We start from the raw sequence: 115343 nt of genomic DNA on the forward strand, positions 1-115343 counted from the left end.
CCGGTCAAGACGAACCACAAGGCGACCAGCGCCAGGACGGTCAAGCCCAGCGTCTTCAGGAAAACCGCGCGGAATTCGGGAGAAAACAGCCGGCTGAAGGCGGCGCGGGCAGCGTTCGAGATCACGGCGTTTCCACCCCCAGGAACAAACGGATATCTCCGACATAGGCGGAGACCCTGTCAGCCGCAAGCCTGCCGGAGCGGGCGCAATTCCGGACGGGAACTAGAGCATGATCCCAAAAAGTGGGTACCGGTTTTTGGAAAAGATCATGCTCCAACAAAGGCTTAGATCATGATGAGATTTCAACCAAATCTCATCATGATCTAGCGCGCCAGCGCCCGGGAGCGGGCTGGGATGGTCATCGCCGCAACGCCGGCGACGACGCAGCCCATGCCCCAGAGCGCCGTCGGCCCGAGGCTTTCGCCGAGGAACACGACGCCGATGCCGACGCCGATCGGCACGCGCAGATAGGCCTGCGACGTCGTGCCGACCGAACCAAGCGTGTGGATGAGGCGAAAAAAGATGCAGAAGGCCAGCGCCGTGGAGAACACCGACAGTGCCAACAAGGCCAGTATCGACGCCATTGAAGGCGACAGCGTCCACGGGCGGTCGAAGGCCAGGCTCAAGGGGACGAGGATGACGGCGCCGCACAGCATCGAGCCGGCGGCCGGCAGCATCGGGTCGAGTCCCCTAAAGCCGCGGCCGAAAATGGCGGCGCCGGCATAGCAGACCGTGGCGGCAACGGCGGCAAGCTGCGCCCACAATTGGTGGCCGAGCCCGCCAAGCGCCTGGGTGCCGACGATCAGGCAAATACCTGCGATGCCGGCACCGACGCCGAACAGCTTGCGTGCGGTCACGGATTCGTGGCGGGTGATCAGCGCGGTCAGCAGAAAGGTGAAGATCGGCGAGGTCGCGTTCAGAATGGTGGCGAGGCCGGCATCGATGGAACGCTCGGCGGCGGCGATCAGCGTGAACGGCACGACGCTGTTGAGGCAGGCCTGGACCATGAACCGCCACAAGGTCGCGCTGTCCTTGGGCATGGCGAGGCCGCGCCAGCGGATCAGCGCGAGCAGGATGGCGCCGGCAATCAAGGTGCGGGCAGCGATGAAGGATATCGGCGGGATCGTCTCGACACCGATCTTGATGAAGGTATAGGACGCGCCCCACAGGGCGGCCAGCACGCCAAGCAGCGCCAGTTCGGTGGTCATGTCGGTCTTTGCTTGCATGCGGGTGCTTCCAGCGCTTGATTTGAGGCCAAGCTTGTAGGCGACCCGGCGGTCAGATGCTTCGGCCACGGTCGAACTGTGATGGAGCCTCGTCCCAGGCGCGCGCCGGCTTGGGCCGGCAAAGGGTGGAAATCGGTTGCCATTTTTCGGGGTGATGCTGTAGACCCGCCCGGGCGCGGCAGAAAGCCGGCAGGTTCCAAGGCGGAGACATTGATGCCGGATTTTGACGTGCTTTGCATCGGCAATGCCATTGTCGACATCATCGCCCAGTGCGACGACGCTTTTCTCGAGACCAACGGCATCATCAAGGGTGCGATGAACCTCATCGACACCAAGCGCGCCGAGCTGCTCTACAGCCGCATGGGGCCGGCGATCGAGGCCTCCGGCGGCAGCGCCGGCAATACCGCCGCCGGCATCGCCAGCTTCGGCGGCCGCGCCGCGTTCTTCGGCAAGGTGTCGAACGATCCGCTCGGCGAAATCTACGCGCATGACATCCATGCCCAGGGCGTTGCCTTCGACACCAGGCCGCTTGAGGGCCAGCCGCCGACGGCGAGATCGATGATCTTCGTCACCCCCGATGGCGAGCGTTCGATGAACACCTATCTCGGCGCCTGCATCGAACTCGGGCCGGAAGACGTCGAGGCCGACAAGGCGTCAGGCGCCAAGGTGACCTATTTCGAGGGCTATCTGTGGGATCCGCCGCGCGCCAAGGAGGCGATCCGGCAGACGGCGAAGCTCGCACACGAGGCCGGACGCGAAGTGTCGATGACTTTGTCGGATTCGTTCTGCGTCGACCGCTACCGGGACGAGTTCCTCGAGCTGATGCGCTCGGGCACTGTCGACATCGTCTTTGCCAACAGCCACGAGATCAAGTCGCTCTACCAGACAAAATCCTTCGACGAGGCGCTGGCGGCTATCCGCAAGGACTGCAAGATTGCCGCTGTCACCCGCTCCGAAAAAGGCTCGGTGATCGTGCGTGGCGAGGAGACCGTCACCATCCAGGCGACGACGATCCGCGAACTGGTCGACACCACCGGCGCCGGCGACCTCTACGCCGCCGGTTTCCTCTACGGCTACACCTCGGGGCGCAGCCTGCAGGATTGCGGCGATCTCGGCTCACTCGCAGCCGGGCTGGTGATCCAGCAGCTCGGGCCACGGCCGCGGCAGAACCTGCGCAGCGCGGCCCAATTGGCGGGGTTGCTGTAGGGCCGTCTTTCGGCGCGCAGCGCCGAGCCAGATGAGGGGTGCCCGCCGGTTGAGGCTGTCCGGCGCTCCGCTCAGGCGGTGCGGCGAAGGTCGTGGGACGTAGGCCCGGGTTCCAAAGCCCCGGCGGTGACCAGCCGGTTGCGGCCGCTCTTTTTGCCGATGTACATCAGTCGGTCGGCGAGCGTTATCAGCGCCTCCGAATCGGACGCTTCCGCCGGGTAGATGGCGACGCCAACGGTGCAACCAACATGGATGGCACCATTCGGCGTCGGCACCTTGATCCGCAGCTTTTCCAGGATACGTTCGGCGACGCCCACGGCCTTCTGTCGGGCCCGGCTAGCCTCTCCTGAAAACAGGAATGCGAACTCGTCTCCACCGAGCCGCGCCACGAAATCAGCGCTGCGCAGGACGGTGCGAAGCTGACCCGCCACCTCATGCAGCAGCGCGTCGCCGGCCTCGTGGCCGAGCGTGTCGTTGACCTTCTTGAACCTATCGAGGTCGATGAACAGCAGGCCGGCCGCCTGGCCGGTGCTGTCGCAGCGGTCGATCACCGACCTCAGCTCGTTGTGAAAGGCGCGCCGGTTGGGCAGGCCGGTCAATGCATCGTGGTTGGCCGAATGATCGCTCTGCTGCTTGGCCAGCTCGATCTCGCGCTTTTGTACGGAGAGTTCCTCATTGGCGGCCTTGAGTTCGAGCAGCAGCTCGGCGTTGAGATCCTCGACGACCTTGCGGTCGCTGATGTCGACGACGAAACCTTCCAGGAATTCCAGTTCGCCGGTCTCGTCCCAGACGCCGCCGCCGATCTCGCGGACCCAGAGCGGCTCGCCGACCTGCGGCACGATGCGGTAGTCGACGTTCCAGTTGCAACGCGCCTCGAGCGCGGTATCGACGGCGGCATAGACGGCAGCGAGATCATCCCGGTGGATGGCCGAGACATAGTCGCGCACGGCATTTTGAATGAAGTCGCTCGGCCGATAACCGCTGACGGTGAAAATGCCGTCGCTGATGTAGAGCATGGTGTAGGACGCATCGTTGCGGCAACGGTAGAGATAACCGTCCATGCGGCCGGTGATGCTCAGCAGCGCATCCAGGCGCTCGTCGTGATAGACCCCCTGGCCGACCACAGATGCCGTGTCATGCTTCATGGCCGCACCCCCGTTTTGGCGGTCTGAGCGCGCCGCCAATGCCATAAGGCCATAGGGGGCGAGAACGTTCCCTATAGCAGCCGAATATTATCAATCTCTTATGGGTTGGCGATTTTGCCGCCAATCAGGCTCCCGCGCTATAGGCCGCGATCGCAGCCATGTTGACGATGTCCGAATCCTTGGCGTTGAGCGAGACGATCTGGACCGGTTTGTTCAAGCCGACCAGCAGCGGGCCGATGACGGTGGAACCGCCGAGTTCCTGCAGCATCTTGGTCGAGATAGAGGCCGAGTGGAACGCCGGCATGATCAGCACATTGGCAGGGCCGGTCAGCCGGATGAACGGATATTGCGCCATGGCGCGGGCATTGAGCGCGACGTCGGCGGCCATCTCGCCGTCATATTCGAAATCGACGCGGCGCTTGTCGAGGATGCGCACCGCTTCCTGCACCCGCTCGGAGCGTTCGCCCTGCGGGTGGCCGAAGGTCGAATAGGCAAGCATGGCGAGCCTCGGCTCGTAGCCCATGCGGCGGGCAAATCCCGCCGCCTCTTCGGCGATGTCGGCGATCTGCTCGGCATTGGGCATGTCGTGCACGGCGGTATCGGCGACGAGGACTGTTTTGCCCCGCGCGAGCACGATGGAGACGCCGATGACGCGGTGTCCGGGCTTGGCGTCGATGACGCGGCGGATATCGTCAAGCGCCGTGGAATAGTTGCGGGTGACGCCGGTGACGATGCCGTCGGCATCGCCCAGCGCCACCATGCAGGCGGCGAAATGGTTGCGGTCGTTGTTGATCAGCCGCTGGCAGTCGCGGAACAGGAAGCCTTTGCGCTGCATGCGCTCGTAGAGATAATCGGTATAGATGCCGTTGCGGCGCGACAGCCTGGCATTGATGATCTCGATGCCTTGCTTGTTGAGGTCGATGCCGGCGTGCCTGGCGTTTTCCTTGATGACATCGTCGCGGCCGAGCAGGATCGCGGTGCCGAGCTTCTGGTTCACATAGGAGACGGCGGCGCGCATCACCTGTTCTTCCTCGCCCTCGGCAAAGACGATGCGCTTGGGCTGGCGGCGGACGCGATCGTAGATGCGCTGCAAGGTCGAGGCGATCGGGTCGCGGCGGGCCGACAGCTCCTGCGCGTAGCGGTCGAGGTCGAGGATAGGCTTGCGGGCGACGCCTGACTCCATCGCCGCTTTGGCCACGGCGAGCGGGATGGCCGAGATCAGGCGCGGATCGAACGGCACCGGGATGATGTAGTTCGGGCCGAATTTCGGCCGGTTGCCCTGATAGGCGGCGGCGACATCGTCGGGCACGTCCTTGCGCGCCAGGTCGGCCAGCGCTCTCGCTGCGGCGATCTTCATGTGGTCATTGATGGTGGTGGCCCTGACATCCAGCGCACCGCGGAAGATGTAGGGGAAGCCCAGCACATTGTTGACCTGGTTGGGGTAGTCGGAACGCCCGGTGGCCATGATGGCGTCGGTGCGGATTTCGGCCACTTCCTCCGGCGTGATCTCCGGGTCGGGATTGGCCATGGCGAAGATGATCGGGTTCTTGGCCATCGACTGCACCATCTTGGTGGTCAATGCGCCCTTGGCCGACAGGCCGAGGAAGACGTCGGCGCCGTCCAGCGCCTCGGCCAGGCTGCGCGTGTCGGTCTTGACCGCATGCGCCGACTTCCACTGGTTCATGCCTTCGGTGCGGCCCTGGTAGACGACGCCCTTGGTGTCGCACAGGATGATGTTCTCGGGGGCAAAGCCCATCGCCTTCATCAGTTCGATGCAGGCGATACCGGCGGCGCCGGCGCCGTTGCAGACCATTTTCGTGGTCTTCATGTCGCGGCCGGTGATCTCCAGCGCGTTGATCAGCCCGGCGGCCGAGATGATGGCGGTGCCGTGCTGGTCGTCATGGAAGACCGGGATGTCCATCAATTCACGCAGGCGCTGCTCGATGATGAAGCATTCCGGCGCCTTGATGTCTTCCAGGTTGATGCCGCCGAAAGACGGCCCAAGAAAGCGCACGCAATTGATGAACTCGTCGGCATCCTCGGTGTCGACTTCGAGGTCGATGGAGTCGACATCGGCGAAACGCTTGAACAGCACCGCCTTGCCTTCCATAACCGGCTTGGAGGCCAGCGCGCCGAGATTGCCGAGGCCGAGAATGGCGGTGCCGTTGGATATAACGGCGACCATGTTGCCGCGCGTCGTGTAGTCGAAAGCGCGGCTGGGGTCTTCGGCAATGGCCAGCACAGGAACCGCGACACCCGGCGAATAGGCGAGGCTCAGATCGCGCTGCGTCGCCATCGGCTTGGTGGCGACGATCTCCAGCTTGCCGGGGCGGCCCATGGCGTGGAATTCCAGCGCCTCCTCGGCGCTGACGGAGGGGCCGCTGTTTTCGGTTTTCTTGGCCATGATGCTTTTGATTTCCTCGCCGGTGCCGCACCCTTGAGACGGGTGTGTGTTTTTGAAACTTCTGAATCAAGGCTACACGCCACCGCTGTAAACCGCCAAGCAATCTTCACGCCCGCAGCGAAATCTCCCGAGGTCGAACGGCGTCACGTCGGCTCTGGCTCGCTGACGAAGGCAGCGATTTCGCGCACCGTTCCCCGACGCATCATGCCGTCTGTGCCGGGGAAAGGCCAAGTCTCGATGGGTGGCGCACGGCTTCCCTTGCGCCGCAGCAATGCAGTCAGGAACGCCATGAGTTCGATGCGCTGGGCGTGAACCTTCTCCAGCGTGCGGCGGCGGATGTGCTGACGCGGTATGGCACGATCTCGCAGCGTCTCGACGGCGCGGCGAATGGCAGCCGGTTCCGGATCGGCGACGATGCAATAATCCGGATCGAAATAGACGTCGCGACCGCCAAGGCTCGGCGTACTGACGATCGGCAGGCCGGCCATCAGATATTCCATCGAGGAGTACATCGCTCCTTCCACGGCCGACAGGCACAGCCCGACGGCGGCCTGGTTGTAGACGTGGTTGACCTGTTGCGCCGTCAGCTTGCCCGGCCAGCCGTCGACGAGCGGATTGGCGATCTGGTGCAGCAGCGATTGCGCCTGCAGTCGCCGGACAAAGGCGCGGGCGGCAACCGGCGGCAATTCGCCGATCGAATAGGTGATGTGGGCCAGCCGCTCTATGTCGAAGGCCAGGTGATGGCGTTTGATCGGCGAGATGCGGCCATTGTAGACCGCGTCGAATTCGACCGGCACGTCCGGCAGCGGCCGGAATATATCCTCCGACACCATCAGATTGTGGTTGGAGAAGATGGCATTGCCGCCCGCAGCTGCGATGAGACGGCGCTCTTCCTCGGTGTTGCACAGGAAGATGATTTCGTGCAGCGGAAACCGGCCGGCATACCAGGCGAGATCGCGGCCCATCCGGGCGATGACAGCCGGCCGCTCCATGGTCCAGGTCTGCATCGTCAGGAAGGTGACGCGCCGTCCCGCCAGGCGCCGGCCAAGGGCCGCCAGCGGATAGAGCGGACGGGCTCCGCCGATCGGGACATAGAGCACCAGCGGGTCGCGGCTGAGTACATGCAGCGACATCTCGATGCCGCCATCGAGATCGGACAGCGGTCCCCGTGTCGGCAGGAGGAAGGGAACGCGTTTGCGCACCGACCCGCGCAGCTTGCTTTTGGTCCGATGCACGCGCCGCGCCGCCAAAAGCAACAGGCGCGTGGCGGTCGATCCAGCCGGACCGACCAGTTCCTCGAACCCTTCCTGCTTGTCCTGATCCATGCCGCCTATCCCCGCCAGGGCGATCATAGGGTCTGGTTGTCGCCCGAAGCAACCAACGGCTTCACCCGGCGTAGAGGGAGCACAAGCCGCCGTCGAGGCCGGTCGTCCCCTGCTTTTCGAGCCGCCGGCATTAAACCCCGCACCCACATCTGCTAGCGTGCGGGCATGAACATGCACACTTCAGCAGAAACCGACGCCCCAGAGGTGACACCGCCTGCGCCCGTCGGCAGCGTCACGCCGATGATGGAGCAGTTTATCGAGATCAAGGCGGCGAACCCGGATTCGCTGCTGTTCTACCGCATGGGCGATTTCTACGAGCTGTTCTTCGACGACGCCGAAAAGGCGAGCAAGGCGCTGGGCATCGTCCTGACCAAGCGCGGCAAGCACCAGGGTAACGACATTCCGATGTGCGGCGTGCCGGTGCATGCGGCCGACGACTATCTGCAAAAGCTGATCGGCCAAGGTTTTCGCGTTGCCGTCTGCGAGCAGATCGAGGACCCGGCGGAAGCCAGGAAGCGCGGCGGCAAATCGGTCGTACGCCGTGACGTGGTGCGGCTGGTGACGCCAGGCACCATCACCGAGGATAAATTGCTGGCGCCGTCGGAATCGAGCTTCCTGATGGCGCTAGGGCGGGTGAAGGGCGGCAACAGCGGTGACGCCTTCGCCATGGCCTGGATCGAGATCTCGACCGGCGTCTTCCGCGTCGCCGAAACCACGGCCGACCGCCTGCTGGCCGATGTCTTCCGCGTCGACCCGCGCGAGCTGATCGTCGCCGAGCCGGTGTTTTACGATCCCGAGCTGAAGCCGGTGTTCGACGTCATCGGCCGCGTCGCCAGCCCGCAGCCGCCGTCGCTTTTCGATTCGGCTTCGGCAGCGGGGCGGATCGCGCGCTTCTTCGAAGTGGCGACGCCTGACAGTTTCGGTGCCTTCTCGCGCGCCGAATTGTCGGCGATCTCGGGCGCCATCGCCTACGTCGAAAAGACGCAGAAGGCCGAGCGGCCGCCTCTGTCGCGTCCCGAACGCGAGGAGCAGGGCTCGACGCTGTTCATCGATCCTGCGACACGCGGCAATCTGGAACTGTTGCGCACGCTGTCGGGCAGCCGCGACGGCTCGCTGTTCAAGGCTATAGACCGCACGGTCACCGGCGGCGGCGCCAGGCTGCTCGCCGACCGGCTGATGGCGCCGCTGACCGATCCGGCGGCGATTGCCGCCCGGCTTGATTCGGTATCGTTCTTCCGCGCCGAGACGCGGCTCTGCCAGGCGGTGCGGTCAAGCCTGAAGAGCGTCGCCGACATGCCGCGAGCGCTGTCGCGGTTGGCGCTCAACCGCGGCGGCCCGCGCGACCTCGGCGCGCTGCGTGCCGGCTTTGAAGCGGCGGGCGCCATTGCCGAAATCTTCGCCGCAACAGCGCTGCCCCATGAATTGACGGAAGCACTTGCCGCGGTAAAGGCGCTGCCGCGTGCGCTGGCCAAGCATCTGGCCCAGGCTCTTGGCGAGGAACTGCCGCTGCTCAGGCGCGACGGCGGCTTCGTGCGCGGCGGCTACCATGCCGAGCTCGACGAAATGCGGGCGCTGCGCGACGAATCGCGCAAGGTGATCGCCGGACTGGAGCGCTCGCTGATCGAGGAGACCGGCATCCGCTCGCTGAAAATCCGCCACAACAATGTGCTGGGCTATTACATCGAGGTGACGGCCAACCACCATTCAATCATGACCGGAAGCGACGGCGCCAAGGCGCGCTTCATCCACCGCCAGACCATGGCCAACGCCATGCGTTTCACCACGACCGAACTTGCCGAACTCGAGACCAAAATCGCCAATGCCGCCGACCGGGCGCTGAGCATCGAGCTTGCCGCTTTCGACACGCTGACGACAGAGGCGGTCGCCGAGGCGCAAAAAATTCGCGCCGGCGCCGATGCGCTTGCCGTACTTGACGTGTCGGCGGCGCTCGCGCTGTTGTCGGAGAGTGAAGCCTGGTGTCGGCCGCTGGTCGATTCCAGCCTCGCCTTCGATATCTCGGGCGGACGCCATCCGGTGGTGGAACAGGCGCTGCGGCGCTCGGGCGAAGGGCCGTTCGTCGCCAATGATTGCGATCTGTCGCCGCAAGACGGGGCCAAGGCCGGCGCGATCTGGCTGCTCACCGGTCCGAATATGGGCGGTAAGTCGACCTTCCTGCGGCAAAACGCACTGATCGCCATCCTCGCCCAAACCGGTTCCTTCGTGCCGGCGACGTCGGCCCATATCGGCGTTGTCGACCGGCTGTTCTCGCGGGTCGGCGCCTCGGACGATCTGGCGCGCGGCCGTTCGACCTTCATGGTCGAGATGGTAGAGACGGCGGCGATCCTCAACCAGGCCGGCGAACGGGCGCTGGTGATCCTGGACGAGATCGGTCGCGGCACCGCCACGTTCGATGGCCTGTCGATCGCCTGGGCGGCAGTCGAGTATCTGCACGAGAAGAACCGCTGCCGGGCGATCTTCGCCACTCATTTCCACGAAATGACGGCACTCTCCGGCAAGCTGCCGCGACTGCACAATGTCACGATGCGGGTTAAGGAGTGGGAAGGCGACGTGGTCTTCCTGCACGAGGTCGGCAAGGGTGCCGCCGATCGCTCCTATGGCGTTCAGGTCGCTCGCCTTGCCGGTCTGCCGGAAGCGGTGGTCGGCCGGGCCAAAGAGGTGCTGCATCAGCTCGAGGAAGGCGATGTCTCCGGCAAGGCCAACCGGCTGGTCGACGATCTGCCGCTGTTTTCGGTGGCAATGAAGCGGGAAGCGGCAAAGCCTGCGAAGAGCGACGCATTGGGCGCAGCGCTGGGTGAGATCAATCCAGACGAGATGACGCCGCGCGAGGCGCTGGAAGCGCTCTACCGGCTGAAGGGGCTGGCGGGGAAAACCTAGTCCGATTTCAGCCTTGACCAATTGTACCGTTTGGTACAATGCTCGCCATCGCCTTTGCCGATGGGAGAGTGACATGAGCCGTCCGCCGCTGCCGCCCTTCACCGCCGAGACCGCCGCGCAGAAGGCGCGCATGGCCGAAGACGCCTGGAACAGCCGCGATCCCGAACGGGTTTCGCTCGCCTATACGCAAGACAGCACCTGGCGCAACCGCGCCGAGTTCGTCTCGGGCAGAAATGAGATCGTCTCCTTCCTCACGCGCAAATGGGCGCGCGAGCTGGACTACCGGCTGATCAAGGAGGTCTGGACCTGGAACGACAACCGCATCGCGGTGCGCTTTGCCTATGAATGGCGCGACAACAGTGGCCACTGGTTCCGCTCCTACGGCAATGAGAATTGGGAATTTGACGCGGATGGACTGATGCGTAGGCGCGTCGCCAGCATCAACGACCTGCCGATCGCTGAGGGTGAGCGCAAATATCACTGGCCGCTCGGCCGCCGGCCTGACGACCATCCCGGCCTGACCGAACTCGGACTTTAGAGTGTGATCCCTAGAACTGTGTCGCGGTTTTCGGCAAAGATCATGCTCAAGCGGAAAAACTAGCGCATGCGCAGGATCGCGCCCGATCGCGCCGATTTGCTCTCCATCATCGGCGAGGTTTTCCGCGAACACGGCTATGAAGGGGCGAGCCTGGCGCGGATCGGTGCGGCGACCGGCCTAGGCAAAGGCAGCCTTTACCACTTCTTCCCCGGCGGCAAGGAAGAGATGGCGGCGGCTGTCATTGCCCATATAGATGGCTGGTTCGAGGAGAATGTCTTCGTGCCGTTGCAGGACAGGGCCTACCCTCGCACGGGCATCGATCGGATGTTCGAAGCGGCCGACAGCTATTTCCGCTCGGGACGCCGGGTGTGCCTCATCGGCGCCTTCGCGCTGGAGGAATCCCGCGACCTCTTCGCCATTGCGATCAAAAGCTATTTCGGCCGCTGGGTGGCGCATCTTGCCGAAGCGCTGACCCGAAGCGGGCACAGCGCTGACAGGGCGGACGAACTCGCCGAAGAAGCGGTCGGCGCCATCCAGGGCGCGCTCACGCTGGCACGCGCCTTCGACGACACCGCAGTGTTTTCGCGCGCGTTGCGACGGGCGCGGGCGGCGCTCGGCTAGAGTGCTACAAGGGCTCGAAGCGGAAAGCCGTCTCGGTTCGAAAAACCCGGCCGACGCCGGGCGAATCAAGATGCGCGCCGGCGACGTAGCAGTCGTTGTTGGCCGCAAGCGCCAGCATTTGCAACCGGCTTGCCCTCGCCTGCTGCTGGTCTGCGTCGAATTCCCACGTGATCTCGGGTCGATCGAATTGAAGCGACGGCACATGTACGATGTCGCCCCAGATCAACAGTGTTTCGCCTGCGCTCACAACGCGAAAGCAAGTGTGGCCGGCTTCATGGCCAGCGGAGCCGATCGTATCGATGTCAGCGCTGACGCGCTGTCCAGCATCGAGAGGCTGGGCGCGATCGTGGAAGCGTTCCAGCCTCGCCACGTCGCGAAACATGCCGAGCTCAGCGCGCGGGACAAGCAGGCGAGAGAGCTGCGGGAAGCCGTCGCCACCATCGGCAAGGATGAGCCCGTGTATATGGTCGAGATGGGTGTGGGTGAAAGCAACAGTCCGAATCCGGTCGGTGGCGATCTTCGCCTCGCGCAGCGCCTCGGGCAGGTGCCCCATTGTCGGGTGCCAGGCGTTCGAAGCCCCTGTGTCGATCAGCGTGATGTCGTCGCCGTCATCGATGGCGAAGGCGTTGACCGACAGCCTGAGCGCACCGTCGACGAGCGGTACATGCGAGGGCAGGTTGTCACCGAATGTCCGGTCTCCGGGCTGGCGCAGCCGCCTGATTGGCATGTCGACGTAACCGTCGCGCAGCGACGTGACCGTCATGGCTCCGACTCTATACGCCGTATGATGATACCCGGTCGAAACCCGTTCCAATCTAGATCATCTCCAGCCCGCGCTTGCGCGTCGGCGGTGGAAAGGCGCGGTCGAGTTCGGCGAGGTCTTCGGCCGTCAGCTCGATGTCGAGCGCGGCAAAATTCTGGCGGACATGCTCCTGGCTACTCGCCTTCGGGATGGCGATGACACCGGGCTGCGCCATCACCCAGGCCAAGGCGATCTGTGCCGGCGTTGCGTTGTGGCGGGCGGCAACGGTTTCCAGCCGGGGATTACGCGCCAGCGCGCCCTGCTCGACCGGCGAATAGGCCATCAGCGGGATGCCGCGCTGCCGGCTCCACGGTGCGAGATCGAATTCGGGGCCGCGCCGCGACAGATTGTAGAGTACCTGGTTGGTCTGGACATGATCTCCAGACGACAGGCCGGTCAGCTCCTCCATTTCGTCGGTGTCGAAATTGCTGACGCCCCAGTGACGGATCTTGCCGGCCTTCTTCAACGCCTCGAAAGCGTCGACCGTTTCGCCTAGAGGCACACTGCCCGGCCAATGCAGGAGATAGAGATCGATGCGGTCGGTGCGCAGGCGCTTCAAGCTGTTTTCGCAGGCCCGCGCCACGCCGGCGCGCGAGGCATTGGACGGCAATACCTTGGAGACAAGAAAGAGTTCGTCGCGGCGCCCGGCAATGGCTTCCGCCACCACCTCCTCGGCGCCGCCGCTGGCATACATTTCAGCGGTGTCGATCAACGTCATGCCGAGGTCCAGCCCGAGCTTCAGGGCATTGACCTCCCCGGCGCGGCGGCGGGAATCCTCGCCCATCTTCCATGTGCCCTGTCCCAGCACCTGGACGGCCTCGCCCGAAGGCAGCGTGGTGGCTCTTATCGTCGATGGCATGTGGGCTCCTGGCGCCGTGTAATCGATGTGAATGGCATCACAACCACGGAGAGAAATCCAGAATGGATCTCTCCGGCATGGCCGTTGCTGCCTTACTTCGCCGGATGGGCGGCGAGCCAGGCCTGCATCTTGGCGATCTCGGCTTCCTGCGCGGCGATGACATCTTCGGCCAGCTTGCGGATTTCGGGATCCTTGCCATTGGCGAGTTCCACCTTGGCCATGTCGATCGCGCCCCGATGATGCGGGATCATGCCGCGCACGAAATCGACATCGGCATTGCCGGAATATTCGATCATCATGTCGGTGTGCATCTTGTCCATCGCCGCCTTGTAGCCGTCGGTCGAAGGACCTCGCGCGCCCATAGCGCCCATGTCGTGTTTCATCTCTTCGGATTGCGCCGGGACGCTTTCGAGGAAAACGGCAAGCAGCATTCCCGCCGCCATCATCAAAAGCACGATTTTCTTAGCCAAGGTCATCCGTGATCTCCTGTTGATTGAAATTCGTATCTGGGGGCTTTGCTCAGAGTTTCAACGTCCGCAGCCGCAATGCGTTGGCGACGACCGAAACCGAAGACAGGCTCATGGCCGCCGCCGCCAGCATCGGCGACAAAAGCGTGCCGGTGAGCGGATAGAGCACGCCGGCAGCAACCGGCACGCCAAGCACATTGTAGAGGAAGGCGAAAAACAGATTCTGGCGGATGTTGCGGATCGTCCCCTGGGCGAGCGTTCGCGCCCTGACGATGCCGTTGAGATCGCCCTTGACCAGCGTAATGCCGGCGCTCTCGACAGCGACATCGGCGCCGGTGCCCATGGCGATGCCGACATCGGCGCTGGCCAGGGCCGGCGCATCGTTGACGCCGTCGCCGGCCATGGCGACGCCGGCACCTTTCGCACGCAACTCCTCGACAAGGGCTGCCTTTTGTTCCGGCAGCAGGCCGGCGCGCACCTCGTCGATACCAAGGCTTTTGGCGATGGCGCGCGCCGTGCGCTCATTGTCGCCGGTCGCCATGATGATCCGCAACCCTCTGTCGTGCAGCGCCCTGATCGCCTCGGCTGTCGTTGCCTTGACCGGATCGGCGACCGCGACAATGCCGGCCAGTCTTTTGTCCACCGCAACGAACATCGCCGTCTTGCCCTCGGCCTGCAGCGCCTCAGCTTTCGCCGAAAGGGAAGCGGTGTCCATGCCCACGTCGGCCATCATGGCGGCGTTGCCGAGAGAAACCTTCCTGCCAGACACCGTGCCGGATACGCCCTTGCCGGTGACGGCGTCGAAGCCGCTGGCCTCGATGAGCGTCAGCCCGCGTTCGCCGGCGCCGCCGACAATGGCCTCGGCCAGCGGATGCTCCGAGCCTTTTTCCAGCCCGGCGGCGAGCGCCAGCAACTCATTCTCGGACAGGCCGTCGGCAGCGACGACATCGGTCAAGCGAGGCTTGCCTTCGGTCAAGGTGCCGGTCTTGTCGACGATCAACGTGTCGACCGAAGCGAAGCGCTCGAGCGCGGCCGCGTCCTTGATCAGCACGCCCGCGTGCGCCCCGCGCCCGGTGGCGGTCATGATCGACATCGGCGTCGCCAGGCCGAGCGCGCAGGGGCAGGCGATGATCAGCACCGAGACCGCCGAGACGATGGCAAAGATCAAGCTGGGTTCGGGACCGAAGATCGCCCAGGCGGCAAAGGCCGCGAGCGCGACCAGCACGACGGCCGGCACGAAGTAGAAGGAGACGCGATCGGCTAAACCTTGAATCGGCGCGCGCGAACGCTGCGCCTTTGCGACCAGCTCGACGATGCGCGAAAGCGTCGTTTCGGAGCCGACCTTTTCGGCGCGCATGATCAGCGAACCGTTCTTGTTGAGCGTGCCGCCGGTCAAGGCATCGCCTTTCGTTTTTTCGACCGGCAGCGGCTCGCCCGAGATCATCGATTCGTCGATGGAGGAACGGCCTTCCGTTACAGTGCCGTCGACCGGCACGGCGTCGCCCGGACGGAGGCGCAGGTGGTCGCCGGTCTTGACCGCAACGAGCGGCACGTCGGTGTCGGAGCCGTCCTCCCCGATCAGCCGTGCCGTCTTCGGCGCCAGGTCGAGCAGCGCACGGATGGCCGAGCCGGTCTTTTCGCGCGCCCGCAATTCGAGCACCTGACCGAGGAATACCAGCGCGACGATGACGGCGGCTGCCTCGAAATAGACCGGCACTGTGCCGCCATGACCGCGGAACTGGTGTGGAAAAATGTCCGGGAACAGAGTGGCCGCCACGCTGTAGAGATAGGCAGCGCCGACACCGAGCGAAATCAGCGTCCACATATTGGGGCTGCGGTTGACCAGCGACTCCCAGCCTCGGTGGAAGAACGGGAAGGCCGCCCACAGCACGACGGGGCTGGCCAGCGCCAATTCCAGCCAGACCATCGTTCGCCCGTCGACAAACGCCTGGAACGTCAGGCCGAGCATCGGCGCCATGGCAACGATCAGCAGCGGCAGGGACAGCACCGCGCTGACCCAGAACCGTCTGGTGAAGTCTACCAGTTCGGGGTTCGGGCCCTCATCGCCAGTGGGAACGCCCATCGGCTCAAGCGCCATGCCGCAGATCGGGCAGGAGCCGGGCTTGTCTCTTATCACTTCGGGATGCATCGGGCAGGTGTATTGCGTGCCTTTCCGCACTGGCGACGGCGTCGGCCTGTCGCCGAGATAGTTTTGCGGCTCGGCCTCGAACTTCGCCCGGCAGCCGGCCGAGCAGAAATAGAAACCCTGGCCTTCGTGGCGGAAAAAATGCCTGGCGGTAGCGCGGTCGACACTCATGCCACAGACGGGGTCGGTGGCGGTCAGGTATTTTTCGGGCCCGGCGACGAATTTCGTACGGCAACCCTCGCTGCAGAAGTGAAAGAGACGGCCGCCATGCTCGGCCGTCGGCTTACCGGCTGCCGGATCGACGCTCATGCCGCAGACCGGATCGCGCACCACTGCTTCGGCGGCCGGCTCAGCAGCCTTTGCCGTACAGCAGTTGCCATCGGCCGCGTGCGCGTGGTGGTGATGCTCGGAATGCGCCATCGAAAAGTGCCTTATATCTGTCTGGGTGAGGAGGTAGTGCTTCCAGTAACTGGAAGGTCAAGGGGCGATTTCCACTTTTCGATCGTGGCCGTCATCGCGCACATCGAGGGAAAATCGCTTACGCAACTTTGTTCCCATGCTATGGACGCGCGTCCCACTGCATCGATCCCACCCAAATGAAATGCCTGATTATCAATCTCGATCGGTCCCGCGATCGCCTCGCCCATGTAACGGCGGAGTTCGCGCGCATCGGCATCGCCTTCGAGCGGGTCGCCGCCATCGATGCGCGAGATCGGCCGGATCTGGCCGAAATGCCGCAGGGCAAGAAGCATTTGCGCCTGGCCGACGCCGAGATTGCCTGCCTGCTCAGCCACCAACAGTGTTGGTCGATGATCGCGACAGGTGAGGATGCTTACGCGGCGATTTTCGAGGACGATGTCGTTTTCCCGGACAAAGCCGGTGCTTTGCTTGCCGATGCGGGCTGGATTCCCGCCGATGCGGACATCGTCAAGTTGGAAACGTTCTTCAACCGGACCGTAATTTCACGCAAGCAAGTCGCCTGCGGCCACGGTTTTTCTGCGAGCAGACTGCACGGGCTCCATATCGGTACGGCGGGATACATCCTGTCCAGACAGGCCGCGCAGGACCTTCTTGCGGCAACGAAGGAGATCAGCATTCCCGTCGATCACCTCATCTTCAATCCGCGTTTTGCGACCTCGTCCGACAAGGTCATTTACCAACTCGTCCCGGCATTGTGCCTGCAGGCACAATTCCTCGGCGACAGTCCGGTGAGATTGCCAAGCCTGCTGAAGCAGGAGCGAACAGAGGAATGGGTGGCAAGCGGGATAGGCAAACAGCGCCAGAAGCCAATCACCGCCAAGGTAAGGATCGAGGCCAGGCGGTTGACGCGGCAGATCGCCGATCTCTTCCGGCTCCGGCGCGAGATGATCATCCCTTTCTGGTATCGCGGCCGACGCGTCCGTCCGCCCCATACACAGCGCCGTGAAAACGCGCTATAGACGCCGCGCAAAGGCGAGGCCCACCGGCAATCCATGGCAAAAATCTCCCTCAAGCTCGACGCGCTGATCGACAGCGAGGCTTTGCGCCGCGACATGACGGCGCTGATCTCGGCGGCCAGCGGCGCCGAGCCCGGCGCGCGCGTCGGCGCGCTCCGGCTGCTGAAGGATCGGCTGACCGAGGGCCGCAAGGTTGCCGAGCGCATGCTGATGGACGATGGCAGCGGCACGGCATGCGCCGCCCGGCTGTCGCATCTGATGGACGAGATCATCCGCGCCCTCTACGAGTTCGCCGCGACCCACGTCTACCGGGTGAAAAGCCCCTCGACCGCAGAGCGCATGGCGGTCGTTGCCGTCGGCGGCTATGGCCGCGGCACGCTGGCGCCGGGCTCCGACATCGACCTGTTGTTCCTGCTGCCCTACAAGCAGACGCCGTGGGGCGAACAGATCGTCGAATATATGCTCTATATGCTGTGGGACCTCGGGTTGAAGGTTGGCCACGCCACCCGCAACATCGACGAGTGTCTCAGGCTGTCGCGCAGCGATATCACCATCCGCACCACGATCCTGGAAGCGCGGTTCCTGTGGGGCGAACAGAAGCTCTTCGACGAATTGCTCGCTCGCTTCGACCATGAAGTGGTGCGCACCACCGGACCGGAATATGTGCAGGCCAAGCTCGCCGAACGCGACGATCGCCATGCCAAGGCCGGCGAAAGCCGCTATCTGGTCGAGCCCAACGTCAAGGACGGCAAGGGAGGCCTGCGCGATTTGCAGACGCTGTTCTGGATCGCCAAATACTTCTATCGCGTGCGCACAGGCGAGGAACTGGTCGACAAGGCTGTGTTCACCGAGGCCGAATACCGGGAATTCCTCAAGGCCGAGGATTTCCTGTGGGCGGTGCGCTGCCACATGCATTTCCTCACCGGCAAGCCAGAGGAACGGCTGCATTTCGATATCCAGCGCGAGATCGCCGAACGGCTGGGCTACACCACCCATCCCGGTCTGTCGGCGGTCGAGCGCTTCATGAAGCATTACTTCCTCGTCGCCAAGGATGTCGGCGACCTCACCCGCATCTTCTGCGCCGCGCTCGAGGAAGAGCAGGCCAAGCATGTGCCCGGCTTCAACCGCATCTTCCTCACCTTCCAGCGCCGCAAGCGCAAGCTGGCAGGCACGTCGGACTTCATTGTCGACAATCACCGCATCAACGTCGCCGACGACAGCGTGTTCGAGCGCGACCCGGTCAATCTGCTCAGGCTGTTCTGGTTCGCCGACAAGCACGGGCTGGAGTTCCATCCCGATGCGCTGAAGCTGCTCACCCGCTCGCTCGGTCTGGTCAACAAGTCGCTGCGGCGCGACGAGGAGGCCAACCGGCTGTTCCTCGACATCCTGACCTCGGACCGCAATGCCGAGCTTAATTTGCGGCGCATGAACGAGGCCGGCCTGCTCGGCAGGCTGATCCCCGATTTCGGCAGAATAGTCGCCATGATGCAGTTCTCGATGTACCACCACTATACGGTGGACGAGCACCTGATCCGCTGCATCGGCGTCTTGGCCGAGATCGAGCGCGGCGACGGCGAAAAGGTGCATCCGCTCTCGCACACGCTGATGCCGGGGCTAGAGAAGAGCCGCGAGGCGCTCTATGTCGCGGTGCTGCTGCACGACATCGCCAAGGGCCGGCCGGAGGATCACTCAGAGGCCGGCGCCCGGATCGCGCGCCGCATCTGCCCGCATATGGGGCTGTCGGCGGCCGACACCGAGACAGTCGCCTGGCTGGTCGAGAACCATCTCGTGATGTCGATGACGGCGCAGACGCGCGACCTCAACGATCGCAAGACGATCGAGGATTTCGCCTCGATCGTGCAATCGGTCGAGCGGCTGAAAATGCTGTTGATCCTGACCGTCTGCGACATCAGGGGTGTCGGGCCGGGCGTGTGGAACGGCTGGAAGGGCCAGCTCCTGCGCACGCTCTACTACGAGACCGAACTGCTTTTGACCGGCGGCTTCTCGGAAGTGTCGCGCGCCAAGCGGACGGCGGCGGCGCGCGAGCGGCTGGCCGAGGCGCTGGCCGATTGGCCGGACAAGGCCCGCAAGCGCTATGTCGGCCTGCATTACGAGAACTATCTGCTGACGGTCGACCTCCCCGATCAGCTGCGCCATGCCGAATTCATTCGCGAAGCCGATGCGGCAGGCAAGAAGCTCGCCACCGTGGTCAGGACCCACCAATTCGAGGCGGTGACCGAGATCACCGTGCTGGCGCAGGACCATCCGCGCCTGCTTTCGGTTATTGCCGGCGCCTGTGCCGGCGCCGGCGGCAACATCGTCGACGCGCAGATCTTCACCACGTCCGACGGCCGCGCGCTGGACATCATCCTGATCTCACGGGAATTCGACCGCGATGAGGATGAGCGCCGTCGCGCCGAGCGCGTCGGCCGGCTGATCGAGGACGTGCTGTCGGGCAAGAGCTGGCTGCCGGAGATGATCGAGAAGCGCACCCGGCCGCGGCGCGGCGCCAAGGTGTTCAAGATTCCGCCGCGCGCCGAAATCCGCAACACGCTGTCGAACCGGTTTTCGGTGATCGAGGTCGAGGGACTGGACCGGCCTGGGCTGTTGTCGGAAATCACCAGTGCGTTGTCCGATCTCTCGCTCGACATCGCCTCGGCTCACATCACCACCTTCGGCGAGAAGGTGATCGACACTTTCTATGTCACCGACCTTACGGGGCAGAAGATCGACAACCCGGCACGCACCGCCACCATCCACGCCAGGCTGATCGCGGCGCTTGAAGGCGTTGTCCCAGAGCGCGGCGGCAAGGCCAAGGCGGCGGCCGAGTGACCATCACTTTGTCCCAATCACCCCCTTTGTCCCAATCATCCCCTTTGTCCCAATCATCCAGGCAATCTCCCCGCGCATGAGCCTCGTCAAGAAATTCGCCACGGTTGCGTCCGGCACGCTGATGAGCCGCGCCCTTGGCTTTGGCCGCGAGATGCTGATGGCTGCCGCACTCGGCACCGGGCCGGTGGCGGACGCCTTCAACGCCGCCTTCCAGTTTCCAAACACGTTTCGCCGGCTGTTTGCCGAAGGCGCTTTCAACGCCGCCTTCGTGCCGCTGTTTGCCAAGGAGATCGAGACCCACGGCACCGACGGCGCCAAGCGCTTTTCGGAGGAAGTGTTCGGCGTCCTGTTCACCGCACTTCTGGCGCTGACCATCGTCATGGAATTGGCGATGCCGCTGATCGTGCGCTATCTCGTGGCGCCGGGCTTTGCCGACACGCCGGGTAAGTTCGAGACGACCGTCCTGCTGGCGACGATCATGTTCCCGTATCTCATCTGCATGTCGCTCGCAGCGATGATGGCCGGCATGCTGAATTCGCTGCGCCGCTATTTCGCGGCTGCCGTGGCGCCCGCATTCCTCAACATCATCCTGATCAGCGTGCTCGGCTACGCCTGGTACCACGGCATGGATGCCCGTGAGGTCGGTTTCAGCCTGTCCTGGGGCGTGCTGGCGGCGGGGCTGGTGCAGCTTGCCATCGTCTGGGTGGCGGTGCGCAATGCCGGCATCGCCATCGGCTTTCGCCGGCCGAAGATGACGCCCAACGTCAAGCGCCTGCTGATCCTGGCGCTGCCGGCGGCGATCACCGGCGGCATCACCCAGATCAACCAGCTGATCGGCACGGCGATCGCGTCGGCGCAGGACAGCGCCGTGTCCTCGCTTGCTTACGCCGACCGCATCTACCAGCTGCCGCTCGGCGTCGTCGGCGTCGCGGTGGCCATCGTGCTGTTGCCGGAGCTGTCGCGGGCGCTGAAATCGGGCAATCTGGTCGAGGCGGCCAATCTGCAGAACCGCTCGGTCGAGTTCACCCTGTTCATGACCTTACCGGCGGCGGCGGCCCTTTGGGTAATGGCGGAGCCGATCGTGCGGCTGGTCTATGAGCGCGGCGCCTTCGCCGCCAACGGCTCGACGCCGACCGTGGCCGCGATCCTGGCGATTTTCGGCCTCGGCCTGCCGGCCTTCGTGCTGATCAAGGCCTTCACTCCCGGCTATTTCGCCCGCGAGGATACGCGCACGCCGATGATGTTCGCCGCCATTTCGGTCGGCGTGAACGTGATCACGGCACTGACGCTGTTCCCGAGCATGGGCGCGCCCGGCATTGCGGTGGCCTCGGCCGTGGCCGGCTGGGTCAACGCTGTGATGCTGCTTGCCGTGCTGATCCGACGCGGCCATTGGGGCCGCGACGCGCCGCTGCTGAAGCGCATTCCGCGCCTGGTGCTGTCGGCTGCGGTGATGGCGGTGGCGCTCTATTTCGCCGAGCACTGGCTGGCCGTTAGGCTCGGCCCCGGCTCGCCACTGGTGATCAAGGCCGTGACGCTTCTCTCATTGGTAGCCGGCGGGGCGCTGCTCTACTTCGTCACGGCTTTCGCCACCGGCGGCGCCGATTTCGGAATGATCCGGCGCAATGTGAAACGCGGCTCGGGCAAGGCAGCGGCGCCAGCGCCAAAGGCCGATCTGGACGAATAGTCCGGACGAGCTAACAGCAACATCGGTCTTGATCCTCTCCGCCCCTTCGTCCATAAGCGCGCCGTCGAAAGACTTCGCCGGGCGCGGTTTCCAGCCGCGTGATTGGCTCCGAAAAGTCTGCAACTTTTCGGAATCACGCTTATACGGCCCTCCACAAGCCATGAGGAACCCATGACCGCCTTCAAACAGCTCGTCTTTTCCGGGGTACAGCCGACCGGCAATCTGCATCTCGGCAACTATCTCGGCGCCATCAAGAAATTCGTCGCCCTGCAGGAAACGTCCGACTGCATCTATTGCGTCGTCGACCTGCATTCGCTGACGGCACAACTCGTCCATGACGACCTCGCCGACCAGACCCGCTCGATCACCGCGGCCTTCCTTGCCTCCGGCATCGACCCGAAGAAGCACATCGTCTTCAACCAGTCGCGGGTGATGCAGCATGCCGAGCTTGCCTGGATCTTCAACTGCGTGGCGCGCATCGGCTGGATGAACAAGATGACGCAGTTCAAGGACAAGGCCGGCAAGGACCGCGAGAACGCCTCGCTGGGCCTGCTTGCCTATCCCTCGCTGATGGCCGCCGACATCCTGCTCTACCGCGCCACCCATGTGCCGGTGGGCGAGGACCAAAAGCAGCATCTGGAGCTGACCCGCGACATCGCGCAAAAGTTCAATAATGATTTTTCGAGCCGCATCGCCAGTCTTGGCGTCGGCGTCGAGATGCAGGTTGGCGAAGAGACGGTAAACGGGTTCTTCCCGATAACCGAACCGGTGATCGGCGGGCCGGCGGCGCGCATCATGAGCCTGCGCGACGGTTCGAAGAAAATGTCGAAGTCGGACCCGTCCGACCTGTCGCGCATCAATTTGACCGACGATGCCGACACCATCTCGAAGAAGATCCGCAAGGCCAAGACCGACCCGGAAGCGTTGCCAAGCGAAGTCGACGGACTGGAAAGCCGCCCGGAAGCGGAAAACCTGGTCGGCATCTATGCCGGGCTGGCCGAGATGTCGAAGGCGGACGTGCTGAAGGAATTCGGCGGCCAGCAGTTTTCCGTGTTCAAGCCGGCGCTCGCCGACCTTGCCGTGGAAAAACTGGCGCCGATCGCCGGCGAGATGCGCCGTATCGAGGGAGACCGCGCCTATGTCGACGCGGTGCTGAGAGACGGCGGCGAACGCGCCGGCGCGCTGGCTGGGACCACCATGAAGACGGTACGCGACATTATCGGCCTGTTGCAGGGCTGATCCTACCGTCAGTGCACCGCACCATTCTGGCCCAAGGCCGGCGGCTTGCCGCCGGTCTGTCGCGGTGGCAGATTGCGGCCGAAACACCGAGTAGATAGACATGGTCTCCAAACGCCTCAGTCGCGAAGCCGGCCATCGCAGGAAATTCCTGACGATCATCGACGACACGCCCGAGTGCGAGCGCGCCGTCGCCTACGCCTCCAAGCGGGCGCAGAGCACCAACGGCACGCTGGTGCTGCTCTACATCATCACACCGGACGACTTTCAGCACTGGCTGGGCGTCGAGAAGATCATGCGCGAGGAAGCCAACGCCACGGCGCGCGCGGCACTCGACGGCTACGCCAACAAGGTGCGCCAGAAGCTCGGCATCGAGCCCGAGATGGTGGTGCGCGAAGGCAAGCCGACCGAAGAGATCCACAAGCTGATCGAGGAAGACCAGGACATCGCCATCCTGGTGCTGGCGGCAGGTGCCGGCAAGGAAGGACCCGGGCCGCTGGTCGGGGCTGTTGCCGGCAAGGGCGCCGCCTTCCCTATTCCCGTCACAGTGGTGCCGCAGAACCTTTCCGACGAGGAGATTGACAGCCTCGCGTAGAGAGTGATGCGGGAAAGTGTGAAGCGGTTCGGATAACATCACGATCCTGGATTTATAGCCCGCGCGGGATTCCTTCCCAGCCAGCAAAAACATTCCGCCAGCCAGCCATTTTGAGCGATGCGTTTCGCTTGAATGTACAGCCGATTGAGCCTATTTAGAACTATTCCAAACTAGCTGCCCGACTGGGGCACGGAGACGGCCATGTTCATCCAGACCGAATCGACGCCGAACCCGGCAACGCTGAAGTTCCTGCCCGGCAAGGAAGTGCTTGTCGAAGGCACCGCCGATTTCCGCGACGCCGACAGTGCAGCCAGCGCCTCGCCGCTGGCCGGCCGCCTGTTCGAGATCCCCGGCGTGACCGGCGTCTTCTTCGGCTATGACTTCATCACCGTGACCAAGGACGGCTCGGACTGGCAGCACCTGAAGCCGGCCATCCTCGGCGCCATCATGGAGCATTTCATGTCGGGCGCGCCCGTCATGGTCAACGCCGGCCCCGCCGCCGAGACCAGCCAGACCGGCGAATTCTACGACAAGGCCGATGAGCAACTGGTCATCACCATCAAGGAATTGCTCGACACCAGGGTGCGCCCGGCGGTTGCCCAGGATGGCGGCGACATCACCTTCCGCGGCTTCGAGAACGGCACCGTGTTCCTGCACATGAAGGGCGCCTGCGCCGGCTGCCCGTCCTCGACGGCGACGCTGAAGCACGGCATCCAGAACCTGCTCCGCCACTTCGTGCCGGAAGTACAGCAGGTCGAGCAGGTCTCCTAAGACCCCTTCACGCATTCGAGCGAGCAACAAAAAACCGGGCCAGATTGCCCGGTTTTCTGTTTTGGACGTCCGTTGTTGCCTAGACGGTCCGCGTACGAAGGGTAACGCCTATCTTGACCATGATCTTCCCGAAAACCGGTTCCACTTTTCGCTTTCGTGGACCTCGGTTCCGGATCAAGGTCCTACATCACGATGACCTTGGCGCCGACCGACGTGCGGTCGTAGAGGTCGATGATGTCCTGGTTCATCAGCCGGATGCAGCCTGACGACATCGCCTTGCCGATCGAATTCCATTCCGGACTGCCGTGCAGGCGGTAGCCCATGTCGCCGCCCTTGTTGAACAGATACATGGCGCGCGCGCCGAGCGGGTTCTTCAAGCCCGGCTCCATGCCGCTCGCGAACTTCGCGAGCTCCGGCTGGCGCTGGATCATCTGCCGCGGCGGCGTCCAGGTAGGCCATTCGCGCTTCAGCGCGATATGGGCGGTCCCGTGCCATTCGAAGCCTTCGCGGCCGACGCCGATGCCGTAGCGGATCGCCCGGCCGTCGCCTTCGACGAAGTAGAGAAACTTGTTCTGAGTATCGACGACGATGGTGCCCGGCTTTTCCGAGGTGTCGTAGTTTACCTCTTGCCGGTGGTACTTCAGCGGCACCCTCTCGATCGGGATGCGCGGCAGTTGGTAGCCTGCATCGTTCACCGAACCGTAGTTGTTGGTGAACAGCTGCGAGCCGATCGTGCTGCAACCCGAGATCGCGGCCGACAACGCAAGTGCGGCGACGATTGCAAATGACTTCATGCGCATGAAATGGTCCGATGCCCCACCAAGATGTCGCGACACGTTACGGCCGCTTTTCCTGAAATCATTCATGCTGGCATTTGCTTTGCTTGCCAAGGGCGCGATGCCTATATGCAGGAGCTTACGTGCCGGTAAGCCGGCAACTATGGCATTTCGGCAACAGGACTCACGGGATTGTGAAGGAAAAACAATGGTCGGTCCTGTCGGATAGCCTAGAATCAGGGAACCACATCGAGGAATCACAATGAATGTAGGCGATGCCGCGGCGCGGTCCGGCCTGCCGGCCAAGACCATCCGCTACTATGAAGAGATCGGCCTGATCGCGCCGGCGCGCGCCGGCAATGGCTACCGCGATTATTCCAGCGACGACATCCATCGGCTGGCCTTCCTGCGCCGCGCCCGCAACCTCGGCTTTTCAATCGAAGATTGCCGCCAGCTGATGGCGCTCTACCGGGATCGCAGCCGCGCCAGCCACGATGTGCGCGAGATTGCCGCCGCCCATGTCAGCGCCATCGAGGAAAAGGTGCGCGAGCTGCAGTCGATGCGCACGACCTTGCAGACGCTGATCCAGGCCTGCCATGGTGACGACCGGCCGGATTGCCCGATTTTGGATGATATTGCGGGGGCTGCGCAGGCCGCAGACAGGCGGGCCACGGTTTGAAGCACGGGCGCCGGGATAGACTGGGCGCCGGACGCGCAAGAAAAACCTCCAAAGGTCTATATCTCATTTGGCTAAAATTACGGAACGTCCAATGGACAAGAACAGAACCAAAGCGGTTACATCAGACCTTTGCGCTCACGACGTAAGACTTTAGTCCGGCCGATTTATAGCTAAGAACGGAAGTCGATCGGCACGACATAGGGCCGCTGCGGATCAATACCAGACTGCACCCAGACGAATATGGTGCGATCGCGGAAGACGCTCGGACCAAGCCGTCACCCAGGTTTGTCAACCGAATAATCGTCTGATGAGGCGCGCGGATGCTGGGGTCAAAATCCGAAAGCGACCGCCACCTTCAGACCGAACGAGTAAGAAGCAGACCTAGCTTGAGGTAGGTTCAAACTCTTCTTCTGACTTCCTTCCAGAGCAAAAACTTGAATGGCCACGCTCTGAGATAGGGGATCAGCTTCTCTCGCGGCAGAGCCGCAAAAAGAAGGGTGGTCAGAACTGAAAACATACAGGACAGAAACGCCACAAAAGCTATCGGCATCATCAATACCGCAGTGAAGCCACCGACAATATGCGGCCAAGTACCCTTCTCAGCTACGATTCCCGCGCTAGCAAGAAGGCCAATCCCCAGCAAGATTAGGCCTATCGTGCCCAACGATACGAGCAGCGCGGTGAGTGCGGTTCTACGCTTCATATGCTTTGCCTCCCGGTAGCTTATCTCAAGCATAGCGGGGATCAATCCGCAGGGCGCGTTGTAAAGTAATAGTCGGCCTGCGAAAGGCGATTGTATGGTTGACAAACCCATTTGCTCACGACCTTGGCTCTGCTAGTCTCGCGCTTGGGTTTGGGGGTCAAGACATGAATGCCGCTGAGTTTATCGACAAGGTTCTAACGCCGCTCGGTGGCGGGCTTGGCGTCCTGCTGGCATGCCGGTTTTACCGCAACTTCGTGCGCAGGTCAGGCCTGGTCTGGAATTAGTGATGGCAGTTATGGTCGTGCTGATCCTGGGAGCCATCAAATGGCTCTAGGAGCTACCCAGCCGTAGGGAAGTTACCAATTTCGGAACCAAATTCCGCCTAACGCTTACGAGTCGTCGTTTCGTATACGGCTTGGTCATTTACAAGGTTTCGTATGCATCCGCCCTGATAGCCGCCAGTCGGAACGCGCTATGCTGGTGCGGCGTGGCGTGCAACGGCTGTTGCGGGACATCGGCCCTCTGCAGAACTGGCCCACGCTTGCCGCGGCGATAACAGGCCCTGACTGCCTCGATTTTTGATGATATGGCGGGCTTAGGCCGGGCGAAGGCAAGGCCGCTTCGGGCAGTGACATAAGCGGCCGGACCTCGCTCATCCGAGACTTCAGGACCTTTTCGGCCATCCCGCTTCTCACAAACGCGGAGATGACACCGATCAGAGATTCGATCCAACGCAGTATTGTCCGCAATACTTCCCGTAGCGCCTGGCCCATTACGTGACATGCCTCTCGGATCATCAATCGTAGCAGGATTATATTCCTATCTGGTCGAATTTGTCAATCGGATTTTGCCCAAGCATGGGTTCAAACCGTGAACAAAATCTGGCATGGTGGCTGCCATGCCGATCATCTCCCCGATTCTCCTCAATCCCCTGATCGATGGCCGCCAGTCGGAACGCGCCATGCTGGTGCGGCGTGGCGTGCAGCGGCTGCTTATGCAAATGGGCATGCATGTGCTGCCCGAACTGTCGCTGGCCACCGGGCGGCGCGCCGACCTTGTGGCGCTGACCAGGCAGGGCGACATCTGGATCATCGAGATCAAATCCTCGATCGAGGATTTTCGCGTCGACCGCAAATGGTCTGATTACCGGCTGCACTCCGACCGCTTCTTCTTCGCCACGCATCCCGGCGTGCCCTCGGATATTTTTCCGGAGGAATGCGGCTTCATCCTGTCCGACGGCTACGGCGCCGAGATTTTGCGCGAGGCGCCCGAGCACCGCATGGCCGCAGCAACGCGCAAGGCGCTGATGCTGCGCATTGCACGGGCGGGTGCGGCGCGGCTGCTGGCGGCGGAGCTGGCGGGTGTGGCGGTGCCGGCGCTGGCGGGAGAGAGCGAGTAGACGAAGCTCAAGTTCCTCGCCCCGCTTTGCGGGGGCGAGGAACCCAAGAACACCTACTCCACCTCCTCCTCCACTCCTGCCGCCGGCGCCATCAGCAACACGGCGGCACCCAGCAGCGCTGCAACGAAGGACCCCGCCAGGATGCCGACCTTGACGGCGTCCTGCAGCGCCATGTCGTTGGCGAAGGCAAGCAGGCCGATGAACAGGCTCATGGTGAAGCCGATGCCGCAGAGCAGCGAAATGCCGACCATGTGCAGCCAGCCGGCATTGACCGGCAGGTCGGCGAAACCGAGCCGGATGGCAAGCGCGGACGAGCCGAAGACGCCGACCAGCTTCCCCAGCACCAGGCCGGCGGCAACGCCGAGCGTCAGCGGCTCGACCAGGGCAGAGGCGCTGAGGCCGGCCAGCGACACGCCGGCATTGGCAAAGCCGAAAATCGGGATGACGAAGAAGGGCACGATCTTGTGCAGGCCGTGTTCGAGCCGGTGCAACGGCGAATGGTCGAGATCGTGGCCGCTGCCGGCAGAGATTTTCAGCGGAATGGTGAGCGCCAGCGCGACGCCGGCCAGCGTGGCATGCACGCCCGATTTCAGAACCAGCACCCACAGCACGGCGCCGAGCACTAGGTAGGGCGTCAGCCTCGTCACCCGCATGCGGTTGAGCATGATGAGCACCGCGATGACGGCGAAGGCCGCACCGAGATAGGCCAGCGACAGGCCGCTTGTGTAGAAGATGGCGATGATGATGACGGCGCCGAGATCGTCGATGATGGCGAGCGCGGTGAGAAAGATCTTGAGCGACGCCGGCACGCGGTTGCCGAGCAGCGACAGTACGCCGAGCGCAAAGGCGATGTCGGTGGCGGTCGGGATCGCCCAGCCGGAGAGCGCGGCGGCGTTGTTGCGGTTGATGGCGACATAGACCAGTGCGGGAACCAGCATGCCGCCGGCGGCGGCGACGCCCGGCAGCACGCGGCGCGGCCAGGTCGAGAGCTGACCGTCGAGCATCTCGCGCTTGATCTCGAGGCCGACCAGCAGGAAGAACACCGCCATCAGCCCATCATTGATCCAGTGCGACACGCTGAGCGGGCCGAGATAGGCGTGGAGAGCGGCGAAATAGGTTTCGGCCAATGGTGAATTGGCGACGATCAGCGCAAGGGCTGCCGCAACCATCAGGATGATGCCGCCCGCCGCCTCGCCGTCGAGGAATTCGCGAAGGATGGATTTCGGCTGCTTGTCGCGCATCTGTGCTCCGTTGCCGGGTTTTCCGGCGGCGTTATTGCCGATGATGGGCAAAGGTCGATGGCACGGCAAGCGCAACTGTTTCCAGCGTTGGCGCCGCCCCTCATTGTCCTGCCGGACGTTCGTCATTCGAAAAGCCAAGCAGTTGGCTTTTCGTCCGCTTCGCGGACCATTCCTCAACTCCCCACATAGCGACGGGGAGAAAGAGGCAGCTTCAGCCTCGCCGTCGTCTCCTGCAACGCCGGCGATTGGCGAAACCGGCGATGAGAGCGCCCCTCTCCCCCGGTCTCTATACGGGGAGAGGATGCCGGCAGGCAGGTGAGGGGCAGCGCTGAGGTTCGGCAATTGGCGGCCGGCGCCGCCGGCGCGTGAACCTCAGCGTGGTGCGCGCTTGGCGAGTATGCGCTGCAGCGTGCGGCGATGCATGTTGAGCCGGCGCGCGGTTTCCGACACGTTGCGGTCGCACATTTCGTAGACGCGCTGGATGTGTTCCCAGCGCACGCGGTCGGCCGACATCGGATTTTCCGGGGGGGCGGCGCGCTCGCCGGCGGTGCGGGTGAGCGCTGCAAACACGTCGTCGGCGTCAGCCGGCTTCGACAGATAGTCGATGGCGCCGAGCTTCACCGCGGTCACCGCGGTGGCGATGTTGCCGTAGCCGGTGAGGATGACGGTGCGGGCATCGTCGCGCTTCTCGCGGATGGCGGCGACGACGTCGAGGCCGTTGCCGTCGCCAAGCCGCATGTCGACCACCGCATAGGCCGGCGGGTGGGCGCGCGCCTTGGCCACTGCCTCCTCGACGCTCTCGGCCGTCTCGACCACGAAACCCCTGGTTTCCATGGCGCGGGCCAGCCGCGTCAGGAACGGCTTGTCGTCGTCGACGATGAGCAGCGAGGTGTCCTCGCCTTCGACCATTGCGCCAATTGCTTCTTCGCCAGTCATTATCTCAAAAAATCCTGCTGCCTTAATTTTACGCAGATATAGTTCCTGAACGCCATTGTCCAATTTTGCCGCCTCCGCCAAGGCTTTTACGCGGTGTCGAACATCGAGATCCCCACCGATTCCGGGTTGAGGAAGACCGTGCGCGGCCACGATATCTGCACGATCGCGCCTTCGCCCAGTCCGCTCGAATTGCGGAAATCGAGCGTGGCGCCGGAGCGTTCGAGCAAGGTCTTGGCGATGAACAGCCCGAGACCCAGGCCACCGCCAGCCTCGTTGCCCTGGCGTGTCGACATATAGGGCTCGCCGATGCGATCGATGATTTCGGGGGGAAAGCCCGGCCCGTCATCGATGATCGAGAAGGTGACGTCGAGTTCGTCCCAGCTCCATCGCACCGTCACACTGTTGCGGGCGAAGTCGACGGCGTTCTCGACCAGATTGCCGAGGCCGTAGATGACGCCGGGGTTGCGCCGTCCCACCGGTTCGGGGCCGACGCGCTCGCCCGGCCGAAGCTTGATCGAGATGCCGAAATCGCGGTGCGGCGCGGTCACCTCCTCGACCAGCGAGGTCAGCGGCAGACGCGACAGATGCGCCTCGCCCTCGGAGGACAGGCTGGTCAGCCGCTTCAGGATCTCGCGGCAGCGCTCGCTCTGCGACCGCAACAGCTTCACATCCTCACCATATTTCGGATCGTTACCCAGCGCCTTCTCCATTTCCTTGGAGACAAGGGCGATGGTGGCGAGCGGCGTGCCGAGTTCGTGCGCGGCGGCGGCGGCAAGCCCATCCAGAGCCGACAGATGCTGCTCGCGCTGCAACACCAGTTCGGTGGCGGCAAGCGCATTGGCGAGCAGGCGGGCTTCCTCGGCGACGCGGAAGGCATAGATGGCGGTGAAGGCGATCGAGGAAAACACCGCCATCCATATGCCGGCGACATAGATGAACGGCATGGGCAGCGGCGCGCCCTCATACCATGGCAGCGGCTGGTGGAAGAAGACCAGCAACGTGGCCGCCGCCATGACCAGCGCGCCGAGCACCGCAGTCAGCCGGAGCGGCAGCGACGCCGCCGAGATGACGACGGGCACGGTCATCAGCACCGAGAACGGGTTGGTGAGGCCGCCGGTCAAATAGAGCAGGCCGGCAAGCTGCAGGCTGTCGAAGGTCAGGATGAAAAAGGCTGAGAACGGGGTCAGCCGGTGCGCTGCCGGATAGCGGAAGGTCAGCACCAGGTTAAGCCAGGCCGAGCAGGCGACCAGCGCGAAGCAGAGGCTGACCGGCAGCGGGAATTTGAGCCCATAGGCGACGACCAGCACCGCCAGGCTCTGGCCCACGATGGCCAGCCAGCGCAGCCGGATCAGCGTGTTGAGGCGCAGCCGCTGGCTTTGCTGGAAGTCTGGCGCGTGCACGATGTTGATCATGGCCAAGGATTATAGCCGGGAAAGGACGAGCGCTAGGTCCCTCGCGGTTTGGCGCGGGCGGTGGCCGCAGCGAGCAGCGGATTTTCCGGCCAGACATGGCGGGGATAGCGGCCGCGCATGTCGGTGCGCACATCGGCCCAGGAGCCGCGCCAGAAGCCGGGCAGGTCGCGCGTCGTCTGGATTGGCCGGTGCGCCGGCGACAACAGCTCGAGCGTCAGCGGCACGGTGCCGTTGGCGATTGCCGGATGGCGGTCAAGGCCGAACAGTTCCTGCACGCGGATGGCCAGCACCGGCCATTCGCCGTCATAGCGGATCGGCGCATGGCTGCCGGACGGCGCGTCGAAATGGGTCGGCGCCAATGTGCCGATCTTGCGCTGCAAATCATGCGGCACCAGCGCCATCAGGCCCGACGACAGCGTGCCGGGGTCGATGGCGGCGAAGGACGCCTTGCCCGACAGGAACGGCAGCAGCCAGTCGTCGAGGCGTTCGAGCAGGGCGGCTTCCGAAACATCGGGCCAGGGCGCGCCGAGGCCGCGATGCAGCCAGCCTAGGCGCTGGCGCAGCGTCTCGCCGTCCTTGCCCCATTCCAGCAGCGACAGGCCGTGCTCGCGCAAGGCATCTGTTATGGCGCGGTCGGCGTCTGTTCCAGTTGGTGCGGGCAGCATGCGCTCCGACAAAGTGATGGCGCCGAGCCTGGCGGTCTCGCGCACGCGCACCGCGCGCCGCTCGCGGTCGAAACTCGTCTCGCGGCGAATCTCGATCCTGTCGGCGAGAGCGGCACGGATGTCGGTCTCGTGGACCGCGGCCGCGGCGGTTATACGGGCGTTTTGCGCCTTGCCCTGCAGGTCGGCGACGACCAGCCAGGTCTCACCGGCCAGCGGATCGGCGGCGTCGAGCATGGCGCCGGAGCCGTTGGCGAGCACGAAACGGCCACGCTCGCCGCGCGCCCTGGCGACGCGGTCCGGCCAGGCGTGGATGAGCAAAAGACCGGCAGAAGCGGCTTCGCTGCTCTTGGCGCCGCCCGCCTGCTTCGCCAGCCGCTCGGCCAGCTGCCTTGCCCCAACGGCGCGCGGCGACTTCTCAGTGCGAAAACGGATGAGCCGCCGTTCGAGATCGGTGCCATCGCCGCCGAGGCCACGCTCGGTGAGCAGGACGGCTAGCATCGCAGCCTCGAGCGCGTGGCCGCCGCCAGCGGCTTCAGCGACCATGTGTGCGAGCCGCACGGGCAGCGCCAGCTTGCGCATCGCGCCGCCCGCCTCCGTCAGCCGGCCGGCCGCATCGATGGCGTGCAGCGCCAGGAGCAGCGCCCGCGCCTCGTTGAGCGCGGGAGTGGGCGGCGGATCGAGGAAGGACAGGCTTGCGGGATCGGCGACGCCGAAGGCGGCGCAATCGAGCAGCAGGCCGGACAGGTCGGCTTCGAGAATCTCGGGCGGGGTGAAGGCGGGAAGGGCCGCCGTCTGCTCGGCCCGCCAAAGGCGGATGGCGACGCCTGGCTGCGTGCGTCCGGCGCGACCGGCGCGTTGATCGGCCGACGCCCTGGAAACACGCACCGTCTCCAGCCGGGTCAGGCCGCTCGCCGGCTCATAGCGCGGCAGCCGCGACAGGCCGGAATCGATGACGACGCGCACGCCGTCGATGGTGATCGAGGTCTCGGCGATCGACGTCGCCAGCACCACCTTGCGGCGACCGGGCGGCGCCGGCTTGATCGCGGCGTCCTGCGCCCTGTTGTCGAGCTGGCCGTAGAGCGGCACGATGTCGGTGTCGGCGCCGAGGCGGCCCTGCAGCCGCTCGGCGGTGCGCTCGATCTCGCGCTGGCCGGGCAGGAAGGCGAGCACGCTGCCGCTCTCCTCGGCAAGGGTGGAGCGGATAGCCTTGGCCATGGTGTCTTCGACGGGAACGCCGGCCGGCCGTTCGTCGTAACGGATGTCGACGGGAAAGGCGCGGCCTTGACTTTCGATCACTGGCGCGCCGGACAAAAGTTTTGCCACACGCGCGCCGTCGAGCGTCGCCGACATCACCAGCAAGCGTAAATCGGGCCGCAGCGCGCCCTGCACATCGAGCGCCAAAGCGAGGCCAAAATCGCCGTCGAGCGAGCGCTCGTGGAATTCGTCGAAAATCACCGCCGAAACGCCGGGCAGTTCCGGATCGTCGAGGATCATCCGCGCCAGCACGCCTTCGGTAACGACGAGGATTTTTGTCCGGGCCGATGTGCGGTTTTCCATGCGCATGGCATAGCCGACAGTGGCGCCGGGCTCTTCATCAAGCAATTCGGCCATGCGGCGGGCGGCGGCGCGGGTGGCGAGGCGGCGCGGTTCGAGCAGGACGATCTTGCCGGCGACCAGCCAGGGCGCATCGAGCAGCGCCAGCGGCACCAGCGTCGTCTTGCCGGCACCGGGCGGCGCCACCAGGACGGCGCTGTTGCCGGAGGCGAGCGCCTCGCTCAATGCCGGCAGCACAGCCGAGACCGGAAGCTCGGGCAAGGATCTCGTCGTCATTGCGTCCGCATATCAGCGGTCACCACAACCGTGCAACGGCTCAAAGCCTTGTGCGTGAAAACGGGTTCCAGCGCACCGTGCCCAGCCGCACCTCCTCGCGCACCATGGTGAGCAGGCCGGACGCGCCAACGACGGCCAAGCCGACCAGCGATATCCAGTCCGGATACTCCTGGAAGAACAGCGCGCCGAGGATGACCGCCCAGACGATCTGCGAATAATGCGTCGGCGCCATGCGGTTGGCCGGCGCGTATTTGGCGGCCAGCAGCTGCAGCAATTGGCCGCCGGCGGTAAAGGCGCCGCCCAGCACCAGCCACAGCAGCTGCATGGCGTTGGGGAGGGTGAACGATGTGGCGATGGTGCCGGCCCCGTTGAACAGCAGCCCGTAACCGATGAGCACGCCGAGCATGGTGGTGCGCTTTTCCTGCTGGGCGAGCGACCGCATCAGGATGACGCTCGCCGCGGCGAGGAAGGCCACCGTGAAGGCGGCAAGGTGTCCGAGATGCAACTCGCGAAAACCTGGCCGCACCACCAGCATGACACCTGCAAAGCCGGCAACCACCGCCAGCCAGCGCCATGGGCCGACCTTTTCCTTCAGGATGACGGTCGAGAGAATGGTAACGCAAAGCGGCGCCAGGAAGATCAGTGCATAGGTCTCGGCCAGCGGAATGGTGGTGAAGGCGTAGACGCTGAGCACGCCCGAGGCGATGCCGGCCCAGGCGCGGGCCTGCACCGCCCATGGCCGTCCGGTGCGCCAGAAGTCGCGCCAGCGCTCATCGACTGGGCGGCTGAAAAACAGGAAGCAGCCGGCAAACAGCGTGATGAAGAAGCCGATCTCGAAGACGGTGAACTGTCCGCCAAGGCTCTTGATAACGGCATCGCTGCACGAATAGCTTGCATAGGCGATGAGGGCGAGCAGGATTCCGTTCGTCACGTTTTTCCATTTCCGGGGAGAGTGCAGTGAAGGTATTGGCGCTCGGCGCGCATCCCGACGACATCGAGATATTCATGTTCGGTACGCTGGCTGCCTATGCCACGCAAGGCGCAGAACTGACTTTTGCCGTGGCCACGGATGGCGCCAGGGGCGGCATGGGCGACCCGAGCGTTTTGGCTCGTGCCCGCCGCGACGAGGCGGCGGCCGCTGCGGCGCTGCTCGGCGCAACCCTTCGCTTTCTCGACTTTCCCGACGGCGAACTGGTGGCTGATGCGGCACTGATCGCTTCGCTGAAAGCGCTGATACGCGAGACCGCGGCGGATCTGGTTATCACGCATGCCCCCAACGACTATCACGCCGACCATCGTGCTTTGTCGGACGGCGTGCGCATCGCGGCCTCGTTCGGCGTCCCCGTGCTGCATGCCGACACGATGGGCGGCACCGGCTTTGCGCCGACGCATTACGTCGACATTTCCGCCTACGGCGATATCAAGACGCAGGCGATCCGCGCGCACCAGTCGCAGTGGCCGGAGCAATATGTCGACAGAGCGCGCGTCCAGAATGAGTTTCGCGCCGGGCAATGCAACAGCGTTCCCGGCTCCTTGGCCGAGGCCTTCCGATTCGAGCCGACATTTCCCTTCGCCGACATCCGCGCGCTGCTGCCGCCCGCGCCCCCTGTTCGGCCGGTGACGCCGCAGACGAAAATTATAGGCGACCCCGGCTAAGCAACTTCCGGGCGAGCCGTCCGGCAATCATTTCCCAACGATTTCAATCGCCGTTTCGCCATGTTGCGGCGCAGCGACGAATTCGCTTGCCTTGTTTAGTAAAAATTGCATCACTAAACAAATTACTAAACATCTGCGGCGCACCGCGCCGCCCTGGCGACGCATAGCGCGCCGTGTTTAGCCCCTCGGAGGAGCGAGGGTTGAGGGGTTCTTGAAACGGCCATCCGGGCGCGTTTCGCAAATGGGAGGAAGGCATGAAATCGAGCTTGAAACTGGCGTTGGGGCTGGCCTCGGCGATTACCGCGTCGACAGCCGTCTCGAACGCGGCGCACGCTGAAGACCTGACGCTTTGCTGGGCCGCCTGGGATCCGGCAAACGCGCTGGTCGAACTGTCCAAGGATTTTACCAAGGAAACCGGCATCGGCATGAAATTCGAATTCGTGCCGTGGACCAACTATGCCGACCGCTTCCTCAACGAGCTCAACTCGCACGGCAAACTTTGCGACCTGATCATCGGCGACAGCCAGTGGATCGGCGGCTCGGCCGAGAACGGCCACTACGTCAAGCTGAACGACTTCTTCGACAAGGAGAAGATCAGCATGGACGACTTCGTGCCGGCAACCGTCGTCGGCTATTCCGAATGGCCGAAGAACACGCCGAACTACTGGGCGCTGCCGGCCATGGGCGACGTCGTCGGCTGGACCTACCGCAAGGACTGGTTCTCCAAGCCGGAACTGCAGAAGGAATTCAAGGAAAAGTATGGTTGGGACCTCGGCCCACCGACCACCTTCGACCAGCTGAAGCAGGTCGCCGAGTTCTTCCAGAAGCGCGAGATCGACGGCAAGACCGTCTATGGCGCTTCGATCTACACCGAGCGTGGCTCGGAAGGCATCACCATGGGCGCCATGGACGTGCTCTACAGCTACGGCTTCCAGTATGAAAACCCCAAGAAGCCCTACGAGATGGAAGGCTTCGTCAATTCGCCAGACGCGGTCAAAGGCCTGGAGTTCTACAAGTCGCTCTACGATTGCTGCACGCCTCCGGGTGCCTCGAACAGCTATATGGGCGAAGGCGTCGACGCCTTCAAATCCGGTCAGGTGGCCATGCACATGAACTTCGCCTTCACCTGGCCCGGCCTGCAGAAGGACGAGAATGTCGGCGGTGACAAGATCGGCTACTTCGTCAATCCGAAGGGTCCCGGCGGTGCCCAGTTTGCGCAGCTTGGCGGCCAGGGCATTTCGGTCGTGTCCTATTCAGACAAGCAGGAATCGGCGCTGAAATACATCAAGTGGTTCGCCAACAAGGATGTGCAGGCCAAATGGTGGTCGCTCGGCGGCTATTCCTGCCTGAACGCGGTGGTCAAGGACCCGGCCTTCCCGTCCAGCCAGCCCTATGCACAGACCTTCCTCGACTCGATGGCGATCGTGAAGGACTTCTGGGCCGAGCCGAGCTACGCACCGCTGCTGCAGGCGTCGCAGAAGCGCTTCCACGACTATGTCGTTGCCGGCCAGGGTTCGGCCAAGGACGCGCTTGACGGCCTGGTCAAGGACTGGACGCAAGTGTTCCAGGACGACGGCAAGATGTAACCGGACCAACGGCTCCTCCCGAGCCTGACCCCAGAGGCGGATGATTTTCAGGCCGAATCGATCAGAAATCATCCGCCTCAGGGCTAAAAAGAGAGAGAGCATGATGTCGTCCGAAAACCGCTTCACACTTTTCGGCATCATGCTCTTGGTCCCGTGCTGCCCTTGGCACGGGACGCAGTTCAGATAAATTCCAGTGTCGAGACTTGACGTGACCGAAGCAGGACTCACCATGCTCAATCGGACTGCGGAGAACGTTGCCCGGGCGACCCCGGAGCCGTTGGCCCGCAAGGTCCGGGGGATCAGCGACAAGGGCCTCGCCTGGCTGTTCATCTCGCCGACGATCCTGTTGCTCTTGGCCATCAACATCTTCCCGCTGTTCTGGGCGATCTACCTGTCCTTCACCAACTTCCGCGCGAACCGCCCGAACGAGGTGGTGAAAAACCTCGGCTTCGCCAACTACCAGCGCATCCTCGGCGACCAGGACATCTGGATCGCCATGCAGACGACGGCGCATTTCGTGTTCTGGACGATCCTGCTGCAGACGCTGATCGGTTTCACGCTGGCATGGCTGATCGACAGGAAGTTTCGCGGCCACGCCTTCTGGACGACCATCATCCTGGTGCCGATGATGCTGTCGCCGGCGGTGGTCGGCAATTTCTGGCGTTTCCTCTACGAACCGCAGATCGGCCTGTTCGCCTACGCCATCTCGTTCGTCACCCGGATACCACCGACCGACATCCAGATGCTGTCCAACGTGTCGCTGGCGCCGTGGTCGATCATCATCGTCGACACCTGGATGTGGACGCCCTATGTCATGCTGATCTGTCTCGCCGGCCTGCGCTCGATCCCCGAATACATCTATGAGGCGGCCGAGGTCGACCGCGCATCCAACTGGCGGCAGTTCTGGTCGATCACGCTGCCGATGGCGCTGCCCTTCATCATGCTGGCGGTGCTGTTTCGCGGCATCGAGAACTTCAAGATGTTCGACATGGTCAACCTGCTGACCGGTGGCGGGCCGGGCTCGACCACCGAGGTCGCCTCGATCACGCTGAAGCGGCAGGCGTTCGAGAGCTGGCGCACCGGATATTCCTCGGCCTTCGCCATCATCCTGTTCGTCGCGGTGTTTGGGCTGGCCAACATCTACGTCAAGGCGCTGAACAAGGTGAAGCAGAGATGAGCCTGACCACCGCCCACTCCGTCGTCGCCCCCTCGGCCAATTCGAAGCGGATCGCCGGCACGATCATCGTGCTCTACGCGCTGATCTCGATCGTGCCGCTGCTGTGGATCTTCGCCACCAGCTTCAAGACGCCGCCGGATTCGATCGCCTATCCGCCCAAGATTCTGTTCCAGCCGAGCATCGAGGGCTATTGCAACCTGTTCACGACGCGCACCAGGCAAACGCCCGACTACATCAACTCGCTCGGACCCGCGACCGGTTTCTGCGACGAGACCTCGCGCAAGCGCAACATGGTGATTGCCGGCCCGTCCAATTTCCTGCCGCGCTTCGTCAATTCGCTGATCATCGCCTTCGGCTCGACCTTCTGCGCGGTCTTCCTCGGCACGCTGTCTGCCTATGGTTTCTCGCGCTTCAAGGTGCCGCTGGCCGACGACCTTCTGTTCTTCATCCTGTCGACGCGCTTCATGCCGCCGATCGCGGTCGCGATTCCCATCTACCTGATGTACCGCGAGCTCGGCCTGTCCGACACCGCGCTCGGCATGATCCTGCTCTACACCGCTGTCAACGTGTCGCTGGCGGTGTGGCTGCTGAAAGGCTTCATCGACGAGATCCCGCGCGAGTATGAGGAAGCGGCGATGATCGACGGCTACACCAGGCTGCAGGCCTTCTGGCGCACCGTGCTGCCGCAAGCCACCACTGGCATCGCCGCGACCGCGATCTTCTGCCTGATCTTTGCCTGGAACGAATATGCCTTCGCGGCACTCCTGACCTCCGGCACTGCGCAGACGGCGCCGCCCTTCATCCCGACCATCATCGGTGAAGGCGGCCAGGACTGGCCGGCGGTTGCGGCCGGCACGACGATCTTCCTGGTGCCGATCCTGGTCTTCACCATCCTGCTGCGCAAGCAGTTGCTGCGCGGCATCACTTTCGGCGCGGTGCGCAAATGATTGATGTGCCAGGTCGACCCCCACTCCGTCGAGCTGCGCTCGACACCTCTCCCCCGATCGACGGGGTAGAGGAAGGACGCGAACTTCATTCAGGCAGGCTGCCTTCCTCGCCCTCCGGAGGGGGGAGAGGTGGCGCTGCGAAGCAGCGACGGACTGGGGGAACCACCTGGCAACCGTCTCGCCCCGTTACCGGGCAGAAGGAAGGGAGCTACGCATGACGCGCCCAGCCATCTCCAAAAAGTCATCCTGGCCTCGCTGGGCCCGGCGCGGCCTCATGGAAAACATTGCGACGGCGCTCATCGCCGTCGGCTTCCTGATGCTGTTCCAGCCTTTCGCGCTCGCGCTCTACACCTACTCCTTCATCACCATGCTCGCCGGCACAGTGATGTTCATCATCGTCTCGAAATTCCCGGAATAATCATGGCCGAAATCCGCGTCCAACATTTGAGAAAGGCCTTCGGCGATTTCGTCGCGGTGCAGGATTCCAGCTTCATCGTCGAGGATGGCGAGTTCTTCGTGATGCTTGGGCCGTCAGGCTGCGGCAAGACGACGACGCTGCGCATGATCGCCGGGCTCGAACTGCCGACCGGCGGCCAGATCCTGCTCGGCGGCGAGGATGTCACCATGCGCCGGGCGCGGGAGCGCGACATTGCCTTCGTGTTCCAGCTGTTCGCGCTCTATCCGCATATGAATGTGCGCAAGAACATCGGCTTCCCGCTGCTGGCGCAAGGCATGCCGTCCGCCGAGATCCGCCAGCGGGTCGAAGAGACGGCCAAGCTTTTGCGCATCGACCACCTGCTCAACAAATCGGTCTCAGGGCTTGCCGGCGGCGACCGCCAGCGGGTCGCGCTCGGCCGTGCCATCGTGCGGCGGCCAAAGTGTTTTCTGATGGACGAGCCGCTCGGCACGCTCGACACCGAATTCCGCGATCTGATGGTGCATGAGCTGCGCGAGCTGCACAACCGCATCCACGCCACCACCGTCTATGTCACGCACGACCAGATGGAAGCGATGTCGATGGCCGACAAGATCGCCGTCATGAACCATGGCGTCATCGAACAGTTCGGCAGCCCGCGCGAAATCTACGACCGCCCGGCAACCATGTTCGTCGCCGACTTCATCGGCTCGCCGCCGATGAATTTCCTGGGCTTCGGTGGCGGGCTGGCGAAGGGGGCGAAGGAAATCGTCGTCCAGGGCGCCAAGGTGGCGGTGCCGGAAGTGCGCGAGGAAATTGCGCCCGCCGACATGGCGCTCGGCATCCGTCCCGAGCACATCCGTTTCGACGATGCGTCGAAACTGCGCGGCGCCATCTACGGCACCGAATATCTCGGCACGACGCAGATCGTGGCGGTGGAGACGGCGGACGGCATCATCAAGGCGCGGGTGCCGGCCGAAATCCGGCTCGCTGCCGGCGATCACGTCGGGCTGACGTTGAACAGCGCGCGGCTGTCGCTGTTCGACAAGGGCTCGGGTCGGGCGGTGCGCACCGCGATCCACGATACCGCCTCTCAAGGGAGAGCGCAGCATGGCTGACGTGCACATCAAGGGCGTGACCAAAAGCTTTGGCGATCATGTCGCCGTCAATGGCCTCGACCTTAACATCGCCGATGGCGAATTCGTCGTGCTGCTCGGCCCGACCGGCGCCGGCAAGACGACGACGCTGAGATTGATCGCCGGACTGGAGCGGCCGGATGGCGGCAGGATCGATATTGGCGGCCACGATGCGACGACGCTGTCGCCGGCCGAGCGCGACACCGCTTTCGTCTTCCAGCAATATTCGCTCTACCCGCATCTGTCAGTCTACGACAACCTCGCCTTCCCGCTGCGCTCGCCGGCGCGGAAAGTACCGGAGGACCAGATTCGCCGCCGCGTCGAAGAGGTGGCAAAGATGGTGCGCATCCACCACAAGCTCGCCAACCGCTCGACCAAACTGTCGGGCGGCGAGATGCAGCGCGTCGCCATCGGCCGAGCGTTGGTGCGCAAACCGTCGATCTATCTGATGGACGAACCGCTGTCGTCGCTGGATGCCAAATTGCGCGCCGATCTCAGGCTCGAACTCAAGCGCATCCAGGCCGAACTCGGCGCCACCATGCTCTATGTCACGCACGACCAGATCGAGGCGATGACCATGGCCGATCGCATCGGGATCCTCAATGACGGCGTGCTGGTGCAGATCGGCACGCCGCGCACAATCTATTCGGAGCCGGCCAACCTTCATGTCGCGGCCCGCCTCGGCCAGCCGGCGATCAACCTGCTGCCGGCCGGGCTGCTGCCTGATGGTGGGGCGCCGACCGGAACCAAGACCATCGGCGCGCGCACCGAGCATCTGTCGATCGAGAAGACCGCAAACGGCCATGCCGACGGCGTCGTCGACTGGGTCGAACATCTCGGGGACCAGAACCATCTGCATGTTACGGTCGGCCCGAAGAAACTGGTGACGCTCACCGACCCCGATACGGATCTGGCCGAGGGCGACAAAGTGGTGATCCGCTACCGCTCGCCGCTGTATTTCGGCGCCGACGGACAAAGGCTGATGTGAAGATTTCGGCGGTCTAGACGCCGGCTTCTGACTGACGATTGCGAATACGGGACGAACTCGATGAAGCACTTTTTCAACCGCAGAGAAACGATCGTCACCGAGGCGCTGGATGGCCTGTTGCGGACCATCGGTTCCGGCGATCTCGCGCGCCTCGACGGTTATCCCGAGATCAAGGTCGTGCTGCGCGCCGACTGGGACAAGGCGAAAGTTGCCGTCGTCTCCGGTGGCGGCGCCGGACACGAACCGTCCCATGCCGGCTTTGTCGGCAAGGGCATGCTGACGGCGGCGGTTTCGGGCGAGATCTTCGCCTCGCCCAGCGTCGAGGCGGTGCTGGCCGCCATCCGCGCGGTGACCGGCCCGGCCGGCTGCCTGCTGATCGTCAAGAACTACACCGGCGACCGGCTCAATTTCGGCCTGGCGGCCGAGAAAGCGCGCGCCGAAGGGTTTCGCGTCGAGATGGCGATCGTCGCCGACGACATCGCCCTGCCGGATATCAACCAGCCGCGCGGCGTCGCCGGCACCTTGTTCGTACATAAGATCGCCGGCCATTTGTCGGAGACCGGTCAGGACCTGGCAGCCGTTGCTACAGCCGCTCGCGTGGCGGCGAAGGACATCATCTCGCTCGGCATGTCGCTGTCGTCCTGCTCGATCCCCGGCCAGCCACATGAAGAGCGGTTCGGCGAAAATGACGGCGAACTCGGCCTCGGCATCCATGGCGAGCCGGGCGTCGAGCGCATCGCCGTGCAGAGCGCCGACAGACTTGTGGCGATCATGGCGGAGCGGCTGGCGGTGCGGCTCGACCCGAACGCCAGCCACGCGTTGCTCATCAACAATCTCGGCTCGGTGCCGCCGCTCGAAATGTTGCTGGTCGCCAATGCCGTGCTGGCCTCGCCGCTGGCCAAGACCGTGAAGCTTGCGATCGGCCCAGGACCGCTGATGACGGCGCTCAACATGAACGGTTTTTCGCTGTCGCTGATCAAGCTCGATGCGGCGCGCGAGGCAGCCTTGCTGGCGCCTGTCGGCCCACATGCCTGGATGCCGGCCAAAACCGTCGTCGCGCCGGCTATCGTGCCTATGGCGAAAGCGGCTGGAAACAGTGCAGCCCAAAGGGCCAGCCAGGATTCCGGCACCAGGCGTTTGATCGTCACGGTCTGCGAACGGCTGATCGCGCTCGAAGAGACACTGAACGGGCTCGACGCCAAGGCGGGCGATGGCGATACCGGTTCGACGGTTGCGACCGGCGCGCGCAGCGTGCTGGAACGGCTCGATGCGCTGCCGCTGGCCGACCCTGCCGCCACGCTTGCGGCTATAGGCGATAGTCTGGGCGTCGCAATGGGCGGCTCCTCAGGCGTCTTGCTGTCGATCTTCTTCACGGCGGCGGCTCAGGCTTCGAACGGCGGAGCAACCCTGTCCAAGGCGCTGCTTGCCGGGCTTGACCGCATGACTTTTTACGGTGGCGCCAAGGTCGGCGACCGCACCATGGTCGATGCCTTGGAGCCGGCGCTGAAGGCGCTCGATGCCAAGGGGCTGGATGCCGCGGCTACAGCGGCACGGCACGGCGCCGAGGCGACCGCTGCCATGGAGAAGGCGAAGGCCGGACGCTCCGCCTATGTTGGCACCAAATTGCAAGGCGTAGTCGACCCTGGCGCCCATGCCGTGGCCGAAGTGTTCGCGGCCGCCGCCGCGCTGCATGCAGCGGCCTGACGGCATGCTTCGATTGTCGAATGAAAACTCTTGCGATACTGCCGGCAGGATCGAAACCGGGAATCTGGACATGGCAGCGTTCGACCTTGCCAGGCTGATCACCGCCGCCGCGGACACGATCGCCGCTCACTCGGAAGAGTTGACCGCGCTCGACCAGGCGATCGGCGACGGTGACCATGGGCTGAACATGAAGCGCGGCTTCGAGGCTGTGCGCGCCGATGCCGGGGCGTTCGCTGCAAAGCCGCTGCCCGAGGCGCTGAAGGCGATCGGCACCAAGCTGGTGATGACGGTCGGCGGCGCGTCCGGGCCGCTGTTCGGCACATTGTTCCTGGCGCTGGGCAAGGAGATTTCAGGAGAGCCGGATCGCCCCAAGCTGACGGCTGCTTTCGGCAAGGCAATCGAGGCGGTGGCCGCCAGAGGCAAATCGCAGGTCGGCCAGAAGACGATGCTCGATGTGCTGTATCCGGTGCATGACGCGCTCGCGAATGGAAAGACAGGCTCGGAAATCGCTGATATTGCCGACGCGGCTGCCGAAGCGACCGTGCCGATGAAGGCAACACGCGGTCGCGCCTCATTCCTCGGCGACCGCTCAATCGGTCATATGGATGCCGGCGGACGCTCTGTGGCGCTGCTGGTGCGGACCGTCGCCGAAACCGTCGAGGGCCAAGCATGAGCAATGTCGGCATCGTCATCGTCTCGCATTCGCCGCTGGTTGCCGAAGGCACGGCCGACATGGTGCGGCAGATGGTGGGCGACGAAGTGCCGCTTGCATGGTGCGGCGGAAACGGCCATGGCGGGCTCGGCACCAGCGTCGAAGCGATCATGGGCGCCATCGACAAGGCGTGGTCGGAGGCGGGCGTCGCCATACTGGTCGATCTCGGCGGCGCCGAGACCAATTCGGAAATGGCGGTGGAAATGATCGGCGAGCCGCGGGCGCAGAAGATCGTCGTCTGCAACGCGCCGATCGTCGAAGGCGCGGTGATGGCTGCGACGGAGGCGTCCGGCGGGGCCTCGCTGAAGGAAGTGGTGGCGACGGCGCATGAATTGTCGCCGTCGTGAGCGAACGGGAATTTTGACCTGATGTCCGCATTTGCCGAGGCCACCGTCCTGATCACCCACGAGGTAGGTCTGCACGCGCGCCCTTCGGTGAAGTTCACCAAGCTTGCCAAGAGCTTTGCCGCCGAGGTGGAGATTGCGCTTGCCGCCAACGGCCCATGGTTCGACGCCAAGAGCATCGTCAAGGTGATGGCGGCCAGGGCGCCGAAAGGCACCATGCTGCACATCCGGGCCACAGGCGACGGCGCCGATGATGCCGTGAGAGCGCTGGCCGAGCTGGTGCGACGCGGTTTCGACGAGGATGCGGGCCATGCCCGAACCGCTTAGGCTGCAAGGCATTTCGGCCTCGGCCGGCTATGCCGAGGGGCCGTTGTTCAACCTCGACAACGGCACCGCGCACTACACGGGCAAGGCGAGCGCTGCGGACGAGAAGGCCGCATTGGAAGCAGCTATCGCCAGCGCGACGGACCGGCTCGCGACCCTGATCGAAACCGCCGATGACGAGGCCGCCGGCATTCTCGAATTCCAGCTCGCCATGCTTGGGGACGAGGCACTGACCGGCCCGGCTTTTGCCGCGATCGCGTCCGGCATGCCGGCTGACATGGCCTGGCGACAGGCGCTGTACGCCGAGATCTCCGGCTACGAAACGTCAGACCAGGACTATTTCCGGGCTCGCGCCGCCGATATCAGCGATATCCGCGACCGCGTGCTGCGCGCCCTTACCGAGGAGCAGGAGAGCGCTCCACCAGCGGGCGCCATTCTCTATGGCGAGGACATCGCGCCGACGCGCTTTCTCGAGACCGACTGGAGCACCGGCGGCGGCATCGCGCTGAGGGCCGGCAGCGCCGCCAGCCACGTCGCCATGCTGGCGCGCTCGCGCGGCGTGCCGATGGTTGTGGGGCTTGGCGCTTCGCCGGCTAATCCCGTCGGTCTGGCTCTGCTCGATGCGGAGCATGGCGGTATCGTGCTTTCGCCGACCACGACCGAGATCGAAGCGTTCCACCGGTCCTCGTCCTCGTTTGTGGCACATCGAGACAAGGCCGGAGTCTATCTCGCGAAACCGGCGGTAACCCGGGCCGGGACGACAGTGCGCGTGCAGGTCAACATCGCCGATCCGTCCGAGGTCGACGGCATCGACATTTCGACCTGCGACGGGGTCGGGCTGATGCGCACCGAATTCCTGTTCGGCAAGGCGCCGCCGGACGAGGAGACGCAATACCAGGCCTATCGCAAGGTGCTGGAATGGGCAGGCGACAAGCCGGTGACCATCCGTACCGTCGACGCCGGCGGCGACAAGCCGGTGCTGGGCTTCACCGTCGAGGAGAGCAACCCGTTCCTCGGGCTGCGTGGCATCAGGCTGTCGCTGGCAAGGCCGGAGGTGTTTCGCGTACAGATCCGGGCGCTGCTGCGCGCGGCGGTGCACGGCAATCTGAAGGTGATGTTTCCGATGATCGCCGTCGCGGAGGAATACCAACGCGCCGCCGCTCTGTTCGTGGAGGAGCAGGCCGGGCTCGCCGCGCGCGGCATCGCGCAAAAAATGCCGCCGCTCGGCATCATGGTCGAGGTGCCTTCGGTGGCGATCGCGCCGGAGGCGTTCGCCGATGTCGCCTTCTTCTCGATCGGTTCGAACGATCTGACCCAATATGTAATGGCGGCTGCCCGCGATAACGCAGCCGTGGCGCATCTTAATTCTGTCCGCCATCCCGCCGTGTTGCGGCTGATCGGCTCGGTTGCCGCTTTTGGCCTGCGCGCGAAAATCCCAGTCAGCCTGTGCGGCGATGCCGGCGGCGATCCGGCATCGATCCCGGCACTGCTCGAGGCCGGCCTGCGGGATCTCTCGGTGGCTCCCGCCCAACTCGCCATGGCCAAGGCGGCCATCTCGGATGCATCGGTCTAGGATGACTGAGATGGCCGACAAGACACCAGAAGCCGGCTCCGAAGAGGCGATCCGCGCCTACAAGACGATCCTGTCGCAGGTCATCGACCAGCGACCGTCGGGTATGCGACAACGCCTTGCCGACGCGCTTGGCAAGCACCGCAGCTTCGTCACCCAGATTTCCAGCGCGGCCTATTCGACCCCGATCCCGTCAAAACATCTGCCGGCTATTTTTTCGGTCTGCCATTTCAGTCCGGCCGAGCGCGATCAGTTTCTGGCTGCCTATCATCTGGCGCATCCCGGCAAGATGTGGGTTGCGGCAGGCATGCGCAAGACCCGGCATGTCTCGCTGATCGTGCCCGATTTCGGCGACGACAAGCAGAATGCAGCGCTCGACAAGGCGATCAATGAATTCATCCAGAAGATCACCAGCATCACCGGCAGGAGTGGCGGCTGATCGTGTTGTGTCGGGAGGACACATGAAGAAGTTTATGAATTCCGTCGACACGGTGCTGACCGAAAGCCTCAACGGCTTCGTTGCAGCTCATGCCGACATGCTGGTGCTGGGCGAGGAGCACAAATTCATTCGCCGCAAGGTGATGAAGCCGGGGAAGGTGGCGCTGATCTCGGGCGGCGGTTCCGGCCACGAGCCGTTGCATGCCGGCTTTGTCGGTCACGGCATGCTGGACGCCGCCTGCCCCGGCCAGGTCTTCACCTCGCCAACGCCGGACCAGATACTGGCGGCGGCCGCCGCCGTCGATACCGGCGCCGGCTGCCTGTTCATCGTCAAGAACTATGAAGGCGACGTGATGAATTTCGACATGGCCGGCGAAATGGCCGACGGCGTCCTGCAGGTGGTGATCAATGATGACGTCGCCGTCGAGAATTCGTCCTTTACGACCGGCCGGCGCGGCGTCGCCGGCACGCTGGTGGTGGAGAAGATCGTCGGCGCCGCCGCCGAGCAAGGCATGGCGCTGGCGGATCTCAAGGCGCTCGGCGGTCGCATCAACAGCGCGACGCGTTCGATGGGCGTGGCGCTGACCAGTTGCACGGTGCCGGCGGCCGGCAGGCCGACCTTCGAGATTGGTGATGGCGAGATGGAATTCGGCGTCGGCATTCATGGCGAGCCCGGCCGGCGTCGCGACACGTTGAAAAGCGCCGATGCGATCGCCGAAGAGATTTGCGCCGCGATCCTGGGCGATCTCGGCGACAGGGCGAAAGGCCCGGCACTGTTGTTCATCAACGGCTTTGGCGGCACGCCGCTGATGGAGCTCTATCTGATGTACAACAGCGCCCGAAACATCTTCGAAAAACAGGGCGTGACGGTGACCCGCTCGCTGGTCGGGTCCTACGTGACATCGCTCGACATGGCCGGCTGCTCGATCACGCTGACCATGCTGGATGACGAGGCAACGTCAATGTGGGACGCGCCGGTGCACACAGCCGCGCTGCGCTGGGGACTGTAACGGAGGGGCCTTGCCCATATCCCGAACAGGCGGCTTATGAACTTGCCTTAGCCTGCGGGACCGGACGGACCGTTACCCGCAGTCACGCCGACAGATTGCCCGCCTGCAGCGCGGCTTGCCTTGCGGCCGACCGCTCCGGCTTCATCCAAACCGAAGCCGTAGAAGTCTTATCGCGGTATCGGCAGCGACGGCCCGGCCACCACGCTGGACAACTTTCCTGCCTTGCGCAGCACGGGCGCTTCATACTTTTTCTTGGCCATTCCAAACACCCTTTTCAGTCCAGTGCAAAAGAATGGACCGAAACCGTGGAAAGTCAATTCATGAGCTGGTTCTGCCACCACACGCTGGCTTCATGCATGCTTTTCTGCAACATACGCTCCTCTGAGTTGGTTGTTTGACGCAATTCCGGACGGGAAACCGCGTTTCCTGGAATTGCTCTTGTGGGCGAACGTCATCCGGGTTTGATGCTGCCATCTCTTGCGCCTGCCGATGAAAAACTGCTGCTGACCTTCGCCGATCCGGAGGCGTCGGCTGCCGTTGGCCGTAACGTTGCTGCCGAAAACTTGCTGGCACTGCTCGCCAATGCCGAGTTCCACGGCGTGTTGCCGATCATGCTGCGCAAGCTCAGGGAGATCGGCGACGCCCAACTGCCGCAAGACGCCGCCTTGCAGCAGAAATTGTCGGAACTGCGCGACCAGTCGACGCTGGCGACCGGCCAGTCGATGCTGCTGCAGTATCATGGCGACCGCATCATGAAGGCATTGGCGGCGAAAGGCGTTCCGGCCCGCATCGTCAAGGGTCCGGTCTTCGCGCGCAAACTTTACCGCCACGCCGCCGACCGGCCGTTCACCGACATCGACATTCTGGTCGCGCCGGCCAGCATCACCGAGGCCAACGCGATAATTGCCGGATGCGGCTTCGAGCTTTGGAGCGGCGATGCGCAGTCGCAGGATCTGCAGGAGTTCAAGTGGCTGGAGAAGGAGAATACCAGCCTGCTGATCGAACTGCACGGCAACCTGGTGCATGATTCCGGCATGCGGCGGCGGCTGTCGCTGGGCTTTCGCGAATTGCAGATCATCGACGGCAGCGAGGCCGACACGCCGGCCGCGCTGCTGACCATCGCCATTGTCCACGCCGCCGGCGGGCACAAGTTCCACCGGCTGCAGCTTTGCGTCGATGTGCTGCAGGGCGTGCGCGCGCTGCGGTCGCCCGCGGATGAAGACCGGCTTTTCGAGGCGGCGCGCATCAGCGGCATCGAGCTCGAACTGGCGACGGTTCTCAATGTGACGGGGCGGCTGTTTGATGCACCGCGCGCGATCGAACTGGCCGACCGCATCAAGCCCGACCTCTCGATATTTTTGGCCAAATGGCTGATCACCGGCGATACGCTGCTCGGCGTCAATTCCAGGGACAAGATGCATTCGCGCCTGCGCCGCGACGCCTTCCGCTGGATCCAGCGCCTCGCCAGGCCAAAGCCGCATTCTGCCTGAAGTGTGCTTTAGTCCCGCGCCGCCAGCGCCGAGCGGATCAGCGGGGCCGCCTCGGCCGGGTTCGCGCCGACTTCCAGGGTAAATGTCGGGACGGCTTTGACCAGCGTTGCGATGGTTGCCATGCGGCGCTTCTGCGCCGGCAAAAGGCCGGTCATGCCGGTCCTGACATTGTCGGTGGCAAGCGCCACCATGGCGTCTGTCCTGGTCATGGGGACGAGCCGGGTTTGCGCGTCCGCCGAGCGGGCGAGATGAAGCAGTGCCGCAACCGGTCTGCCGACGGTCTCCTCGATGCGGATGATCTCGGCGAGACGTTCCAGCGAGACGGCCTGCTCGCCATTGGCGTCCCATTTGTCGCCGAGGCAAGGGGCCACGAAGGGCAGCATTGCCGCCGTGTGGCGGTGGACCTTCACCTTGCGCGGCAAGCCCCAGGCCGTGATGCCGCCGCCGGCCAAAACCTTGAGGATCATGGCGTCATCAGAGCACAGGCCGAAGCCTTGCGACGCCAGCGCCAGCGACGTCGTCGACTTGCCGGTGCCGCTCGGCGCATGGATCAGCACCAGCGCCTCTCGGCCGGGCAATGTCAGGCCGGCGGTGTGCAGCATGTGCTGGTCGCCGGCATCAAGTGCTGCATCCAGCACCATCATCAGCACCGTCCATTTCACCTTGGCATCGGGATGAACTCGTATCTCGGCCCAGCCTCCATCGGCATTGATCGAGACGGTCTGCAGGCCGGGAAAGACCAGATGAACGGTGCCGCCACCGTCGATCAGCCGGCAACGGCCGTCCTCCGGCACGTCGCCGTCGAAAGCGAGTTTTCCGGCAGGCGATTCCTCTAACTCCCGCGTCTCGACGATATCGATGCGGAAACCCGGCTCGGCCGGCCCGCTCACGCGCAACGTGCCGAGCATGAGGTCGAAGCTCGGCCAGAGATCGGCCCGCGACGCCGATATGCTGATGACCTGGCCCTGGAGATCGTAGCAGAAGGTGGTCGCCGAACCGGTCAAGCAGCGTGCGCCTTTCCGGCATCGGCGTGATGGCGATAGATCTGGACCATGCCGGGGAGGCTGTCCGAGACCACCGGGCGGCCATCGAGACAGACCCAGCAATGGGCAGACATACGCGGCGCCTGCATCGACTTCGGATCGACGCCGAAGCGCAGATCCGGATCGAAGCCGGCAAAGCGCAGGAAGCGGTGGGCGAGCAGGCCCTCGCGCAGGCATCTGCGGTCGCGCATCAGCCAGGGGTGCCGGACGGTGCGGTTGACGGCAGCGACGATGTAGGCTGACGACAGGCCGCGATAAGGGGTGGGTGCGCTGAGCGGCGCCCATTTCAGCACCGATTCGAAGCTGCGGCGGCCGATCAGGGTCGGCATCAGCCGCGCGCTTGCCCATAAATGGACACGAAACAAAGCGCGCAGGAGAACGCCGTCCACCATCAGGGAGCCGGGTCGGCGAGAATGCCTTCGCTCACCAGTTCGGCGGCCAGCGCCGCCATGTCCTGGTCGAGCGTGCCCTTGTCGACCTCGAACTCGTCAGACAACAGGACGACGATCTGGTCAAGGCTGCGGGCGCCGTCCACCTTGTCGAGAAAGGCTTCGGTGGTGCCGTTGCAGGTGTAAAGCTGGCCGCTGCGCGCCAAGAGCACGACGGCGCCATCGCCGACATGCTGGACCGAGGCGTCGTCCGCCAGCCGCAGAACCATTTCAGAACCGATTTGGGCCATGGAGCCCCTCCACCATTTTCCTGGAGAGCAGATAGCGCGGCGATGCGGGTCTGTCCATTGCGCGGACGAGAGGGAGAACAAGCCGGCCTGACCGTTCTGTGGCATCCGGCAACGCCACCATCCTCACGACACAGGCAACCGAAGCCTAATGGAGACATCCAATTTCAGATTGTGGTAACTTCCACATCATTCAGAGCCTGAGAACGGGGAAGCACCCCAGAAATAGTGGTGATTGCGGCTGGGAATCACCGCCGCAAACGGTCAAGCCAGCTATCTCGCAGGGTCAAGGTGTTGCTTTTCTTACCTAAAGTAAGCTATGGAGTCGCGGGGTTTTGGGAGAGCATTGGGTATGCGTTACAACTGGGAGCGGGCGCCGACCGCGTTCGAACGTCATCGAAAAGCGTTGGCAGCCGCCATATTGATTGCGGGTGGCGTCGGGCTGATGCTGGCGGCCTTGCCGCTTTAAGACTGATATCCGACACGAACGCCCTGCTTTCTCCGGGCGCATGAGCTTTTTCTGCCTGCCACAAGACGGGCCGCGGCTTAGCGTGCATGGCCGGTTACGGCGATGAAGCGGCGGTCGCGTCCTTCGAAGCCCTGGCTGAAGCGCTGCACCAGCACCGCCACTACCGCCGGCCTGCCGGGCGGGGTGTATTCGTAGGATTCCGACAGGCTGTAGGAAGTCGGGCAGTTGCGCGGGCCCGGCACGGCTTTGTCCTCGTGCAGCACCTTGAACGGCTTGCCGTCCTGCCCCTGCAGCGACAGGCGGAAGCCGCGCGCCTTGCCCGTCTTGTCGCCTTGAAGTGTCTTTTCGCCCTGAAGTGTCTTGTCGCTCGGAAGAACCTGGTCGCTTGGCTTGGCGTCATCAAAGCTTGCCGAGCAGTCCGTCTTGCTGTCGGCCAAAATCTCATCGAGCTGGATGGTCGAAATCTGTGTTTCGCCATAGAACGGCGACAGCCATTTCTGCGCGGCCTGCTCGAGGCGGGAAATGTCGTTGTACTCGACCGTGTCGTCCGGGAAGGTGAACCTGTCGGAGGCCGTGCGCGTGCCGCGCTCGGCGATGCCGTATTTGGCCAAGATTGGCGCGGCCTGCTTTGCGGCCTGCGCCCGTGCCTGCTCCACCGTCGTGGTCGCCTCTTCCGATTCGTCGAGGACAAGGATCGGCTTGCCGCCGACGAACTCGTCTGTGCTTGTGTCGATGATGTCGATCTGCGACCAGCCGGAAACGGCAGCGTCGAGCTCGCCATATTGCTCGAAGGCGAAATATTTGCCGTCGGGGGAAAAGCCGATGATGCGCCGCGCGGCGGCATCGCCGGCCTGGGCGGCGAAAACGATCGTCAACAGCAGCGCTGCTCCAACGGCAGATCCAACCCCGTATCGTACCGTCATTGCGCGCCCTGCCCCGATTTCAAACCCGGCCATGGTGCCTGCAATTTATGGCCAAGGCGAGATCGGCCAAGCGCCAAATTTCGGGAAAGACATGGCATTTGGGGAAAGACGTGGCCGGGAAAACCCGCATAGGCTATTGCAAGATAGAGAGTTTTCCCGAGGAGGGATGAATGGCGTCACGCTACCACGAGGTCTATGACGGCTGGAAACGCGACCCGGAACAATTCTGGGCCGATGCGGCCGAGGCGATCGACTGGTATTCGCCGTGGACCAGCGTCTTCGATGCCAAGGCCGGCGTTTACGGGCGCTGGTTCAACGGCGCCAGCTGCAACACCTGCTTCAACGCTCTCGATCGCCATGTCGCAGGCGGCCGCGCCGACCAGATCGCACTTATCTACGACAGCGCGATCACCGGCACGGTCAAGAAATTCACCTATGCCGAATTGAAGCGCGAAGTGGTAGCGCTGACTTCGGTGCTCAAGAACCGCGGCATTCGCAAAGGCGACCGCGTCATCATCTACATGCCGATGGTGGCCGAAGCGGCGGTCGCGATGCTTGCCTGTGCCCGCATCGGCGCGGTGCATTCGGTGGTGTTCGGCGGCTTTGCCTCGCACGAGCTCGCCACCCGCATCGACGACGCCAAGCCGAAGCTGGTCATCTCCGCGTCCTGCGGCCTGGAGCCTGGACGTGTCGTGGCCTACAAGCCGCTGCTCGACAAGGCGATCGAAATGTCCCGCCACAAGCCGGACGCCTGCCTGATCCTGCAGCGCGACCAGCTGCGCTGCGATCTGAGGGAGCATTACGATATCGATTTTGCCGACGCCGTTGCCCGCGAGCGCGCCGCGGGCGCCAACGTCGATTGCGTTCCGGTGCTCGCCACCGACCCGCTCTACATCATCTACACCTCCGGCACGACCGGCCAGCCTAAGGGCATCGTGCGCGACAATGGCGGCCACATGGTCGCGCTCAAATGGACGATGGAAAACGAATTCGGCGTCAGACCGGGCGAAGTGTTCTGGGCGGCCTCCGATGTCGGCTGGGTGGTCGGCCATTCCTACATCGTTTACGGACCGCTGCTGCATGGTGCGACAAGCGTGCTGTTCGAGGGCAAGCCGATCGGCACACCCGACGCCGGCACCTATTGGCGGGTGATCGCCGAACACGGCGTGGTCGCGCTGTTCACCGCGCCGACAGCCTTCCGCGCCATCAAGGGGCAGGACCCCAAGGGCGAATTCGTGCCGAACTACGATCTGTCGAAATTCCGCACTCTGTTCCTGGCCGGCGAACGCGCAGACCCGGAAACCATCAAATGGGCGGAGCAGAAACTCAACGTGCCGGTGGTCGATCATTGGTGGCAGACCGAGACCGGCTCGCCGATGACCATCAACCCGGCGGGCCTCGGCCTGCTGCCGGTGAAATACGGCTCGCCCGGCGTGCCGATGCCGGGCTACGACATTCGCGTGCTCGACGATGCCGGCCATGAAGTGCCGCGCGGCACACTTGGCAATGTGGTGGTGAAACTGCCGCTGCCGGCCGGCTGCCTGCCGACGCTGTGGAATGCCGACGAGCGTTTCCGGCAAGCCTATCTCGAGGAATTTCCCGGCTTCTACAAGACGGCCGATGCCGGCATGATCGACGAGGACGGCTACCTCTATGTCATGGCGCGCACAGACGACATCATCAATGTCGCCGGACACCGGCTGTCGACCGGGGCCATGGAGGAGGTGCTTTCAGCGCATCCCGATGTTGCCGAATGCGCCGTCATCGGCGTCGCCGATGTGATGAAGGGCCAAGTTCCGCTCGGCTTCGTCGTGCTCAATGCCGGTGTGTCGCGCGATACTGCTGCTATCGAAGGCGAAGTGGTGGGGCTGGTGCGCGAACGGATCGGCCCGGTCGCCGCCTTCAAGACGGTGGTGACGATCAAGCGCCTGCCCAAGACGCGCTCCGGCAAGATCCTGCGCGGCACCATGCAGAAGATCGCCGACAAGGAAGAATGGACGATGCCGGCGACCATCGACGATCCCGCCATTCTTGACGAGATCACCGCGGCGCTCAAAGCCCGCGGCATCGGGGTCTGACGGCCCCAGTGGCGTTGTTTCAGCGGTCCAGACCTCCCCGGCCGGCGCCGCGCGAGCGCCTGGAAATGGATATGGACGACACCGTCGTCTACGCGATCGGCGACGTGCATGGCTGCTACAAGGAATTGCTGTCGCTGGAGCAGAAGATCCAGCTCGACGCGCTGCAATTTCGCGGCCGCAAGATTATCGTCATGCTCGGCGACTATATCGATCGCGGGCCGCAATCGGCTCGCGTGCTAGACCATGTCTTGGCGCTACCGCCAACAGGGTTCCTGCGCGTCTGCCTGGCGGGAAACCACGAAGTGGCGATGCTGAACTATCTCGACGGATATCTGTCGCGGGACCGCTGGCTGGCGGTCGGCGGCCGCGAGACGCTGTTTTCCTATGGCGTCGATCCGGCGCGGCTTGCCAGCCTCTATGCCTCGAGCGACGAGGTCGACCGGCGCGTGAAGGAAGTCATTCCGGCCAGCCATATCGACTTTCTGCGCAGCCTGCCGGTGCTGCTCTGTTCGGATAAATTCGTTTTCGTCCATGCCGGCATCAGGCCGGGTATCGACCTGGTCGCACAGGATGAGCAGGACCTGCTCAACATCCGCGACGAGTTCTTCAACGCCGCCCATCTGCTCGACCGCTTTGTGGTGCATGGGCACACGCCGGTCGATATCCCCAGGCTTGACGGGCGAAGGCTCGGCATCGACACCGGCGCCTTTCAAAGCGGCCGGCTGACAGCGCTCAGGATCGCGGGTAAATTCGGCAAGCTGATCTTTTCCTGACCTGCCGTGCTTCTTCGTTTGAGCGTGATCCCTTCCGAAAACCGGATCCGCTTTTCCGGGTCACGCTCCTTTTCAGGATCGCGCTCCGTTCAGGCGGCGGTCTTGGCCCGCACGTCCGATTTCTCCAGATAGTAGGTCGAATAGCGGTCGAAGAACTTTTCCGAGCCGCCGAGCGAGCCGTATTTCGGCAGCTTCTTCAGATCGACCTTGTTGAGCACGGCGCCGACGACCTTGCTTGCGACGTAGGGTTCCTGCTCCAGCAGCGAGCGCACCATGGCGCGCGGCGTGCGGCCCCATTCGGCAACCAGCACGAAGCCGTCGACCAGCGGCGCAAACGCCTTGGCGTCGACCACGGGGCCGAGCGGCGGCAGGTCGACGATGATGTACTCGAACGTCTCCTTGGCGTTGTCGATGAAGCGCCGCATGCCGGCCGACGACAGCAGCTCGCTGGTATGCGAGAACTGCCCACGCAGCACGGCCGGGATGATCGCCAGCTTGGTCTGGCGGTCGACTTTGCCGACCGACTGCCAGGTCTGGCCGTTGACCACGGCCTCCATCAGCCCCTGCTCGGCCTCCATGCCGAGGTTGCGGCTGAGGCCAGGATTGCGCAGATCGGCGTCGATCAAAAGCGTCTTCGAGCCGTTGGCGGCCAGCAATCCGGCGAGATTGGCGGCGACCGTAGACTTGCCCTCGCCGGGCAGGACCGAGACCACGCCTATGACCCGGCTGCCTTGCCCTTCCATGACGACGTCGAAGGCGATCTTGGCGTTGCGCAGCGTTTCGGAGAACATCGATGCCGGCGCATCGACGCTGACCCGCATGCGCGCCCGTTTCTCGGCCGCCGACAATGTGTTGGCGCCTTTGGCATCCGCCGCACCGCCGTCGGCGTCCTTGCCGAGCCTGCCGCCGATCATCGGCAAATAGCCGAGGAATTTGAGGCCGACGCGATCGCGAATGTCCTCGCCGGTCCTGAAGAAGCGCTCGTTGAACTCATTCAGGCCACCGAAGCCGGCGCCAAGCAGCACGCCAAGCACCAGCGACAGCGCCAGCACCCTGGAGGTGCGCGGGCTTGAGGCGGAAAGCGGCGTTGAGGCATCCGAGATGATGCGGACCTTGCCGACCGGGAAGGATTGCTGCTGCGAGGCCTCCTCGTAGCGGCTAAGGAAGGTCTGGTAGAGCGTGGTCAGCGCCTGCGCCTGCTGGTCGAGTTCGCGCAATTTGACCTGGCTCTGGTTGTCGATGGAGCTCTTGCCGGCCGCGTCGGCGATCTTCTGCCTCAGTGAGGTCTCGCGTGAAAGCGCGACTTCATATTCATTGCGATAGCTTTCGGTCAGTTGCTTCAACTCGCCGAAAATCTGGGTCGACAGGTCGGCCTTTTCCTTGGCCAGCGCCACCGCCTGCGGATGGTCGGCGCCGAAATTGGCCGTCACGTCCTGCAGCCGCTTGGCGACTGTGAGATAGCGGGTCTTGAGCGTTGCAATGACCGAGCTTGCCGGCTGATCGCTTGAGATGGCGGAATCGTTGAAGGCATTGTCCGAGCCGCTTTCGACGATGGTCTTGTATTGCTGATAGCGGGCGCTGGCGCGCGCCGTATCGGCCTGCGCGACGATCAGTTGCGCGGTGAGATCGGCAATCTGCTTGTCGCTGATCAGCTGGCCGTCGCTGTTGGCGGCCAGACCATGCTCGGCCCTGAATTTCTCGACCGCCATAGCGGCCGCCTGTGAGTTCTGACGAAGCTCGGTCAGCCGGCCCTGCAGCCAGACCGCAGCGCGTTCGGTGGCGTCGAAACTGGCGTTGAGCTGGTCGGCGAGATAGGCGTCGGCATAGGCCTTGGTGATGGCGGTGGCGAGCGCCGGATTGGTCGACTGGTAACCGATGGCGAGCACATAGGAGCGGCCGTTGCGCTGCGCCAGCACCTCGCTCTGCAGCTTCAGCACGGCATAGTCGTGGCGCGCCGTCTGCATCATGGCCTGGCGTGTCGCCTCATCGACGTTTTCCATGCCGGGAATCTGCTCGGCGGAACTTGAGCGGAAATAGCCGATCACGCTGCGCACGAAGCCGATGCCCTTGACCAGCGCCGATTGCGGCGGGTTCATGAACTCTGCGTTCTGGTCGAGTTTCAGCTTGTCGACCACCACCGAGGCCAGCCGCGCCGAGGTGATGATTTCGATCTGGCTGAGCAGGGCGGCGTCGGTCTGCATGGTGACGGATGCAGCCGAGATGTCGTCGATGACCTTGTTCAGGCCTTCGTCGATCAGCACGCTGGCGACCGACATGTATTGCTTGGGCGTGGTCTGCAGATAGAGCAACCCCAGGAACAGGCCGATGATGGCGCAGACCGCCACCACCTTGACCTGACGCGCCGCCATGCCAAGCAGGCGCTCGACGTCGATGAAGTCTTCACCCTTTTCCTGATCGGGGTTGGGCAATGGCATCCTCTTGTCGAGAGGAAAGCTGGCATAATTCATCTTCGATCCAATTCTAGGTTACAGGCGCCGGAGCGAGACGGGTCAGGTCCCACCTCGTCCGAAGCTGCGGAGATCGGGGGCAAGATATGCAACGCAAGCTTCATGCCATCCGGCGCCGGGCCTGAGCGGCCAGGCGTGCAGGCATGAGCCGCGCCATCGTCCAAACGCATATGCCCTCGAAAGATGGGCATTATGCGGCCACTTCCTGACGCTCATGCGACCGCACGAACGCCTGCAGCATTTCCAGCACAGGTCCCTTCATGTCGTCGCGCGCCAGCGCGAAGGCGATGGTCGCCTCTATGAAGCCTTCCTTGGAGCCGCAGTCGAACATGCGGCCATTGAAAGGCTGGGCAAAGAAAGACTGGCTTTTCGCCAGCCGCACCATGGCATCGGTAAGCTGGATTTCGTTGCCGGCGCCGCGCTGCTGGTTGCCCAGCAGCGAGAAGATCTCGGGCTGCAGGATGTAGCGGCCGTTGATGTAATAGTTCGACGGCGCATTGGCCGGCGCCGGCTTTTCGACCATGGCCGTCACCTCGAAGCCGCTGCCTGTCTCGGCGCCGCGCCCGACGATGCCGTATTTGCTGGTCTCGCTGGGATCACAGCGCTCGACGGCGATCACATTGCCGCCGGTCTGCTGATAGAGATCGACTGTTTCAGCCAGGCAACCTCGGCGACCGAACGACACCATATCGGGGAGCAGCAGGGCGAAGGGCTCGTCGCCGATGACTTCGCGTGCGCACCACACCGCATGGCCGAGACCATGTGGCGACTGCTGGCGGATGAAGCTGGTGGCGCCGGCCACGGGCAGCATGCTTTCGAGCGCCTCCAGCTGGGTCTTCTTGCCGGTTTGTTCGAGCGTTCCAATCAGTTCGGGGTGCAGGTCGAAGTAGTCCTCGATGACAGCCTTGTTGCGGCCGGTGACGAACACGATGTGCTCGATGCCGGCTTCGAAGGCCTCGTCCACCGCATATTGGACGACCGGCCGGTCGACCACGGGCAGCATCTCCTTCGGAATCGACTTGGTTGCCGGCAGGAACCGTGTTCCAAGCCCCGCCACAGGGATGACTGCCTTCCTGATTTTCTTCATCGCAAATTCCTTCTGAGCAGATCGATTTCAGCCTGTTGCAGGCCACGAACAAACGTCTTCATGTACTCGCCCTCCTTACCTCTCCGCGCCGACGGCAAACTGCGCCGCCACCCTTTTGAGGCGGACGGCGATCGGCATCGACATGTGCCTGACAGCCGCCGGATCACTTAGCGCGGTGCGTATCGCTTTCAACGGCGAACGCGCCTTGATGTGCTGGACCAGCGACAGGAACGATGCCGCCTTGCGCAGGCTGCGGGCGCGTTTGGCGAAGGCGGCCGCAGCAGCAGCGTCCATGGAATTGGTCTCGGCGAAGACCGCGTCGGCCTTGCGCATCGCCTCGATATGGTGAAGCTCGAGCACGCGCGAGATCGAGCCCGTGCGGATGTGGTAGATATAGCCGGTCGTCGGCTCGACGACGCATTTTCCGCTCTTGGCCAGCGCGTTGGCGAGCAGGATGTAATCCTCGCCTATGCTCAGACTTTCATCATAGCGAAGCCCGTTTTCGATCAGGAAACGGCGCTGGAAGATCGGCTTGAGATAGCCAAGGTTGAACGTGGATTCGAAAACGATGTTGCCAGCGATGTAGTCGGCGAGCGTGATTTCACGCAGGCCCTCCAGATATTTGGCGGGAAACATCGTCGCTTCGGCAATGCCGTCCTCGCGCACCACCTGGAGGTTGTCGACGGCGATTACAGCGCCCGCACTTTCGGCTCGCGCGATCATGGCGGCGAGCCGCCCGGGCAGGACGGCATCGTCGGAATCGAGCACCGCGACCCAGCGGCCTGTGGCGAGGTCGAGGCCGGCATTCCTGGCGCCGCCAGGGCCACGATTTGCCGGCAGCGCAACCACTTTGACGACATCTTTTGGATAGGCTCTTGCGACGTCGAGCGTGTTGTCGCGCGACTGGTCATCGGCGACGATGATTTCGACGCTGACATCGCGCTGGGCCATGGCGCTTGCGATCGCCCGGTCGAGCGTGGCCGCGGCATTGTGGGCTGCGATGACAAAGGAGACGTCAGGCTGCACGCTTGGCTCCTTGCTGCGGGGAAGACAGTCCGTATTGGCGAATTTCGCTGATACCGACCAGGCCGCTGACGACGCCGACATGCATGATGCCGCGCAGCACGCTGCGGTTGCGGCGGACCGGGCTAATCGCAGTCAACGCCGCCATGCCGAAGCAATAGGCGGCCTTGGCCGAGGCGAGGCCGACCTCCTTCGCCCGACGGACTGCGCCCGCATTGTGGCCAACAAGGTGGCCATGCGTCTGACCGAAGCGGAAGCGGCGGCGGCGCAGCCAGTCGAAAGCGGCTCGCGAACGCGGCACGACTTCCTCGACCAACGCCTCCGGTGCAAAGGCGATTCGACCGCCTGCCTTGACCATGCGGTCGAAGAATTCGGTGTCTTCGCCGCCGCTCTGGCCGCGCGCCAGGCTGAAACGACGGTCGCGCAAGCTGTCGGCGCTCATCCTCAAAAGGACGTTGCAGGTGTAGCCGGTGCGGATTTCGCCCTGCACCCAGACCGGCAAGGTCGAATGGAAATCGCCCTTGCGCATCCAGTCCGGCGCATCCGGGCGGTAGAGCGCCCGCACCGGACCGAGCACGGCCTCGGCGCCGCTTGTCTCCGCGATAGCAATCAGTTCGGCCAGCCATTGCCGGGAAGCGGTTTCATCGTCGTCGATGAAGGCGAGAAAATCGGCCGTGCTGGCATCAAGACAGGCGTTGCGGGCGACCGAGATGTTGCGCGCCGGGGCGTGCCGGTAGCGGACCAGGAGCTTCAATTCGCTCGCCAGCGCGGTCACCAGCGGCTCGGCGGTCGGCTCGTCGTCATTGTCGGCGACGATGACGCCGATGCCGAAACCGGCAGGCATATCCATGGCAGCGAGCGACCGCAGCGTGTCGGCCAGTTCCGGCCGCCGGAACGTGCAGACGCAGATGTCGATTCGGCGGCTGTCGGCGACCATCATGCCACCCCGCGCTGCGATCGCGAGCCGAGCAGTTGCAGCCAAAACCCGAGCGACCAGCCGAAATGCATGACCATCGCCGAAATGCCCGCCAGCACATTGTTGGGATTGCGCTGGCTGATGGCGGTCACAGCGCCGTAGCCCAGACAGACCGAAGCCCAGACCAGCAGCGGCACCGCCGCCAGCCAGTGGATAAAGGAAAATACCGCGAGAAGGACGACCGGCGCCACCAGCAGCGGGATCATCTGCCGAACTTTCGGGATCATGCGGTGCTTGAGCACATTCTTGGCGCGGCCGCGGCCATAGCCGAGATATTGGAAATACAGGCCCTTCAGCGACGAACGCGGATAGTAGACCATCTGCGTCTTGCCGCTCATCCAGATCCGGTAGCCTGCCCGGCGCAGGCGGTAGTCGAGTTCGGCATCCTCATTGTGGCTGAAGGTCTCGTCATAGCCGCCGACCGCGGTGAAGGCCGAGATCCGGATCAGCGCGTGATGGCCATGGTCCACCCATTCGCCGGCCGAGAAGTGCCGATGCTTGGAGCCGCCGGTGCCGAGCTTGGAATTCTGCGCCGCCGCGACCGCTTTCTGCACCGCGCCGCTGCCGCTGGTCAGCATCGAGACGACGACCGAATCGGCTGAAGTGGCGAGCGCCTCCTCGACCAGCCGGTCGCAATAATCGGCGGGATAGCCGCCATGGGCATCGATGCGGATCAGGTATTCGGCGCCGTCACCGAGGCTGGCGACGGCGAGATTGATCGCCGCGCTCTGGATACGTTTTGGGTTGTGCAGGAGGACGACCTGAGGGTCCTTGGCCGCAACCGCTTCGACAATGGCCAAAGTACCATCGGTGCTGCCGCCATCGGCAACGACGATGCGGGCGCCGAGCCTTAGCGCTGCCGGCCTGAGCTGCTCGAGCAACGCGCCGATATGGGCTGCCTCATTCAGGCACGGAATGACGATCAGGCTTGGCGGCAGCGCTTCGGTTTGCGTCATCGGCGCCTTTCCATGAACTGCACTTTTGTCATTGGTCATCCTTCAGGCCAGTGCCTCGGTGGCGAACGAACCAGGGGCAACCGCAAGGCCGCGCAGCCTGTCGACAAAGGCGCGGCAGTCGCTGCGGTCGTAACTCCAGGTTCGTGGGTTGCGGGCCAGCACACGCGCCTTGGCCTTGCCGAAGTGCTCCTGGTCCATGCGGCCGAGCGCGGTTTCCAGGATTTCGGGCGTGGCAGCAGAAAGCAGGATGCCAATGTCCTGCTGGTTGAGAAAGCGCCCCGTCTCGGTAGTGCCCATCGAGATCGGTACGGCGCCGAAGCGGCAGCCCTCATAGAGGCGGTTGGGCAGCAACCATTCCGAATTCTGCCCTTCCTCGAAGAAATCGATCGCCCAAGAAAAATGCACTTCGCCGTAGATCGCGGCCATGTCTTCCGGGTTGCGGTAGGGGCCACGAAAGGAGAGATAGGGTTCGGCCTCGACAAAAGCATGGAAATCCGGGAATTCCGAGAGTGCCGGACGGCCCCGGAGGACGACCTCGAAGCGCCCGCCCTGACGGCGCGTGAAGTCGGCCAGCAGCTCCAGCGAGCGGCGGCAGCGCAGCGCGCCGAACCAGCCGATGCGCCACGGGGGTGCTGCAGGGTTTTCGGCCTTTGACCTGTCATCCAAGGCGATCGGCGCGGTTTCGAAGTATTTGTTTTCGACCAGTTCCACCGGTGCGGCGACCTGCCCGAACGGCTTGAAATAATTGGCGATGAAGGCCGGTGAGCTCGTCACCAGAAGCTTCACGTCGCGGGCGAGATAACGCTCCGCTGTGCGCAGTGCTTTGCCCAGCATGTCATTGCGCAGCACCAGGCGATGGATGTCGAGGCATTCGTAGACGATCGGCACGCCGCCGCGAAAGGCGGCCTTGGCGCGCCTGGCCAGCGCCAGCATTTCCAGATTGCGCGCGATGATGAGGTCGGGCTTCGGCATCGCCGCAAGCTTCGAGCCTATCGACAGCGCCGCCTTGGCGACCGCCGCCAGACGCTGGCCGAATCGGCCGTCACGCGTCGCGCCGAGGTCGACCGGCTGCAGCCCCTCGACGTCGGGAACAGCATTTGTGGTCCGACGGAAGCCGGCCAACGTGACCCGCGCGCCGCCTGCCTTGAGCATTATGATCCGCCGGCGCACGGCCGGGTCGGAAACATCGTGCACAAGGTACAAGACATGCAGCATGAAAACTCGACCGCTGTTGGCCCACCCACGGGAATGCTAACCCAGCTTTTGCTGCATCGCAACATTTTTGGTGCGCCGTAGCATAAGTGCACGTTTTTTGTTGCACTGCAAAATTGATGCGTTACCCTTCGTCGGGCTTGAGCGCCGCTCTGACTGGTCACCCAGCCCGATGCAGCGATGAATTGTGACGCGAGCCGCATCGGGATCGTCCTGGCGTTGGTGTTTTCGGTCACCATGCCCGTCCTAGGCACCGCAGGCCCCGCCGCGGAATCTGCTGACGAAATGAGGTATCCCATGAAGATCGTCGTTGAAAACACAGTCTGCCTGAATACCGGGGATGCGGCGATTCTGCTGGCGATCCGCCACATTCTCAAGACGATCGTGCAAGGCGACGTGCGGTTTGCCGTCTTCGACAGCCAGCCCGAGGTTGCGGAACGACTCTATCCGAAGACGGATTATCCCGACCTCGAATTTCATAAGCTGCTGTCGGAATCCCTGTTCCGATACAAGAATGGCAGCGGGCTGAGGGACCGGTTCAAGCCGATCTACAATCGGCTCGTTCTCCAGGCCCTGCGCTGGTTTGGCAGCAGCGCGCTAGGCAATTTTTTCAGCCATCGCGACCGGCGCGGTCTCGATATCTACGCCGACGCGGACATGGTGGTCACCACAGGGGGAACCTATCTCGTCGAGAACTACAATCTCGAACGACGCCTCAATCAGTTCAGGCTCGATGCCGTATTTGGCAAGGATCCGGTCTTCTTCACGCAATCCCTCGGTCCGTTCGACAAAAGTTACAACCGCCAGGAGCTCGGCCCGATCTTTGACCGCAGTCCGCTCATCCTGTTGCGCGACGAACGGTCGCGGACCCATATCCGGGACTTGGTGAAGGATCTCGGCAAGTGCCACGTGGTGGCCGATGCCGTATTCGCCTTGGCCGATACCGACAGGATCGGCAAGCGTCTCGCTTCCAGCCAGCCGCCGGCGTCGACGGGCCGCGTCGCTATTTCGGTCCGCCACTGGAACTACGTCAGCGACGGTGAGGGCGGCATGCGCCGCTATCTGGATTCGGTCCGCGAGATCGCCACAATTCTTGTCAGGGACCTTGGCAAGGAGGTGACCTTCGTCTCCACGTGTCAGGGTGTGCCGGAATATGCCCATGACGATTCCAAGACCGCGCAGGCCATCGTTGCCGAGCTCGATCCTGAGATCGCCAGCCACGTGACGGTGGACGCTTCGTTCCACACGCCGGACCAGTTGATGGCGCTGGTGAAGGGCTTCGACTTCGTCGTCGCGACGCGCATGCATATGATGATCATGTCGCTTTGCGTCGGCACGCCGGTGCTGCCGATCGCCTACGAGTTCAAAACCAAGGAAGTGGCCAAGCGAATCGGTGTCGACGATGTGCTGCTCGACATCGACACCGTGACGCCCGAAGAGGCGCGCGAAAAGCTCGGCCGGTTTGCGGGAAATCTCGACCGCTATCGCAAGACAAGCCTTCAGGCCGTGCTCGAAGAACATGCTTCGGCAATGTCGGCCACAAACCTGCTGGCGCCGCTGATCGCCGGCCGCTCAGCGGATATTGCGCGCGGCGTTGGACAGGGTGGTGAACAAGGCGCGTCGCGACTGCGGGACGGCAAGCATGAAAACGAGACCGATGCCGTAGTTGAGGGCAAGCGCCAAAAAGACCGCGAGCAGGTCTGACTGGCCCGTTAGAGACGGCGGCAACCACAGGTACAGGAACCAGGCAAGCAGGGACGAGGCGATGAAAAGCCCCTGCATGAGCAGGAAGTCGGCGGCGGTCACCGGACCGACGCGATGGACCAGTAGCGCCAGCACGGGAACGCGCAGCACGTAACCGCTGATGGCATAGGCCGCGGCAACGCCGACGGCGCCCCAGTGCAGGCCGACGACGAAGGCAGCGACGGTCGTCAGCGACGAATAGATGCCCCAATGGAACATGGTCTTCGTCTTGCCCTGACAGATGAATATCCATCCCGTCGTGCTTGAAACGGACTGGACCAGGCTGGCGATGCCCAGCCAGGCAAAGATCGGTGCGACCGGTGCCCAGCCCGCGCCGAAGAGAAGTCCGACGATCTGATTAGAGGTCAGCGTCAGCGCCGCGATGCCCGGCATGGTAACGGCCGCCAGCATCCAGTTGGTGCGCACATAGATATCGCGAAAGCGGGCCTTGTCATCGTGAATGCGGCTGAGCAGCGGCACCATGACCCGTGTCAGCGGCTGGTTGATGTTCTGCAGCGGGAACAACAGGAGCTTGTAGGCGCGGTCGTAATAGCCGAGTTCGATCGCACCGGAATATTTTCCGATGAGAATGTTGTCGAGATTGCGCGAGAAGAAGTTGGCGAGGTTGAAGCCGGTCAGGTTGGCGCCGAACGACAATATATCGGCATCGACCTTCAGGTCCGGCCGCAAAGGCGTCCAACGCGCCACCAGCCAGGCGGCAGCCAAGGCGATAGCTGCCGAAACCGCCGGGCCGATGACCAGCGACCAGTAGCCCAACCCCGCATAGGCCGCGATTGCGGCGGCCAGAAGTCCGGCGGCGGCGCTTATCACGTCGTTCAGTGCGAGCTGGCCGAACTGCAGGTGCCGGTTCATCAACGCCAGCGGCACTGCGGCGAGACTGCCGAGAAGCAGCGGCAGGGCGGAGCCAAGGGTGATGCCGGACATACGTTGATCGCCATAGAACGCGGCGATGGCAGGCGCCAGGCCGGCCACTACCACGGCACTACCCAGCCCGACGAGCGCGCTGATCCAGAACACCTGGTTGAGCTGCTGGTTGCTGATGTCCTTGCGCTGAACCACAGCCTGCTGCAGGCCCAGATTCTGAAGCAGCCCGACGAAGGCCACGATCGGCCCGACGGAAGCCACCAGACCGAAATCCTCGGGGACGAGCAGACGGGCCAGCACGATGACGGAGAGAAACTGGATCGCCATCTTGAAGCCCTGGGCGCCGATGGTTACCAGCCCGCCGCGCAGGGCGACACGACCGAACTGGGGGGGCGGATTGGCGTTCATGCAAGCGACCTCGTTTCGCCAAGCCGCATGGCGATTTCCACGAAATGTTGGTTCAGCAGATCGGAGTTGAACTCGGCCTCGATCTTCTTGCGCGCTGCGAGAGCGATCTCTTCACACGGCTTCGGATTCTCGGCGATCCAGGCAAGCTTTCCGGTCAGCGCCGCAACGTCCCGCTCAGCCACGAGAAAACCCGTCTTGTGATCATCGATCAGTTCAGGGATCCCGGAATGATACGTGCTGACCACCGTCAGGCCGGCGGCCATCGCTTCCATCAGGGAAACCGGAATGCCTTCCAGATCGCCATCGCGGGCGCCGACGCTGGGCAGCAGGAACACATGCGCATCGCGCAGACGCTGTTTGACTTCGCTGTGCGGCCGGGGCCCAAGAAAATTCACCCTGTCGGCAATGCCAAGCTCTGCGGCGATCCCCTTCAGCTGCTCGAGAAGTTCTCCGCCGCCGATCACCGAGTAGATCCAGTCTCGCCGCGGCAGGCCAGCAAGCGCGCGAAGCGCATATTCGATGCCCTTCTTTTCAGTCAGGCGGCAGACCGAGATGAAGGAGAGCGTAGCCTGCTCCCATGAACGCCACCGATAGTCGATGTCACTCGGCCGCACCCCCATATGGTGAACCACAACCTGCTCCGGCGATGCACCGACCTCAATCAAGGCATCGCGGAAAAACGCATTCACCGGCAGTTGAAGAACGCCCTTTTCGAACACAATCTTGTAGCGCGCGAGCGTATTGTCATGCAGCGGTTCGCCGACATCACGGCCGTGAAATATCGTCACCAGGGGAGCGGAAATCCTCCCGCGCTTGATCGCGCGGGCCACGCGCATGCCGTTGTTGCCGAAATGGGCAACGATGACGTCGGCGCCCTGCAGTTTTCGCGCATGAGCAATGTCGATGGCGGTCGAGAGCTTGTCCCAGAACCTGCCGGACCACTTCCTGAGCAGCGGGCGATAGCGACCCAGGCCACCCCACCAGCATACGACCTTTCCTGGCAACGCCTGCCAGCGCGGATCATCGATGTTGCTGTCCCTGCCGAAGGACGTCTCGTTGCAGACGACGCCGACTTCCATGCCGCGCTCAAGGCATCCGGCTATCTGGTCGAGAACAAAGGTTTCGGACAATGAGGGAAACTTGTCGACTACAAAGCAGATCTTCATCGGCAGGATGCGCTCGTCCGGGGAGCCGGTGTCCCTTTGACAAAAGCCGGGCCGAAGACAGGGTGGCGGAAGCACAAGACATGCAGCATGGAACTCTACCGCTGTTGGCCCACCCGCAGGAACGTTAGTATAGGTCTTGCTGCACTGCAACATTTTTGGTGCAGTGTAGCAAGATTTCCCTCGGCTTGGCGTGTCTGCCGATCAAACGCAGAGCAGCAGTGTCAGCCGGCAGATGAAGGATCCGCCAAGCCCTCGGAAACCCCGACATGACCGGCAGGTTCATGCGCAGGGCTCGATGTGGCCAGTTGGGTAACGATCTGCGCAAAACGTTCATTCAGAACATCTGCGTTGAAGTCGTCCTCGACCTTGCGGCGTGCGGCAAGCGCGATACGCTCGCATTCGGTCGGGTGCTCCCCGGCCCAGGCAAGCTTGCCGGCAAGCGCTGAAATATCTCGCTCGGGCGCAAGCAACCCCGTCTCCCCATCCTTGATGAGCTCCGGGATTCCCGAATGATACGTGCTGACCGCAATCAATCCGGCGGCCATGGCCTCCATGAGCGCGACCGGAATGCCTTCCATATCCCCGTCGCTGGCAGTGATACTTGGCAGCAAAAAGAGATGCGCCATGCGAAGCCGTCTTTTCACCTCTGCGTGAGGGAGGCTGCCGAGGAATGTTACGCGACCAGCCAAGCCCAGCTCTACGGCCAGCTTCTCCAGATTCATCCGCAGAGGACCGTCGCCAACAATGTCGTAACGCCAGTCTAGCTGCGGCTGGGAGGCCTTGAGGGAGGCCAGGGCTCGCAAGGCGAACTCGACGCCTTTCTTTTCGACCAGGCGGCAAACCGTCGTCACGACCAGTTGGGTGCCTTCCCACGATTCCCAGCGATAGCCGATTTCGCGGGTGTCAATTCCCATATGGTGGACCGTCGTGCTCGCCTGGGACAGGCCGGCTTCCAGCAGCATCGTGCGGAAGTAATCGTTGACGGGCAGGTTCAGGGTCCCATGCTTGGTCAGCCCGGCATATTGTGTCGCGAGCACTGCCTGCCGCGCCGGGATCGCCACGTCCGCGCCGTGAAAGATGGTTATGATCGGTGGTTTGAGCACCTTCCATTTCTTCAGTGCGGCTGCTCTCTCGCCGTTCTGTCCGAAGTGGGCGACAATCACGTCGCAGCGGTTCAGGCGGCGTGCAAAGGCGATGTCGAGAACGGTCGAGGCCTTGTATCGCAGACGCGGCGGCAGACGCTGTACAAATTTGCTGATTACAGCGGCCCATCGCCACCAATGTCGGGTTCTGGCGAGCAGCGTCGCCATCGGCTCGCTTTGCCGGTCAATTCGGTGGTCACCTTGCATCTTTTCGCAGACCACTTCGACCTGAAAGCCCCGCGCCAGCAGCCCAGCCATCTGGTCCACGACGAAGGTTTCCGAAAGCAGAGGGAATTCGCCGACGATAAAGCCCACGCGCATGACCCGCCCATAAGGTTGGGGCTTGCTCGGACCAAGCGGTCCATATCGCACAAGCCCTAATGTAGACAGGCAGAATACACTTTTAATTGCTGCAGTGCCACAAAATATTGCACTGCAGCAATTAAAAGTGATCCGGACGGGCGCACGACGCCTGGACCTGGCTAACGGGAACTTTGCGCGACCACGGTCGTGCAGCGTCTCAGCTGAACTGCAACACGACGCGTTTAGGCTGCGCGCTCCAAACCGACACGTCTTGCGCGGTCGAGAACGCCCATGAACGTTGCGAACTGGCTGTCGGGGTTCATTTGCCGCCGCTCCGAAAACTGACGTGCTGTCGCTGACAGCCGCTTGTACTCGGCCTCATCGCTCCACAGCCGACTGACCGTTGCGACCCAGTCGGCGAGCGGGGCGTCGTAGTCCAGTACCACGCCGCCGGCGCCGATCGCTTCCGGCAGACCGCCGCGCCGCGAGCCGACCACGGGAATGCCACTACAATGCGCTTCCGAGGCCACCCGGCCCCAGGCTTCTTCCCATTTGCTGGGCGCAAGCAGGATTTTCGTGCGGCCGTAGACCTTCTTCATGTCGCTGGTGCGGCTTTCCAGCTTGACGTTCTGGAGGGGAGAGATTGTTGCTTCGATCCGGGCTCGATGATCGTCGTCGAGCTTCCAGCTTTCGACGAACAGGAACGGGATCTCGGGACAGCCGGCGGCAATGCGCACCGCAAGATCGAAGCCTTTTTCCTCATATGGATTGATGAGCGTGACAAATTCACCGGTCGTCGGTGTGCTGTAGAACGCGGGATTGATGGTCGGCGGAATAACCGTCGAATCGATATCGAATTTTGCCTTGTAGGCGCGCGCGGTGAACTCGGAGTTGGCGATATAGACCGCCGAATGGAGCTCACGCAGATCGCCGGCCAATTCGTCGAATTCGACATTCCTCAGATAGACAGTCAGCGGCACGCCAAGCCTCTGCAACTCTCTGCCGATCGGCACCGAATTGTGGCACTGCACGACCGCGACATCCGGCCTCAACTTTTTGACGGCGAAGTCGGCCGCTTCCCAGGGGAACCACGCCCGTACAACCGGATAGCCCGGGAAATTGTCGATGACCGCGCGCTGACGAAGGAGCTTCATCTTGGCGCGCGCCCGGAAGCCGAACATGCCGTCGCCGAACAGCGCTGCCAGAACGGATGCCTCGTGACCGTTTTCGCGCAATTGCTCGACCAAGTGGTGGGTGCTCGACTGGACGCCCCCGCTGAATTGCGGCGGGTAGCCGGTGCCGCCTGCAAACAGAACTTTCATGAACCTGGCTCCGCGTTGTGCCGCCCTGCCTTCACGCCGCCATCCTGCCGATCGAGAAATACTCGATGCCGTGACGGGCGATGACCTTGGGATCATAGAGGTTGCGGCCATCGAAGATGACCGGCGTGGTCAGGGCATCCTTCACCGCGTCGAAGGACGGGGCGCGGAAACTCTTCCACTCGGTGGCGATCAGCAACGCGTCGGCGCCGCGCAACGCCGCCTCCTTGGTGCCGCACAAAAGCAGATCGTCGCGCAGGCCGTAGATGGCCTGGCATTCCTGCATCGCCTCGGGATCGTAGGCCTGCACATTGGCGCCGGCCTGCCACAGCGCCTCCATCAGGACGCGCGCCGGCGCCTCGCGCATGTCGTCGGTGTTGGGCTTGAAGGCGAGGCCCCAGAGCGCGAAGGTCTTGCCCTTGAGACTGCCCTTGAAATAACGGTGCACCTTGTCGAACAGCACCGACTTCTGGGCATTGTTGCGCTCCTCCACGGCGCGCAGCAGCTTGGCGTCGAACTTGACACCTTCGGCGGTCTTGATCAACGCGCGGACATCCTTGGGAAAGCACGAACCGCCATAGCCGAGGCCGGGATAGATGAAGTGGTAGCCGATGCGCGGATCCGAGCCGATGCCCTTGCGCACCTCCTCGATGTCGGCGCCGAGTTGCTCGGCCAGATTGGCCATCTCGTTCATGAAGGAGATCTTGGTCGCCAGCATGCAGTTGGCGGCGTATTTCGTGAATTCGGCGCTGCGCACGTCCATCACGATCATCTTCTCGTGGTTGCGGTTGAACGGCGCGTAGAGCTCGCGCATCACCGCCTCGGTGTCCTCGCTGTTGGTGCCGACGATAATGCGGTCGGGCTTCATGCAGTCGGCGACGGCGGAACCTTCCTTGAGGAACTCAGGATTGGAAGCGACGTCGAAAGCCAGGTCCTGGCGCCCGCGCGCCTTCAGCGTCTCGGCGATTTTGGCCTTCACCTTTTCGCAGGTGCCGACCGGCACGGTCGACTTGCCGACGACGATCTTGGGACTGTCCATCTCGCGGCCGATGGTCTCGGCCACCGCCAGCACATATTTGAGGTCGGCCGAACCGTCCTCGCCGGGTGGCGTGCCGACCGCAATCATCTGGATCTCGCCATGCTTGACGCCGGCGGCGGCATCGGTGGTGAACTTGATCCGGCCGGCTGCGTGGTTCTCCTTGACCAGGGCCTCCAGTCCCGGTTCGAAAATCGGCACCAGGCCCTGGTTGAGCCGCTCGACCTTCTTTTCATCGACATCGACGCACACCACCTGGTGCCCGACCTCAGCCAGCACCGCAGCCTGCACGAGACCGACATAGCCAATTCCAAAGACCGTCAAATTCATTCGGGTTAATTCCTGTTCACGCCCTTTGGCCTTATATGGCCGGGCCGGTTCAGATTACTTTATGCTGCTTACACTGCATGCCAGCGATTCCGGAAACTGGCACGGCTGGCCGAGCGCGGTGAAGGCCACGCGCTGCACCTGCATCGTCACCTGGCGGCCGGGGTCCGAAAAGGCGCCCATCCAGTTTTTCAGCGTGTCGCTGCCCCAGAGGCTGAAGAATATCTTCTGCGAGTGGGTCGGCAATTGCTCGGGATTGGTCACTTCCTGGACCAGCTTGCCGTTGACGTACCAGCGCAGCCGGTCCTTTTCCCAGATAAAGGCATAGTCGTTGAAGCCCTTGTCGGCGCCGCCTTCGACCTCGGCCAGCTTCTCGTTCTTGGGCTTGCCGGCGATGTAGCTGTTGACCTGCACCTTGGATGTATCCTTGGTCAGCACCTCGAAGTCGATCTCATACCAGGGCTGTTTGTCGGCAGGGCCGATATAGGTGAAGAAAGCGGCGTTGAGACCGGATCCGGTGTCGGTCTTCATCCGTGCTTCATAGGTCCCATATCCGAAGCGCTGCTTGGTCTGGATCTCGGCGCAGGCGAACTCGCGGTCCTTCAGTTTGCGCTTTTCGAAGCCGAGCGTCAGCATGTTGTCGGAAAATTTTACCAGGCTTTTCGACCAGGTGCAGTTCTGGTGATTGCCGTTCGACCAACCGTCGGAGACATACCAGCGCGAACGATCGAAACTCTTGAAATCGTCGACGAAGGACGGTGCGCTTTGCATCTCCGGGGAGGCGTCCTGGGCGCGGGAGGGGTGGGCGGCGCCGAGCAGAGCTGCGGCTGCCGCCAACAGAAGCGCACCAACGGATAGAAGACGCGTTGGGTTTACAAGACGCATTGGCCGATTTGGCCGCGTTGAAATCATGGCATCGATTGCCGCCATGGGCGTCGTCTTCGGATCTGCGTTCATATCAATTCACCTTTGTGCTGTTCCGCCCCAACCCAAAGTCACCGATTGGCCCACATTGCTAACGGGCCGATCCCGATCCTCCGTCCCCGAACTTTCTCTTCTGTGTCTCGTGTGACCGTGTTCAGCCGAAGCGACCTGCGGGTTTGACATATTCCCCGTGCGAATCAGAACTCTGGCCATCCTCGCCGACGATCGCGTCGAGTGAATGACGCAGTTCCTTCATCCGGCTCGTCTGGCGCACCAGCTCGGCGATGCGCTGTTCGCAGTTCAGGATGGACTTCGTCAGCTCGCCGACTTCCGACAGCTTGCTTGCCGACGCCGAGCCGTTCTCCATCGACTCGACCAGGAAGGCCGCGTTGGTGGACTTCGACCGGTAGCGGGCCTCCAACCCGGTCTTCTCGGCCGCAATCTCGGCCGTGATCTGATCCAACAGCTTTGCCAGACGGTCGAAACGCGCCAGATCGGTCTGCTTGTCGCGCGCTGGGTCCCTGGACCTGAAGCCGAAAATTGAAGCCATCCGGTTGGCCTTCCAAAATTGCTGCACCGCAACATACAGTGCCATCGTCGGGGCGTGTAGGCAACCTCCGAGTTTCAGAAAGGCAATTTTTTCAGCCTTGCGGCCGCCGTCCCGGACTTGGCGGAGCCTACTTTTGCGCCGCCGTGCTGGTAGCGGCCATGAGGAAGCGCAAGGGCGGCACCGGCTGCTGCCGCGGGGGCAGACCGGCGTGGCGAAACAACGCATCGAGCTTGTCGGCGGCCACGCCGACAACGATGGGAATGAAGTTCGACTGGCTGGCCAGCGCGTAGGCGGCGGCAGACGCCATGCCGCGCTCGGCCTTCACATCGAGAAAATTGCGCAGCCGGTATTTGTCACGCACATGCCGCTCGTGCTTGCGCAGCAGGGCCTTGGAGCCTTCCGGCAGGCTGTCGATCTTGAGCAGTGCCAGATCCGCATCGGCGAGGCGCTTCAGATCCTGTGTCTTGTGGCGCCCGCTCAGCGAATCGGCGCGCACGATCGCGCCATAGCCGCAGGAACGGATGACCTTGAAGCGTGCGCCAAGGGCAAAGGCGCGGGCGTACAGTTCATAATCTTCGCCGAGACGCAGGTTCTCGTCGTAACGCAGCCCATGCCTGTCGAGGAAAGCTCTTGATATCACCGGCTTGAGAAAGCCGAGTTCGCCGCGCTGGACACGCCGTCTGGAGATGTTGCCCTCGATGAACCGCTCGAAGTCGAGGAATTCCGGGTCCGCCGAAAAGGACGGGGCGACGATCTTAGAGACGTCGGTCGCCGTATCGTCACGGATCAGCATGATGTTGTCGGCGGCGAAATCCCAGTCGGTGCTGGCAAACAGCTGGCGAAACCGTCCCTGAAGGAAGAAATCGTCGGCGTCGAGAATGCTGATGAAAGGCGATTTCGACCCGGCAATGGCGGCATTGCGAGCGAAGGACGGGCCGCGATTGACGTCGAGCCGGATGACCGAAAGCCGACCGCTGCCATCGTCGGCAGCGCTGGCCACTTTTGCGGTGTCGTCGGTGGAGGCGTCGTCGACGACAACGACTTCCGCCACCTCCGGCTCGCGCAGCGCCGAGGCGATGGCTGCGGGAATGGTCCGGGCCGCGTTGCGCGCCGCGATGATCACGCAGACCCGGGATTCTGTCATGGACATAGGGTGGCCTTTCGATTGCATAAAGTGTCGCATTGGTCCCTCGCCCTCCCGGCGCGCGGCGCCGGACCCAGATCCATCCCCCGATCCATCCCCAGCGGATCGGGACGGAACGTTATCTGCCTGCTGCATGACGACCCTCATCGTGACCGGCTTTCCCGCTCGAAAATCCGCCGGCTGAGGTCGGCTGACGCGGCCCAGCCGGCCTCGGTCAGGTAGCGGACAGGTTCGCGGCCGCACAATTCCCACAAAACGGTGCGCCGTTGCGGCCATCTGAGCGACGACAGCCACGGCGCGATGACCATGTGGAACAGGTCTTCATTGCCGATGCGTGACAGGATCCTGGTGGCCCGATCCGACAGCAGCGTGCCGGCGCCACCAAGCAGCACATCGGCGGCGCGCAGGCCCAGCAGCAGGGTGTCAGCCAGCCCCTGCTCGGCCGCGTAGTCGAGCACAGTCTGCTGCTCGGCCTCGCTCAGCCGACCGGCAGCGGCCCGGATATCGCAGACATAGCCCGCGCATGGCTCGCGGTTGAACAGCGCCTTTGCGACACTGATGCAGGACAGAAGCAAAGTGTCGGAGGCCGAGATGAACGGCACGCTGGAGCCGGCGATCGCAAGCGCGCGCTTGCGGCGCAGGAACCCTTCCGTATCGCGCGGGCTGGGCGATCCCGGCTGCTGGAGCCGGTAATGGAGATCGACGGTGGACAATTTCCGACCTTGGCTGCGAACCATGTGCTGCTCGCCCAGAAAGCGCACCCACCAGACGGAGCGGGACTTGCCGGCGACCTCGTAGCCGATCGAGCGCAGCGCATCGCGAGCTCTAAAGAAGCCGGCCGGCGACACCAATATGTCGACATCTCCGGACGGCTTCATGAAATGGTCGCCATAGAGCAGTTGCTGCTGGAGGGGGCCCTTCAGGAAGACGAAATCGATGCCGCTGCCGCGCAGCGCCTTGTCGATGGCCATCGAATCCATGATGCCGGACGAGTTCATCGCAATCGTGCGCCGGCGATAAGTGTCGAGCCACTCGAGCAATCCCGGCGGCGTCTCGCCCGCCGGTGGGCGCGACAGCGCCTTCAGCATGAAGGTGGCGACCTTGTTCAGCCTGGCGATATCGCAAACATCGGCAACGGAGATGGCCGGTGCAGGCGCGGCGCTGGGGCTCGCCCTGGAGGCGAAGAACAGCCGCAGGCAAGCCTGCACATAGGCCACTTCGTCGGCGCAGCCAGCGGCGCGCAACCTTTCGAAGGTCCCTTCCTGCAATGCCATATGCTGCAGCATCTCCGCAAAAAATTCGCCAGGCGCGTTATATTGCAACTGCGAAGCAAAGCATCGCCAAATTCATGCGCCGCGTCCAGTTTTTCCTTTGGCGCCAATTTTCCTGCAACCTGAACGTTTCGCAACACAGTCCTACAACGAGATGCAAGGCGCCGCCTGATCGGGGCTTGTGGCGGGTACGTCAGCAACAATTTTGTGGGAATGCGCCAGCGCCCAAGTGAGGAGCATTCGAAGGAAAACTTAACGTAATTAAATCAGATACTTAGTTGATGGCCTCGGACACTCTGCTGAATTCTCCTGGGATGTGAAAATGCAAAGCGCTTTGATCACCATTGAAGGGAGTCGCAACCGAGAATTGATTAACGGCTGGTAAATCAGGCTTGACTCATAAATGCTGCCATGCAGCTATTGCGGTGCAGCAATAGCTCGCTGCCGGCAATCGACAGGCCGCTTCCAGTCCACAAGTGGAGAGTAAATTGGAACAGAATGTTGAAAAGCATGAGTACGAAACCCCTAGCCTGACGGTCCACGGCTCGATCGAGACCATCACGCAAGGCGGTAGCGGTACTACGGCACTCGACGCCTCGTTTCCGGCACATACGCCGGTCGGCGAACTCACCTTCTCCTGAGTATTCTCTCGTTGGGGTGACAAAGTCCGGACTCTGCAAACAGAGCGCACTAAGGAGAGTCGGGGGTCAAACCCCGGCTCTCGCGTCTTTGTCCGGAATTGCCGAAGCGTTGGTTGTGAGCGAGGTTTAGGATGGACTGGAACCCCACGGACCATGATCGGATGAGCGCGAGCAAGGATGCCGTGGCCTGCGAATTCGGCAACGGCCTAGCGCTGCTCGATATGAGGTCCAACATCTATTACAGCCTGAACGGCGTCGGCGCCTATATCTGGGAGCTGATCCAGGAGCCGCGGCCGATTTCCGAAATCCGCAGCGCCGTGCTGGATCGCTACAATGTCGATCCGGAACGCTGCAAGGCCGATGTCGATGGATTGTTGAAGGGCTTGGCGGACGCCGGGCTTGCGAGGCTCCATGATGAGGAACTTGTCTAGAGCTTTCTCACTGAGCGGGCCGGAGATGCTCTTTCTCGCCCACTGCCTTGCGGTGGTCGTGTCGGTGCGGCTGGGGCTGACGCTGCTTTCCTACAACAAAGTGCGCCGCATGGTGACCCGGCTCGACGCGCGCGAACCAGCCGACATCGGCGATCTCAGGCGTGTCGCCTGGGGCGTGGCTGCGGCTGCCCGCCTGGTGCCTGGCGCAAGCTGTCTGACCCAAGCGCTTTCCGGCCAATATTTGCTTGCCCGCCAGGGCAACGCCTCAAAAATCCGCATCGGCATCGAGCGCGATACCGGCACCGAGTTGAAGGCGCATGCCTGGCTGGTCAGCGGCGACCATATCGTGCTCGGCGGCTCGCTTGGCAGGTTTAACCATCTCGTCGACCACGGCCAGTGAGCGATGAGCGGCGTCGCCGGAATTCTGCTGAGGCAGGAAGGCAGGCAGGCCGCCGCGGCCGACATCCAGCGCATGCTTGCCCGCATGCAGCATCGCGCGCCTGACGGCAGTTCGTGGTGGATCGACGAGGGCGTCGTTCTTGGCCACGCCTGGCTCAACACCACCGATGAAGCCGGCCCCGGCCCGCTGACCATGGCCGGCGGCAAGCTCGCAATCACCGCGGATTGCCGGCTGGACAACCGCGACGAACTCTTGGCCAGGCTCGGCATCCGGGACAATTCGGTTGCCGACGCCGTGCTTGTGATGAGCGCCTATCTGCGCTGGGGCGAAGCCTGCCCCGAGCATCTGCAAGGCGACTTCGCCTTTGCCATCTGGGATGGCGAGCGCCGGCAGCTGTTTTGCGTGCGCGACCATTTCGGCGTCAAACCGTTCTACTATCATTCGAGCGACCGGCGCTTCGTCTTTGCCTCGGAGATCGGGCCGATCCTCGATGCCGGCGGCGTCGACATGCGCATCAGCGAACACCAGATTTCGGGATTCCTGGCCGGGCTGCCCGACGATCCGCAGTCGACAGCCTATGCCGATATCTTCCGCCTGCCGGCGCGCCACAGTCTGACAGTGACCGGCAACCAGGTGGTGCTGCGCCGCTACTGGCAGATCGAACCCTCGCCAAGGCCGATGCGATCGGACACGGCCGAGGAATTCCGGCATCTGTTCTCGCAATCGGTCCGCAACCGCATGCGCGGCACGCCTGCGGTCGGTGCTATGCTGAGCGGAGGCCTCGATTCCTCCTCGATCGCCTGCGTGGCGGGCCTGCAGAATGCCGCCCAGCAAAGATCGAGGCTGCCGACCTTCTCGCTGGTGTTCGAAAAGGGCTCGCCGATGGATGAGCGTCCGTTCATCGAGGCGGTGCTGGGCCAGCAGAAGGTCGACGGCACTTTGATTTCGGTCGGCAATTATGCCCCCTTCGCCGAATTCGACCGCATCCTGGAGGAGCAGGAAGAAACGTTTCTTGCGCCCGGCCTGTCGCTGACCCGCGACATCTACAGGACCGCCGGCGGCAAGGGCATGAAGGTTCTGCTCGACGGCCATGGAGGCGACGAGGTGGTTTCGCAGGGCCACGGCCATCTGCACGAACTCGCCTATGCCGGCAAATGGATGGAGCTGTGGCGCGAGCTGCGCAGCGCCTCCAACACCTATGGCGATGGCATGCTCGGCCTCTACTACCAGTTCCTTACCCTTTACGGGCCGGCCTGGCGCATCGCGAGAATCAAGCGGTTCGCGAACCGCGTGCTTGGCAAATTGCGGCGCCATCCCACTGGGCGGCCGGCGACGAGCTGGCGCGCCCTGATCAATCCGGACCTGGCGATGCGTACCGACCTCGTCGAACGGTTCCGCAGGGCCGGCTATATGCCGCCCGCGGTCAGCGCCAGCGAGACCTTGACCCATCGCTGGCTGCTGTCGAACGGCATGGTGCCGCACGCCTTCGAGGTACTCGACAAGGCGGCGGCGAATTTCGGCGTCGAGCCGCGCTACCCCTTCTGGGACAAGCCTCTGGTCGAGTTCTGCCTGGCACTGCCCGGCGCGGAAAAGCTGAACCAGGGCTTTGGCCGCTCGGTGTTGCGCCGTGCCATGGAAGGAATTTTGCCCCCGGCGGTGCAGTGGCGGCGCGACAAGATCGATTTCACCTCCAATTTGGTCAAAGGCATGCTGGGCAACCACCGCGATCTCCTGGACAAGGTGCTGGTGAAAGATGCGGCGCGGATTGCCCCTTACGTCAACCTGCCTGAGGTGACCGCCGCCTATGGCCGCATTTCCAGCCAACCCGAGGCCGCGACCTTGCCCGATGTCCAGTATGTATGGCGTTCGATTTCGCTATCGTTGTGGCTGCGGCAGGTGCAACAGCGCGGGAGCCACTGATGATGCCGGCCAACATGCCTCTTGCCGCTGATGACCGCCATGCAATTGCTGCTCGCGCACAGCACTTGTACAAAGCCTATGGGCTGACGATCGCTTCGCAGGTCGAACTGCCTGAGCTAGAGCCGAGCGAACCAGCTTGCGTCGATGTGCTGATCACGGTCGGCCCGATCGACCTGCCAAAACCCTCGCCCGAGACCGGAACCGCTTTCCGTTTCGAGCCGCGGCAGCAATATTTGGCATGGCAGACGGTCGGCGCCTTCCTGATCACCGATGCCTGCCGGATCGAGGTGGAGCCGGCGCCCGATGTCGACGATGCGCTGCTGGCGTTTCCGCTGCTCGGTCCGGTCATGGCACTGCTCCTGCACCAGCGCGGCCTGCTCATCCTGCACGCCAGCGCCATTGCGGTCGGCGGCAAGAGCGCTGTCTTCATGGGCGACAAGGGCGCCGGGAAATCGACGACCGCGAGCGCGATGATCCGCGCCGGGCATCGATTGCTGACCGACGATGTCGTGGCGCTCGATCTCACGGACCGGCCGATGATCGTTCCGGGTTTTCCGCAGCTGAAACTCGCCGCCGATGCGGCCGCCGCGTTTCCCATCCGCCAGGCAGAGATACGCCCGCAGGTGCATGCGGCGATCGACAAGATGCAGCATCGCCTGCACGCCGGATTTGCGGCAGACGCGGTGCCGGCGACCCGGATCTATATCCTCGAGCGCAGCGACAAAGCAGCGATCACGCCGCTGCCAGGCATCGGCGCCCTGCCGGCCATCATCAAATTTTCCTATGTGACGCGTTTCGGCCGTCCAGCCCTGGTCGGCGATTTTGCCACGACACATCTTCGCCAATGCGCGGCCCTGGCCAGCCAGATCGGCGTCTGTCGCCTCGAAGTGCCCACCGGGCTCGACCGTATCGGCGAAGCCGTCGCCCTGATCGAAAACGATCTGGCGGCCGACAAAGGGCCGCGGTGACTGACATGTCCGCATCGCAGATCCTGCGCTTTTCGTTTTACCGCGATGTCGCCGGCTTCGGCGCCGCCATGGCCCGGATCGGCGGGCGCAGGACCTTCACGGCATTGCTGTTCCTGATCCTGGGAAGCCTGACCGAAGGCATCTCGATCCTGCTTCTGGTGCCGCTGCTGCATCTGGTCGGGCGACCCGAGCAGAATTTCGCGGTCAGGTTGCCTGACCGCGACTGGGTGCGCTGGCTGGCTCCGGACGGAACGCTGCAATTGACCACGGTGCTTTGCCTGCTGGTCGGGCTTGTCGCGCTGCAGGCAGCGTTCAACCGCTATAAATCCGTCTACATGGCGCGGCTGCTGCTCGACTTCATCAATCGCCTGCGCATGAACCTGTTCGAGAGCATCGGCAAGGCGCGGTGGGGGATATTCGCGCGCATGCGCAGCTCCGATCTCGACCATGCGCTGACCGGCGATATCGACCGCGTGCAGTCGGCGGCGTTCTCCCTGCTGATGCTGGTGCAGATCGCCGTGCTTCTGGCGGGTTATCTCGTTGTCTCGCTGTTCATTTCGACAGTGATGACGGCGTTTGCCATTGTCGTCGGCATCGTCACCTTCCTGGCGCTGCAGCCGTTTCGGGCACGAGCCAGCGCCTTCGGCCGGGTTTTGACCAGCAATCGCCAGGAGCAGTACCGAACGGTCTCGGAGTTCCTCGGCGGCATCAAGGTGGCCAAGAGCCTGAATGTCGAGGCGACCTATTACGCGCAGCTTCGCGCGACACTGGAGAAGATGAAGGCCGACAACATCAACTATGTGCGCAACAGCACCATCGGCACCGCTCTGTTCCAGGTCGCCAGCGTCATTGGTCTGAGCCTGTTCATCTATGTCGCTTTGGTGCGCTTCAACCTCTCGCTGGCCGAGATCGTTGTCCTGCTTCTGGTGTTCATGCGCATTGCGCCGCGCTTCATGGACATGCAGATGCAGGCGCAGCAGGTGCTGATCAATCTGCCGGCCTATGCCTCGATGCGCGACATGCAGGCGCGTTTCGATGCCGAGCGCGAGCCGGCAAACCTCGAATCGGATGCCAAGCTGTCGCTCGATGTCGGGCTCAACATACGCAATGTCTCCTTTGCCTATGAGGCGGGCGGCAAGCCGGTGGTGAGCGATGTCACCTTTGGCCTACCCGCCGGCAAGGTAACGGCGCTGATCGGTCCGTCAGGATCGGGCAAGAGCACGCTTGCCGACATGCTGCTTGGCCTGCTCGAACCGAGCGAGGGCAAAATCCTGGCCGATGGCGTCGAGATCGGCGCCGCCAACCGCCGGCGCTGGCGCGACCAGGTGGCGTATGTGCCGCAAGACGTGTTCCTGCTGCACGATACGATCGCCGCCAATCTGCGCCTTGCCGCGCCGCAAGCCAGTGACGCGGAGCTGTGGACTGCACTGCGCGCTGCGCATGGCGCCGACTTCGTCGAGCGGCTGGAGTTGCGGCTCGACACGGTGGTCGGCGACCGCGGCGTCCGGCTCTCGGGCGGCGAACGCCAGCGCATCGCGCTGGCGCGCGCGCTGCTGCGCAAACCTTCGCTGCTCATTCTCGACGAGGCGACCAGCGCGCTCGACTGGCAGAACCAGTCCCTGATCGCCAAATCGATCGACGGCTTGCGCGGATCGATGACGATCCTGACCATTGCGCACAGGCCATCGATGATCGCCTTCGCCGACTGGGTGGTTGCAGTCGAAAACGGACGAATCGTCGAAGTCGGGCAATATCAGAGGTTGAAAGCGAAGGCCGGCAGCCGCCTGTCGAAAATGCTTTCAGGCGAGCAATCGGAACCCGAGCCGGCCGAAGCAGGCTGAGTCCGGCTGCAAGATGATCCGAGGCCGACCTTGCGGCTTCAGACTGTTCAATGCACGCTGCGCCTCGCCGAGAGCTTCTCGCCTTCAACCGCCTTGTCGGCGCCGAGGCTTCTTTCGGCGTCGCGAGCCCTGTCGGCCGATGTCGGCGCGCTCCTGGCGATCATAACATACACCAGCAGGAAATAACCGACTTGGATGAGGACAGCGCAGCCGATGACGCGAAGCACCGTTGTGGTGACCGTCGCGCCGTCGACATAGGACCACGCGACCACGATCGCGAGGGCGAAAACCATTCCAATGACGAATTTTGGTAATGACATGTTCGGCGGCCCGTCAACCGGCCCGAGCATGCAAAAGCGATGACTTACCCACCCGAGTATCTCCCCATTCGCCATGCGAGCTTATTTAGCTGCTCTTTTTCGGCCGGTTGCTTCCGGCCTTCCCAACCCATCCAGACTCTATCAGGAATAATTTGCGACTCTATTAAGGCGCGAAACTGACGGCAAGGGCAACCTGCAATAATTTTCGGCTTGGCGGCGGCTTGGACTCCGCCATGCTGCGATGCACACGCAGGGGTGGTGACCTAACTCGTCATGCGCTTTATACTACAGTAGAATCTACAACGTTGATTAGTATTTTACTTGATTAATTTAGCAAAGCCAGTGATTCGAAAATCAGTTAAAGCCGTTCCCTCTGCGGCAAAGGACGATTTGCCCAAAACCCGCCGAAAAAATGCATTACATTTCCTACGGTTGCTAATTATTCGTCACAAACCCGCCATAAAGGGCAAAATTTGGGCAAGGAGGGTTTATTATTTAGTCAATTCCTGACGTGACTATTTCAGCCATATGGGAAATTGTGTGTTGCGCTGCAGCATTTTTTTGGTATCGTGGCATAAACCATCCGTTCAACGTATGGAGCTTTTGCATGAGGGACGTTGCCAAGTCGGCCAATGCGGCATTTTCGCATGTCGGCGTAGATTTTCCGCCACCCATCGGCGGGCTGCTGAAGCGCAGTTTCGATATTTTCGGTTCACTTGTCGGCCTGGTGGCGCTTAGCCCGCTGTTCCTGATGGTGGCCCTTCTGGTCAAGCTTTCCGACGGCGGCTCGATCTTCTACGGCCACAAGCGCATCGGACGCGGTGGGCGGATTTTCCCCTGCCTCAAGTTCCGCACCATGGTCGAAGACGGCGAACGTGTGCTGGCCGCCTATCTCGCGGCCAATCCGGAAGCCAACGCCGAATGGATCGCGACCCGCAAGCTGAAGAACGATCCGCGCGTCACCCGCGTCGGCGCCGTTCTGCGCAAGCTCAGCCTCGACGAGCTGCCGCAGATCATCAACATCCTGCAGGGCGACATGAGCCTTGTCGGGCCTCGCCCGGTGGTGCGCGACGAGCTTGAGATCTACGGCAGCGCCGCGGTCTATTATTTGAAGTCGCGGCCGGGCCTGACCGGGCTCTGGCAGGTCAGCGGACGCAACGATGTCTCCTATGACAGTCGCGTCGCGTTCGACCGTCACTATGTCGAGAACTGGTCGCTGTTCGAAGACGTTCGCATCATCCTCAAGACCGTGCCTGCGGTGTGGATGTCGCGCGGTTCCTACTGACCGACCGCAACTGGTCAGCAATCGGGCCGGTACGGCCCGAAGCCAATCCGGTCCAAAGCTATTCGGCGATGGGCCGGTCTCGCATTGCAGCCATAGTATTCTGCCAGGTTCCGAAGGAGGCACTCGGCAGCAGGCCTATCGGGCGGATGGGGCCAAAACGGATCGGAAACGTTCAGTTGAAAACAGACATATCAGCGTATTTTCGCCTTGCCGGCCCGATGCGGCCGGCACGGCTCGTCGCCACGTGCCTCGCTCTGTCGCTCGCGGTTCCGGCCATGGCCGACGAGTACCGGCTCGGCTCGCAGGACAAGCTCAACATCCGCGTCGCCGAGTGGCAGACGGTGGAAGGCACGTTCCGTGACTGGTCGGCGGTAAACGGCGAATATTCGGTCGGTCCAGCCGGCAATTTGTCGGTGCCGTTCGTCGGCGAACTGCCGGCCGCCGGCAAGACCACGTCGGAGGTTGCGACCGCGATCAGCGTCGCCCTGCAGCGCAAGCTTGCCTTGTCGGACAAGCCGGAAGCCTCGGTGGAAATGGTGCAGTTCCGGCCGTTCTACATCTCGGGCGAGATCCAGACGCCTGGCCAGTTTCCCTATGTGCCGGAGCTGACCGTGCTCAAGGCGATCAGCATCGCCGGCGGCATCCGGCGCAACGCCGATTTCGGCACCCAGCTCGGCAAGGATCTGATCACCGCCAAGGGCAATTTCGACATTTATGACGACCAGCGCGTGCGGTTGATCGTCAAGCGTGCCCGCATCGATGCCGATCTCGCCGGCAAGGAGAGTTTCGAGGCGCCTAAGGAAGTCGAGGGCGACCCGCGCCTGGCGACAATCGTCGCCGACGAAATGCAGATCCTGATCTCCGACCAGAAAGCGTTGAAGCTGAAGCTGCAGGCGCTTGACGATCTGAAAGGGGTCCTGCAGTCCGAAATCGAGGCGCTGCAGAAAAAGATCGTCAACCAGCAAAAGCAGGTCGACCTGGCGCAGCAGCAGGCGGACAGTATCGGTCCGCTGGCGCAAAAGGGCTTGGTCGCCAACGCACGCCTGCTTTCCTCGCAACAGTCGGTCACCGATCTGCAGGGCAAGATCCTGGACTATGAGACGGCGATCCTCACCGCCAAGCAGTCGGTCAGCAAGGCGACGCAGGATGCCATCGATGCCCAGAACACGTTGAACTCGAGACTTGCCGCCGACCGGCAGCAGGTCGAAGCAGACCTCAACGAAGCCGCACTCAGGGTCAACATGCAACAGGGCCTGATGGCCCAGGCATCGGACCCGGCCACGACCGCCGCCATCACAAACCACAATGAAGAGCCGGCGCTCATCTATTCGCTGGTGCGCGTGACGGACGGCAAGACCAGCGAGATCGACGCCAAGGAAGATACGCCGGTGCTGCCGGGCGACGTCATCAAGGTGAAGCTGGCGCCGACGGCCAGCCAGTAACCTGTTTGTTTGGAGCAATTCCGGACGGAAAACCGTTTCCCACTTTTCCCGGAATTGCTCTAGCGCTCGGGCTCGCTCGGCGAGGCCCGCGCGATGGAGGCGGGAGGAACCAGTTCGGCTCGTTCGCGCCAGGGTGCGGGCGGGAACTTCCGTTTTTCGACCGCTTGAAGGCATTCCATGCAGCCCGCCGCACCGCGCCACGTCTACCTCAATCTCGATGCCATCCGCGGCGTCGCGGCGATCAGCGTCATGCTCTACCACTTCTCGCCGTTCCTGGCCGCCGGCAAGGTGCTGCCGTCGAGCTATTTGGCCGTCGACCTGTTCTTCCTGCTCAGCGGCTTCGTCATCGCGCATGCCTATGACCGCAAGATCGAAAACGGCATGGGCGTCGGCACCTTCGTGGCGATCCGCCTGATACGCCTCTACCCGCTCTACCTCGCCGGCACGCTGCTCGGTTTCTTCTATCTCGTCGTCAAGAACCGGCTGATTCCGGCGGAATACATGCCGATCTCCGAGATCGGCACCATGCTGACGACCGGCATGTTCTTCATCCCGCTGGTCAGCGATGCCTATCACACGATCTTTCCGCTCAACCCCGCGTCGTGGTCGCTGTTCTTCGAGCTGATCGTCAACATAGCCTATGTCGCCGTCTTCTTCCTGCTGACGAAACGCGTGCTGAGCACGCTCATCGCCGTCAGTCTGGTGTTGCTGGTGGTCGTCTCTATCATTGCCGGCACCCTCGACTTCGGCATGACCGGATCGACTATCATCAGCGGCCTGCCACGCGTCTGTTTCTCGTTCTTCCTGGGCGTGCTGCTTTGCCGGTCCATGACACGCTATCAAAGCGGGCTCGGCTTTCTGCGGCGCGGCTGGTGGATAGAGGCCGCGATCGCACTGACGCTCGTTGTCTTTGCCATCGCGCCGGTCGGCGGCGCGCGCGTCGCCTACGATCTCGCCTGCGTCGTCTTTGTTTTCCCGGCGCTGGTGGTGGTCGGCACTATTGCGCCGACGGCGCCGCGCCTGTCAGGCCTCTATGGCTGGCTGGGGCGGATTTCCTACCCGATCTACATCATCCACACGCCGCTGCTGATGATCATCGCCGGGGCGGGCAAGGCCGCAGCGATCGACCCGTTCGCGCATCATCCCTGGTTCGGCATCGTCATGGCGGTTTCCGTCATCGTCATCGCCGACATCGCCACGCGCCTCTATGACGAGCCGTTGCGCCGCTTCCTGCAGCGGCTGATGCTGCGCAAGCGCGCCGTCGCCTGAGATAAGCAAGTCAGACGCGCGCCGGCATGCGGCCGTTGGCGGTGTTCTCGTCCGGCACCGGAACATAGGCCCGCCTTGCCCTGGCGAGCGGCACCGGGCGCAGCTTGAACAGGCCGTAATAGACGATGAACGAGGCCATGAAATAGGGGCCGAGGATCTCGACCTCGAAGAAGGAGCGGATCAGCATCATGCCGACCGCGCCGGCGAGCACCACTGAATCGGCGCTCCAGTCACCGAACACCACCTTCGAAACATGGCCCCAGAAGGAGCGCAGGATGATCAGCGCCAGCATCGTCACGCCGATGAAGCCGAGCTCGACCAGCGTCTCGATATAGGTGTTGTGGAAATGGAAGCCGGTGCGGGTGGAGATGTAGAACTCGGCCCAGAGCCGTTCCGGATCGGCAAAACCCTGGATCCAGTAGGCGGCATAGCCATAACCGAGCACCGGACGCTGCTGCGCGGCGGCCCAGCCCTGTTCCCAGAGATAGGTGCGGCCGGTCAGCGTCGAATCCTTGCCGAAGATGCCGAGCACGACATCGAGCAGGCCAAGGTTCAGCGCAGCCATCACACCGCCGACCAGCGCCGTAGCGCCGACGACGAACAGCACGCGGCGGTAGCGGCGTGACAGAACCTTGCTCATCGCAAGCAAGGCAACGACACCGATCACCGCCGGAAGCGAAGCGACCGACGTCGCCGAGTGGGCGATCGCCAGCATATAGACCGACAGCAGGATGATCGGCGCGGTCCAGACGAAGCTCATCCAGTTGCGCCGGTAGAAGGCCAGAAAAGCGAAGCAGAAGAAGATGCCGAGCGAGGCGAAGAAGCCGATCTGGTTCTTGGAGCCGAAGGCGCCGACGAAATTGGTGGTGCCGTCGATAGTGTCGAGCGCATAGGCGCCAACCTTCAGCGAATACAGCAGCACGATGAAGATGCCGATCAGCGAGCCCAGCACCAGCGTGCGCGTGCTGATGGTGCGCGCCGCGATGTAGGCGCACAGCATGTGGGAGAAATATTGCAGCCCCGCCCGCGCGCTGGTGCCGGCCGCTTGCGACCAGAACAGCGACAGGCAGACATAGGCCGCAAACAGCAGCGGCAGCCAGGCGCTGGAGAGATCGCGGGCGAAACGCCGGTAATCGACGAACAGCAGCGGCAGCCATACCAGATAGTAGGCGAGGATCAGGATCTGGCCGAAATTGGTGGAGTAGGCGAAGGCAAAGACCGACACCGCAACGGCGAAGGCGGCATAGGCCTTGTTGTTGTCCGGATCGATCAGAATGGATTTCGGGATCTTCATATCCGTACCGGATTTCTCATGCTACCGCCTTTCGGCTGGGCTGAAGCGCCCATGGTCGGCTTTTCTGCGTCAGGTCCGCCCTTGCATGCGCGATCGCCGGAACCTGCCCTTGCCGGACCCGATCAGCGGGCATCCATTGTGCAGTGCACAATATAACCTCTATCGCCTGTCACTCAATGGTAAATTTGCCGCGAGGGGAAAGTTGCCGCGGGCAGGGCCAAAACGACCATGCAACCGACAAATGGCGTTAATACGGCTCGCTCGTTCGAAAATTCAAACGGTGACCGCTACCACAGCGCTCCGCCGGTGACCTGAATGTTTTCCATGGTGATGCCCTTGGCCAGATCCGAGCACAGGAACACGGCTAGTGCCGCAATCTCCTGCGGCTGCAGCAGGCGCTGCTGGGGATTGCCCTTGGCGATCTCGGCCACCGCTTCCTCGGCGGTTCTGCCCTTGCCCTCACGCTCGACGACCTGCGCCACGTTGCGGCGCATCAGTTCGGTCTCGACCCAGGTGGGGCTGATCATGACGCAGGTGACACCGTGCGCGGCGCCTTCCAGCGCCACGCAGCGGGTAAGGCCGAGCAGCCCGGCCTTCGAGGCGCAGTAGGCCGGGTTGTCCTTCCAGCCGACGGAAGCCGCTGTCGAGCCGATGTTGACGATACGGCCCCAGTCGCGCGCGATCATGCCGGGCAGCACAGCTCGGGTGACGCGGAACGCTCCGCTGAGATTGGTGTCGACGATCTTGTCCCACAGTGCGTCGGAATGGCCGCAGACCGGCTGTTCGGCGGTGGTGCCCGCGGCATTGACCAGTATGTCGGCCGGGCCGATGGCGGCTTGTGCGTCAGCCGCAAACCGGTCGGTCACATCGCTGTCGCGGACATCGAGATGGGCGGCATAAACCCTGGTGCCGTGTGCCGACAGGGCCAACCGCACGCGCTCGATTTCGTCGGCGCCGGGATAATAGGCGGCGTCGGATCTGTCGGCGCCGGCGGGCGCGATGTAGGAGCCGACGGCGACATTGGCGCCGGCTTGCGCCAGGGCCGTAGCAATGGCGAAACCCATGCCGGAAAACCCGCCGGTGACGATGGCGCTGCGGCCGGAAAGGTCTGTCATGGTGGGCAGTCTCCGATACCGACGTTTGATGCGATAGTCTTAGACCCAGCCCGGTGACGAGCGCTACCTTGCCTGCAGGGCTTGTCACGACGTCGCTAAAGCGGTTTGCCCAGCCACTCGCGATAGAAGCCTTCGAGATCGGGTTCGAAATCATGCACGATCGGATAGCCGGGTGCTGCCGCCTCGACCTCGTGCATGGTGCCGCATTGCGGGCAGATAAATTCGCGGATTTCCATCCATTGCGGATCGGGGATATCGCTGTTGGGATAGATCTCGCGCAGCGCTTCCTCGGTGTTTCGCACGTTGATCGCAGCCTTGAGCTTCCAGTTCTTGCGGTAGTCGCCGAAAGAGTGGCCGCATTCGCAGCGGGTGATCCGTTCATCGCCGCTTTGGCAGATGAAGAGGTGATCCGAGACCGGCAGCAGGATCGGGTCCTTCCATGCGACACGGTCCTGATAGACGGCGAGCATCTTGAAGAAGCGGTCGTCGTCCTTGTAGGCGCTCATGATGCGCTTTGTCTGAGGCCAGGGCAGCTTGCCGGCTGAGAGATCGCCGAGGACTTCCTTGCTGTATGAGGTCATGGCTTTGCTCCCGGCATGAAGATCGATCTGGCGTCGATGGTCCAGAAATCACTGAAATCCCTGGTGAAGCGCGACGATAGCTTGATCGCGCTGGCATACATTTTCTTCACCTCGGGCGCGAAGTCGGCCTTCTCGACACGGCCGCGTTCGGCAGCGATCCAGTCCGAAACCGGGATCGCCTTGGCCAGACGCTCTCTGCGCATGGCGGCACGACGTTCGACGGTGGCGTCGATATCGGCAACCGGATAACCCTCGGCGTCGTCCTTCAGCACGATGCCGAAAATCTGGATCGCCGCCTGGCGGGTGAGAAAACCGTTCTCGACATCCCAGGCGGTCTTGACCGGATCGCGCTCCAGCACGTCGCCGTAGCCGCCGCCACCATTGTAGGAATGGCTGAAGATGTCCCCCGACTTGTGCGGCGAGGTGATGTAGGGGCCTTCGACCACGGCATGGTCGCCGCCGATGTTCTTCTCGTAGTCGGAGACATGCGGATCGATACCTGGGGCATGCGCGAGCGGTTCGCCTTTTGCCGCCAGTTGGTGGATGTTGGAGTTGCGCACCGCGCGATGCTTCTGGCAGGTCGGCGCGGGATAACCGCCGCACATGCCGCCATTGTCGAATACCCGCGAGGAGTGTTCCGAGGTGTGCAGTCGCAGGTGCGAGGTCTTGTTGATCAGCCAGGTCGAGACGAAGGAACAGCCGCCGCGATATTTGCCGGCGCCGCCCGAATTGGGCATGATCGAGCGGCCGATATAGACCATCGGCATCGACTGTTCCCAGACCTCAATGTTGCCCATGTCGGATTCCGGATTCCAGCCGACATAGGCGGTGTCGAGGCCATCGGCGATGGCGAGCGCGCCGGAGCCGGCGGCGGCGCATTCGAAATGCGCCATGCCGAACGGCGTGCCGTACTGGCTTTCGCCGCCCATCTCGATCATCGGGCTGTTGACCTGGCCGACGAAGGCTTCCTCGACGAAGCCGCGCGCGACGAAGCCGCGCGACAAAAGGCGCTGGAACACGCCATAGGCCGGCAGCAGCAGCGCCCAGGATGTGGCGGTCGCCACCATCTCATTGTCGGGGTTGGTCCAGGTGCCGTGCGGCAGCTTCAGCTCGGTCGCCATCCAGGCGCCGTCATTGACCAGGCCCTCGAAATTCATGTGCTGGGTCAAGGTGACGAACATGCCTCCATCCATGCCGGCCGGCGTGCAGTTCATCGAATGGTAGCCCCAGGGCTGCGTGCCCTCGAAGTCCATGGTGATCTTGCCGTCGGTGGTGATCTCCATCTCGATCGGGATGTTGTAGAGCCAGTCGGGATCGCCAAGCAGCTGGAAGCCGGGCTTGCCCGCCGTGACATGGCCATAGAAGGTGTGGCCGCGATAGATGCCGGGCACGGTGAGCTGGCGGGTGCGGGCGAGCTGGGCACGACGACCCTCCTCAATGAACTCCTTCGATACCTTCATCCAGTAGTCGAGGCCGATCTCCGAGATCAGCTGCTTGACGCTTTCGCGCATGTCGATGCAGGAGGCGACCTTGGCCTTCTCGTCCAGCACCCAGTAGATCGGCATGCGCAGATTGCGCTCGCAGCGGATGACGTAGTCGCGGCGGATCTCGTCATTCTCGCCGATCTTTTCGGCGCAGACGAACAGGCCTTCGGTGAAGCGCTCCTGCGCCAGGCAGACGTCGCCGCCGGGCGTGATGCCGCCGGCCTCCAGCTCGTGGCAGACGGCACCTGCCCAGCCGACCAGCGTGCCTTCATGGAAGATCGGCACCACGTCCATGACGTCGGGCACCTGCACGGTGCCGATGAAGGCATCGTTGTTGGCAAAGATGTCGCCTTCGCGGATCTTCGGGTTTTCCTCGTAATCGTTCTTGATCATCCACTTGATGAAGCGGCTCATCGTGTGGACGTGGACCATGATGCCGTTGGACAGCGCGATCGCATCGCCCTCGGGCGTATAGATCGCCACCACCATTTCGCCGACTTCGCGCACGCCGGGCGAGGCCGAGATGCGGCGGGCCATTTCGCGGGCCGAGACGCAATAGGCGCGCAGCTTGGTGTGCAGCGTCTCGAATTTCAGCGGGTCCTGGTTGCGTAGCGTGAGCTCGGTGATGCCGTCATAGCAGCCGGTCTCTTCCATCAGCCGTTCTGAATCGAGCAGCCGTTCGCGAAGGCGCAGGGCCGAGGCAGGTTTGTCCAACATGGCGGTGCCCTTTCAAGAATGGGTGTAATGCAGCAGCGTCCACTCATCGACATGGACACGGTCCTGCGGATGAACAACGAGCGTGGTGGCGGGATGTTCGATGATGGCCGGACCGATCACCTCATGGCCGGGCTGCAGTAGGTCCATCTCGTAGAGATTGGCCTTGTGCCAGCGTCCCCCGATATAGGCCTCGCGCACGCCCTTGTGCGCTGCTGCCGGGGCCGACTTGCCGAGCGGGCGCTTCAAGAGCACCGGCTTGACCTTGTCGGCGGTGGCGATCAATCCGAGCTCGGTGATGGTGAAGCCGGCTTCGCCATAGCGCGAAACGCGATGGTTGACCTTGGCGTAGACCGCCTCGAATTCGTCGATGACCCTACGCATGTCGTCAGCCGAATTGACCTCGGCAAGCGGTGCCATGACCTCGACATCCTCGAGCTGGCCGGTGTAGCGCATCATCAGGAACGGCACGGTCTTGATCTTGTCTCTGATATGGCCGTCGCTGATCATCTCGTCGACCGCCGCCTTGGTGAGATCATTCCAGACGTCGGTGACCTTCTTGCCGAAAGCGAGCAGCTCGTCATCGCTTGCGCGGGCGCCGATGTCGTGCTGCGTCGAGACCGAATGCCGACGCATGAAATCGGCGGTGGTGCAGCCGAAGGCCGAGAAGGCGGCGGCAAACTGGAAGGTGATGATGTCCTTGAAGCCGATGCCCCTGGAGCAGCCGGCCAGATGCAGCGGACCCGAGCCGCCATAGGACAGCAGCGTGAATTCCGAGGGATGGATGCCCTGGCCGGAGATGACCCGGCGCAGCGCGTTGTTGGCATCGGCTTCCAGCATGTCGATCATGCCTTCGGCAGCCTCCTCGACACCCACGCCAAGGATGCTGGAGCATTTTTCCTCAAACGCTTTGCGCGCCTTCTCGACCTGCAAGACGACCTTGCCGCCGAGGAAATAATACGGGTTGAGGCGGCCTAGTATGGCGTCGCAATCGGCGATGGTGGGTTCAGTGCCGCCCTTGGCGAAGCAGATGGGGCCGGGGTCGGAACCGGCGCTTTCCGGCCCGAGCGAGACTTTCTTGGTCAGCGGGTCGACCTTGAGGATCATGCCGGCGCCGGCGCCGATCGTGTCGAGATGCAGCGTCGGCACGTTGAGCTTGAAACGGTCCATCAGCGGCTCGTTCTCGATCCGCGTCTGGCCGCGCGAGATGACGCCCATGTCGAAGGAGGTGCCGCCCATGTCCGAGCAGATCAGGGAGTCGTTGCCGATGAGCTTGCCGACATAGGCCGCGCCGAGAATACCGCCGATCGGGCCGGAAATCATGGTTTCGTGCAGGCGCGGATGGTTGATTGAGGTCAGGCCGCCAAAGGACAGCAGCGTCTGCACGCCGTATTTGAAGCCGTATTTTTTCGAAACGTCCTCGATACCCCTAAGCTGCTTGCGGCCGCGCGACGTCGCGTAGGCTTCGATCAGCACCGAGTTCAGCCGCGACTGTTCGCGGATGACCGGGCGGACCTCGTGGCTGGTGTAGATGAGGATGTCGGCGCCGGCTTTCAGCACCTCCTCGCGGCATATCTCGGCGATGCGCTTTTCGTGCACCGGATTGACGTGCGAGAAGATGGTCATGATGCAGATCGCCTCGACCTTGTCGGCAATCAGCTTCCTGGCCGCAATCGCGACTTCATGCTCGTAGAGCGGCAGCACGATGTCGCCGAACTGGTCGATGCGCTCGGTGACGCCATGGGTGCGACGGCGCGGCACCAGCGGATCGGGATGATGGTGGGTCACCGCATGCAGCCGGTCGGCATAGGAATAGTCGGCCCAGGCCTGCAGGCCGCGACCCATCAGGATCATGTCTTCCAGACCCTTGGTGGTGATCAGGCCAAGCCGGCGCCCGGTGCGCGACAACAGTGTGTTGAGCATGCCGGTGCCGGAATAGAGCACGACGTTGACGCCGGAGAACAGCTGCTCCAGCGAGATGCCCCAGGAGTCGGCCGCGTCTTCGGCCGATGCGAGGAAGCCTTCGGCCTCGTTCTTCGGCGTGGTTGCCGACTTGCCGATCTTGAAGTGGCCGTCCTGGTCGACAAGGATCGTGTCGGTCATGGTGCCGCCGGCGTCGATGCCGATGACGATTGGATTGCCGACGATGGGGCTGGTGAGGTTGGGTTGGGTCACGGTCGCCTCAGGATTGCTGTAGGATGGCTCAAGCTAGATTCCTTGGGCGGCCTTGCGCCATATGCCAAAAGACACAATGTCCGCCGGACCGGGATCGCCGAGAAAAGGGCATGCGCATGGGCAATATCTGGGGGCCGCTCGCCAGGGCGATTGCCGCCACCGGTACGGACAGGCATGTCGACTGCCTGATTGACCTGATCGGCGCCGACATCGAGCACGATCTCGTCACCGTGACCCGATATTCGGCGACGCAGACGCCGGAATTCATCAAGCACCGGCGCTTCTCCGACGAGATGGTCCGGCGCTATCTCGACAATTACTACGTCTTCGACCCGTTCTATGCCTCGTGGCGGCGTGAACGCCGGCTGGGCATCCTGCCGCTGAAGCGGCTTGCCGACGACGAGGCCAAGCGCGGCCAGTACATAGCGGGCTTCCTGGCGCAGTCGGAAATCTGCGACGAGGTCGGCATCATGCTGGCCGATGGCGGCGACTGGTGCCTCGGCATCTTCCTCGACCGCTCGACCTCCACCTTCAAGGAGAGCGAGATCGCCCTGCTGGACGAGCGGCTGCCGGTGTTCGAGGCGCTGCATGCACTCGACATTGAGGCGCGGGGGACGGAATTCTCCCGCACATCGGCGCCGACCGGCCCCGGCGCCTCGCCCCGGCAAGAGCCGACTATTCCTGCGAGCCTGTGGCCAGAGCTTTCCTTGCGCGAGCGCGAACTGGTGCAGCTGATCCTCGCGGGTCACCCGACCGCCAACATCGCCGAGCGGCTCGGCATCACCGTCGGCACGGTGAAGAACCACCGCCGCCGCATCTATGAGAAGCTCGACATCACCACCGAAAGAGAACTGTTTTTACAGTTCTTCCAGCACCGCGCGGACGGCTAGGTATCGCCCTCAGTCGTGCAACTGCCTGGAAATCGGCGGGCCGACCGTAAAGCCCGAAAAGGTGACTTCGAAACCCTCGCGCTGCGGCGAGCAGCACATCATGCCGACATCGACGGATTTCGAGACCGGGAAATAGGCCAGCCGCACCGGCTTCCAGTGACTATCGGTGGAGTCCAGATACTGGACGCGGATCGCCTCGGCGTGGCGGGTCAGGCGGATGCGGACGCCGTCGGGGCCGGCCGCGATGGCTACAAGGGACCAATCGGAGGTGTCGTTGGTGACGACGACAGAGAAATACGCCAGCCCGTCGGTGTATTCGATGCCGGCCTTGATCCAGTGCGTTTCGCTCAGCCGCAGCATCAGCCCGGCCTGGTCGTAGAGCACCTTGTAGTCGCCCTTGACGGTGACTTCGGCGCTGAAGTCACCCTCAACCGGGCGATAGAGGAAATGGCCATTGTCACGCCAGAAACCGTAAAAGGTTTCGCGCCAGAAGTCGGTTTCCCCGCCGGTGCGCACATGCACGATGCCATCGCCGAAGGCATGATGCGGCGGCGGGTTGAGCCAGGTCAGTTCCTTTTTCGCCGCTGTCATCGGGGTCACCCGTCGATCAGCCGGCAAATGTGTAGGCTGTCTTCACCGTGGTGTAGAATTCCGCGGCATAGCGGCCCTGCTCGCGTGGGCCGTAGCTCGAGCCCTTGCGGCCGCCGAACGGGACGTGGAAGTCGACGCCGGCGGTCGGCAGATTGACCATCACCATGCCGGCCTCGGAATTGCGCCGGAAATGCGTGGCATGCTTGAGGCTGGAGGTGCAGATACCGGAGGTCAGGCCGAAGGGCGTGTCGTTGGCCACCGCCAGCGCCTCGTCATAATCCTTGACGCGGATGACATTGGCGACCGGGCCGAAGATTTCCTCGCGCGAAATGCGCATGGCGTTGGTGCTCTCGGTGAACAGCGCCGGCCTGAGATAGAAGCCGGGTGTTTCGCGGTCCAGCCGCTCGCCGCCGAAGGCGAGGTTGGCGCCTTCCTGGCTGCCGATGGCGATATAGTCCTCGTCCTGCTTCAGCTGGCTCGCATCGACGACGGGCCCGATCTGGGTCTTGGCATCAAGCGCATCGCCGATGACGAGTTTTTCCAGGCGCTCCTTGAGCACGGCAACGAAGCGGTCATGAATGCCTTCGGTCACCACCAGGCGCGACGAGGCCGTGCAGCGCTGGCCAGTCGAGAAATAGGCGCCGTTGATGGCGCACTCGACCGCCGTGGCGAGGTCGGCGTCGTCGAGCACGACCATCGGATTCTTGCCGCCCATTTCGAGCTGGAACTTGCGCATGTGCTCGACGCTTGCCGCGGCCACGCGTTTGCCGGTGCCGACCGAGCCGGTGAAGGTGATGGCGTTGAGGTCGGGGCTGTCGAGCATGGCCTGGCCGACCACCGAGCCCTTGCCCATGACCAAATTGAGCACGCCTTTCGGCAGGCCGGCGCGGTGCAAGATGTCGACGATGGTCCAGGCGCTTTCGGGAACGAGTTCGGCTGGCTTGAAGACGATGGTGTTGCCGTGGGCCAACGCCGGCGCGATCTTCCAGGTGGGAATGGCGATCGGGAAATTCCACGGCGTAATGATGCCGACGACGCCGACGGCCTCGCGGGTGATCTCGACGCCGACGCCCGGGCGCACGCTGGGCACCAATTCACCCGACAGGCGCAGCGTCTCGCCGGCGAAGAAGTCGAAGATCTGGGCGGCGCGGATGGTCTCGCCAATGCCCTCGGCCAGCGTCTTGCCCTCTTCGCGCGACAGCGCGCGGCCGATCTCGTCCTTGCGCGCCATGATCTCGTCCGACGCCTTTTTCAGCACGGCGTGGCGCACCAGCGGCGCCGAACGCGACCAGGCCGGGAAGGCGGCTTTGGCCGCCGCGATGGCCTGCTTTGCCTGCTCGGCGCCGGCCGAGGCATATTCGCCAACGACATCGCCCGTGTTCGAGGGATTGATGTTGCGCGAGCCGGCCTCGCCCACCCACTCGCCATCGATCAGATTTTTACGAAACAGGCTCATGTCGCGGTTTCCTTGTATTGGTTCGCTGGGGGTGCCGTATGCCTGAATTATTTATCAGACAAATGACGACACTGTGAGGCTGAAATCTGGCTGCGGACTGGATAGCCGATGGCGCGCGGCTATGAAAGCCGCGACCTCAAGATGGACAATATGAAGCGGCCCTGTCAGGTCGGAAAAGTCCAGAACAGGCAAGCCAGCGTCGCCGCGGCGAAGATGACGAAGAACAGGCTCCTGAGCAGGATGTTGCGGCGCAGCTCGTTCATGGTGAAATGGCTGCCGACGATGGCCGCGGCAAACAGGAAACGCCAGTTCAGCAGTGCCCACAGCACGCTGCTCTGTCCGAAGGCCCAGCGGGCGACGAGACAGCCGACAATGGTCGCGAACAAGGCGATCACCGCCCAGAACAGCGCATCCGCAGCATGGGTCAAGACGATGCCGGCGGCGCGGATCGGCAGGATCATCATCAGCATAGCGCTGAAGAAGTAGACGGCGGCGAGCGGCAGGAACGAGCCGGCATCGGCAATGCCGTCCAGCCGCCTCACGCCGATCGCGCCATAGGGATAGCCGTGCCTGGCCACCGCCAGGCTGAGCGCCATGAGCAATGCGGTGAGCACCGCGACCAATGCGAATGTAATGAGGGCCTTGCTCATGCCGTTCCTTGCTTTGAGGCCCTGTCAGAGCCGAATCACGAGGAACGATTTTAGCGCACGGTCCGCGATTGCGCGTCAGCTTTGCTGAGCGTTCCGCTCTTCACCGGTCGCTGTTTTCGAAGGCCCCCATGCCTTGCGCGATCAGATTGGTTGCCATGACAAGCGAAACGATGGCTGCGGAGTTGAAGATCACCACCCACCATTTGCCGCCGGTCAGGAAGCCGTAGCCGTCGGCGACCGCCAGTCCCCAATCGGCTGAGGGAGGCTGGATGCCGAGGCCGAGGAAGCTCAGCGTGGCGATCGAAAAGAAGGCGTAGCCAAGCCTTGTGACCAGCTCGATGAGGATGGTTTCCCTGACATTAGGCAGGATCTCGAGGAACATGATGGAAAGAGCGCTCTCGCCGCCGAGACGAGCGGCGCTGACATAGTCGCGTTCGCGCTGTTCGCGCACGGCGGCGCGCACCGTTCGCGCCACCAGCGGCGCATAGGCGATGCCGATCACCAGGATGACGGTGAGGTTGGACGGCCCGAGCGCGACCAGCGTCATGGTGACGAGCACGATGAAGGGAAAAGCCATCAGCGTGTCGAGCAGCCTGGCGCCGATGGCATCGATCAGCCCGTCGAAATAGCCGAGCACGAGGCCAAGCACACTGCCGGCGGCTACGCCGAGCAGGGTTGCTGCCGGCGCGACCAGCAGGATGTCACGCGAGCCGACGACGATGCGCGACAGCACGTCACGACCGAGTTGGTCGGTGCCGAACCAGTGCGCCGCGTCGGGCGGCGCCAGCATGACGAGGAAATCCTCGGCATAGGGATCGTAGGGCACAAACAGGCTGCCGAACACGGCACAGCCGACCCAGAACAGCAGGATCAGCGAGCCGATGATGACCGAGGGCGGCAGCTGCGAAACAGTCTCGCGGATGCGACTTGCTGCCCGCCAGCGCAGCGTACGGCGCTCCGGCAATTCCATCAGTTCCATCATGGCGAGACACGGCGGCGCTGCCGCGGATCGAGCAAGGCATTCACGAGATCGCCTGCCGCGGCCGACAGCACGAAGATGGTCGCCATGACCAGCACGCCGGCTTCGAGCATCGGGAAATCGCGCGCCTTGGCGGCGTTGAGGACAAGGTTGCCGAGGCCCTGTATGCCGAACAGGGCTTCGATGACCACCAGACCACCCGGCATGTAACCGGTCTGGGTCGCGAGCACGGCGATGGTCGGCGTCAGCGCATTGCGCAGCACGTGCCGGATGAGTATCTCGCGACGCTCGAGGCCCTTCAGGACGGCGGTGCGCGTATAGTCGGCGGCCAGCGCCTCGATCACGCCGGCCCGCGTCATGCGGGCGATGTAGCCGGCAAGGTTCAGCACCAGCGGCAGCGCCGGCAGGATCAGATAATAGCCACTGACCCACAGCCCGGCGCCATCGGGAGCAGCGCCGGTGATCGGGAACCAGTTCAGCCACAGGCCGAAGACGATGAGCAACAGCAGGCCGGAGACGAAGTCCGGGACGATGCCGAAGGACACGCCGACGAGTACGATCAGGCGGTCGATAAAGCGGCCCTGGTTGAGACCGGCGACGATGCCGGCGCCGATGCCCAGCGGCAACAGAAAGACGAGGATAATTCCGGCAAGGGCCGCCGAGCGCTTGAGGCTTTCCAGAACGAAGGGCGCCACCGGCAAACGCAGCGACAGGGAGGTGCCGAAGTCGCCTGACAGCACGCTGCTGAACCAGTGCCAGTATTGCACGAGCACCGGCTGGTCGGCGCCGAGCTGCCTGTTCAGCGCCGCGACCGCCTCGGCATCGGCGAACGGCCCGAGCATGAGGCGACCGACATCGCCGGGCAGAACCTGCCCGGCGAAGAACACCAGCATGCTGACCAGCCACAGCGTGAGCAGAAGCGAGGCTGCCCGCACCGACACAGTGCGGCCGGTCAGCATCGGATTGTGGTGCCCGGAGTGGCTGGACGTCTCACAATCATGCCTGGGCGAACGTCACGCGGTCGAGCAGCAGATGCGAGATTGCCGTGAAGCGGACGCCCTCGACCTTCGATGAGACGATCCGGCTGTATTGCGAGAAGTAGCTGATGATCAGCGGCGTCTCATCGAGCAGCAAGGTCTGGATCTTGCCCGCCGCAAGGCGTTGCGCCTGAAGGTCGCGGGCCTTGCCGTATTCGAGCAGCAACCCGTCGTAGGCCGGGTTGTTGAAATGCGCGGCGTTCCAGGCGCCCGAGCTCTTCAGCGTGGCATTGAGGAAGATGTCGGGCGTGCCGCGATGGCCAAAATCGGTAATGCCGAGATTGGAATCGAGCCATGGCGACGAGCCGAACTTCGCCGAGCCATAATAGGCGTCCTGCGGCAGCACGTTGAGCTTGATGTCGATGCCGGCCTTCTTGGCAAAATTCTGGATCAGCACGGCATAATCGGGAATGTCATAGGCGCGCTCGGTGGTCAACGTCACCGGGAAGCCGTTCGGCACGCCGGCTTCGCCAAGCAGGCGCTTGGCCTCGGCGATGTCCTGCTTGCGCTGCGGTACCGACGGATCGGCCGAGGGGAAGATCGGCGCGAACGGGGTGTCGTTGCCGACGATGGCGCGGCCCTTGAGCAAGCCCTTGACCACCGCCTCGCGGTCGATGGTGAGCGCCAAGGCGCGGCGGATGCGCTTGTCGGTGAACGGCGCCTGGTCGGTCCTCAGATGCACCTCGTCATGCGAACTTGCCTGCACGCTGAGCAGCTTGAAGTTGGGATTGCCCTCGATCGCCAATTCCAGCCGGGTCGTGCTCGGGATGACGTCGAGCTGGCCGGCCTGCAGCGCCAGCACCTGCGCCTGCTCGTCGTCGAAGAACTTGATTTCGACGCGGTCGGGCAGCGCCTTGTCGCCCCAATAGTCAGGGTTGCGCACGAAGCTGGCGCCCTGCTTGGGGCGGAAGGATTCGAGCTTGAACGGGCCGGTGCCGTTGAAATTCTTCTCGAAATCGCCGGCATAGTCGGCCGGCAGGATGACGGCATTGTAGACGTCGGACGAGACATAGAAGGGGAAGTTGCTGTTGGGCCCGTCGAGATCGAAGGCGACTGTCTGGTCGTCGACGACCTTGGCGCCGCCCTTGGACAGGATGCCCTTATAGGCAGACAAAGCGGACGAACCGCTGGCCGGATCGACCAGCCGCTCGAAGCTCGCCACCACATCCTTGGCGGTGACGGTGCGGCCGTCGTGGAATTTCACGCCCGGCCGCAATTTGAAGGTCCAGCGGCTGGCGGTCTCGTCGGCCTCCCACGACAGAGCGAGCTTGGGCTGCAGACCGTCCTTGGGATCGTCGAGGATGAGATATTCGCCGACCTGGCTGATGACGCCGATGCTGGCCGGATCGGTGATGGAGACGGGATCGATCGCCTTGGTCGGCTGTCCGAGCCCAACGCGGACCGTGCCGCCGGCGCCGGCAGCGCGCGCCGTGCCGAAACCAGCAAGTCCCTGCGAGGCGGCAAAGCCGGTGAGGCCGATCAAGGCTGCGTATTTCAGCAGATCGCGGCGCTTGAGGAAGCCGGCCTGGTGCTCATCGACGGCGACGTTCCAGATGTCGCCGGACAGATTGCGAAGCGTATCGATGTCGTTGCGTTTGGTCATTTTGAAACCCCTGTCTGAAATGACTGTTGAATGGCTTAAGCGACTGGTTCGCCGTCGAGATGGATGCGGTCGACGGCTTGCGGGTAGAAGGCGATGAGGCCCTTGATCTTGGGCATTTCGGCAATGGGATCGCGGTAGCTCCAAGCGATATCAGGGCTCACCGAGCCGTCGGCGCGCCGGCCCGACCAGTAGGAGGCGATGCCCTTGTAGGGACAGCGCGTCGTGCTGTCCGAAGCGGTCAGCCGGTCGAGCCTGACATCGTCCGGGTGCAGGTAGAAACGCGTCGGCAGATGCGTTTCGAACAGAAGCACCGGGCGATGGCTTTCGGCGATCACTTCGCCGTCGAACCAGGTCTGGACGTGACTTGAACTCTGCAGCACATCGATGCGTGCGTATGGATCGCGGGCGTGGACGAAGACCTGTTCTTCCTCCTCGAACCATTGGTCGACCGCCTTCCAGGTGAAGGCGATACGCCCGGCCAGCGGCGACAGGCTTTCATCCGGCGGCGCGACAAACGACCAGGCCGCGTTGGGCGAAGCTTTTTCTCCCGTCTCCAGGTTCCAATAGGTGGTTTCGCCACCGACGGGATGCGGCTGGCTATGCTCGGACGGCTTCAAGAGCGAGCGGTCCACCGACGAGGCCGGGAAGAAATAGATCGGCAGGAAATGGTTGGAGCGCAGCACCAGGACGTTGCGGCTGTCGGCGATGGTGCGGCCGGCGAATTTGACCCGAATGCGCTTGGGGCTGTGCAGAACATTGATGAGCTGCGGAGCCGTGGCTTCGCGGGGCTGGAGTTTTGGCGCTGCGGTCATATCAATTGCTCCTGATCAGGATACGGCGCGCACATTGTCGCGCTGTTCGGCGAAGCGGTTGGCCGGCCGCGCCAGGCCAAAGCGGTCGCGCAGCGTCCCCGGTGCATATTCGGTCGGGAATATGCCGCGGCGCTGCAGTTCCGGCACGACCTGCTCGGCAAAATTCACCCAGTCCTCGGGCAGAAGCGGGAACATCAGGTTGAAGCCGTCGGCGGCACCTGCCTCGAACCAGTCCTGCAGCTGATCGGCGATCTGGTTCGGTGTGCCGACGACGGTCGGCACCGAACCGCTGTTGGCGAGCTTGCGAGCGATCTCGCGCAGAGTGAGGTTCTGCTTCGACCATTCCTTGACGCGATTGAGCGAGGTGCGGCCGCCATTGAAGGTGCTCTCGTCCGGCAGTGGCGGCAGCGGGCCGTCCGGCGGATATACGGAGAGATCGACGCCGCTCCAGCTGGAGAGAAGGTCGATGCCGACCCGATCGGGAAGCAGGCTCTGCAGATACTCCTGCCGCTCGCGTCCCTCCGCTTCGGAAGCTGCGACGATCGGCAAGATGCCCGGCAGGATCTTGAAGCTCTCGGGCTTGCGGCCGTAACGGGCGAGGCGCTCGTTGATATCCTGCCTGTATTTGATGCCGTCTTCCTTGCTGCTGTAGATGGCAAAGTGCGCATCGGCGTGCGCAGTAGCGAAATTCTTGCCGTCCTCGGACGAGCCGGCCTGGACGATCAACGGATGGCCCTGCGGCGGGCGCGAGACATTGAGCGGTCCGCGCACCTTGAAATGCTTGCCCTTGTGGTCGACGGGATGGACCTTGTCTGGGTCGGCAAAATAGCCCGTTGCCTTGTCGATCAGTAGCGCCTCGTCTTCCCAGCTGTCCCACAGTGCCTTGACGATATCGAGGAATTCGGTGGCGCGCTCATAGCGAAAGGCGTGCTCGATATTGCCGTCGCGGCCGAAATTGCGGGCCTCCTCGTCCATGGCCGACGTCACCACATTCCAAGACGCCCTGCCCTTGCTGATATGGTCGAGCGAGGCGAACATGCGGGCGACATTGTAAGGCTCGCTGTAGGAGCTCGATGCCGTGGTGATGAGGCCGATGTGTTTGGTCACGCCGGCAAGCGCCGAGAGCAGCGTCAATGGCTCGAGGCGGGCATTGGCGTAATGCGCGACGCCGCTTTGCACCGAATCCCATATCGCGACATGGTCGGCGACGAAGATCGTATCGATCCGGGCGCGCTCAGCCGCCTGCACAAGATCCCTGTAGAAATCGAAGTCCAGCACTTCGCGTCCCGGCGCACGCGAATGGCGCCATGACATACGATGATCGCCCTGCGGGTTGAAGAAAAACGCGCTGAGGATCATGTGGTCGCGTGCCATGTCGGCCTCCTTGCAGAACTGCTCCAAGGGACCGTCGCGACGCCTCGACCGGCTGCGACAATCTCTCCTGAGCGATGAAAGGTAGATTGCGCTCCAGCTTAATTCGAGTAATTTTATAGAGATTGTGCGGCGCGAAAGCGGAAGCGATTGCCCTCGAAGACCGCGCCGAAAGAAAGTGGTTTCAGCAAGACATGTCGTCATCGGTTCTGAACGTCGAGCAGCTCACCGTCGCCTATGATGGACGCCGGGGATCGCATCCGGCCGTCAACGGCGTGTCGCTCGCCGTCGGCGAAGGCGAAGCGCTCGGCCTTGTCGGCGAGTCCGGATCGGGCAAGAGCTCGGTGGCTCTCGCTATTCTGCGCTATCTGCCGCGCAACGCCCGGATCGCCGCGTCGGCGCTCGAATTCCAGGGTCGCGAGATCCGCAGTCTCTCCGGCGAGCAGCTTCGCCGGCTAAGGGGCGATCGCATCGCGGCCGTCTACCAGCATCCGGGTGCGGCGCTCAATCCGGCCATGACGATCGGCCGGCAGATCACCGAAACGATCATGCGGCATCGCCCGGTTCGGCAGGACGAAGCACGCACCCGCGCCGCCGAGCTGCTGAGCCGTGTCAGGGTGAGCAATCCGGAACGGGTGCTCGATCTCTATCCGCACGAATTGTCGGGCGGCATGCAGCAGCGCGCCAACATCGCGATTGCCATTGCGCTCGACCCGTCGCTGCTGGTGCTGGACGAGCCGACGACGGCGCTTGACGCCAGCGTCCAGTCCGAGATCGTCGCCATCCTGCAGGACTTGCGCCGCGATCACAAAACCAGCGTTCTGCTGATCAGCCATGACATCAACATGGTCCGCCGGGCCTGCGATCGGGTGGCCGTGATGCAGTCGGGGACGGTCGTCGAAAGCGGCACCGCCAACGATGTCTTCGAGAACCCTGTTCACGCCTACACCAAGGCGCTGATCGCCTCGATCCCGGCGCTCAACTTCACCAAGCGCGACGGCAGGCTGGCCGAGATGCACACAACCGGCCCGACGAAGCCTGTCCGCAGCGATCAACCGGAAGCCGCACGTCCGATCGCCGTCGCCTGCAAAGGCATCAGCCACGCCTTCGGCTCCCAGGCCGTCCTGCACGATATCGACCTGGAGATAGCCCAGGGCGAGACGTTCGGGCTGATCGGCGAATCCGGCTCCGGCAAGTCGACATTGGCAAGGATCGTGACTGGCCTGCAGACGCCGCACGCTGGGTCGGTCGAACTGTTCGGCAGCACTGTCGCGCCGCGCGTCGAGAAAAGAAGCCTGAGCGAACGGCGCGACGTGCAGATGGTGTTCCAGTCACCCGACCGCACGCTCAATCCGCGCCAGCGGATCGGCAGGATCCTCGGCCGTCCGCTGCGGCGGCTCGCCGGCTTTAGCCGCAGCGAGGTGAAGCAGCGTGTCGCCGATCTCCTGGCCTCGGTTCGTCTTGCCGCTACGACCGTCGACCAGAAGCCGAGATCGCTGTCTGGTGGCCAGCGCCAACGGGCGGCGATTGCGCGCGCCTTTGCCGGCGTGCCGAAGCTCGTGGTGTTGGACGAGCCGACCTCTGCGCTCGACGTTTCCGTGCAGGCGACCGTGCTCAATTTGCTCAACGACCTGCAGCGCGACAAGGACACCACCTATCTGTTCATCAGCCACGACCTCAGGGTGGTGCGCTATATGGCCGACAGGATCGGCGTGCTCTATCGCGGCCGGCTGGTCGAGACGGGATCATCCGAGCAGATTTTCCGTGGCCCCAACCACCCCTACACGAAGCTGCTTCTGGCCGCGTCCTCGGATGAGACGGCGCCGAGGGCTCCGGCTCAGCTCCACGTCGCGGCACACGATGCCGAGACCTCCGGATGCTCCTTTGCCGCCCGCTGTCCTGTCGCGCTGCCCGATTGCCGAAAGGCGCAACCACCCGTCAGGCAGGCCGGCGACGGTCATCTGATCGCCTGCTGGAGAGACGGCGACGATCTCTGATCGCAAAGCGGGCCAGGCTGACCGACAAGCCTGCATTCGAAGAGATGTCCCCATATTGTGAAGGATTTCGGTGCCGTCCGCGCGCTGGACAATGTCTCGCTCGACATCATGAGGGCGAGGCTTTTGGCCTGGTGGGTGACAATGGCGCTAGAACCGGCATCGCATCCTCCCATGTCAATTTGTAAGTTTTTGATACAAATCATCGTTTGAAACTTGGGTCAACAGATTCAGAACGCCGAACATTTTGTTACAGTGCGCCCCGTTTGACCCTTTCAAATCGCATAAAAAATTTATTAGTATGGCAATCAAACAAATCGCGGAGGAAGACGTGCTGGTGTCGACCGATCTTCGGCCGAATGAAACGCGGGCCCTTGCGGCGCTGTTTCGTGCCGGCGCGTTGAGCCGGGCGGCGCTCGCACGCGATCTCGGCCTGACCCGGTCGACCACCGGCGCCCTGGTGCTGGGACTGATCGAAGCCGGTCTGGCGCGCGAGCGCTCGGATGAAGGGGATGACGAGCAGGACGGCGAGGGCCGGGTCGGCCGCCCCGGAATCCTTGTCGAGATCGAAGGCAATGGCGGCTTCTTCCTTGGCGCCTATATCGGCGTCAACTGGATCGCTGCCGTGGCTGTCGACCTTGCTGGCACGCAGCGTGCCGCAGCATCGAAGGCCTTTGCCGGCCCGGGTAGTACGCCTGCCGCTGCAGTCGCCATCATCGAGGAACTCGTTGGCGATGTCCGATCGCAATTGCCTGAGAGCACGCGCCCCTACGGGCTCAATGTCGCCGTGCCCGGCTTCCCCGCCGCTGATGGCGTCTCATACCATGCCACCATCCTTGGCTGGCACGGGGTCAATCTGGCTGAGCTTTTGGGCAACGCCTTTGGCGACGATTTTCCGATCCTGCTGGAAAACGATGCCAATGCCGTCGCTGTGGCCGAGACATACTGGGCGCAGCCGGGAAAGGACGATGAGGATGCGCTGATCATCCTGATCGAGAACGGCGTCGGCGGCGGCATCATCAATGCCGGCAGGCTGCATCGCGGCCGGCTCGGCGGCGCCGGCGAAATCGGGCACTTACGCATTGGCGACGAAGGTTTTGTCTTCGACGCGAAGCGCCCGGGGCGGCTGGAATCCTATGTCGGCAAGGATGCTTTGCTGGCGCGCTATTTGCACATAAGCGGGCGGCGCGCCGGCGTGGATGAGTTTGTCGCAGCGCTGGCCGGCGGCGATCCGGCAGCCGTCGCCACCGCGCGCGACTGGGCGCTGTGGTTCGGTCGCGGCCTGGCGACGCTTGCCTGCACCTTGCAGCCGGAGCGCATCATTCTCTCCGGCTCGGTCAATGCCATCTATCCCTTTGTCGCCGAACAGGTGGAAGCTTTCCTCTCGGACTTCCTGGCTGAAGGTTATCCCGTTCCCACGGTCGAACTGTCGCGCGTCGGCGCCGACGGTCCGGCATTGGGCGCTGCCTGTCTGCTGCATCAGGCAGCTTTGTCGGGCGATCCGCAATTTCAACTTCGCGGCCTCGCCGCGCGCTAATCAGGAGAGATTCCATGCCTCGCAATGACGAAAAGCGGCTGCGTGTCGGCGTGCTCGGCTGCGGCCCGATTGCGCAGGCCGCGCATTTCGAATCCTGCACCAAGGCGCGCAACGCCGACCTCTATGCCATCTGCGATGTCGCCGACGATCTGCGCGACAGGATGGCCGCGACCTACGCGCCCGAAAAATCCTATGCCGACTACGGCCAGATGCTGGCCGATCCCGACCTCGATGCCGTCATCATCGCGACCTCGGACACGTTCCACGTCAAGGCCGCCGAACTGGCGCTGGATGCCGGCAAGCATGTGCTGTGCGAGAAGCCGCTGGGCGTTTCGGTCGAGGAAGTCGAAGGCTTGCGGGCCACGCTCGACAAGAGCGGCAAGGTGCTTCAGGTCGGCCATATGAAGCGCTTCGATCCCGGCATCCAGGCGGCAAAGGCTTTCGTCGACGACGAAATGGGCGAGCGGCTGGCGTTCAAAGGCTGGTACTGCGACAGCACCCACCGCTACCCGATGACCGATGCGGTGCAACCGCTGATCATCACCAGCGCCAAGGCGCGCAAGCCTGCCGTCAATCCCAAGGCGGATCTGCGCCAATACTACATGCTGGCGCATGGCAGCCATCTCCTCGATACGGCGCGCCATCTGCACAGGCCGATCGAGGCGGTGGAGGCCCGGCTCACCGAGCGCTATGGCGCCTATTGCTGGTTCATCACCACCATCTTCGCCGACGGCACGATCGGCCATCTCGACCTGACGGTCGCCGTGCGCATGGACTGGCACGAAGGGTTCCAGATCTACGGCGAGAACGGCAGCGTTCTCGCGAAGACCTATAACCCCTGGTACTACAAGAGCAGCGAGGTCGACATTTTCCGCGAGGCCGATGGCAGTTGGCACCGGACGCTTGGCGCGGATGGCCACTTCTATCGCCGGCAGCTCGAAGGCTTTGCCGATGTCGTGCTAAATGGCGCGCCGATGATCGGCGCCGGCATCGAGGACGGCATCGCCTCGGTCAGGGGCATGGCGGCCATCGCCCGCTCGGCCGCTGCCGGCGGCCGCGCCGTCCGTCTGGCCGATGTCGACGGGGTCGTGTGATGCAGCTTGGGATTTTCGCCAAGACCTTCGCCACCACCGGCGCCTTGCCGGTGCTGCGCGCGGTCGCGGACGGCGGCTACACGGCGGCGCAGTTCAACATGGCGTGCCTTGGACTGCCGTCGATGCCGGACAGCATTGAGCTCGGCGCGGCCCGGTCCGTCGCTGAGGCGAGCGGCGAGGCCGGCGTTTCGATCGCGGCGGTTTCGGGAACCTACAACATGATCCACCCGGATCGCACGGTTCGCATCCAGGGACTCGCCCGGCTTGAGGTACTGGCCGCGTCATGCGCCGATATGGGCACCCGTCTGATTACGCTGTGCACCGGCACAAGGGATGCGCAGGATCAGTGGCGCTGGCATCCCGACAATGCAAGCGAGGCGGCATGGAGCGATCTGCGGACGGAGATGGAAGCGGCGATCGCGATTGCCGAGCGCTTCGACATCGAGCTTGGCATCGAACCGGAACTGGCCAATGTCCTCTCCAGCGCCCGGGCCGCACGCCGCCTGCTGGACGAAATGAACAGCACGCGGCTGCGCATCGTGCTCGATCCGGCCAATCTGTTCGAAGTGGCCGACAGCGCGGAGCGTCATCGCCTCATCGACGAAGCCATCGATCTGCTGGCCGCCGAGATCGGCATGGCCCATGCCAAGGACCGCCATGCCGATGGCAGTTTTGCCGCAGCCGGAAAGGGCGTGGTCGACTTCCCGCATTTCATCGGCCGCCTGAAGGCTGCCGGGTTCGACGGCCCCTTGATCACACATGGCCTGACAGAGGCCGAGGCGCCCGGCGTCGGCGCTTTTCTGCGCACCGTGCTGGAAGCGAGCGACGACACGTGAAAAAGACCTTCAGCCGAGATGGCGTCGACCTTGCCTACCGGGACGTCGGCGCCGGGCCTCCCTTCATCTTTCAGCACGGCCTAGGCGGCGACGACGCGCAGGTCGCCGACGTGTTTCCCGATCTGCCGGTGACCCGGCGGGTGACGCTCGAATGCCGTGGCCAGGGTGGATCCGGCTACGGGCCGGTCGAGCGGCTTTCGATCGCGACGTTTGCCGAGGACATTGAAGCGTTGGCCGACGATCTCGGCATCGGTCCGGCCGTCGTCGGCGGCATTTCGATGGGCGCGGCGCTGGCACTGCGCCTGGCGGTGCATAAGCCGGCCCGCGTGCGCGCGCTGGTGCTCGCGCGGCCCGCCTGGGTAGCCCAGGCGGCTCCGGAAAATATGAAGCCCTATGCCGTCGTCGGCAATCTCTTGATGCGCCATTCGCCTGAAGACGCCAGGCGTCTGTTCGATGACAGCGCTATTGCCGGCGAACTGGCCAGGCTGGCGCCGGACAATCTCGCCAGCCTGCAAGGCTTCTTCAATCGCCCGGACCCGGTTCTGTTCGGTAGGCTGCTTTCGGCGATCGCCGGCGATGGTCCCGGCGTGAGCGAGGCGGACATCCGCGCTATCGCGGTGCCGACTCTTGTCATCGGCCATGACCATGACCTCGTCCATCGCCTGGCCGACGCACAGACGCTGGCCGGACTCATTCCGTCGGCCCGGCTTTGCACCATCACAGCCAAATCGCAGGATCGCGCCGCCTACCGGCTGGAATTCCGCGCCTGTCTTTCGGAATTCCTGGAACCGCTCGCATGACGCATCAAACGATGGACGACACGATCGCCGTGGTCGAGATCGGCGGCACGTCGGTCAAGGTTGGCTTTGCCGACCACGGCATCCCGGTGGATTTTGCCCGCACCTACCCGACCGCGCAACTGCGCAAGGGCGCGCCTGTGGCGGGGTTGGCCGATGCGGTCACCGCAGCCTGCCGCGATGCCGGGCTCAAACCTGCACGGGTCGTTGCGACGGTGCCTGGGTTCATCGACCGCGACTTCGACACGGTGCTGCACACGGCCAACATTCCCGAGCTGAACGGCATCCGGCTGGGTACGGAACTGGCATCGCGGCTCCGCGTTCCCGTGCGGCTCGAACGCGACGTCGTGCTGCAATTGCTCGGTGAAAGCGTCGCCGGCGCAGTGAAGCGGCAAAAGGAAGTGCTGGCGGTCTATCTCGGCACCGGCATCGGTGCGGCCTATCTCGGCAAGGACGGCATTTTCAGGGGCGGCGGCTGGGCGCTGGAAATCGGCCATATGCCGATCTACCGGCCTGACGAAAGCGGACCGCCAAACCGGGTCGAGACCTACGCCTCAGGGGCAACGCTTGTCGAACTCGCGACAGACTACGATATCCCGGTGGCCGATCTGTTTTCGGCGGCCGGGCAGCCGCCATCGCTGCGCGAATGGCTCGATGAGATCGTCTGGCAGCAGGCGGTGACCATCGCAACGGCAGCCGCTTTGTTTTCCCCGCAGGCGATCCTGATCGGTGGCGGCATTGTCGACATGAAGTCCTATCCCCGCCAGGCGCTCAAGCAGCGCATCGCGGACAGCCTGCCGCATTCGCTTGTTGTAGAGCCTCTGGACATACGCTGGGCGGCCCTGGGCTGGCAGGCGGCGATCCATGGCGCGGTGCTGCCCGGCGCGGTGTGATCGCCGTGGTTGCTGTCGGCGAAGGATTACTTGATCGTCTTCCCGTCCGCCCCAAACCGGTATGTTTTACCCGGCTCCGGCGTTGCATACAGCGTCGCACCTGGCTCGGCGTCGTAGACACCGAAAATGCGGACCGTGATCAGCCCGGCCTTTTCGCAGTCGAGATAGAGGTTGGTGTCGGCGCCGAGATGTTCGGCGTGCACCACCGTTCCCTTCCAGGCGCCGGACCTTGGATCCACGGTCAGATGCTCCGGCCGCACGCCGATGGTCTTGGCAGTCTCGCCCAATCTGGGGCCGTCGATGAAATTCATCTTCGGCGAGCCGATAAAGCCGGCGACGAACTCGTTTGCCGGCGAATTGTAAAGCTCCATCGGGCCGCCGATCTGCTCGATCTGGCCGGCGTTGAGCACGACGATCTTGTCGGCCAGCGTCATCGCCTCGACCTGATCATGGGTGACGTAGATCATCGTTGCCTTCAGCCGGCGATGCAACTGCGCGATCTCCAGTCGCGTGTTGACGCGAAGCGCTGCATCGAGGTTCGACAAGGGCTCGTCGAAGAGAAACAGTTTTGGCTCACGCACCACGGCGCGGCCGATGGCGACGCGCTGGCGCTGGCCGCCCGACAGTTCCGCCGGCCGGCGCTCGAGATACGGTTCCAGCGACAGCATCGACGAGGCGACGCCGATGCGTCGCTCGATCTCTGGGGCGGGCGTGCCGGCCTGCTTGAGGCCGAGGCCCATATTGTTCTTCACCGTCAGATGCGGGTACAAGGCATAGGTCTGGAACACCATGGCGATGCCGCGTTTTGCCGGGGGCGTGGCCGAGACATCGGCGCCGTCGATCACCACCCTGCCGGAGGTCGAATCCTCCAGCCCGGCGATGACCCTGAGCAAGGTTGACTTGCCGCAGCCAGATGGGCCGACGAAGACGACGAATTCGCCGTCGGTCACTTCGAGGTTGATGCCTTTCAGCACCTCGACCGGCCCGAAGGCCTTCTTCACATTCTCGATTACCAGCGAGCCCACGGCTTCGTCCTTGTTCTAGAGTTTGCCCTACTAGAGCTTAACTGGGGCGCCGCTGCGCACGCTCTCATCGGCGGCAAGGCAGACGGCGAGCGATTTGACCGCGTCGTCCATGTGGCGGGTCAGGTCGATGTCTTCCCGGATCGCCTTCAGCACGAAGGCCTGTTCGAGATCGCAGAGGTCCTGGTGGCCGGGTTCGCCGTCCATCGACAGCATCTCGTCCGGCCTGGCGAACTTGCCGTCCGCGCCGGTCGCCGCACTGTGCAGGCGGATGGTCGAGGTCTTGGTGTGGGTGTCGATGTCGTCCGACTTCACACCTTCCTTCATGACGATCGACACGCAGCCATTGGGCGAAATCACGTCCTTCACGAAGAACGCTGTCTCCGAGATCATCGGGCCCCAAGCCGCCTCGTACCAGCCGACCGAGCCGTCGTCGAACAGCACCTGGAGATGGCCGTAATTGTACATTGTCGGCGCGATCTCCTCGGTCAGCCGCAGCCCCATGCCGCGCACCTCGACCGGCCTGGCGTCGGTGATCTGCAGCATCACGTCGAGATAGTGCACGCCGCAATCGACGATCGGCGACGTCGTCTGCATCAACTGCTTGTGCGTCTGCCAGGTCGGGCCTGACGATTGCTGGTTGAGGTTCATGCGAAACACGTAAGGGCCGCCGAGCTTGCGCGCCTCGGCGATCAGCCTGACCCAGGACGGGTGGTGGCGCAGGATGTAGCCGATCACCAATTTTCGGCCGTTGGCCTTGGCCGCCGCGACGACGCGCTTGGCGTCCGCCACCGTCGTTGCGAGCGGCTTCTCGACGAAGACGTGGCAGCCGGCCTCGAATGCCTTCACCGCATAGTCGGCATGGCTGTCGGAATAGGTGGCGATGCAGGCGACGTCGGGCTTTTCATCGCGCAACGCGTCGTCGAAGGAGCGCCTGATGCCATAGCCCGACAGCCCGTCCGGTAACGGCACGTCGGAGCGGTTGATCAGGGCCGCGATCTCGAAGCCCGGATTAGTGTGGTAGGCCAGCGCATGGCTACGCCCCATATTACCGAGGCCTGCGACGACGACGCGAAGGGGCGATTTAGAGGTCACCTAACTACTCCAGATGTTCCAGTTGTTCCTTCTGAGAGGGTGTCACCCCACCCGGCGCTTCGCGCCGACCTCCCCATCGAGGGGAGGTAGGACGTTGGCGCGAACACCCTCACTGCCAAAGAAGCTTCTCCGAAAGTCGCCCTTTGGCGGTCGTGAATGAAGCCACGACCTTTTACCTCCCCTTGATGGGGAGGTCGGCGCGCAGCGCCGGGTGGAGTGAAGGCTCCAGCAGAGATTTGTAGGGCTCCGCTCACTTGACGGCTCCGGATGTGATGCCGCGGATCAGCTGCCGCGAGAAGATGACGTAGAGGGTCAGCACCGGTATGATCGCCAGCGAGAGTGCGGCCAGGATGGCGTTCCAGTTGGTGACGAACTGGCCGAGGAAAAGCTGCGCGCCGAGCGTCACCGTCTTGGTCTCTTCCGACGGCGCCAGGATCAGCGGGAACCACAGATCGTTCCAGATCGGGATCATGGTGAAGACGGCGACCGTCGCCATCGAGGGCCGCACCAGCGGCAGCACCAGCCGGAAGAAGATGGTGTATTCCGACAGGCCGTCGATGCGGCCGGCATTCTTCAGATCGTCGGACACCTGCTTCATGAATTCCGATAGGATGAAGACGGCCAGCGGCAGCCCCTGCGCGGTGTAGACCAGGATCAGCGCCGTCAGCGTGTTGACCAGCCCGCTCGCCACCATCAATTGCAGGATGGCGACGGTGCCGAGCCGGATCGGGATCATGATGCCGAGCGCGAGGTAAAGCCCCATCAGCGTGTTGCCGCGGAAGCGGTATTCCGAGAGCGCGAACGCCGCCATCGCGCCGAACAGAAGCACGAAGAACAGCGAGGCGACGGTTACGACCAGGCTGTTCTGGAAATAATGGATGAAGTCGCCCTGGCCGATCACCGTGGTGTAGCCGATCAGGTCGAAGGTTTTTGGCGTCGGCGGCGTCAGCGGCTCGCTGAAGATGCCGGCGCGCGATTTGAACGAGTTCATGATGACCAGGATCACCGGAAACAGCGCGATCGCCGTGTAGGTCAACAGGATCGCGTGGGCGCCGATGGTGCGGGGCAGCGAACGGGTGGCGGTGCTCATTGGAAGGTCTCCTGACGAGCGATGACTGTTGAGGTCGGCACCAAGGCACCCCCCTCTGTCCTGCCGGACATCTCCCCCGCAAGGGGGGAGATCAGATGCCGCGACTGCTTTCGCCAATCGCCAACGTTGCAAGACGAGCGGCAAGGCCAGAGCTGCCAATCTCCCCCCTTGCGGGGGAGATGGCCGGCAGGCCAGAGGGGGGTGTTCAAGCTCGACATCTCGCCCCTCAGAACTGGTAGCGACGCAGGCGCGTCTGGACGAGGAACAGGTAGACGCAGACGCCGCCGAGGATGATCAGGAACATCATCGTGGCGATCGCCGCGCCCATATTGGGATCGCCGGTCTGCAACTGAAAGCCGAAGAAGGCGCGGTAGAGGAAAGTGCCCAGAATATCGGTCGAATAGTTCGGGCCGGCGAGCGCCCCTTGCGCGGTGTAGATCAGGTCGAAGGCGTTGAAATTGCCGACGAAGGTCAGGATCGAGATGATGCCGATCGACGGCAGGATCAGCGGCAGCTTGATCTTCCAGAACTGCGACATGCCGGTGATGCCGTCACATTCGGCCGCCTCGATCACCTCTTCGGGGATCGACAAAAGGGCTGCATAGATCAGCATCATCGGAATGCCGACGAACTGCCAGACCGAGATCAGGCTGAGCGCGGTCAGGGCATATTGTTCTTTGCCGAGCCACGGCGTGAACAGGCTTTTCAGGCCGACCAGATCCATCAGATGCGGCGCCACGCCCCACAACGGCGACAGGATCAGTTTCCAGGCGAAACCGACGATGACGAAGGACAGGATGGTCGGCACGAAGATCGCGGTGCGGTAGAAGGCGGCGAATCTCAGCCTCGGGCTGGACAGCAATGCCGCCAGCATGACACCGATCGGGTTCTGCACCACCATGTGGATGATGAAGAACCAGGTATTGTTCCGCAGCGCGTTCCAGAAGCCGATCGACCAGTTGGGGTCGCCGAACAACGTACGGAAATTAGTGAAACCGACGAACACCTGATGCTGATCGACATTGCGGAACAGCGACAGCTGCAGCGTGCCGGCCAGCGGCAGGATCATGATCGCCGTATAGACCAGCAGCGCCGGCGCCAGGAAGACGCCGATATGCCAGCGGAACGGTCGTTTCGGTCGTGTTTGTGCGGCCATGAGTGCGGTCCCCGCCGATCAGGTGTAGCAATGCCTTCGACGGCAGCGCTGCCCCTCACCCTTACCCTCTCCCCGTGAAGGACGGGGAGAGGGGGCGCCTGCGTTTCGGCTGATCCTTCTCCCCGTCACTATACGGGGAGAAGGTGCCGGCAGGCGGATGAGGGGCGGCGCCGTCGTTCGCAGTCGATGATGCTATCGAAAAACGCAGGGCCGTCCACTTGGGGCCCTGTCTGTCTCTGAGCTTACTTGCCCGGCTTGTACCAGCTGTCGAGGCCGTCCTGCAGCTTCTTGGCGGCAGCTTCCGGCGTGTCGGTGCCGTTGATGACGTTGGCCGATTCAACCCAGGTTTCGTTCTCGAGGTTCGGCGTGCCGCGCGACAGGATCTGGTAGGTCGAGCGGATCGTCGACTTGCACTTGTCGCGCCAGGAGACGAATTCCTGCGCCAGCGGGTCTTCCATCTTCACCGGGGTGGAATTTAGGCTGAAGAAGCCCGGCAAAGCGTTGGCGTAGATGGTGGCGAAGTCCGGCGAGGCGACCCAGGACAGGAAGGTCTTGGCCGCGTCGGCATTCTTCGACGCCGCATTCAGGCCCATGCCGATATCGGTATGGTCGGAGATGTAGCAGGTGTCGCCGGCCTTCTCGACCGGCGGCGGGAAGGCGCCCATCTTGAACTGCGCCTGGGTGTTGAACAGGCCGATCTCCCACGATCCCGCCGGGTAGATGGCGGCGCGGCCAAGCGTGAACAGGTTCTGGCTGTCCGGATAGGTCTGGGCCTCGAAGCCGTCGCCGAGATAAGGCTTCCACTTGGCCAGTTCCTCATAGGGAGCAACCCAGTCCTTGTCGGTCAGCTTCTGGTCGCCCTTGATCAGCGCTGCGCGGCCCTCTTCGCCCTTCCAGTAGTTCGGACCGATGTTCTGATAGCCCATGGTCGCGGCTTCCCAGAGATCCTTGGTGCCCATGGCCATCGGGATGTAGGTGCCGTCGGCCTTGATCTTGTCGAGCGCGGCGAAGAACTCGTCACGCGTCGTCGGCACCTTGAGGCCGAGCTTGTCGAAGGCGTCCTTGTTGTAGATGAAGCCGTGAATGACCGAGGCCATCGGCACGCAGAAGCTCGCCTTGCCGTCGTCGGTCTGCCAGGCGGCCTTGGCAACGGGCGAAAAGTTTTCGATGCCGGGCAGCGCCGACAGGTCGGCAAGGTTGCCCTTCTTGAACAGTTCGAGCGACTTGTCGAACGGGCGGCAGGTGATCAGGTCGCCAGCCGAGCCGGCGGCGAGCTTGGCGCCGAGTGCGGCGTCATACTCGGTCGGCGCCGACGGTGCGAACACCACCTTG

99 protein-coding genes and 1 pseudogene (2 of these 100 cut by a window edge) are annotated in these 115343 nt (G+C 63.4%); 46 read left to right on the forward strand and 54 right to left on the reverse strand.

Annotated elements, in window-relative coordinates:
- Window positions 1-125: the 5' end (the start) of a sulfate transporter family protein gene (locus NKI10_RS05135; protein ID WP_023692652.1), read on the reverse strand. It extends 577 nt beyond the left edge of the window; only the first 125 of its 702 coding nucleotides appear in the window; its start codon is at window positions 123-125; its stop codon lies beyond the left edge, outside the window.
- A gap of 198 nt (window positions 126-323) precedes the next feature.
- Entirely contained in the window at window positions 324-1226 is a 903-nt protein-coding gene (locus tag NKI10_RS05140; protein ID WP_352858969.1) for a DMT family transporter, read from the reverse strand.
- Between the two features lie 213 nt (window positions 1227-1439).
- Here NKI10_RS05140 and NKI10_RS05145 point away from each other — a divergent pair, with 213 nt between their 5' ends.
- Complete coding sequence (locus NKI10_RS05145; protein ID WP_352858971.1) at window positions 1440-2432, forward strand: adenosine kinase; 993 nt, start codon at window positions 1440-1442, stop codon at window positions 2430-2432.
- 71 nt (window positions 2433-2503) lie between these two features.
- Here NKI10_RS05145 and NKI10_RS05150 read toward each other — a convergent pair whose 3' ends face one another.
- The 3 genes from NKI10_RS05150 to NKI10_RS05160 form a co-directional block, all read right to left on the reverse strand.
- Window positions 2504-3577 (reverse strand): GGDEF domain-containing protein, encoded by a 1074-nt coding sequence (locus NKI10_RS05150; RefSeq protein WP_352858973.1) that lies wholly within the window; start codon window positions 3575-3577, stop codon window positions 2504-2506.
- Between the two features lie 124 nt (window positions 3578-3701).
- Window positions 3702-5981: an NADP-dependent malic enzyme gene (locus tag NKI10_RS05155; protein ID WP_352763997.1), complete on the reverse strand. Its 2280-nt coding sequence runs from the start codon at window positions 5979-5981 to the stop codon at window positions 3702-3704.
- A 143-nt stretch (window positions 5982-6124) separates the two neighbouring features.
- Window positions 6125-7306 (reverse strand): glycosyltransferase family protein, encoded by a 1182-nt coding sequence (locus NKI10_RS05160; RefSeq protein WP_352858975.1) that lies wholly within the window; start codon window positions 7304-7306, stop codon window positions 6125-6127.
- Window positions 7307-7471: 165 nt separating this feature from the next.
- Between NKI10_RS05160 and mutS the strand changes: the two genes are divergently transcribed.
- The 3 genes from mutS (at window position 7472) to NKI10_RS05175 (ending at window position 11360) form a co-directional block, all read left to right on the forward strand.
- Window positions 7472-10201: a DNA mismatch repair protein MutS gene (gene mutS / locus NKI10_RS05165; RefSeq protein WP_352858977.1), complete on the forward strand. Its 2730-nt coding sequence runs from the start codon at window positions 7472-7474 to the stop codon at window positions 10199-10201.
- 73 nt (window positions 10202-10274) lie between these two features.
- Entirely contained in the window at window positions 10275-10739 is a 465-nt protein-coding gene (locus NKI10_RS05170) for a nuclear transport factor 2 family protein (protein ID WP_023834362.1), read from the forward strand.
- 66 nt (window positions 10740-10805) lie between these two features.
- Entirely contained in the window at window positions 10806-11360 is a 555-nt protein-coding gene (locus tag NKI10_RS05175) for a TetR/AcrR family transcriptional regulator (protein WP_352858980.1), read from the forward strand.
- A 4-nt stretch (window positions 11361-11364) separates the two neighbouring features.
- On the opposite strand, the gene NKI10_RS05180 is transcribed toward NKI10_RS05175, so the two are convergent.
- From NKI10_RS05180 to NKI10_RS05195, 4 genes are all read right to left on the reverse strand, one after another.
- Complete coding sequence (locus NKI10_RS05180; RefSeq protein ID WP_023698948.1) at window positions 11365-12123, reverse strand: MBL fold metallo-hydrolase; 759 nt, start codon at window positions 12121-12123, stop codon at window positions 11365-11367.
- 52 nt (window positions 12124-12175) lie between these two features.
- Window positions 12176-13021, reverse strand: coding sequence for an aldo/keto reductase (locus NKI10_RS05185; RefSeq protein WP_023698947.1), 846 nt, complete (start codon window positions 13019-13021; stop codon window positions 12176-12178).
- Between the two features lie 92 nt (window positions 13022-13113).
- A complete protein-coding gene (copM, locus tag NKI10_RS05190) occupies window positions 13114-13497 on the reverse strand; it encodes a CopM family metallochaperone (protein WP_023698946.1) in 384 nt (127 codons plus the stop codon).
- Between the two features lie 43 nt (window positions 13498-13540).
- Window positions 13541-16054, reverse strand: a complete 2514-nt coding sequence (locus NKI10_RS05195) for a heavy metal translocating P-type ATPase (RefSeq protein WP_023834366.1) — start codon at window positions 16052-16054, stop codon at window positions 13541-13543.
- A 176-nt stretch (window positions 16055-16230) separates the two neighbouring features.
- On the opposite strand from NKI10_RS05195, the gene NKI10_RS05200 reads away from it, so the two are divergent.
- The 6 genes from NKI10_RS05200 (at window position 16231) to NKI10_RS05225 (ending at window position 24188) form a co-directional block, all read left to right on the forward strand.
- A complete protein-coding gene (locus tag NKI10_RS05200) occupies window positions 16231-17073 on the forward strand; it encodes a glycosyltransferase family 25 protein (protein WP_023698944.1) in 843 nt (280 codons plus the stop codon).
- 33 nt (window positions 17074-17106) lie between these two features.
- Window positions 17107-19902 (forward strand): [protein-PII] uridylyltransferase, encoded by a 2796-nt coding sequence (locus NKI10_RS05205; RefSeq protein ID WP_023698943.1) that lies wholly within the window; start codon window positions 17107-17109, stop codon window positions 19900-19902.
- A 76-nt stretch (window positions 19903-19978) separates the two neighbouring features.
- Entirely contained in the window at window positions 19979-21586 is a 1608-nt protein-coding gene (gene murJ / locus NKI10_RS05210; RefSeq protein WP_023826509.1) for a murein biosynthesis integral membrane protein MurJ, read from the forward strand.
- 171 nt (window positions 21587-21757) lie between these two features.
- The gene (trpS, locus tag NKI10_RS05215) at window positions 21758-22825 is read left to right on the forward strand and encodes a tryptophan--tRNA ligase (RefSeq protein ID WP_023826508.1); all 1068 of its coding nucleotides are present in this window, start codon (window positions 21758-21760) and stop codon (window positions 22823-22825) included.
- Between the two features lie 100 nt (window positions 22826-22925).
- Window positions 22926-23417: a universal stress protein gene (locus tag NKI10_RS05220; protein WP_023755657.1), complete on the forward strand. Its 492-nt coding sequence runs from the start codon at window positions 22926-22928 to the stop codon at window positions 23415-23417.
- Window positions 23418-23618: 201 nt separating this feature from the next.
- Window positions 23619-24188 (forward strand): NifU family protein, encoded by a 570-nt coding sequence (locus tag NKI10_RS05225; RefSeq protein ID WP_352858985.1) that lies wholly within the window; start codon window positions 23619-23621, stop codon window positions 24186-24188.
- Between the two features lie 182 nt (window positions 24189-24370).
- Here NKI10_RS05225 and NKI10_RS05230 read toward each other — a convergent pair whose 3' ends face one another.
- Window positions 24371-24988: a L,D-transpeptidase gene (locus NKI10_RS05230; RefSeq protein ID WP_023692663.1), complete on the reverse strand. Its 618-nt coding sequence runs from the start codon at window positions 24986-24988 to the stop codon at window positions 24371-24373.
- Between the two features lie 238 nt (window positions 24989-25226).
- Here NKI10_RS05230 and cueR point away from each other — a divergent pair, with 238 nt between their 5' ends.
- A complete protein-coding gene (gene cueR / locus NKI10_RS05235) occupies window positions 25227-25643 on the forward strand; it encodes a Cu(I)-responsive transcriptional regulator (RefSeq protein WP_352858986.1) in 417 nt (138 codons plus the stop codon).
- Between the two features lie 397 nt (window positions 25644-26040).
- Here cueR and NKI10_RS05240 read toward each other — a convergent pair whose 3' ends face one another.
- Window positions 26041-26346 (reverse strand): hypothetical protein, encoded by a 306-nt coding sequence (locus NKI10_RS05240; protein WP_352858988.1) that lies wholly within the window; start codon window positions 26344-26346, stop codon window positions 26041-26043.
- Window positions 26347-27244: 898 nt separating this feature from the next.
- Here NKI10_RS05240 and NKI10_RS05245 point away from each other — a divergent pair.
- Window positions 27245-27745 (forward strand): MmcB family DNA repair protein, encoded by a 501-nt coding sequence (locus tag NKI10_RS05245; protein ID WP_352858990.1) that lies wholly within the window; start codon window positions 27245-27247, stop codon window positions 27743-27745.
- 53 nt (window positions 27746-27798) lie between these two features.
- Here the strand turns inward: NKI10_RS05245 and nhaA are convergent, their stop codons facing one another.
- The 5 genes from nhaA to NKI10_RS05270 form a co-directional block, all read right to left on the reverse strand.
- Complete coding sequence (nhaA, locus tag NKI10_RS05250; protein WP_352511039.1) at window positions 27799-28986, reverse strand: Na+/H+ antiporter NhaA; 1188 nt, start codon at window positions 28984-28986, stop codon at window positions 27799-27801.
- A 372-nt stretch (window positions 28987-29358) separates the two neighbouring features.
- Entirely contained in the window at window positions 29359-29922 is a 564-nt protein-coding gene (locus NKI10_RS05255; protein ID WP_023672848.1) for an ActR/PrrA/RegA family redox response regulator transcription factor, read from the reverse strand.
- A gap of 86 nt (window positions 29923-30008) precedes the next feature.
- On the reverse strand, window positions 30009-31334 hold the full coding sequence (locus tag NKI10_RS05260; protein ID WP_023738116.1) for an ActS/PrrB/RegB family redox-sensitive histidine kinase: 1326 nt from the start codon (window positions 31332-31334) through the stop codon (window positions 30009-30011).
- A 32-nt stretch (window positions 31335-31366) separates the two neighbouring features.
- A complete protein-coding gene (gene hrpB, locus NKI10_RS05265) occupies window positions 31367-33829 on the reverse strand; it encodes an ATP-dependent helicase HrpB (protein WP_352858992.1) in 2463 nt (820 codons plus the stop codon).
- Window positions 33830-33869: 40 nt separating this feature from the next.
- Window positions 33870-34760, reverse strand: a complete 891-nt coding sequence (locus NKI10_RS05270; RefSeq protein WP_023725843.1) for a DMT family transporter — start codon at window positions 34758-34760, stop codon at window positions 33870-33872.
- 26 nt (window positions 34761-34786) lie between these two features.
- Here NKI10_RS05270 and NKI10_RS05275 point away from each other — a divergent pair, with 26 nt between their 5' ends.
- From NKI10_RS05275 to NKI10_RS05345, 15 genes are all read left to right on the forward strand, one after another.
- Entirely contained in the window at window positions 34787-35485 is a 699-nt protein-coding gene (locus tag NKI10_RS05275; protein WP_023725844.1) for a PIG-L deacetylase family protein, read from the forward strand.
- A gap of 254 nt (window positions 35486-35739) precedes the next feature.
- Window positions 35740-37071, forward strand: a complete 1332-nt coding sequence (locus NKI10_RS05280; RefSeq protein ID WP_023684201.1) for an ABC transporter substrate-binding protein — start codon at window positions 35740-35742, stop codon at window positions 37069-37071.
- Window positions 37072-37300: 229 nt separating this feature from the next.
- Window positions 37301-38248, forward strand: a complete 948-nt coding sequence (locus NKI10_RS05285) for a carbohydrate ABC transporter permease (protein WP_031198535.1) — start codon at window positions 37301-37303, stop codon at window positions 38246-38248.
- Window positions 38245-39195: a carbohydrate ABC transporter permease gene (locus NKI10_RS05290; protein WP_023694180.1), complete on the forward strand. Its 951-nt coding sequence runs from the start codon at window positions 38245-38247 to the stop codon at window positions 39193-39195. The genes NKI10_RS05285 and NKI10_RS05290 overlap by 4 nt, the downstream gene beginning before the upstream one ends.
- Window positions 39196-39409: 214 nt before the next feature.
- Window positions 39410-39613: a hypothetical protein gene (locus NKI10_RS05295; RefSeq protein ID WP_023694181.1), complete on the forward strand. Its 204-nt coding sequence runs from the start codon at window positions 39410-39412 to the stop codon at window positions 39611-39613.
- A gap of 2 nt (window positions 39614-39615) precedes the next feature.
- Window positions 39616-40728, forward strand: a complete 1113-nt coding sequence (locus NKI10_RS05300; protein WP_352858993.1) for an ABC transporter ATP-binding protein — start codon at window positions 39616-39618, stop codon at window positions 40726-40728.
- A complete protein-coding gene (locus NKI10_RS05305) occupies window positions 40721-41734 on the forward strand; it encodes an ABC transporter ATP-binding protein (RefSeq protein WP_352738814.1) in 1014 nt (337 codons plus the stop codon). The genes NKI10_RS05300 and NKI10_RS05305 overlap by 8 nt, the downstream gene beginning before the upstream one ends.
- 60 nt (window positions 41735-41794) lie before the next feature.
- On the forward strand, window positions 41795-43438 hold the full coding sequence (locus NKI10_RS05310; RefSeq protein WP_352858994.1) for a dihydroxyacetone kinase subunit DhaK: 1644 nt from the start codon (window positions 41795-41797) through the stop codon (window positions 43436-43438).
- Between the two features lie 70 nt (window positions 43439-43508).
- Window positions 43509-44111, forward strand: a complete 603-nt coding sequence (gene dhaL, locus NKI10_RS05315) for a dihydroxyacetone kinase subunit DhaL (RefSeq protein WP_023732533.1) — start codon at window positions 43509-43511, stop codon at window positions 44109-44111.
- Complete coding sequence (gene dhaM, locus NKI10_RS05320; protein ID WP_023690004.1) at window positions 44108-44497, forward strand: dihydroxyacetone kinase phosphoryl donor subunit DhaM; 390 nt, start codon at window positions 44108-44110, stop codon at window positions 44495-44497. Before dhaL ends, dhaM begins: the two co-directional genes overlap by 4 nt.
- A gap of 21 nt (window positions 44498-44518) precedes the next feature.
- Entirely contained in the window at window positions 44519-44821 is a 303-nt protein-coding gene (locus NKI10_RS05325; RefSeq protein WP_023684207.1) for an HPr family phosphocarrier protein, read from the forward strand.
- Complete coding sequence (gene ptsP, locus NKI10_RS05330; protein WP_352858996.1) at window positions 44805-46391, forward strand: phosphoenolpyruvate--protein phosphotransferase; 1587 nt, start codon at window positions 44805-44807, stop codon at window positions 46389-46391. Before NKI10_RS05325 ends, ptsP begins: the two co-directional genes overlap by 17 nt.
- Before the next feature lie 10 nt (window positions 46392-46401).
- Window positions 46402-46827, forward strand: a complete 426-nt coding sequence (locus tag NKI10_RS05335; protein WP_352858998.1) for a hypothetical protein — start codon at window positions 46402-46404, stop codon at window positions 46825-46827.
- Between the two features lie 22 nt (window positions 46828-46849).
- Window positions 46850-47836, forward strand: coding sequence for a dihydroxyacetone kinase subunit DhaK (gene dhaK / locus NKI10_RS05340; RefSeq protein ID WP_352859000.1), 987 nt, complete (start codon window positions 46850-46852; stop codon window positions 47834-47836).
- 464 nt (window positions 47837-48300) lie between these two features.
- Window positions 48301-49326: a nucleotidyltransferase family protein gene (locus tag NKI10_RS05345; protein ID WP_352859002.1), complete on the forward strand. Its 1026-nt coding sequence runs from the start codon at window positions 48301-48303 to the stop codon at window positions 49324-49326.
- Between the two features lie 8 nt (window positions 49327-49334).
- Here the strand turns inward: NKI10_RS05345 and NKI10_RS05350 are convergent, their stop codons facing one another.
- The 4 genes from NKI10_RS05350 to NKI10_RS05365 form a co-directional block, all read right to left on the reverse strand.
- Window positions 49335-50330: a serine kinase gene (locus NKI10_RS05350; protein ID WP_352859004.1), complete on the reverse strand. Its 996-nt coding sequence runs from the start codon at window positions 50328-50330 to the stop codon at window positions 49335-49337.
- A complete protein-coding gene (locus NKI10_RS05355) occupies window positions 50327-50761 on the reverse strand; it encodes a lasso peptide biosynthesis B2 protein (RefSeq protein ID WP_023668789.1) in 435 nt (144 codons plus the stop codon). Before NKI10_RS05355 ends, NKI10_RS05350 begins: the two co-directional genes overlap by 4 nt.
- Complete coding sequence (locus tag NKI10_RS05360) at window positions 50761-51048, reverse strand: PqqD family protein (RefSeq protein ID WP_023684213.1); 288 nt, start codon at window positions 51046-51048, stop codon at window positions 50761-50763. The genes NKI10_RS05355 and NKI10_RS05360 overlap by 1 nt, the downstream gene beginning before the upstream one ends.
- Window positions 51049-51591: 543 nt before the next feature.
- Entirely contained in the window at window positions 51592-52389 is a 798-nt protein-coding gene (locus NKI10_RS05365; RefSeq protein ID WP_352859006.1) for a DUF2259 domain-containing protein, read from the reverse strand.
- Between the two features lie 218 nt (window positions 52390-52607).
- Here NKI10_RS05365 and NKI10_RS05370 point away from each other — a divergent pair, with 218 nt between their 5' ends.
- Both NKI10_RS05370 and NKI10_RS05375 read left to right on the forward strand, forming a co-directional pair.
- On the forward strand, window positions 52608-54515 hold the full coding sequence (locus NKI10_RS05370; RefSeq protein WP_352859008.1) for a propionyl-CoA synthetase: 1908 nt from the start codon (window positions 52608-52610) through the stop codon (window positions 54513-54515).
- A gap of 71 nt (window positions 54516-54586) precedes the next feature.
- A complete protein-coding gene (locus tag NKI10_RS05375) occupies window positions 54587-55288 on the forward strand; it encodes a metallophosphoesterase family protein (RefSeq protein ID WP_352461817.1) in 702 nt (233 codons plus the stop codon).
- Between the two features lie 89 nt (window positions 55289-55377).
- Here the strand turns inward: NKI10_RS05375 and NKI10_RS05380 are convergent, their stop codons facing one another.
- From NKI10_RS05380 to NKI10_RS05405, 6 genes are all read right to left on the reverse strand, one after another.
- Entirely contained in the window at window positions 55378-57756 is a 2379-nt protein-coding gene (locus NKI10_RS05380; RefSeq protein ID WP_352859010.1) for a polysaccharide biosynthesis tyrosine autokinase, read from the reverse strand.
- Window positions 57757-57946: 190 nt separating this feature from the next.
- Entirely contained in the window at window positions 57947-58843 is an 897-nt protein-coding gene (gene galU, locus NKI10_RS05385) for a UTP--glucose-1-phosphate uridylyltransferase GalU (RefSeq protein ID WP_023668795.1), read from the reverse strand.
- A 75-nt stretch (window positions 58844-58918) separates the two neighbouring features.
- Entirely contained in the window at window positions 58919-59869 is a 951-nt protein-coding gene (locus tag NKI10_RS05390; protein ID WP_023668796.1) for a glycosyltransferase family 2 protein, read from the reverse strand.
- On the reverse strand, window positions 59859-60803 hold the full coding sequence (locus NKI10_RS05395) for a glycosyltransferase family 2 protein (protein ID WP_198022454.1): 945 nt from the start codon (window positions 60801-60803) through the stop codon (window positions 59859-59861). Before NKI10_RS05395 ends, NKI10_RS05390 begins: the two co-directional genes overlap by 11 nt.
- Window positions 60803-61798: a glycosyltransferase family 2 protein gene (locus NKI10_RS05400; RefSeq protein WP_023711254.1), complete on the reverse strand. Its 996-nt coding sequence runs from the start codon at window positions 61796-61798 to the stop codon at window positions 60803-60805. The genes NKI10_RS05395 and NKI10_RS05400 overlap by 1 nt, the downstream gene beginning before the upstream one ends.
- A 42-nt stretch (window positions 61799-61840) precedes the next feature.
- Complete coding sequence (locus NKI10_RS05405; protein ID WP_023689991.1) at window positions 61841-63013, reverse strand: glycosyltransferase; 1173 nt, start codon at window positions 63011-63013, stop codon at window positions 61841-61843.
- Between the two features lie 294 nt (window positions 63014-63307).
- Between NKI10_RS05405 and NKI10_RS05410 the strand changes: the two are divergent.
- Window positions 63308-64357, forward strand: a pseudogene (locus NKI10_RS05410) (polysaccharide pyruvyl transferase family protein); the annotation flags it as partial.
- Between the two features lie 225 nt (window positions 64358-64582).
- On the opposite strand, the gene NKI10_RS05415 reads toward NKI10_RS05410, so the two are convergent.
- From NKI10_RS05415 to NKI10_RS05455, 9 genes are all read right to left on the reverse strand, one after another.
- Entirely contained in the window at window positions 64583-66046 is a 1464-nt protein-coding gene (locus NKI10_RS05415) for a lipopolysaccharide biosynthesis protein (protein WP_352859013.1), read from the reverse strand.
- Window positions 66043-67212: a glycosyltransferase gene (locus tag NKI10_RS05420; RefSeq protein ID WP_023736209.1), complete on the reverse strand. Its 1170-nt coding sequence runs from the start codon at window positions 67210-67212 to the stop codon at window positions 66043-66045. The genes NKI10_RS05415 and NKI10_RS05420 overlap by 4 nt, the downstream gene beginning before the upstream one ends.
- Window positions 67213-67433: 221 nt before the next feature.
- The gene (locus tag NKI10_RS05425) at window positions 67434-68675 is read right to left on the reverse strand and encodes a glycosyltransferase (protein WP_023746624.1); all 1242 of its coding nucleotides are present in this window, start codon (window positions 68673-68675) and stop codon (window positions 67434-67436) included.
- 224 nt (window positions 68676-68899) lie between these two features.
- Complete coding sequence (locus NKI10_RS05430) at window positions 68900-69979, reverse strand: glycosyltransferase (RefSeq protein WP_352859015.1); 1080 nt, start codon at window positions 69977-69979, stop codon at window positions 68900-68902.
- A 31-nt stretch (window positions 69980-70010) separates the two neighbouring features.
- Window positions 70011-71342 carry a UDP-glucose dehydrogenase family protein gene (locus tag NKI10_RS05435; RefSeq protein WP_023755600.1) on the reverse strand — a complete coding sequence of 444 codons (1332 nt, stop codon included), beginning with the start codon at window positions 71340-71342 and terminating at the stop codon, window positions 70011-70013.
- A gap of 54 nt (window positions 71343-71396) precedes the next feature.
- Entirely contained in the window at window positions 71397-72296 is a 900-nt protein-coding gene (gene exoK, locus NKI10_RS05440; protein WP_023668806.1) for an endo-1,3-1,4-beta-glycanase ExoK, read from the reverse strand.
- A gap of 121 nt (window positions 72297-72417) precedes the next feature.
- Entirely contained in the window at window positions 72418-72726 is a 309-nt protein-coding gene (locus NKI10_RS05445; protein ID WP_488494595.1) for a hypothetical protein, read from the reverse strand.
- Between the two features lie 214 nt (window positions 72727-72940).
- The gene (locus tag NKI10_RS05450) at window positions 72941-73963 is read right to left on the reverse strand and encodes a glycosyltransferase family 2 protein (RefSeq protein ID WP_023742531.1); all 1023 of its coding nucleotides are present in this window, start codon (window positions 73961-73963) and stop codon (window positions 72941-72943) included.
- 137 nt (window positions 73964-74100) lie between these two features.
- Entirely contained in the window at window positions 74101-75231 is a 1131-nt protein-coding gene (locus NKI10_RS05455) for a nucleotidyltransferase family protein (RefSeq protein WP_352859018.1), read from the reverse strand.
- A gap of 485 nt (window positions 75232-75716) precedes the next feature.
- Here NKI10_RS05455 and NKI10_RS05460 point away from each other — a divergent pair, with 485 nt between their 5' ends.
- The 6 genes from NKI10_RS05460 to NKI10_RS05485 all read left to right on the forward strand — a co-directional run bounded on the left by NKI10_RS05460 (window position 75717) and on the right by NKI10_RS05485 (window position 81429).
- Entirely contained in the window at window positions 75717-75869 is a 153-nt protein-coding gene (locus tag NKI10_RS05460; RefSeq protein WP_023684233.1) for a lasso RiPP family leader peptide-containing protein, read from the forward strand.
- Window positions 75870-76030: 161 nt separating this feature from the next.
- Window positions 76031-76300: a PqqD family protein gene (locus tag NKI10_RS05465; protein ID WP_245261370.1), complete on the forward strand. Its 270-nt coding sequence runs from the start codon at window positions 76031-76033 to the stop codon at window positions 76298-76300.
- Between the two features lie 25 nt (window positions 76301-76325).
- Complete coding sequence (locus NKI10_RS05470; protein WP_245263585.1) at window positions 76326-76700, forward strand: lasso peptide biosynthesis B2 protein; 375 nt, start codon at window positions 76326-76328, stop codon at window positions 76698-76700.
- Between the two features lie 3 nt (window positions 76701-76703).
- Window positions 76704-78620, forward strand: coding sequence for a lasso peptide isopeptide bond-forming cyclase (locus tag NKI10_RS05475; protein WP_023711263.1), 1917 nt, complete (start codon window positions 76704-76706; stop codon window positions 78618-78620).
- Entirely contained in the window at window positions 78620-79588 is a 969-nt protein-coding gene (locus NKI10_RS05480; RefSeq protein ID WP_023711264.1) for a phosphoenolpyruvate carboxykinase (ATP), read from the forward strand. Before NKI10_RS05475 ends, NKI10_RS05480 begins: the two co-directional genes overlap by 1 nt.
- Window positions 79589-79593: 5 nt before the next feature.
- On the forward strand, window positions 79594-81429 hold the full coding sequence (locus NKI10_RS05485) for an ABC transporter ATP-binding protein (protein WP_023711265.1): 1836 nt from the start codon (window positions 79594-79596) through the stop codon (window positions 81427-81429).
- 47 nt (window positions 81430-81476) lie between these two features.
- Here NKI10_RS05485 and NKI10_RS05490 read toward each other — a convergent pair whose 3' ends face one another.
- Entirely contained in the window at window positions 81477-81749 is a 273-nt protein-coding gene (locus tag NKI10_RS05490; RefSeq protein WP_023711266.1) for an exopolysaccharide production repressor protein, read from the reverse strand.
- A 607-nt stretch (window positions 81750-82356) separates the two neighbouring features.
- Between NKI10_RS05490 and NKI10_RS05495 the strand changes: the two genes are divergently transcribed.
- From NKI10_RS05495 to NKI10_RS05505, 3 genes are all read left to right on the forward strand, one after another.
- The gene (locus tag NKI10_RS05495) at window positions 82357-83034 is read left to right on the forward strand and encodes a sugar transferase (RefSeq protein WP_023668816.1); all 678 of its coding nucleotides are present in this window, start codon (window positions 82357-82359) and stop codon (window positions 83032-83034) included.
- Between the two features lie 218 nt (window positions 83035-83252).
- On the forward strand, window positions 83253-84476 hold the full coding sequence (locus NKI10_RS05500) for a polysaccharide biosynthesis/export family protein (protein ID WP_032894632.1): 1224 nt from the start codon (window positions 83253-83255) through the stop codon (window positions 84474-84476).
- Window positions 84477-84653: 177 nt separating this feature from the next.
- The gene (locus NKI10_RS05505; RefSeq protein ID WP_023711268.1) at window positions 84654-85745 is read left to right on the forward strand and encodes an acyltransferase family protein; all 1092 of its coding nucleotides are present in this window, start codon (window positions 84654-84656) and stop codon (window positions 85743-85745) included.
- A gap of 10 nt (window positions 85746-85755) precedes the next feature.
- Here NKI10_RS05505 and NKI10_RS05510 read toward each other — a convergent pair whose 3' ends face one another.
- From NKI10_RS05510 to NKI10_RS05530, 5 genes are all read right to left on the reverse strand, one after another.
- Window positions 85756-87039 carry an O-antigen ligase family protein gene (locus NKI10_RS05510; protein ID WP_023689977.1) on the reverse strand — a complete coding sequence of 428 codons (1284 nt, stop codon included), beginning with the start codon at window positions 87037-87039 and terminating at the stop codon, window positions 85756-85758.
- A 287-nt stretch (window positions 87040-87326) separates the two neighbouring features.
- A complete protein-coding gene (locus tag NKI10_RS05515; RefSeq protein WP_352514588.1) occupies window positions 87327-88154 on the reverse strand; it encodes an SDR family NAD(P)-dependent oxidoreductase in 828 nt (275 codons plus the stop codon).
- A gap of 95 nt (window positions 88155-88249) precedes the next feature.
- The gene (locus tag NKI10_RS05520; protein WP_023668821.1) at window positions 88250-88735 is read right to left on the reverse strand and encodes an acetone carboxylase subunit gamma; all 486 of its coding nucleotides are present in this window, start codon (window positions 88733-88735) and stop codon (window positions 88250-88252) included.
- Window positions 88732-90936 carry a hydantoinase B/oxoprolinase family protein gene (locus NKI10_RS05525; RefSeq protein ID WP_352859022.1) on the reverse strand — a complete coding sequence of 735 codons (2205 nt, stop codon included), beginning with the start codon at window positions 90934-90936 and terminating at the stop codon, window positions 88732-88734. The genes NKI10_RS05520 and NKI10_RS05525 overlap by 4 nt, the downstream gene beginning before the upstream one ends.
- A gap of 12 nt (window positions 90937-90948) precedes the next feature.
- Window positions 90949-93108: a hydantoinase/oxoprolinase family protein gene (locus NKI10_RS05530; protein ID WP_352859024.1), complete on the reverse strand. Its 2160-nt coding sequence runs from the start codon at window positions 93106-93108 to the stop codon at window positions 90949-90951.
- A gap of 110 nt (window positions 93109-93218) precedes the next feature.
- On the opposite strand from NKI10_RS05530, the gene NKI10_RS05535 reads away from it, so the two are divergent.
- Window positions 93219-93998, forward strand: a complete 780-nt coding sequence (locus NKI10_RS05535; RefSeq protein WP_023806175.1) for a helix-turn-helix transcriptional regulator — start codon at window positions 93219-93221, stop codon at window positions 93996-93998.
- A 9-nt stretch (window positions 93999-94007) separates the two neighbouring features.
- On the opposite strand, the gene NKI10_RS05540 is transcribed toward NKI10_RS05535, so the two are convergent.
- The 8 genes from NKI10_RS05540 to NKI10_RS05575 form a co-directional block, all read right to left on the reverse strand.
- The gene (locus tag NKI10_RS05540; RefSeq protein ID WP_352859026.1) at window positions 94008-94589 is read right to left on the reverse strand and encodes a DUF1349 domain-containing protein; all 582 of its coding nucleotides are present in this window, start codon (window positions 94587-94589) and stop codon (window positions 94008-94010) included.
- A 16-nt stretch (window positions 94590-94605) separates the two neighbouring features.
- Window positions 94606-96045, reverse strand: a complete 1440-nt coding sequence (locus tag NKI10_RS05545; protein WP_023696950.1) for an aldehyde dehydrogenase family protein — start codon at window positions 96043-96045, stop codon at window positions 94606-94608.
- A 164-nt stretch (window positions 96046-96209) separates the two neighbouring features.
- Window positions 96210-96695 (reverse strand): hypothetical protein, encoded by a 486-nt coding sequence (locus tag NKI10_RS05550; RefSeq protein WP_023729656.1) that lies wholly within the window; start codon window positions 96693-96695, stop codon window positions 96210-96212.
- A 100-nt stretch (window positions 96696-96795) separates the two neighbouring features.
- Complete coding sequence (locus NKI10_RS05555) at window positions 96796-97677, reverse strand: ABC transporter permease (protein ID WP_352840964.1); 882 nt, start codon at window positions 97675-97677, stop codon at window positions 96796-96798.
- Complete coding sequence (locus NKI10_RS05560) at window positions 97674-98633, reverse strand: ABC transporter permease (RefSeq protein ID WP_352859028.1); 960 nt, start codon at window positions 98631-98633, stop codon at window positions 97674-97676. Before NKI10_RS05560 ends, NKI10_RS05555 begins: the two co-directional genes overlap by 4 nt.
- 37 nt (window positions 98634-98670) lie before the next feature.
- The gene (locus NKI10_RS05565; protein WP_023738076.1) at window positions 98671-100314 is read right to left on the reverse strand and encodes an ABC transporter substrate-binding protein; all 1644 of its coding nucleotides are present in this window, start codon (window positions 100312-100314) and stop codon (window positions 98671-98673) included.
- 35 nt (window positions 100315-100349) lie between these two features.
- The gene (locus tag NKI10_RS05570; protein ID WP_352807418.1) at window positions 100350-101126 is read right to left on the reverse strand and encodes a DUF427 domain-containing protein; all 777 of its coding nucleotides are present in this window, start codon (window positions 101124-101126) and stop codon (window positions 100350-100352) included.
- 15 nt (window positions 101127-101141) lie between these two features.
- The gene (locus tag NKI10_RS05575) at window positions 101142-102500 is read right to left on the reverse strand and encodes an LLM class flavin-dependent oxidoreductase (RefSeq protein WP_352859031.1); all 1359 of its coding nucleotides are present in this window, start codon (window positions 102498-102500) and stop codon (window positions 101142-101144) included.
- A gap of 191 nt (window positions 102501-102691) precedes the next feature.
- Between NKI10_RS05575 and NKI10_RS05580 the strand changes: the two genes are divergently transcribed.
- The 6 genes from NKI10_RS05580 (at window position 102692) to NKI10_RS05605 (ending at window position 109648) form a co-directional block, all read left to right on the forward strand.
- Window positions 102692-104494 (forward strand): dipeptide ABC transporter ATP-binding protein, encoded by a 1803-nt coding sequence (locus NKI10_RS05580; RefSeq protein WP_352859033.1) that lies wholly within the window; start codon window positions 102692-102694, stop codon window positions 104492-104494.
- Window positions 104495-104792: 298 nt separating this feature from the next.
- Entirely contained in the window at window positions 104793-106028 is a 1236-nt protein-coding gene (locus NKI10_RS05585; protein ID WP_050590517.1) for an ROK family transcriptional regulator, read from the forward strand.
- A 14-nt stretch (window positions 106029-106042) separates the two neighbouring features.
- Window positions 106043-107122, forward strand: coding sequence for a Gfo/Idh/MocA family protein (locus NKI10_RS05590; protein ID WP_352859035.1), 1080 nt, complete (start codon window positions 106043-106045; stop codon window positions 107120-107122).
- Entirely contained in the window at window positions 107122-107958 is an 837-nt protein-coding gene (locus tag NKI10_RS05595; protein ID WP_023696939.1) for a sugar phosphate isomerase/epimerase family protein, read from the forward strand. Before NKI10_RS05590 ends, NKI10_RS05595 begins: the two co-directional genes overlap by 1 nt.
- Window positions 107955-108758, forward strand: a complete 804-nt coding sequence (locus NKI10_RS05600) for an alpha/beta fold hydrolase (protein WP_027049253.1) — start codon at window positions 107955-107957, stop codon at window positions 108756-108758. The genes NKI10_RS05595 and NKI10_RS05600 overlap by 4 nt, the downstream gene beginning before the upstream one ends.
- Window positions 108755-109648, forward strand: a complete 894-nt coding sequence (locus NKI10_RS05605) for an ROK family protein (protein ID WP_352859037.1) — start codon at window positions 108755-108757, stop codon at window positions 109646-109648. The genes NKI10_RS05600 and NKI10_RS05605 overlap by 4 nt, the downstream gene beginning before the upstream one ends.
- Window positions 109649-109674: 26 nt before the next feature.
- On the opposite strand, the gene NKI10_RS05610 is transcribed toward NKI10_RS05605, so the two are convergent.
- The 5 genes from NKI10_RS05610 to NKI10_RS05630 all read right to left on the reverse strand — a co-directional run.
- Entirely contained in the window at window positions 109675-110673 is a 999-nt protein-coding gene (locus tag NKI10_RS05610; protein WP_023715542.1) for an ABC transporter ATP-binding protein, read from the reverse strand.
- 30 nt (window positions 110674-110703) lie between these two features.
- The gene (locus NKI10_RS05615) at window positions 110704-111765 is read right to left on the reverse strand and encodes a Gfo/Idh/MocA family protein (protein ID WP_023755586.1); all 1062 of its coding nucleotides are present in this window, start codon (window positions 111763-111765) and stop codon (window positions 110704-110706) included.
- A gap of 250 nt (window positions 111766-112015) precedes the next feature.
- The gene (locus NKI10_RS05620) at window positions 112016-112855 is read right to left on the reverse strand and encodes a carbohydrate ABC transporter permease (RefSeq protein WP_352859039.1); all 840 of its coding nucleotides are present in this window, start codon (window positions 112853-112855) and stop codon (window positions 112016-112018) included.
- Between the two features lie 226 nt (window positions 112856-113081).
- Window positions 113082-114011, reverse strand: a complete 930-nt coding sequence (locus NKI10_RS05625) for a carbohydrate ABC transporter permease (RefSeq protein ID WP_352859041.1) — start codon at window positions 114009-114011, stop codon at window positions 113082-113084.
- 242 nt (window positions 114012-114253) lie between these two features.
- A protein-coding gene (locus NKI10_RS05630) for an ABC transporter substrate-binding protein (RefSeq protein WP_352859043.1) crosses the window boundary here: on the reverse strand, window positions 114254-115343 show its 3' portion. Its footprint extends 170 nt past the window's final position; 1090 of the gene's 1260 nt are visible here — the last part of the coding sequence; the start codon falls outside the window, past its right edge; it ends in the stop codon at window positions 114254-114256.

The organism is Mesorhizobium sp. M0802 (assembly GCF_040320115.1).
Taxonomy (GTDB): Bacteria; Pseudomonadota; Alphaproteobacteria; order Rhizobiales; family Rhizobiaceae; genus Mesorhizobium.

Bases quoted from the DNA above. Each gene is read 5' to 3' on its own strand.
- NKI10_RS05375 (WP_352461817.1), top strand. From the start codon at position 54,587: ATGGACGACACCGTCGTCTACGCGATCGGCGACGTGCATGGCTGCTAC.
- NKI10_RS05570 (WP_352807418.1), bottom strand. From the start codon at position 101,126: ATGACCGCAGCGCCAAAACTCCAGCCCCGCGAAGCCACGGCTCCGCAG.
- NKI10_RS05420 (WP_023736209.1), bottom strand. From the start codon at position 67,212: ATGAAGATCTGCTTTGTAGTCGACAAGTTTCCCTCATTGTCCGAAACC.
- NKI10_RS05575 (WP_352859031.1), bottom strand. From the start codon at position 102,500: ATGGCACGCGACCACATGATCCTCAGCGCGTTTTTCTTCAACCCGCAG.
- NKI10_RS05520 (WP_023668821.1), bottom strand. From the start codon at position 88,735: ATGACCTCATACAGCAAGGAAGTCCTCGGCGATCTCTCAGCCGGCAAG.
- NKI10_RS05595 (WP_023696939.1), top strand. From the start codon at position 107,122: ATGCAGCTTGGGATTTTCGCCAAGACCTTCGCCACCACCGGCGCCTTG.
- NKI10_RS05500 (WP_032894632.1), top strand. From the start codon at position 83,253: ATGCGGCCGGCACGGCTCGTCGCCACGTGCCTCGCTCTGTCGCTCGCG.
- NKI10_RS05300 (WP_352858993.1), top strand. From the start codon at position 39,616: ATGGCCGAAATCCGCGTCCAACATTTGAGAAAGGCCTTCGGCGATTTC.
- NKI10_RS05475 (WP_023711263.1), top strand. From the start codon at position 76,704: ATGAGCGGCGTCGCCGGAATTCTGCTGAGGCAGGAAGGCAGGCAGGCC.
- dhaM (WP_023690004.1), top strand. From the start codon at position 44,108: ATGAGCAATGTCGGCATCGTCATCGTCTCGCATTCGCCGCTGGTTGCC.
- NKI10_RS05280 (WP_023684201.1), top strand. From the start codon at position 35,740: ATGAAATCGAGCTTGAAACTGGCGTTGGGGCTGGCCTCGGCGATTACC.
- NKI10_RS05200 (WP_023698944.1), top strand. From the start codon at position 16,231: ATGAAATGCCTGATTATCAATCTCGATCGGTCCCGCGATCGCCTCGCC.
- NKI10_RS05395 (WP_198022454.1), bottom strand. From the start codon at position 60,803: ATGGTCGCCGACAGCCGCCGAATCGACATCTGCGTCTGCACGTTCCGG.
- NKI10_RS05345 (WP_352859002.1), top strand. From the start codon at position 48,301: ATGCTGCCATCTCTTGCGCCTGCCGATGAAAAACTGCTGCTGACCTTC.
- dhaL (WP_023732533.1), top strand. From the start codon at position 43,509: ATGGCAGCGTTCGACCTTGCCAGGCTGATCACCGCCGCCGCGGACACG.
- NKI10_RS05555 (WP_352840964.1), bottom strand. From the start codon at position 97,677: ATGATGGAACTGATGGAATTGCCGGAGCGCCGTACGCTGCGCTGGCGG.
- NKI10_RS05485 (WP_023711265.1), top strand. From the start codon at position 79,594: ATGTCCGCATCGCAGATCCTGCGCTTTTCGTTTTACCGCGATGTCGCC.
- NKI10_RS05565 (WP_023738076.1), bottom strand. From the start codon at position 100,314: ATGACCAAACGCAACGACATCGATACGCTTCGCAATCTGTCCGGCGAC.
- galU (WP_023668795.1), bottom strand. From the start codon at position 58,843: ATGAAGAAAATCAGGAAGGCAGTCATCCCTGTGGCGGGGCTTGGAACA.
- NKI10_RS05510 (WP_023689977.1), bottom strand. From the start codon at position 87,039: ATGAAGATCCCGAAATCCATTCTGATCGATCCGGACAACAACAAGGCC.
- NKI10_RS05560 (WP_352859028.1), bottom strand. From the start codon at position 98,633: ATGCTGACCGGCCGCACTGTGTCGGTGCGGGCAGCCTCGCTTCTGCTC.
- NKI10_RS05370 (WP_352859008.1), top strand. From the start codon at position 52,608: ATGGCGTCACGCTACCACGAGGTCTATGACGGCTGGAAACGCGACCCG.
- NKI10_RS05580 (WP_352859033.1), top strand. From the start codon at position 102,692: ATGTCGTCATCGGTTCTGAACGTCGAGCAGCTCACCGTCGCCTATGAT.
- NKI10_RS05180 (WP_023698948.1), bottom strand. From the start codon at position 12,123: ATGACGGTCACGTCGCTGCGCGACGGTTACGTCGACATGCCAATCAGG.
- NKI10_RS05335 (WP_352858998.1), top strand. From the start codon at position 46,402: ATGGCCGACAAGACACCAGAAGCCGGCTCCGAAGAGGCGATCCGCGCC.
- NKI10_RS05540 (WP_352859026.1), bottom strand. From the start codon at position 94,589: ATGACAGCGGCGAAAAAGGAACTGACCTGGCTCAACCCGCCGCCGCAT.
- NKI10_RS05415 (WP_352859013.1), bottom strand. From the start codon at position 66,046: ATGAACGCCAATCCGCCCCCCCAGTTCGGTCGTGTCGCCCTGCGCGGC.
- NKI10_RS05435 (WP_023755600.1), bottom strand. From the start codon at position 71,342: ATGAATTTGACGGTCTTTGGAATTGGCTATGTCGGTCTCGTGCAGGCT.
- NKI10_RS05380 (WP_352859010.1), bottom strand. From the start codon at position 57,756: ATGAATTATGCCAGCTTTCCTCTCGACAAGAGGATGCCATTGCCCAAC.
- NKI10_RS05325 (WP_023684207.1), top strand. From the start codon at position 44,519: ATGTCCGCATTTGCCGAGGCCACCGTCCTGATCACCCACGAGGTAGGT.
- NKI10_RS05195 (WP_023834366.1), bottom strand. From the start codon at position 16,054: ATGGCGCATTCCGAGCATCACCACCACGCGCACGCGGCCGATGGCAAC.
- NKI10_RS05625 (WP_352859041.1), bottom strand. From the start codon at position 114,011: ATGGCCGCACAAACACGACCGAAACGACCGTTCCGCTGGCATATCGGC.
- NKI10_RS05590 (WP_352859035.1), top strand. From the start codon at position 106,043: ATGCCTCGCAATGACGAAAAGCGGCTGCGTGTCGGCGTGCTCGGCTGC.
- NKI10_RS05160 (WP_352858975.1), bottom strand. From the start codon at position 7,306: ATGGATCAGGACAAGCAGGAAGGGTTCGAGGAACTGGTCGGTCCGGCT.
- NKI10_RS05550 (WP_023729656.1), bottom strand. From the start codon at position 96,695: ATGAGCAAGGCCCTCATTACATTCGCATTGGTCGCGGTGCTCACCGCA.
- dhaK (WP_352859000.1), top strand. From the start codon at position 46,850: ATGAAGAAGTTTATGAATTCCGTCGACACGGTGCTGACCGAAAGCCTC.
- NKI10_RS05220 (WP_023755657.1), top strand. From the start codon at position 22,926: ATGGTCTCCAAACGCCTCAGTCGCGAAGCCGGCCATCGCAGGAAATTC.
- NKI10_RS05145 (WP_352858971.1), top strand. From the start codon at position 1,440: ATGCCGGATTTTGACGTGCTTTGCATCGGCAATGCCATTGTCGACATC.
- NKI10_RS05450 (WP_023742531.1), bottom strand. From the start codon at position 73,963: ATGTCCATGACAGAATCCCGGGTCTGCGTGATCATCGCGGCGCGCAAC.
- NKI10_RS05505 (WP_023711268.1), top strand. From the start codon at position 84,654: ATGCAGCCCGCCGCACCGCGCCACGTCTACCTCAATCTCGATGCCATC.
- NKI10_RS05230 (WP_023692663.1), bottom strand. From the start codon at position 24,988: ATGCGCATGAAGTCATTTGCAATCGTCGCCGCACTTGCGTTGTCGGCC.
- NKI10_RS05585 (WP_050590517.1), top strand. From the start codon at position 104,793: ATGGCAATCAAACAAATCGCGGAGGAAGACGTGCTGGTGTCGACCGAT.
- nhaA (WP_352511039.1), bottom strand. From the start codon at position 28,986: ATGCGCGACAAGCAGCCGAAATCCATCCTTCGCGAATTCCTCGACGGC.
- NKI10_RS05355 (WP_023668789.1), bottom strand. From the start codon at position 50,761: ATGGTGGACGGCGTTCTCCTGCGCGCTTTGTTTCGTGTCCATTTATGG.
- NKI10_RS05495 (WP_023668816.1), top strand. From the start codon at position 82,357: ATGAGGGACGTTGCCAAGTCGGCCAATGCGGCATTTTCGCATGTCGGC.
- NKI10_RS05205 (WP_023698943.1), top strand. From the start codon at position 17,107: ATGGCAAAAATCTCCCTCAAGCTCGACGCGCTGATCGACAGCGAGGCT.
- NKI10_RS05150 (WP_352858973.1), bottom strand. From the start codon at position 3,577: ATGAAGCATGACACGGCATCTGTGGTCGGCCAGGGGGTCTATCACGAC.
- mutS (WP_352858977.1), top strand. From the start codon at position 7,472: ATGAACATGCACACTTCAGCAGAAACCGACGCCCCAGAGGTGACACCG.
- NKI10_RS05535 (WP_023806175.1), top strand. From the start codon at position 93,219: ATGCGCATGGGCAATATCTGGGGGCCGCTCGCCAGGGCGATTGCCGCC.
- NKI10_RS05515 (WP_352514588.1), bottom strand. From the start codon at position 88,154: ATGACAGACCTTTCCGGCCGCAGCGCCATCGTCACCGGCGGGTTTTCC.
- NKI10_RS05405 (WP_023689991.1), bottom strand. From the start codon at position 63,013: ATGCTGCATGTCTTGTACCTTGTGCACGATGTTTCCGACCCGGCCGTG.
- NKI10_RS05140 (WP_352858969.1), bottom strand. From the start codon at position 1,226: ATGCAAGCAAAGACCGACATGACCACCGAACTGGCGCTGCTTGGCGTG.
- NKI10_RS05430 (WP_352859015.1), bottom strand. From the start codon at position 69,979: ATGAAAGTTCTGTTTGCAGGCGGCACCGGCTACCCGCCGCAATTCAGC.
- murJ (WP_023826509.1), top strand. From the start codon at position 19,979: ATGAGCCTCGTCAAGAAATTCGCCACGGTTGCGTCCGGCACGCTGATG.
- ptsP (WP_352858996.1), top strand. From the start codon at position 44,805: ATGCCCGAACCGCTTAGGCTGCAAGGCATTTCGGCCTCGGCCGGCTAT.
- NKI10_RS05305 (WP_352738814.1), top strand. From the start codon at position 40,721: ATGGCTGACGTGCACATCAAGGGCGTGACCAAAAGCTTTGGCGATCAT.
- NKI10_RS05465 (WP_245261370.1), top strand. From the start codon at position 76,031: ATGAGCGCGAGCAAGGATGCCGTGGCCTGCGAATTCGGCAACGGCCTA.
- NKI10_RS05480 (WP_023711264.1), top strand. From the start codon at position 78,620: ATGATGCCGGCCAACATGCCTCTTGCCGCTGATGACCGCCATGCAATT.
- NKI10_RS05155 (WP_352763997.1), bottom strand. From the start codon at position 5,981: ATGGCCAAGAAAACCGAAAACAGCGGCCCCTCCGTCAGCGCCGAGGAG.
- NKI10_RS05310 (WP_352858994.1), top strand. From the start codon at position 41,795: ATGAAGCACTTTTTCAACCGCAGAGAAACGATCGTCACCGAGGCGCTG.
- NKI10_RS05290 (WP_023694180.1), top strand. From the start codon at position 38,245: ATGAGCCTGACCACCGCCCACTCCGTCGTCGCCCCCTCGGCCAATTCG.
- hrpB (WP_352858992.1), bottom strand. From the start codon at position 33,829: ATGACGACGAGATCCTTGCCCGAGCTTCCGGTCTCGGCTGTGCTGCCG.
- NKI10_RS05240 (WP_352858988.1), bottom strand. From the start codon at position 26,346: ATGAAGCGTAGAACCGCACTCACCGCGCTGCTCGTATCGTTGGGCACG.
- NKI10_RS05525 (WP_352859022.1), bottom strand. From the start codon at position 90,936: ATGTTGGACAAACCTGCCTCGGCCCTGCGCCTTCGCGAACGGCTGCTC.
- NKI10_RS05545 (WP_023696950.1), bottom strand. From the start codon at position 96,045: ATGAGCCTGTTTCGTAAAAATCTGATCGATGGCGAGTGGGTGGGCGAG.
- NKI10_RS05245 (WP_352858990.1), top strand. From the start codon at position 27,245: ATGCCGATCATCTCCCCGATTCTCCTCAATCCCCTGATCGATGGCCGC.
- NKI10_RS05620 (WP_352859039.1), bottom strand. From the start codon at position 112,855: ATGAGCACCGCCACCCGTTCGCTGCCCCGCACCATCGGCGCCCACGCG.
- copM (WP_023698946.1), bottom strand. From the start codon at position 13,497: ATGACCTTGGCTAAGAAAATCGTGCTTTTGATGATGGCGGCGGGAATG.
- NKI10_RS05400 (WP_023711254.1), bottom strand. From the start codon at position 61,798: ATGACGCAAACCGAAGCGCTGCCGCCAAGCCTGATCGTCATTCCGTGC.
- exoK (WP_023668806.1), bottom strand. From the start codon at position 72,296: ATGAACGCAGATCCGAAGACGACGCCCATGGCGGCAATCGATGCCATG.
- NKI10_RS05455 (WP_352859018.1), bottom strand. From the start codon at position 75,231: ATGGCATTGCAGGAAGGGACCTTCGAAAGGTTGCGCGCCGCTGGCTGC.
- NKI10_RS05360 (WP_023684213.1), bottom strand. From the start codon at position 51,048: ATGGCCCAAATCGGTTCTGAAATGGTTCTGCGGCTGGCGGACGACGCC.
- trpS (WP_023826508.1), top strand. From the start codon at position 21,758: ATGACCGCCTTCAAACAGCTCGTCTTTTCCGGGGTACAGCCGACCGGC.
- NKI10_RS05185 (WP_023698947.1), bottom strand. From the start codon at position 13,021: ATGCCATCGACGATAAGAGCCACCACGCTGCCTTCGGGCGAGGCCGTC.
- NKI10_RS05260 (WP_023738116.1), bottom strand. From the start codon at position 31,334: ATGATCAACATCGTGCACGCGCCAGACTTCCAGCAAAGCCAGCGGCTG.
- NKI10_RS05490 (WP_023711266.1), bottom strand. From the start codon at position 81,749: ATGTCATTACCAAAATTCGTCATTGGAATGGTTTTCGCCCTCGCGATC.
- NKI10_RS05470 (WP_245263585.1), top strand. From the start codon at position 76,326: ATGCTCTTTCTCGCCCACTGCCTTGCGGTGGTCGTGTCGGTGCGGCTG.
- NKI10_RS05295 (WP_023694181.1), top strand. From the start codon at position 39,410: ATGACGCGCCCAGCCATCTCCAAAAAGTCATCCTGGCCTCGCTGGGCC.
- NKI10_RS05175 (WP_352858980.1), top strand. From the start codon at position 10,806: ATGCGCAGGATCGCGCCCGATCGCGCCGATTTGCTCTCCATCATCGGC.
- NKI10_RS05425 (WP_023746624.1), bottom strand. From the start codon at position 68,675: ATGCGCGTGGGCTTTATCGTCGGCGAATTCCCTCTGCTTTCGGAAACC.
- NKI10_RS05285 (WP_031198535.1), top strand. From the start codon at position 37,301: ATGCTCAATCGGACTGCGGAGAACGTTGCCCGGGCGACCCCGGAGCCG.
- NKI10_RS05225 (WP_352858985.1), top strand. From the start codon at position 23,619: ATGTTCATCCAGACCGAATCGACGCCGAACCCGGCAACGCTGAAGTTC.
- cueR (WP_352858986.1), top strand. From the start codon at position 25,227: ATGAATGTAGGCGATGCCGCGGCGCGGTCCGGCCTGCCGGCCAAGACC.
- NKI10_RS05255 (WP_023672848.1), bottom strand. From the start codon at position 29,922: ATGACTGGCGAAGAAGCAATTGGCGCAATGGTCGAAGGCGAGGACACC.
- NKI10_RS05170 (WP_023834362.1), top strand. From the start codon at position 10,275: ATGAGCCGTCCGCCGCTGCCGCCCTTCACCGCCGAGACCGCCGCGCAG.
- NKI10_RS05605 (WP_352859037.1), top strand. From the start codon at position 108,755: ATGACGCATCAAACGATGGACGACACGATCGCCGTGGTCGAGATCGGC.